Origin of the sequence: Streptomyces sp. NBC_01317, from assembly GCF_035961655.1 — a bacterium.
Lineage (GTDB): Bacteria > Actinomycetota > Actinomycetes > Streptomycetales > Streptomycetaceae > Streptomyces.
In genome coordinates this window covers 569,408-684,750 of the sequence record NZ_CP108393.1, presented here as the reverse complement: position 1 = coordinate 684,750, position 115,343 = coordinate 569,408, and the positions used below count along the sequence as shown (strand labels likewise).

At 71.1% G+C, this 115,343-nt stretch carries 92 protein-coding genes, 7 pseudogenes and 1 CRISPR repeat array (2 of these 100 running past the window's edge); of the genes and pseudogenes, 53 read left to right on the top strand and 46 right to left on the bottom strand.

The window, feature by feature from the left end; all coding sequences use genetic code 11:
* The 3 genes from OG349_RS02895 to OG349_RS02885 form a co-directional block, all read right to left on the bottom strand.
* Nucleotides 1–2,066: the 5' portion of an APC family permease gene (locus OG349_RS02895; RefSeq protein WP_327238419.1), read on the bottom strand. It extends 190 nt beyond the left edge of the window; 2,066 of the gene's 2,256 nt are visible here — the first part of the coding sequence; the start codon lies at nucleotides 2,064–2,066; the stop codon falls past the left edge of the window.
* Between the two features lie 236 nt (nucleotides 2,067–2,302).
* Complete coding sequence (gene metX, locus OG349_RS02890) at nucleotides 2,303–3,460, bottom strand: homoserine O-acetyltransferase MetX (protein WP_327233062.1); 1,158 nt, start codon at nucleotides 3,458–3,460, stop codon at nucleotides 2,303–2,305.
* 2 nt (nucleotides 3,461–3,462) lie between these two features.
* Complete coding sequence (locus OG349_RS02885) at nucleotides 3,463–4,824, bottom strand: bifunctional o-acetylhomoserine/o-acetylserine sulfhydrylase (RefSeq protein ID WP_327233061.1); 1,362 nt, start codon at nucleotides 4,822–4,824, stop codon at nucleotides 3,463–3,465.
* A gap of 339 nt (nucleotides 4,825–5,163) precedes the next feature.
* Between OG349_RS02885 and OG349_RS02880 the strand changes: the two genes are divergently transcribed.
* Entirely contained in the window at nucleotides 5,164–5,274 is a 111-nt protein-coding gene (locus OG349_RS02880; RefSeq protein ID WP_327233060.1) for a putative leader peptide, read from the top strand.
* A gap of 156 nt (nucleotides 5,275–5,430) precedes the next feature.
* A complete protein-coding gene (locus OG349_RS02875; protein WP_327233059.1) occupies nucleotides 5,431–6,261 on the top strand; it encodes a glutathione S-transferase C-terminal domain-containing protein in 831 nt (276 codons plus the stop codon).
* A gap of 74 nt (nucleotides 6,262–6,335) precedes the next feature.
* Here the strand turns inward: OG349_RS02875 and OG349_RS02870 are convergent, their stop codons facing one another.
* The 6 genes from OG349_RS02870 to OG349_RS02845 all read right to left on the bottom strand — a co-directional run bounded on the left by OG349_RS02870 (nucleotide 6,336) and on the right by OG349_RS02845 (nucleotide 11,829).
* On the bottom strand, nucleotides 6,336–7,325 hold the full coding sequence (locus OG349_RS02870) for an ABC transporter substrate-binding protein (RefSeq protein WP_327233058.1): 990 nt from the start codon (nucleotides 7,323–7,325) through the stop codon (nucleotides 6,336–6,338).
* Nucleotides 7,326–7,390: 65 nt separating this feature from the next.
* Nucleotides 7,391–8,143 carry an amino acid ABC transporter ATP-binding protein gene (locus tag OG349_RS02865; RefSeq protein WP_327238418.1) on the bottom strand — a complete coding sequence of 251 codons (753 nt, stop codon included), beginning with the start codon at nucleotides 8,141–8,143 and terminating at the stop codon, nucleotides 7,391–7,393.
* A 74-nt stretch (nucleotides 8,144–8,217) separates the two neighbouring features.
* On the bottom strand, nucleotides 8,218–9,213 hold the full coding sequence (locus OG349_RS02860) for an amino acid ABC transporter permease (RefSeq protein WP_327233057.1): 996 nt from the start codon (nucleotides 9,211–9,213) through the stop codon (nucleotides 8,218–8,220).
* A 17-nt stretch (nucleotides 9,214–9,230) separates the two neighbouring features.
* Nucleotides 9,231–10,172: an ABC transporter substrate-binding protein gene (locus tag OG349_RS02855; protein WP_327233056.1), complete on the bottom strand. Its 942-nt coding sequence runs from the start codon at nucleotides 10,170–10,172 to the stop codon at nucleotides 9,231–9,233.
* Entirely contained in the window at nucleotides 10,169–10,675 is a 507-nt protein-coding gene (locus OG349_RS02850; protein WP_327233055.1) for a GNAT family N-acetyltransferase, read from the bottom strand. The genes OG349_RS02855 and OG349_RS02850 overlap by 4 nt, the downstream gene beginning before the upstream one ends.
* Nucleotides 10,672–11,829, bottom strand: coding sequence for an LLM class flavin-dependent oxidoreductase (locus tag OG349_RS02845; protein ID WP_327233054.1), 1,158 nt, complete (start codon nucleotides 11,827–11,829; stop codon nucleotides 10,672–10,674). The genes OG349_RS02850 and OG349_RS02845 overlap by 4 nt, the downstream gene beginning before the upstream one ends.
* Nucleotides 11,830–12,404: 575 nt before the next feature.
* On the opposite strand from OG349_RS02845, the gene OG349_RS02840 reads away from it, so the two are divergent.
* Nucleotides 12,405–13,436, top strand: coding sequence for an amino acid ABC transporter permease (locus OG349_RS02840; RefSeq protein WP_327233053.1), 1,032 nt, complete (start codon nucleotides 12,405–12,407; stop codon nucleotides 13,434–13,436).
* A gap of 10 nt (nucleotides 13,437–13,446) precedes the next feature.
* Here OG349_RS02840 and OG349_RS02835 read toward each other — a convergent pair whose 3' ends face one another.
* Nucleotides 13,447–14,892, bottom strand: coding sequence for an MFS transporter (locus tag OG349_RS02835; RefSeq protein ID WP_327233052.1), 1,446 nt, complete (start codon nucleotides 14,890–14,892; stop codon nucleotides 13,447–13,449).
* A gap of 216 nt (nucleotides 14,893–15,108) precedes the next feature.
* On the opposite strand from OG349_RS02835, the gene OG349_RS02830 reads away from it, so the two are divergent.
* The 5 genes from OG349_RS02830 to OG349_RS02810 all read left to right on the top strand — a co-directional run bounded on the left by OG349_RS02830 (nucleotide 15,109) and on the right by OG349_RS02810 (nucleotide 18,091).
* A complete protein-coding gene (locus OG349_RS02830) occupies nucleotides 15,109–15,552 on the top strand; it encodes a winged helix-turn-helix transcriptional regulator (protein WP_327233051.1) in 444 nt (147 codons plus the stop codon).
* A 158-nt stretch (nucleotides 15,553–15,710) separates the two neighbouring features.
* A complete protein-coding gene (locus OG349_RS02825; protein ID WP_327233050.1) occupies nucleotides 15,711–16,181 on the top strand; it encodes an SAV_915 family protein in 471 nt (156 codons plus the stop codon).
* 145 nt (nucleotides 16,182–16,326) lie between these two features.
* Complete coding sequence (locus OG349_RS02820) at nucleotides 16,327–16,860, top strand: type 1 glutamine amidotransferase domain-containing protein (RefSeq protein ID WP_327233049.1); 534 nt, start codon at nucleotides 16,327–16,329, stop codon at nucleotides 16,858–16,860.
* Between the two features lie 71 nt (nucleotides 16,861–16,931).
* Nucleotides 16,932–17,300: a hypothetical protein gene (locus tag OG349_RS02815; protein ID WP_327233048.1), complete on the top strand. Its 369-nt coding sequence runs from the start codon at nucleotides 16,932–16,934 to the stop codon at nucleotides 17,298–17,300.
* 257 nt (nucleotides 17,301–17,557) lie between these two features.
* Entirely contained in the window at nucleotides 17,558–18,091 is a 534-nt protein-coding gene (locus OG349_RS02810; RefSeq protein ID WP_327233047.1) for an ATP-binding protein, read from the top strand.
* Nucleotides 18,092–18,182: 91 nt separating this feature from the next.
* On the opposite strand, the gene OG349_RS02805 is transcribed toward OG349_RS02810, so the two are convergent.
* Nucleotides 18,183–18,647: a DUF5709 domain-containing protein gene (locus OG349_RS02805; RefSeq protein ID WP_327238417.1), complete on the bottom strand. Its 465-nt coding sequence runs from the start codon at nucleotides 18,645–18,647 to the stop codon at nucleotides 18,183–18,185.
* 319 nt (nucleotides 18,648–18,966) lie between these two features.
* Between OG349_RS02805 and OG349_RS02800 the strand changes: the two genes are divergently transcribed.
* The 5 genes from OG349_RS02800 to ligD all read left to right on the top strand — a co-directional run bounded on the left by OG349_RS02800 (nucleotide 18,967) and on the right by ligD (nucleotide 25,781).
* Nucleotides 18,967–20,310, top strand: a complete 1,344-nt coding sequence (locus tag OG349_RS02800) for an NAD(P)/FAD-dependent oxidoreductase (RefSeq protein WP_327233046.1) — start codon at nucleotides 18,967–18,969, stop codon at nucleotides 20,308–20,310.
* 229 nt (nucleotides 20,311–20,539) lie between these two features.
* Nucleotides 20,540–20,869, top strand: a complete 330-nt coding sequence (locus OG349_RS02795; RefSeq protein WP_442806359.1) for a WhiB family transcriptional regulator — start codon at nucleotides 20,540–20,542, stop codon at nucleotides 20,867–20,869.
* 144 nt (nucleotides 20,870–21,013) lie between these two features.
* On the top strand, nucleotides 21,014–22,405 hold the full coding sequence (locus OG349_RS02790; protein ID WP_327233045.1) for an NADP-dependent succinic semialdehyde dehydrogenase: 1,392 nt from the start codon (nucleotides 21,014–21,016) through the stop codon (nucleotides 22,403–22,405).
* 59 nt (nucleotides 22,406–22,464) lie between these two features.
* Nucleotides 22,465–24,855, top strand: a complete 2,391-nt coding sequence (locus OG349_RS02785) for a phosphoketolase family protein (protein ID WP_327233044.1) — start codon at nucleotides 22,465–22,467, stop codon at nucleotides 24,853–24,855.
* On the top strand, nucleotides 24,843–25,781 hold the full coding sequence (gene ligD, locus OG349_RS02780; protein WP_327233043.1) for a non-homologous end-joining DNA ligase: 939 nt from the start codon (nucleotides 24,843–24,845) through the stop codon (nucleotides 25,779–25,781). Before OG349_RS02785 ends, ligD begins: the two co-directional genes overlap by 13 nt.
* A 7-nt stretch (nucleotides 25,782–25,788) precedes the next feature.
* Here the strand turns inward: ligD and OG349_RS02775 are convergent, their stop codons facing one another.
* The gene (locus OG349_RS02775; RefSeq protein WP_327233042.1) at nucleotides 25,789–26,139 is read right to left on the bottom strand and encodes a tetratricopeptide repeat protein; all 351 of its coding nucleotides are present in this window, start codon (nucleotides 26,137–26,139) and stop codon (nucleotides 25,789–25,791) included.
* 93 nt (nucleotides 26,140–26,232) lie between these two features.
* On the opposite strand from OG349_RS02775, the gene OG349_RS02770 reads away from it, so the two are divergent.
* The 10 genes and pseudogenes from OG349_RS02770 (at nucleotide 26,233) to OG349_RS02730 (ending at nucleotide 37,511) form a co-directional block, all read left to right on the top strand.
* On the top strand, nucleotides 26,233–27,198 hold the full coding sequence (locus tag OG349_RS02770; RefSeq protein ID WP_327233041.1) for a pirin family protein: 966 nt from the start codon (nucleotides 26,233–26,235) through the stop codon (nucleotides 27,196–27,198).
* Nucleotides 27,199–27,976: 778 nt separating this feature from the next.
* Entirely contained in the window at nucleotides 27,977–28,240 is a 264-nt protein-coding gene (locus OG349_RS02765; RefSeq protein WP_327233040.1) for a hypothetical protein, read from the top strand.
* A gap of 522 nt (nucleotides 28,241–28,762) precedes the next feature.
* Nucleotides 28,763–29,047 (top strand): annotated as a pseudogene (locus OG349_RS34775) (DUF4331 family protein); the annotation flags it as partial.
* Nucleotides 29,048–29,131: 84 nt separating this feature from the next.
* Nucleotides 29,132–29,571, top strand: a pseudogene (locus OG349_RS34770) (DUF4331 family protein); the annotation flags it as partial.
* A 220-nt stretch (nucleotides 29,572–29,791) separates the two neighbouring features.
* On the top strand, nucleotides 29,792–31,189 hold the full coding sequence (locus OG349_RS02755) for a tetratricopeptide repeat protein (protein ID WP_327233038.1): 1,398 nt from the start codon (nucleotides 29,792–29,794) through the stop codon (nucleotides 31,187–31,189).
* Nucleotides 31,186–32,823 carry a nickel transporter gene (locus tag OG349_RS02750; RefSeq protein WP_327233037.1) on the top strand — a complete coding sequence of 546 codons (1,638 nt, stop codon included), beginning with the start codon at nucleotides 31,186–31,188 and terminating at the stop codon, nucleotides 32,821–32,823. The genes OG349_RS02755 and OG349_RS02750 overlap by 4 nt, the downstream gene beginning before the upstream one ends.
* Nucleotides 32,824–32,940: 117 nt before the next feature.
* On the top strand, nucleotides 32,941–34,236 hold the full coding sequence (locus OG349_RS02745; RefSeq protein ID WP_327233036.1) for a hypothetical protein: 1,296 nt from the start codon (nucleotides 32,941–32,943) through the stop codon (nucleotides 34,234–34,236).
* Between the two features lie 112 nt (nucleotides 34,237–34,348).
* Nucleotides 34,349–34,876 carry a hypothetical protein gene (locus OG349_RS02740; RefSeq protein WP_327233035.1) on the top strand — a complete coding sequence of 176 codons (528 nt, stop codon included), beginning with the start codon at nucleotides 34,349–34,351 and terminating at the stop codon, nucleotides 34,874–34,876.
* Between the two features lie 227 nt (nucleotides 34,877–35,103).
* Nucleotides 35,104–36,783: a DUF4331 domain-containing protein gene (locus tag OG349_RS02735; protein WP_327233034.1), complete on the top strand. Its 1,680-nt coding sequence runs from the start codon at nucleotides 35,104–35,106 to the stop codon at nucleotides 36,781–36,783.
* A 152-nt stretch (nucleotides 36,784–36,935) separates the two neighbouring features.
* Nucleotides 36,936–37,511, top strand: a complete 576-nt coding sequence (locus OG349_RS02730; RefSeq protein ID WP_327233033.1) for a class F sortase — start codon at nucleotides 36,936–36,938, stop codon at nucleotides 37,509–37,511.
* Nucleotides 37,512–37,693: 182 nt separating this feature from the next.
* Here the strand turns inward: OG349_RS02730 and OG349_RS02725 are convergent, their stop codons facing one another.
* Entirely contained in the window at nucleotides 37,694–38,266 is a 573-nt protein-coding gene (locus tag OG349_RS02725; RefSeq protein ID WP_327233032.1) for an AMP-binding enzyme, read from the bottom strand.
* A gap of 138 nt (nucleotides 38,267–38,404) precedes the next feature.
* Between OG349_RS02725 and OG349_RS02720 the strand changes: the two genes are divergently transcribed.
* From OG349_RS02720 to OG349_RS02710, 3 genes and pseudogenes are all read left to right on the top strand, one after another.
* Nucleotides 38,405–39,115, top strand: coding sequence for a hypothetical protein (locus OG349_RS02720; RefSeq protein WP_327233031.1), 711 nt, complete (start codon nucleotides 38,405–38,407; stop codon nucleotides 39,113–39,115).
* Nucleotides 39,116–39,949: 834 nt separating this feature from the next.
* Nucleotides 39,950–41,275 carry an amino acid permease gene (locus OG349_RS02715; RefSeq protein WP_327233030.1) on the top strand — a complete coding sequence of 442 codons (1,326 nt, stop codon included), beginning with the start codon at nucleotides 39,950–39,952 and terminating at the stop codon, nucleotides 41,273–41,275.
* A 54-nt stretch (nucleotides 41,276–41,329) separates the two neighbouring features.
* Nucleotides 41,330–42,191, top strand: a pseudogene (locus tag OG349_RS02710) (IS5 family transposase).
* A gap of 278 nt (nucleotides 42,192–42,469) precedes the next feature.
* Here OG349_RS02710 and OG349_RS02705 read toward each other — a convergent pair.
* Complete coding sequence (locus OG349_RS02705) at nucleotides 42,470–42,991, bottom strand: EF-hand domain-containing protein (protein WP_327233029.1); 522 nt, start codon at nucleotides 42,989–42,991, stop codon at nucleotides 42,470–42,472.
* 408 nt (nucleotides 42,992–43,399) lie between these two features.
* A complete protein-coding gene (locus OG349_RS02700; RefSeq protein WP_327233028.1) occupies nucleotides 43,400–43,621 on the bottom strand; it encodes a hypothetical protein in 222 nt (73 codons plus the stop codon).
* A 144-nt stretch (nucleotides 43,622–43,765) separates the two neighbouring features.
* Here OG349_RS02700 and nhaA point away from each other — a divergent pair, with 144 nt between their 5' ends.
* From nhaA to OG349_RS02685, 3 genes are all read left to right on the top strand, one after another.
* The gene (gene nhaA, locus OG349_RS02695) at nucleotides 43,766–45,067 is read left to right on the top strand and encodes a Na+/H+ antiporter NhaA (RefSeq protein ID WP_327233027.1); all 1,302 of its coding nucleotides are present in this window, start codon (nucleotides 43,766–43,768) and stop codon (nucleotides 45,065–45,067) included.
* Nucleotides 45,068–45,205: 138 nt separating this feature from the next.
* Entirely contained in the window at nucleotides 45,206–45,517 is a 312-nt protein-coding gene (locus OG349_RS02690) for a hypothetical protein (protein ID WP_327233026.1), read from the top strand.
* Nucleotides 45,518–45,564: 47 nt separating this feature from the next.
* A complete protein-coding gene (locus OG349_RS02685) occupies nucleotides 45,565–46,029 on the top strand; it encodes a hypothetical protein (protein ID WP_327233025.1) in 465 nt (154 codons plus the stop codon).
* Nucleotides 46,030–46,119: 90 nt separating this feature from the next.
* Here OG349_RS02685 and OG349_RS02680 read toward each other — a convergent pair whose 3' ends face one another.
* Entirely contained in the window at nucleotides 46,120–46,890 is a 771-nt protein-coding gene (locus tag OG349_RS02680) for an ABC transporter permease subunit (protein WP_327233024.1), read from the bottom strand.
* Between the two features lie 59 nt (nucleotides 46,891–46,949).
* On the bottom strand, nucleotides 46,950–47,879 hold the full coding sequence (locus tag OG349_RS02675) for an ABC transporter ATP-binding protein (RefSeq protein ID WP_327233023.1): 930 nt from the start codon (nucleotides 47,877–47,879) through the stop codon (nucleotides 46,950–46,952).
* A gap of 91 nt (nucleotides 47,880–47,970) precedes the next feature.
* Here OG349_RS02675 and OG349_RS02670 point away from each other — a divergent pair, with 91 nt between their 5' ends.
* The gene (locus tag OG349_RS02670) at nucleotides 47,971–48,444 is read left to right on the top strand and encodes a GbsR/MarR family transcriptional regulator (RefSeq protein WP_327233022.1); all 474 of its coding nucleotides are present in this window, start codon (nucleotides 47,971–47,973) and stop codon (nucleotides 48,442–48,444) included.
* Nucleotides 48,445–48,626: 182 nt separating this feature from the next.
* Here the strand turns inward: OG349_RS02670 and OG349_RS02665 are convergent, their stop codons facing one another.
* A complete protein-coding gene (locus tag OG349_RS02665) occupies nucleotides 48,627–49,025 on the bottom strand; it encodes a hypothetical protein (protein ID WP_327238415.1) in 399 nt (132 codons plus the stop codon).
* 311 nt (nucleotides 49,026–49,336) lie between these two features.
* Between OG349_RS02665 and OG349_RS02660 the strand changes: the two are divergent.
* Nucleotides 49,337–49,495, top strand: a pseudogene (locus OG349_RS02660) (pirin family protein); the annotation flags it as partial.
* A gap of 526 nt (nucleotides 49,496–50,021) precedes the next feature.
* On the opposite strand, the gene OG349_RS02655 reads toward OG349_RS02660, so the two are convergent.
* A complete protein-coding gene (locus tag OG349_RS02655) occupies nucleotides 50,022–50,531 on the bottom strand; it encodes a GNAT family N-acetyltransferase (protein WP_327233021.1) in 510 nt (169 codons plus the stop codon).
* Nucleotides 50,532–50,802: 271 nt separating this feature from the next.
* Here OG349_RS02655 and OG349_RS02650 point away from each other — a divergent pair, with 271 nt between their 5' ends.
* Nucleotides 50,803–51,300 (top strand): transposase, encoded by a 498-nt coding sequence (locus tag OG349_RS02650; RefSeq protein WP_327233020.1) that lies wholly within the window; start codon nucleotides 50,803–50,805, stop codon nucleotides 51,298–51,300.
* Between the two features lie 124 nt (nucleotides 51,301–51,424).
* Here OG349_RS02650 and OG349_RS02645 read toward each other — a convergent pair.
* Nucleotides 51,425–52,003, bottom strand: a pseudogene (locus OG349_RS02645) (IS630 family transposase); the annotation flags it as partial.
* Nucleotides 52,004–52,156: 153 nt separating this feature from the next.
* Between OG349_RS02645 and OG349_RS02640 the strand changes: the two are divergent.
* Entirely contained in the window at nucleotides 52,157–53,410 is a 1,254-nt protein-coding gene (locus OG349_RS02640) for an IS256 family transposase (RefSeq protein WP_327232585.1), read from the top strand.
* On the top strand, nucleotides 53,407–53,904 hold the full coding sequence (locus OG349_RS02635) for an HAD domain-containing protein (protein ID WP_327232586.1): 498 nt from the start codon (nucleotides 53,407–53,409) through the stop codon (nucleotides 53,902–53,904). Before OG349_RS02640 ends, OG349_RS02635 begins: the two co-directional genes overlap by 4 nt.
* A gap of 173 nt (nucleotides 53,905–54,077) precedes the next feature.
* Here OG349_RS02635 and OG349_RS02630 read toward each other — a convergent pair whose 3' ends face one another.
* The gene (locus tag OG349_RS02630; RefSeq protein WP_327233019.1) at nucleotides 54,078–54,797 is read right to left on the bottom strand and encodes an SDR family oxidoreductase; all 720 of its coding nucleotides are present in this window, start codon (nucleotides 54,795–54,797) and stop codon (nucleotides 54,078–54,080) included.
* A 92-nt stretch (nucleotides 54,798–54,889) separates the two neighbouring features.
* On the opposite strand from OG349_RS02630, the gene OG349_RS02625 reads away from it, so the two are divergent.
* A complete protein-coding gene (locus OG349_RS02625) occupies nucleotides 54,890–55,372 on the top strand; it encodes a winged helix-turn-helix transcriptional regulator (protein ID WP_327233018.1) in 483 nt (160 codons plus the stop codon).
* A 519-nt stretch (nucleotides 55,373–55,891) separates the two neighbouring features.
* Here OG349_RS02625 and OG349_RS02620 read toward each other — a convergent pair.
* Complete coding sequence (locus tag OG349_RS02620) at nucleotides 55,892–56,644, bottom strand: SDR family NAD(P)-dependent oxidoreductase (RefSeq protein ID WP_327238414.1); 753 nt, start codon at nucleotides 56,642–56,644, stop codon at nucleotides 55,892–55,894.
* A 145-nt stretch (nucleotides 56,645–56,789) separates the two neighbouring features.
* Between OG349_RS02620 and OG349_RS02615 the strand changes: the two genes are divergently transcribed.
* On the top strand, nucleotides 56,790–57,380 hold the full coding sequence (locus OG349_RS02615; RefSeq protein ID WP_327233017.1) for a TetR/AcrR family transcriptional regulator: 591 nt from the start codon (nucleotides 56,790–56,792) through the stop codon (nucleotides 57,378–57,380).
* Between the two features lie 595 nt (nucleotides 57,381–57,975).
* Here OG349_RS02615 and OG349_RS02610 read toward each other — a convergent pair.
* Entirely contained in the window at nucleotides 57,976–58,842 is an 867-nt protein-coding gene (locus tag OG349_RS02610) for an oxidoreductase (protein WP_327233016.1), read from the bottom strand.
* A 183-nt stretch (nucleotides 58,843–59,025) separates the two neighbouring features.
* Here OG349_RS02610 and OG349_RS02605 point away from each other — a divergent pair, with 183 nt between their 5' ends.
* A complete protein-coding gene (locus OG349_RS02605; protein ID WP_327233015.1) occupies nucleotides 59,026–59,883 on the top strand; it encodes a helix-turn-helix domain-containing protein in 858 nt (285 codons plus the stop codon).
* 50 nt (nucleotides 59,884–59,933) lie between these two features.
* On the opposite strand, the gene OG349_RS02600 is transcribed toward OG349_RS02605, so the two are convergent.
* On the bottom strand, nucleotides 59,934–61,139 hold the full coding sequence (locus tag OG349_RS02600; protein ID WP_327233014.1) for an alpha/beta hydrolase family protein: 1,206 nt from the start codon (nucleotides 61,137–61,139) through the stop codon (nucleotides 59,934–59,936).
* A 115-nt stretch (nucleotides 61,140–61,254) separates the two neighbouring features.
* Nucleotides 61,255–61,833 carry a TetR/AcrR family transcriptional regulator gene (locus OG349_RS02595; RefSeq protein WP_327233013.1) on the bottom strand — a complete coding sequence of 193 codons (579 nt, stop codon included), beginning with the start codon at nucleotides 61,831–61,833 and terminating at the stop codon, nucleotides 61,255–61,257.
* A 331-nt stretch (nucleotides 61,834–62,164) separates the two neighbouring features.
* Between OG349_RS02595 and OG349_RS02590 the strand changes: the two genes are divergently transcribed.
* On the top strand, nucleotides 62,165–62,602 hold the full coding sequence (locus OG349_RS02590; RefSeq protein WP_327233012.1) for a nitroreductase family deazaflavin-dependent oxidoreductase: 438 nt from the start codon (nucleotides 62,165–62,167) through the stop codon (nucleotides 62,600–62,602).
* A gap of 174 nt (nucleotides 62,603–62,776) precedes the next feature.
* On the opposite strand, the gene OG349_RS02585 is transcribed toward OG349_RS02590, so the two are convergent.
* Both OG349_RS02585 and OG349_RS02580 read right to left on the bottom strand, forming a co-directional pair.
* A complete protein-coding gene (locus tag OG349_RS02585; protein WP_327233011.1) occupies nucleotides 62,777–64,231 on the bottom strand; it encodes a caspase family protein in 1,455 nt (484 codons plus the stop codon).
* Between the two features lie 478 nt (nucleotides 64,232–64,709).
* The gene (locus OG349_RS02580; protein ID WP_327233010.1) at nucleotides 64,710–65,549 is read right to left on the bottom strand and encodes a MerR family transcriptional regulator; all 840 of its coding nucleotides are present in this window, start codon (nucleotides 65,547–65,549) and stop codon (nucleotides 64,710–64,712) included.
* Between the two features lie 139 nt (nucleotides 65,550–65,688).
* On the opposite strand from OG349_RS02580, the gene OG349_RS02575 reads away from it, so the two are divergent.
* Entirely contained in the window at nucleotides 65,689–66,051 is a 363-nt protein-coding gene (locus OG349_RS02575; RefSeq protein WP_327233009.1) for a nuclear transport factor 2 family protein, read from the top strand.
* 34 nt (nucleotides 66,052–66,085) lie between these two features.
* Here the strand turns inward: OG349_RS02575 and OG349_RS02570 are convergent, their stop codons facing one another.
* The 4 genes and pseudogenes from OG349_RS02570 to OG349_RS02555 all read right to left on the bottom strand — a co-directional run bounded on the left by OG349_RS02570 (nucleotide 66,086) and on the right by OG349_RS02555 (nucleotide 69,403).
* Nucleotides 66,086–66,958 carry an aldo/keto reductase gene (locus OG349_RS02570; RefSeq protein WP_327233008.1) on the bottom strand — a complete coding sequence of 291 codons (873 nt, stop codon included), beginning with the start codon at nucleotides 66,956–66,958 and terminating at the stop codon, nucleotides 66,086–66,088.
* Nucleotides 66,959–67,151: 193 nt separating this feature from the next.
* A pseudogene (locus tag OG349_RS02565) lies at nucleotides 67,152–67,547 on the bottom strand (alkaline phosphatase family protein); the annotation flags it as partial.
* Nucleotides 67,540–68,046, bottom strand: a pseudogene (locus tag OG349_RS02560) (GntR family transcriptional regulator); the annotation flags it as partial. The pseudogenes OG349_RS02565 and OG349_RS02560, both read right to left, overlap by 8 nt.
* Before the next feature lie 85 nt (nucleotides 68,047–68,131).
* The gene (locus tag OG349_RS02555; protein ID WP_327233007.1) at nucleotides 68,132–69,403 is read right to left on the bottom strand and encodes an ROK family transcriptional regulator; all 1,272 of its coding nucleotides are present in this window, start codon (nucleotides 69,401–69,403) and stop codon (nucleotides 68,132–68,134) included.
* A 190-nt stretch (nucleotides 69,404–69,593) separates the two neighbouring features.
* Here OG349_RS02555 and OG349_RS02550 point away from each other — a divergent pair, with 190 nt between their 5' ends.
* The 5 genes from OG349_RS02550 (at nucleotide 69,594) to OG349_RS02530 (ending at nucleotide 77,351) form a co-directional block, all read left to right on the top strand.
* Nucleotides 69,594–70,526: a carbohydrate ABC transporter permease gene (locus tag OG349_RS02550; RefSeq protein WP_327233006.1), complete on the top strand. Its 933-nt coding sequence runs from the start codon at nucleotides 69,594–69,596 to the stop codon at nucleotides 70,524–70,526.
* Between the two features lie 76 nt (nucleotides 70,527–70,602).
* Nucleotides 70,603–71,469: a carbohydrate ABC transporter permease gene (locus OG349_RS02545; RefSeq protein WP_327233005.1), complete on the top strand. Its 867-nt coding sequence runs from the start codon at nucleotides 70,603–70,605 to the stop codon at nucleotides 71,467–71,469.
* Nucleotides 71,470–71,578: 109 nt separating this feature from the next.
* On the top strand, nucleotides 71,579–72,937 hold the full coding sequence (locus OG349_RS02540) for an ABC transporter substrate-binding protein (protein WP_327233004.1): 1,359 nt from the start codon (nucleotides 71,579–71,581) through the stop codon (nucleotides 72,935–72,937).
* 71 nt (nucleotides 72,938–73,008) lie between these two features.
* Entirely contained in the window at nucleotides 73,009–75,447 is a 2,439-nt protein-coding gene (locus OG349_RS02535; RefSeq protein ID WP_327233003.1) for a glycoside hydrolase family 95 protein, read from the top strand.
* Nucleotides 75,447–77,351 carry a right-handed parallel beta-helix repeat-containing protein gene (locus OG349_RS02530; RefSeq protein WP_327233002.1) on the top strand — a complete coding sequence of 635 codons (1,905 nt, stop codon included), beginning with the start codon at nucleotides 75,447–75,449 and terminating at the stop codon, nucleotides 77,349–77,351. Before OG349_RS02535 ends, OG349_RS02530 begins: the two co-directional genes overlap by 1 nt.
* Here the strand turns inward: OG349_RS02530 and OG349_RS02525 are convergent.
* A complete protein-coding gene (locus tag OG349_RS02525) occupies nucleotides 77,336–77,920 on the bottom strand; it encodes an RICIN domain-containing protein (protein WP_327233001.1) in 585 nt (194 codons plus the stop codon). The genes OG349_RS02530 and OG349_RS02525 overlap by 16 nt on opposite strands.
* A 229-nt stretch (nucleotides 77,921–78,149) precedes the next feature.
* On the opposite strand from OG349_RS02525, the gene OG349_RS02520 reads away from it, so the two are divergent.
* The gene (locus tag OG349_RS02520) at nucleotides 78,150–78,563 is read left to right on the top strand and encodes a DUF4190 domain-containing protein (RefSeq protein WP_327233000.1); all 414 of its coding nucleotides are present in this window, start codon (nucleotides 78,150–78,152) and stop codon (nucleotides 78,561–78,563) included.
* A gap of 56 nt (nucleotides 78,564–78,619) precedes the next feature.
* On the opposite strand, the gene OG349_RS02515 is transcribed toward OG349_RS02520, so the two are convergent.
* The 8 genes from OG349_RS02515 to OG349_RS02480 form a co-directional block, all read right to left on the bottom strand.
* Nucleotides 78,620–79,012, bottom strand: coding sequence for an SH3 domain-containing protein (locus tag OG349_RS02515; protein ID WP_327232999.1), 393 nt, complete (start codon nucleotides 79,010–79,012; stop codon nucleotides 78,620–78,622).
* A gap of 225 nt (nucleotides 79,013–79,237) precedes the next feature.
* The gene (locus tag OG349_RS02510; protein WP_327232998.1) at nucleotides 79,238–80,992 is read right to left on the bottom strand and encodes a hypothetical protein; all 1,755 of its coding nucleotides are present in this window, start codon (nucleotides 80,990–80,992) and stop codon (nucleotides 79,238–79,240) included.
* 95 nt (nucleotides 80,993–81,087) lie between these two features.
* A complete protein-coding gene (locus tag OG349_RS02505; RefSeq protein ID WP_327232997.1) occupies nucleotides 81,088–85,551 on the bottom strand; it encodes a hypothetical protein in 4,464 nt (1,487 codons plus the stop codon).
* Complete coding sequence (locus OG349_RS02500; RefSeq protein ID WP_327232996.1) at nucleotides 85,544–91,006, bottom strand: DUF3892 domain-containing protein; 5,463 nt, start codon at nucleotides 91,004–91,006, stop codon at nucleotides 85,544–85,546. Before OG349_RS02500 ends, OG349_RS02505 begins: the two co-directional genes overlap by 8 nt.
* A complete protein-coding gene (locus tag OG349_RS02495; protein WP_327232995.1) occupies nucleotides 91,003–94,770 on the bottom strand; it encodes a DUF6603 domain-containing protein in 3,768 nt (1,255 codons plus the stop codon). Before OG349_RS02495 ends, OG349_RS02500 begins: the two co-directional genes overlap by 4 nt.
* Nucleotides 94,770–99,548, bottom strand: a complete 4,779-nt coding sequence (locus tag OG349_RS02490) for a hypothetical protein (protein WP_327232994.1) — start codon at nucleotides 99,546–99,548, stop codon at nucleotides 94,770–94,772. Before OG349_RS02490 ends, OG349_RS02495 begins: the two co-directional genes overlap by 1 nt.
* Before the next feature lie 217 nt (nucleotides 99,549–99,765).
* Nucleotides 99,766–101,106 carry a peptidoglycan-binding protein gene (locus tag OG349_RS02485; RefSeq protein WP_327232993.1) on the bottom strand — a complete coding sequence of 447 codons (1,341 nt, stop codon included), beginning with the start codon at nucleotides 101,104–101,106 and terminating at the stop codon, nucleotides 99,766–99,768.
* A 425-nt stretch (nucleotides 101,107–101,531) separates the two neighbouring features.
* Nucleotides 101,532–102,410, bottom strand: coding sequence for a ketopantoate reductase family protein (locus OG349_RS02480; protein ID WP_327232992.1), 879 nt, complete (start codon nucleotides 102,408–102,410; stop codon nucleotides 101,532–101,534).
* Nucleotides 102,411–102,480: 70 nt separating this feature from the next.
* Between OG349_RS02480 and OG349_RS02475 the strand changes: the two genes are divergently transcribed.
* Complete coding sequence (locus OG349_RS02475; protein ID WP_327232991.1) at nucleotides 102,481–103,110, top strand: TetR/AcrR family transcriptional regulator; 630 nt, start codon at nucleotides 102,481–102,483, stop codon at nucleotides 103,108–103,110.
* Between the two features lie 26 nt (nucleotides 103,111–103,136).
* Here OG349_RS02475 and OG349_RS02470 read toward each other — a convergent pair whose 3' ends face one another.
* On the bottom strand, nucleotides 103,137–103,451 hold the full coding sequence (locus OG349_RS02470) for a putative quinol monooxygenase (protein ID WP_327232990.1): 315 nt from the start codon (nucleotides 103,449–103,451) through the stop codon (nucleotides 103,137–103,139).
* 116 nt (nucleotides 103,452–103,567) lie between these two features.
* Between OG349_RS02470 and OG349_RS02465 the strand changes: the two genes are divergently transcribed.
* On the top strand, nucleotides 103,568–104,311 hold the full coding sequence (locus OG349_RS02465; protein WP_327232989.1) for a TetR/AcrR family transcriptional regulator: 744 nt from the start codon (nucleotides 103,568–103,570) through the stop codon (nucleotides 104,309–104,311).
* Nucleotides 104,312–104,318: 7 nt separating this feature from the next.
* On the opposite strand, the gene OG349_RS02460 is transcribed toward OG349_RS02465, so the two are convergent.
* The 4 genes from OG349_RS02460 to OG349_RS02445 form a co-directional block, all read right to left on the bottom strand.
* Nucleotides 104,319–105,164, bottom strand: a complete 846-nt coding sequence (locus OG349_RS02460) for a helix-turn-helix transcriptional regulator (RefSeq protein WP_327232988.1) — start codon at nucleotides 105,162–105,164, stop codon at nucleotides 104,319–104,321.
* A gap of 2 nt (nucleotides 105,165–105,166) precedes the next feature.
* Complete coding sequence (locus OG349_RS02455) at nucleotides 105,167–106,120, bottom strand: SDR family oxidoreductase (RefSeq protein WP_327232987.1); 954 nt, start codon at nucleotides 106,118–106,120, stop codon at nucleotides 105,167–105,169.
* Between the two features lie 202 nt (nucleotides 106,121–106,322).
* A complete protein-coding gene (locus OG349_RS02450; protein WP_327232986.1) occupies nucleotides 106,323–106,703 on the bottom strand; it encodes a putative quinol monooxygenase in 381 nt (126 codons plus the stop codon).
* 63 nt (nucleotides 106,704–106,766) lie between these two features.
* Entirely contained in the window at nucleotides 106,767–107,426 is a 660-nt protein-coding gene (locus OG349_RS02445; protein ID WP_327232985.1) for an NADPH-dependent FMN reductase, read from the bottom strand.
* Nucleotides 107,427–107,517: 91 nt separating this feature from the next.
* Between OG349_RS02445 and OG349_RS02440 the strand changes: the two genes are divergently transcribed.
* The 6 genes from OG349_RS02440 to OG349_RS02420 all read left to right on the top strand — a co-directional run bounded on the left by OG349_RS02440 (nucleotide 107,518) and on the right by OG349_RS02420 (nucleotide 114,887).
* Nucleotides 107,518–108,003: a MarR family winged helix-turn-helix transcriptional regulator gene (locus OG349_RS02440; protein ID WP_327232984.1), complete on the top strand. Its 486-nt coding sequence runs from the start codon at nucleotides 107,518–107,520 to the stop codon at nucleotides 108,001–108,003.
* Between the two features lie 917 nt (nucleotides 108,004–108,920).
* Nucleotides 108,921–109,388 carry a CGNR zinc finger domain-containing protein gene (locus tag OG349_RS02435; RefSeq protein ID WP_327232983.1) on the top strand — a complete coding sequence of 156 codons (468 nt, stop codon included), beginning with the start codon at nucleotides 108,921–108,923 and terminating at the stop codon, nucleotides 109,386–109,388.
* A 929-nt stretch (nucleotides 109,389–110,317) separates the two neighbouring features.
* A CRISPR array of direct repeats spans nucleotides 110,318–110,774; the repeat unit is 29 nt; unit sequence CGGACCACCCCCGCCTGCGCGGGGAGAAC.
* Nucleotides 110,775–110,779: 5 nt separating this feature from the next.
* Nucleotides 110,780–111,136 (top strand): HD domain-containing protein, encoded by a 357-nt coding sequence (locus OG349_RS34765; protein ID WP_442806186.1) that lies wholly within the window; start codon nucleotides 110,780–110,782, stop codon nucleotides 111,134–111,136.
* Between the two features lie 727 nt (nucleotides 111,137–111,863).
* Nucleotides 111,864–112,283: a hypothetical protein gene (locus tag OG349_RS02430; RefSeq protein WP_327232982.1), complete on the top strand. Its 420-nt coding sequence runs from the start codon at nucleotides 111,864–111,866 to the stop codon at nucleotides 112,281–112,283.
* A complete protein-coding gene (locus OG349_RS02425; protein ID WP_327232981.1) occupies nucleotides 112,283–114,079 on the top strand; it encodes a CHAT domain-containing protein in 1,797 nt (598 codons plus the stop codon). The genes OG349_RS02430 and OG349_RS02425 overlap by 1 nt, the downstream gene beginning before the upstream one ends.
* A 433-nt stretch (nucleotides 114,080–114,512) precedes the next feature.
* The gene (locus OG349_RS02420) at nucleotides 114,513–114,887 is read left to right on the top strand and encodes an amidohydrolase family protein (RefSeq protein WP_327232980.1); all 375 of its coding nucleotides are present in this window, start codon (nucleotides 114,513–114,515) and stop codon (nucleotides 114,885–114,887) included.
* A gap of 81 nt (nucleotides 114,888–114,968) precedes the next feature.
* Here the strand turns inward: OG349_RS02420 and OG349_RS02415 are convergent, their stop codons facing one another.
* Nucleotides 114,969–115,343, bottom strand: partial view of a TetR/AcrR family transcriptional regulator gene (locus OG349_RS02415; RefSeq protein ID WP_442806358.1) — the 3' portion only. It continues 222 nt past the right edge of the window; the window shows 375 of its 597 coding nt (coding positions 223–597); its start codon lies beyond the right edge, outside the window — the gene reads right to left on this strand; it ends in the stop codon at nucleotides 114,969–114,971.

The window sequence follows — 115,343 nt, the reverse complement described above, 5'->3', positions numbered from 1 at the left end:
GCCACGATCGCGCGGTACGGGGACACGACGACCGCCAGCGGCAGCCGGTTCCCCCACAGCCGCCACGACTCCCGGAACAGCTCGGCCTCCTCCTCGGCCGGACTGACGTGCAGCGCCAGCACGGGCTGCTGGAGCGAGGCGGCGTAGGCGAGGGCGCGCATGCTCGCCTGGTGCAGGGCGTCGATCGGCACGACGGACAGATGGCGGATCTCCTCCGGGGTGTCCTCCGTCTCCGCGTCCCGCTCCCGGCCCGCCGAGGCCGTGGGGTCGGCCCCCGTCGGAGCGGCGGGACCCGGCGGCGCGGGCGCGCGGGCGGCTGACCCGGACCCGGACCCGGTGCCGATGCCGATGCCGGTGTCGGGGCGCGAGTGGGGCGTGATCGAGTGCCCGGGGATCTCGATCATCTGCGGGTGCAGGCGGAGCGCCTGACGCACCCTCGCGTAGTGGCGGTGGATCCGCGTCGTCACCAGAAGGAACGCGCCCACCGCGAGAATGGCGAGCCACGCCCCGGCCGTGAACTTGGTGATGCCCGCCGTGATGAAGACGGCCGCCGACAGGACGGCGCCGGTGGCGTTGAAGCACAGGCTCTTGCGCCAGTGCCGGTTGCGCTTGCGCCACCAGTGCACGACCATGCCCCACTGCGACAGGGTGAAGGCGAGGAACACCCCGACGGCGTACAGCGGGATCAGCGACGCCGTCTTGCCCTCGAAGGCGATGTAGACGAGCGCGGCGGCCACCGACAGCAGGATGATCCCGTTGGAGAACGCCAGCCGGTCGCCCAGGCGCAGGAAGATCCGTGGCGCGTGGTCGTCGCGCGCCAGCAGGAACAGGACCCGGGGGAAGTCGTTGTACGCGGTGTTCGCGGCGAGCAGGAGCACCAGCGCGGTCGCCGCCTGGGTGAAGACGTAGAACCCGTTCGACCCGTAGCTGCGATGGGCCAGTTGGGACAGCGCGGTCTCCCCCGTCTGCGGCACGATCCCCTCGTAGTGGATCAGGGCGATCACCCCGGAGAACAACACCACGAGCAGCACGATCATCCACGACAGTGTCGTGCGCGCGTTGCGCCAGGCGACCGGCTTGAAGGCGGGCACGGCGTTGGAGATCGCCTCGATGCCGGTCATCGCCGTGGCCCCGGAGGCGAAGGCCTTCATCACCAGCAGCACGCCCAGCCCCTCGGTCGCGGTCACGACCGGGTGCGGTGTGGGGGCGAAGTCCCGGCCCGCCGCGCTGTACAGGCCCGTGGCCACCAGCGCGAGGATGGCGACGATGAAGGCGTAGGTGGGCGCGGCGAACAGCGCGCCCGCCTGCCGCACGCCGCGCAGGTTGCCGGCCAGGAGGATGGCGATGACCAGCACGCCGATCGGCACGATCTCCGGGGACAGGCTCGGGATCGCCGAGGTGACCGCCCCCATGCCGGAGGAGACCGAGACGGCGACGGTGAGGATGTAGTCCGTCATCAGCCCGGCGGCCGCGATCAGTCCCGGGATGCGTCCCAGGTTGTCCGTCGCGACGATGTACGAGCCCCCGCCCATCGGATACGCGCGGATCGTCTGACGGTACGACAACCCCACGGCGAGCATGAGAAACACGATCGCGAGCGCCACCGGCACGGTCGCGTGGAGCCCGGCGGTCCCGGCGAGCACCAGGACCAGCAGCATCGCCTCGGGGCCGTACGCCACCGAGGACAGGGCGTCCGCCGAGAGCACCGGCAGCGCCACCAGCTTGCGCATCCGCTCGCGCACGATCGCCGTGTTCGCGAGGGGAGCCCCGAGGAGGGTCCGCCGGAGGCGGAGCGCCAGACCGCCGGGCTGCCATTCGGCGCCCGTCCCCGCCTCGTCCCCGCCGCCCCCGCCGGCCTCGGCCGTGGTCGGTCCGCCGCTGAGCGTGGGGACGCTGACGACCCGTCCGAACCGGGCCGGGACGATCTGCCCCGGCTCGGGGTAGCTGCCGACGTCGGGGTCCACCGGCAGGACGCGGCGCCAGGCCTCGGGGGGCGCGGACACCCGCCCCCACTCCTCACCGACCCGCCGCAGGAGCCCCGACTGCTCGGCGTCGAGCCTGGGCATGATCACCGCGCCGCCGGCCGCGCCGTGCGGCGCGCCGCCGTTCTCCTTGCCCCGTCCGTCCTGACCCTCTGTGTCCGTCACACCCGCGAGTGTCTTCCGCCGGGGTCGCCACCGGTCCCTCCCGGCGCGCGCGACACCCGGACAGCGGGCCCGATCACCCGTTCGGGCGTACGGCCCCGTAGTCCGGGCTGTCCCCGCCGCCGTCCGTCTCCGGGACCGGGGCGGCCCGTGTCACCTCACGCCAGCAACTCCCGCACCAGCGCGCCCACCTGTTCCGCCTCGATGAGGAAGCCGTCGTGTCCGTACGGCGACTCGATGACCCTCGGCCGGTCCGCGCCCGGCAGCGCGGCGGCCAGCTCCGCCTGCTGGGACGGGGGGTACAGCCGGTCGGAGTCGACGCCGGCGATCAGCGCGGGCATGGTGGCCCGGCGCAGCGCGGCGGTTGCGCCGCCCCGGTCCCGGCCCACGTCGTGGCCGTTCATCGCCTCGGTCAGCGTCACGTAGCTGCCCGCGTCGAACCGGTGCGCCAGCTTGGCCGCGTGGTGGTCCAGGTACGACTCGACCTGGTAGCGCCCGCCCCGCCAGGGGTGTTCGCCCGGCTGCGGGGCGCCGCCGAACCGGGCGGCCAGTTCGGGCTCGCTGCGGTACGTCACATGGGCGATCCGCCGGGCCACCCCGAGCCCGCGGTACGGCCCGGCGCCGGCCGGGGCGTCGTGGTAGCGGCCCCCGCGCCAGCCCGGATCGGCCCTGATGGCCTCGATCTGGACGGCGCCCCACGCGATCTGTTCGGCGGAGGCCGCGGCGGGACAGGCGAGGACCAGGAGGGAGCCCGTGCGCTCCGGGTGGCCGACGGCCCATTCGAGCGCGCGCATCCCGCCCATGGAACCGCCGACGACCACGGCCCAGCGGTCGATGCCCAGGGCGTCCGCGAGGGCCGCCTCGGCGGCCACCTGGTCGCGCTGGGTCAGGTACGGGAAGCCGGGCCCCCAGCGCTCACCGGGACGGGCCGCCCCGGGACGGACCGACGAGGGACCCGTACTACCCTGGCAGCCGCCCAGCACGTTCGGCGCGACCACGAACCACCGCTCCGTGTCGAACGGCAGCCCCGGTCCGACCAGGGCATCCCACCAGCCGCCGGTGGGATGCCCCGGTCCTGCCGGTCCCGCGACATGGCTGTCTCCCGTCAGCGCGTGCAGGACCAGCACCGCGTTCGAGGCGTCGGGGGCGAGGCGCCCCCACGTCTCGTACGCGAGTCGTACGGCGGGCAGCGAACCGCCCGCCTCCAGGGGGAGGGGGCGCTCCAGCGCCACCCAGGAGCGGCGGCCCGGCGGGTCCCCCTCCTGCCAGCCGGCGGCGGCCGGCGGGAGGGGACGTGTGGCCGGTTCGACCGACATCGTCAGGACGCCGCCTTGGCGGCGCGGAACCCGGCCTCCAGATCGGCCTTGAGGTCGTCGACGTTCTCCAGGCCCACGGAGAGCCGCACCAGACCGGGCGCGGTGCCGGTGGCCACCAACTGCTCCTCGTCCAGCTGGCTGTGGGTGGTCGACGCCGGGTGGATGATCAGACTGCGTACGTCACCGATGTTGGCGAGGTGGCTGAACAGCTCGACGCCGTCCACGAACCGCTTGCCCGCTTCCACGCCGTCCCGCAGCTCGAAGGCCAGGACCGCGCCCGCGCCCCGCGGCAGGTACCGCTGCCCGGCCTCGTACCACCGGCTGGACTCCAGTCCCGCGTAGTGGACGGCCGACACCTCGTCGCGCTGCTCCAGCCACTGGGCCAGCGCCAGCGCGTTGGACGTGTGGCGCTCGACGCGCAGGCTGAGCGTCTCGACGCCCTGGAGCAGCAGGAACGCGGAGTGCGGGGCGAGCGCCGGACCGAGGTCGCGCAGCAGCTGGACCCGGAGCTTGATCGCGAAGGCGCCTGGGCCGAGGGCCGGCCAGTACTGGAGGCCGTGGTAGCTGGGGTCGGGCTCGTGGAAGTCCGCGAACCGCTCGGCGTGCGCGCCGAAGTCGAACGTACCGCCGTCGACCACCACACCGCCGATGGTGGTGCCGTGCCCGCCGAGGAACTTCGTCGCCGAGTGGACCACGATGTCCGCTCCGTGCTCCAGCGGACGCAGCAGGTAGGGCGTCGGCACGGTGTTGTCCACGATCAGCGGCACCCCGGCGTCGTGCGCCGCGTCGGCCACCCCCCGGATGTCGAGCACGTTGCCGCGCGGGTTGCCCAGCGTCTCGGCGAACAGGGCCTTGGTGTTCGGGCGTACGGCCGCGCGCCAGGCGTCGAGGTCGTCCGGGTCGTCGACGAAGGACACCTCGATACCGAACCGGGGGAGCGTGTGGCGCAGCAGGTTGTACGTACCGCCGTACAGCGACGTGCTGGAGACGATGTGGTCCCCGGCGCTCGCCAGGGTGAGGATCGCGAGGGTCTCCGCGGCCTGCCCCGAGGCGAGGGCGACGGCCGCCACCCCGCCCTCCAGCGCGGCGATCCGCTGCTCCAGGACGTCCTGGGTCGGGTTGTGGATCCGGGTGTAGATGTTGCCCGGCTCGGCGAGGGAGAACAGGTCCGCGGCGTGCTGGGTGTTCTTGAAGACGAACGACGTCGTCTGGTAGATCGGCGTCGCGCGGGCGCCGGTCGTCGGATCGGGTGCGGCGCCCGAGTGGATCTGCTTGGTCTCGAACGACCAGGCCGCGGCGGGCTCCTGGCCGGAGATGTCCTCGGGGGTGTGCCCCGCGGTGACGGAGTCGACGGGCTGACTCATGGATTGCCTCGCACAGTTCGGGTCGGGCGGCGGGTGGTGAGGTGGGGACGGGGGAAGGCGGAGGGAGATGTCCAGGCCTGACACGGACCATAGAGAAGGTGTACGGCACACCACAGCGCGCGGCCGGTTCGGCCACGAACCCGACATGTCGCGGCAACACAACACGGCCGTCGTTCACACGCGGACCACCCGCCGTCACACACGCCACATCCTGCCCGCGGCCCCCGCCCCCGCTCTCACCATGCGAGACGGTCCCGCCGGGGGACGCGGGCACCCTTGACGGGGCCCCCGGGCGGCCGGACACTCGACTGTGGGCATCTAGCGAACGGGTAGGCACAAATGGGTCGTTCGGGGCTGGACATCGATCGCGGGGCCGGTACGGCCCGATCGCTGCCCCTGCTGACCTCCCGTCGCCACATCGACCTGCTCCGTGTCTGCAGCGCCGCGTAATCCTCCGAGCCGACACGGCACAGGCACGCCCTCCTCCGACCGGTAGCACCACGCGTCGCGCTCTCCCGCGCCCGCGTGCCCGGCCCGTGGTCCGCCCTGCCTCCGTGCGTGTCGTGAGCGTCCGTCCGTCCGTACGCATCCACCGCAGGGAGACGCATGTCCCTCATCACACCGGCGATCGCACCCTCCATCCGCGGCAGGATCGGGTGCGACGCGCGCAGCGGCCACTACGCCGTCCCGCGCCGCTACCGCCTCCACCTGTCCCCGGCCTGTCCCACCTGTCTGGAGATCGCCGTCACCCACAGCCTGCTCGACCTCGGCGACACCCTCCCCGTGGCCCTGCTCCCCGCCGTGCCCGACGGCCCCGGCGGCGGGTACGAGGCACTGCTCCCGCTGTACGAGGCCACCTCGCACCACCACCCGGGGCCCGCCGCCGCACCCGTGCTCAGCGACGGCTGGACGGGGCGGATCGTCAGTACGTACGTCCCGGACATTCTGCGTGACCTGTCGGTGCGGTTCGGCGGCTCGGGTCCCGAACTGCGCCCGCGCGGTACGGAGGAGGAGATCGAGGCCGTCGCCCTGCTGTGCGAGCGGGACATCGGTGTCAACGCGGGGATCGCGGGCCGGCCCGCCACGGGTCCAGAGGACAGGGACCGCGCCCTGCACACGCTCTTCGCCGCGCTGGACACGCTCGAACAGCGCATGGAGGCGCGGGAGTTCGTACTGGGCGGTGACACGCCGACCGCTGCCGACGTGCAGCTGTGGGTGGCGCTGGTGTATCTGGACACCGTGCACCGGCCGCATCTGGACACCGTGGCGGCGCGGTGTGTCGCGCACTACCCGCGCCTGTGGGACTACACGCGCCGGCTGGCGGCGCGGCCCGCCTTCGGCGCGCATCTGGACCTGGCGGCCATCGCCCTCAAGTACCACGCGCAGTGCCCGTGTCCGGCGGGTTCGCCGGGCACGGGCACGGGGCAGCTGGGCTGAGACGGTTCGGGTGCGGACACCGGCCGGTACGCCGGCCGGCCGGTGGTCACGCGCCGGTCGTCACTGGTTGGTCGTCACTGGTTGGTCTTCGGCAGCCCGGGCGGGTTGAGCTCCGAGGACGTCACGGCCTCGTTGGACAGGCCCCAGCGCTTGAGGACCTTTCCGTAACTGCCGTTCTCGATGACGGTGTTGAGGGCTTCATGCACCGCCTTGATCAGACCGTTGTCCTTCTTGGTGGTGGCCGCGATCTTGCCCTGGACGTCGGCCCCGCCGCCGGAATAGGTGCCGATGACCTCCGTCTGGCCGGTGGAGGCGGAGTGGTACGCGGCGACCGGGTTCGGGCCCAGGTAGGCGTCCAGGCGGCCCGAACCCAGCGCCAGGTAGTAGTCGGTGGAGTTCTGGTAGTACTTGATGTCGGTGGCCTTGAGGCCCTTCTTCACGTTCTCCTCGCTCCAGGTGACCAGCAGCTTCTCCTGGTTGGTGCCGGAGCTGACCCCGATCGTCTTCCCCGCCACGTCCTCGGGGCCGTCGACCTTCCAGCCCGAGCCCTTCTTGGCCTCGAACGCGAGGTTGTCGAGCCGGTAGGTGGCGAAGTCGTACTTCTCCTTGCGCTCCTCGGTGACGGTGATGTTGCTGATGCCGAGGTCGTACTTACCGCTGTCGAGCCCGACGAAGATGTTCGCCCAGTCGACGGTGTTGGACTCCAGCTTGAGCCCCAGCACGTTGGCTATCAGCGCGGAGATGTCGGTCTCCACGCCGATCACGGTCTTGTCGTCGGTGGCGTAGAAGTCGAGTGGCGGCGCCGAGCCCGCCGAGTTGACGACCTCCAGCGTGCCGCGCTCGCGGATGGCCGCGGGCAGGAGAGCGGCGACGGCGTCGACCTTGGGCGTCGTGATGCGCTTCTGGTTCGGACTCAGGTCGAACTCGGCCTTCTTGGCGCCCTTCGCGGCGGGCGCGGCGTTGCTCACGGTGTCGTCGGCGGGGTCGCCGCAGGCGGTGAGGGTGAGGGCGGTGACGAGGCCGAGCAGGGCGGCGGCGGGACGGAAGGCGCGACGGGGCGACACGGTGGGCTCCTTGACGGGGACAGTGAGGGGGAGGGGAGGACGGAGGGGTGGCACGTACGGGAGGGTCAGAGGACCTTCGACAGGAACGCCTTGGTGCGCTCGTGCCGGGGCCGGTCGAGCACCTCCGCCGGCGTGCCCTGTTCGACGATCACTCCGCCGTCCATGAAGACGACGGTGTCCGCGACCTCACGGGCGAAGCCGATCTCATGAGTGACGACGATCATGGTGGTGCCCGACCGGGCCAGGTCCTTGATGACATCGAGGACCTCGCCCACCAGTTCGGGGTCGAGCGCCGAGGTGGGCTCGTCGAAGAGCAGCACCTTCGGCTCCAGCGCCAGGGCGCGGGCGATGGCCACCCGCTGCTGCTGGCCGCCGGACAGCTGGCGCGGGTACACGCCGGTCTTGTCGGCGAGCCCGACCCGCTCCAGCAGCACCCGTGCCTGTTCGAGTGCCTGCTTGCGCGGGACGCGCAGCGCCGAGACGGGCGCCTCGATGATGTTCTCCACCACGGTCAGGTGGGGGAAGAGGTTGAAGTTCTGGAAGACGAACCCGATGTGGAGGCGCTGCTTGAGCACCTCGCGCTCCTTGAGCTCGTGCAGCTTGTGGCCGGCCCTGCGGTAGCCGATCAGCTCGCCGTCGATGCTGATGTAGCCCTTGTTGAGCTTCTCCAGGTGGTTGATGCTGCGCAGCAGCGTCGACTTCCCCGAGCCGGACGGGCCGAGCACCACGGTCACCTCGCCGGTACGGACCTGGAGGTCGACGCCGCGCAGTACTTCGAGGGTGCCGAAGTTCTTGTGGACCCCGCGCACGTCGACCATCAGACCGCCGTCGGACGTCCCGTCGCCCGGGCCCTTTCCGACGCTCGTGCCCGCACTTGTGCTGTCGGTGTTGCTCATCGCGGGAAACCTCCGGTGGCGGCGGTGGCCCGCAGCTTGAGGACGAACGTGCGGGCACGCTGGAACGGGGTGGGCGGGGGAGTGCGCTCGTGGCCCCGCGCGAAGTGCCGCTCCACGTAGTACTGGACGACGGACAGCAGGGTGGTCAGCAGGATGTACCAGGCGGTGGCGACCATCAGCAGGGGCACCACACGCCCGTTGCGGCCGTAGATCACCTGCACCTGGTAGAACAGCTCGCCGATGGCCATCACGGACACGATCGACGTGCCCTTGAACAGGGAGATGACCTCGTTGGCGGCGTTGGGCAGGATGCCGCGCATCGCCTGCGGGAGCAGGATCCTGCGCAGCTGCCGCAGCCGGGGGATGCCCAGTGCCGCGGCGGCCTCCAACTGCCCGCCGTCCACGGAGATGATTCCGCCGCGGACGATCTCGGCGGCGTACGCGGCCTGGTGGAGTGCCAGACCGATGACGGCGGCCGACAGGGCGCCGACCAGGTTCAGTGTGTCGAAGCTCCACAGCACGGGACCGAAGGGGATCCCGACGCCCAGCTCCTTGTACAGATAGGCCAGGTTGAACCAGAACAGCAGCTGCACGATGAGCGGGATGGACCGGAAGGCCCAGATGTACGTCCAGGCGACCGTCTGGAGGATCGCACTGCGCGACAGCCTCATGAAGGCCAGGACGATCCCGAGCGCGAAGCCCAGCACCGTGCCGTACGCGGTGAGTTGGAGGGTCACCCAGACGGCCTTGAGGACACTGTCGGCCGTCAGGTAGAGCGAGAACGTGTGCCAGTCCCAGCCCGGGTTGGTGGCCAGGCCGTGGATGAACTGCGCGACGACGACGAGGGCGGCGACCCCCGCGGCCCATCGCCAGTAGTGGCGGGCGGGCACCACTTTCAGGGTGGCGAGCTGCTCGCCGTCCTGGGCGGTTCCGGGTGGTACGAGAGATCCTGGCGGCGGCGCGGCCTGCGCGGTGCCGGTTGCGGTTTCCATGGTGGGCGCTCCTGCCGCTACTTCTTCTCGGGGGGACTGATCTCGGACTTCTCGATGGCGGAGTCCTGGGTGCCCCACCGCGCGAGGATCTTCTTGTACGTGCCGTCGGCGATCAGTTCGTTGACCGCGCCCTCGAACGCCGGGAGCAGCGGAGAGCCCTTCTTGAAGGCGAATCCCACGTCGAGCCGGTGGAACTCACCGAGGAACTTGATGCCGGCCGCCGGCTGGGCCGCCTGGTAGCGCAGTCCGTTGATGGTCGACATCTCGATGTCGATCCGGCCCTGCTGGAGGCTGGTGAGGCCGGCGCCGGTGTCCGAGTAGACCTTGACCGTGTACGGCTTCTTGCCCGCTTCCGCGCACACCGACTTGTTCGCGTTGAGGGTCGCCTCGAAGGTGGTGCCCGCCCCGACCCCGACGGTCTTGCCGCAGAGTTCGTCGAGCTTCGTGACCTTCTGGGTGGTCGTGTCGTTCTTGCTGACCGCGAAGCCCTGGCCGTCGTTGATGTACGTGACGAAGTCGATCGTCTTGCGACGCTCGTCGGTGACACCGAAGTTGCCGGTCCCCACGTCGTACTTGCCACTGCCGAGCGCGGGCAGGATCGCCTCGAAGCTGGCCTCCTCGCGCTCCAGCCTCAGCCCCAGGATCTTGGCGACCCCGTCGGCGATGTCGATGTCCAGGCCGACCGGCTTCTTCCCCGTCGCGTCGGGGAAGTAGGCGCTGGGCGCGGCTCCCACCGACGAGGCGATCTTGATCGTGCCCCGCTCGCGGACGTCCGCGGGCAGCAGCTTCGCCAGCGCGTCGTCCTTCTTGAGCGCGGCGACCACGTCGCCCGAGGGCGCGGGGGACGCGGCGCCCGCCGTCTCCTTGCCGGACGTGTCGTCCGCACCACAGGCGGCCAGGGCGGGCAGCAGCAGAACGGCCGCGAGGACGGCGGATACCTGAGCGCGCACGGTTTTCATCTCTTTCCCCTCGACGGAGCGAGGTGTTTCTCGAACGGGAGCGGCCCGATGGTCTCGGGGTCGGCCGCCGTGTCGAACAGCGGTGTGTAACCGGTCCGCAGATAGAGGCCCTTGGCCTCGGGCTGGCGCGGCCCGGTGGTGAGACAGACCCGCCGGTAGCCACGCGCGGCGGCGAGACGTTCCAGCTCGGCGACGACCCGGCGGGCGAGCCCGCGCCGCCGGTGGGCGGAGTGGGTCCAGATGCGCTTCAGCTCCGCCGTGGCGGGGTCGTAGCGGCGGAACGCGCCTCCGGCGACCGCCTCACCCCGCTCCAGCAACAGCAGCAGCACGCCGTGCGGCGGTTCGAACTCCGCCGCCGGGTAGCGGGCCATCTCGGCGTGCGCGTCCTTGCCGTACCGCGCGGAGTACTCGTCCCCCAGCTCCCGCAGCATCGGCCGGGCGAGCGGGTCCGTGACGGCGGCCGTGGCCCAGGTCAGCCCGCCCGGTTCGGCGACGGAGGTCATCTCCCGGCCTCCGCCAGTCTCAGCGGGCCGGTCCCGGCGTTCTCGGTGCGCGCGGCCCGCGCGGTGCGCTCGGTGTCTCGCTTCGCGACCTCTTCGCGGACCAGCGGGATCACATGGCGGCCGAAGTCGATGGCGTCGCCCAGCAGGTCGTAACCACGGGCCGAGAGGATGTCCACGCCCAGGTCGTAGTAGTCGAGCAGCGCCTGGGCGACCGTCTCCGGTGTGCCCACCAGCGCGTTGGAGTTGCCCGCGCCGCCCGTGGCGGCGGCGGTCGGCGTCCACAGCGCGCGGTCGTACCGCTCACCCGCCTCCGCGATCGCGATCAGCCGCTGCGAGCCGGTGTTCTCCGGCGCCCCCCGGCCCCGCCTGACCAGCGCGTCCCCCCGCTCCTTGCGGGCGTTGATGGCGGCCACCGTGCGGTGCGCCTTCTCCCAGGCCAGCTCCTCCGTGGGAGCGATGATCGGCCGGAACGCGACCTGGATCCGGGGCGGGGTCGTACGGCCGGCGGCGCGCGCCGCGGCCTTCACCGTCTCGATCTGCTCGGCGGTCTTCGCCAGTGGCTCGCCCCACAGGCAGTAGATGTCCGCCTCGGCGCCGCCGGCGGCGTGGGCCGCGTCGGAGGATCCGCCGAACGAGACGTTGGGCCGGGGCTGTTGGACCGGGAAGACGTCGCTGACGAAGTCGTGGAACCGGTAGTGCTCGCCCTCGTGGTCGAAGGGCTCGTGCGAGGTCCAGATCCGCTTGACGATCTCGATGTACTCGCGGGTGCGGGAGTACCGCTGGTCCTTGGTGAGGGTGTCCCCCTCGCGTCCCTGCTCCTGGTCGCTGCCCCCGGTGATGAAGTGGACCGTCAGACGGCCGTCACTGATCCGGTCGAGAGTGGCGAACGTCTTCGCGGCGAAGGTCGGGTACGACACGTTCGGCCGGTGCGCCAGCAGGAGTTGGAGCTTGTCCAGGTGCGCGGCGATGTACGCGGCGGCCGGGGCGGGGTCGGGTGAGCCCGACCCGTACGCGAACAGCACCCGGTCCCAGCCGTGGTCCTCGTGGGCCCGTGCGAGCTTGAGTGTGTAGTCCTTGTCGAACGAGGCACCGGAGCGGGGATGTGTCTCCGAACCGTCGTGGGTGGCGGCTATCCCGAGGAACTCCACAGGCATGGCGGACCTTTCGTACAGGAGAGAAGCTGGGAGAGACCGGTCGTGGTCATGCCTCAGGGCCGCGGGAGCGGAACCCGAGCGGGGAGAGACCCGACAGGGTGGCACCGAGCAGGGTGAGAACCGGACAGGCACGACGACGTGATGACGTGACGAGGCGTGACGAGGCGTCAGGGGAACGACGGGGTCGACGGCAGCGCGCGCCCGGTGAGGAGAGGAGTCTCGGCCCGCGAGGGGGTCACCGAGGGAGGGAGGGGCCGGTCAGGCGGCCCGCTGCCGGGTCAGGCGCAACAAGAGGCGGACCACACTCGACCGAAGTCGATGTGTCCGCGGGTGACCAACGGCAGCTGCTTCTGCATGGAGCCAATTGAGCACGGTGGGTACGGGGAAGTCAACCGGCGTTCGTACTGTGGTCGGGCGGAAAAGGACTTCTTGACAGACCTCCCGTTTCCGCACGTACGATCGAAGGGATGACGGTCCGGTGGGAACACCGGGGCGTGACGGCCGTGTTGAGGGACGCGGTGCGCGTGATGACACCCGCTGGCCACCGCCGACCACCTCTCCCGTGGAGCCCCTCCATGTCCGTCTCCCCCGACGTCCTGCCCGCGGCCGGCGCCTCCTCGCCGCGCCGCGCGGACGCACCCCCGTCCGCCGACGACCTCACCCGCATCGTGCCCCGCCGCCACGTCGGCCGGTGGCTCTCCGCCGTCGTCGCCCTGCTGGCCCTCGCCATGGTCGTCAACTCGGTCGTCCGCAACCAGCGGTTCCAGTGGTCCGTGGTGGGCGAGTACTTCACCACCCCGGCCGTCCTGGACGGACTGGTCCTCACCCTCTGGCTGACCGCCGCCGTGATGGTCCTCGGATTCCTCATCGGCACGGTGTTCGCCGTGCTGCGGCTCTCCGCCAACCCCGTTCTGCGCACGATCAGTTGGGGGTACGTGTGGATCTTCCGGTCCACCCCGCTCCTGGTGCAGCTGCTGTTCTGGTTCAACATCGGCGCGCTCTACCCGACCCTCGGCCTCGGCATCCCGTTCGGCCCCGAGTTCCTCACCGTCAAGACCGTGAACCTCTTCGGCGCCAGTCTCACCGCGCTGATCGGACTCACCCTGCACGAGGCCGCGTACGCCGCCGAAGTGGTGCGCGGCGGCATCCTGTCCGTCGACTCGGGCCAGACCGAGGCCGCCGCCGCGCTGGGCCTCAGCCGGTGGCGGGTACTGCGCCGGATCGTCGTACCGCAGGCGATGCGCTCGATCGTGCCCACCGCGGGCAACATGCTCATCGGCACCCTCAAGGGCACCAGCATCGTCAGCGTCCTCGCGGTGCAGGACCTGCTGTTCTCCGTGCAGTTGATCTACAACCGCACCTACCAGGTCATCCCGCTGCTGATGGTGGCGACCATCTGGTACATCGCCGTCACCAGTGTGCTGTCGGCGGGTCAGTTCTACGTCGAGCGGTACTACGCGCGCGGCGCGGCCCGCGAGTTGCCGCCCACCCCCCTGCAACGGCTGCGCCGCCAGGGCGCGTTGCTGACCGTACGCCTCCGCAGGGCCACCGCCTCCGACGCGCCGCCCCTGCCGGGCGGGCGTGGGAAGGGCCCGTCCGGCGGCTGACGGCCGATCCTCAGTGCGCCTCGGCGGGTACGGGCTCCGCCGTGGCGTCCTCGGCCGGAGCGCCGCGTCCGAGCCGGGGGACCAACAGGACCGCGCCGGCCGCGAGGCCGACGGCGGCGAACACCCACCAGGTCCGGTGGAAGGCGTCGACGGCCGACGCCGGGCCCGGGGTGCCGAGGACGGCGACGAACACACTGATCCCGAGGACCGCCCCGAGCTGGCGGAAGCTGGCGTTGAACGCCGAGCCCAGCCCGTACCGCGCCGGGGGAAGTGATGCGACGGCCGCGCCGGACTGCACCGGGAGCGTCAGCCCGATGCCGATCCCGATCAGCACGCTCGCCGGCAGCCAGGCCGCCGCCCAGTGCGGCGACGAGGTGACCGCGAGCGCGAAGGTGGCCGAGCCGGCGGCCCAGCTGACGGCTCCCGCGAGCAGCACGGGGCGGTACCCGATCGAGCCCGCCAGCTTGCTCGCGGAGCGGGCGATCAGGGTGACCACCAGCGGTCCCGGTGTGCTGGCCAGCGCGGCCCGCAGCACGGAGTAGTGCCATTCGGTCTGGAGGAAGATGATGTTGCTGAGCAGCATGCCGTAGAAGGCCGTGGCGAACAGCAGGGTCGCCGCGTTGACCAGGCGGAACTGCCGGACCTTGAACAGCGCCAGGTCCATCACCGGCCGGGCGGCGGTGGCGGAGCGCCGTACGAACACCGGCAGCAGCGCCGCCGAGAGGATGAAGCCCGCGATCACCCAGGGGTCGGACCAGCCCCGGGACGGCCCTTCGATGATGGCGAAGCTGAGCAGCGCCGGGACGGCCGCGACCAGGACCACGCCGACCGGGTCCGGGATGCCGGAGGCCTGCGGGTCGCGGGACTCGCGCAGCAGCCGGGCCCCGAAGAAGATCATGACGGCGCAGATCGGGACGTTCACCAGGAAGATCCACCGCCAGGACGCGTACTCGGTGAGGAGCGCGCCGATGGTGGGGCCGAGCGCGGCGGCCGCCGCGCCCATCGCGCCCCACGTGCCGACCGCCACATGCCGCCGGGCGGCGGGGAACTCGGGCAGGATCAGCGCGATCGAGGTCGGTACGACCAGCGCCGCGAAGACGGCTTGCAGGGCCCGGGCGGCGATCAGGAACCCGGCGTCCGGCGCGAGCCCGCAGAGGGCGCTCATGGCGGCGAACCCGGCGAGCCCTATGAGGAAGATCCGCTTGCGCCCGTACCGGTCGGCCAGGCGTCCCGCCGGGATCAGCATGGCCGCGAAGACCAGGCTGTAGGCGTTGAGGACCCACGCGAGATGCCCGGTCGTGGTGTCGAAGCTGCGGCTGATCGTCTCGAAGGCGACATTCACGATCGTCGTGTCGAGGAAGACCACGAACACGCCGAGGCTGCCCAGGGCCAGCACCCGCAGGGCCTGCCGTTTCGCGGCGGCCTGCTCGTCGGGGACGGACGGGGAAGTGGACATGCGGGACCCCTCACAGAGTCTGTTGTGATTTCCAACTTACCTGGTGGACGCTAACAGCGGTCTGTTGGAAAAGACAACCGACCACCGGTTAGGGTGGAGCGCATGGAGACGAAGAAAGGGTCCGGGACAGGGGCCGGGACAGGATCCGGGGCAGGAGAAGAGTCCGGGACCGAGGCGGGTCGCGCGGGGGAGCCGGACGGCGGCGGGATGTCCCTCATGGCGCGCCAGCCCCTCGCCGTCCGGCCGTGCTCGCTCGCCGCCTCGCTGGACGTCCTGGGCGAGCGCTGGTCCCTGCTGGCCATCCGCGAGATGGGATACGGCGTCCACCGCTTCGGGCGCATCGCCGGCTACACCGGCGCCTCCCGCGACATCCTCGCCGACCGCCTGCGCAAGCTCGAAGCCGCCGGAGTGATCGAGCGGCGGCAGTACAGCGAGCACCCGCCGCGTTACGAGTACCACCTCACCGAAGCCGGCCGGGAGCTGCACCCGGTGCTGCTCTCGCTCTTCCAGTGGGGCGACAAGTGGGCCGTGGAGGAACCGGCGTTGACGCTCCGGCACGCGTGCGGACACCGCCTGGAGATCGACCACGTCTGCCGCCACTGCGGCGGTCCGGTCAGCCGCGGCACGGTCGAGGCACAGGTCTCCCGCGGCCAGGAGTGACCCTCAGAACATCAAGCCCGCGTCAGGAGAAGGGCCCGTTGGATCAAGGGCGCGTCAGCGACCGGGACCGGAGCGCGCCGTACGGGCATACCATCCTTGGTATGCCCCGCTCCCGACCCGCGGACCGGGGCAGTCATTCTGTCCTCAGGAGCGACACCATGTCGGAGCATCAGAACAGCGAGGATCCGGAGCCTTCACATCCGACCCCGGCCGGACCGTTGTTCGTCCCGGTCCGGCCGGGATCCGCAGGCTTCAGCGTCCGTCTCTTCCGTACCGCCCTCGGCGCCCGGACGGCGGTCGCCTTCACCACCGCGACCGGACTGGCCGCGACCCTGGGCCCCCAGCAGTCCTGGATCAAGCTCTCGGAGCACGCCGTACGCGCCCTCACCGAGCCGCTCGGCGTCACCGCCCTCACCGTCGACCCGCAGCTGGCCGCCCCGGCCACGGCCCGGGCCACCGCTCCCGTCACGCTCCCCGTCGCCGTCACGGGCCCGCTGCCCGTCCTCCCAATCCCGGTCCCGACCGCAGGACCGTACGGCGCGCGCAGGCCCTCCGCCGGCGCACTCCCGCCGCTCCAGCCCGGCCACCGCATGGCCCCCTCGGCACGACCGGCCGCTCGACGCGCCTGATCGGCCCGCGTCCACCAGACTCTTCTTGCGGGACTTCTTCCGCTTGCGGAACTCTTCCGCGCCTGCCCGCGCCTCCTGTGTGAGGAGAGCGCCTGCGGGCAGGCGCGAGACGTTGCTCCGGTGAAGACGAAGGGGCGTGTACCTCATGCGTGTGGCATTTCTCGTGGCTCCCGAAGGCGTGGAGCGAGTGGAACTCACCGAACCCTGGCAGGCCGTCGGCGAGGCGGGCGGCGAACGCGTGCTCATCTCGACGGAACCCGGCGAGGTACAGGCGTTCGACCACCTCGACAAGGCGGACACCTTTCCCGTCGACCTGACCGTCTCCGAGGCCTCCGTGGCCGACTACGACGGACTCGTGCTGCCCGGCGGCGTCGCCAACCCGGACGCCCTGCGCACGGACGCCGGCGCCGTCGCGTTCGTGAAGAGCTTCTTCGACGCGGGCAAGCCGGTGGCCGCGATCTGCCACGCCCCGTGGACGCTCGTGGAGGCCGATGTCGAACGGGACAGGACGCTGACGTCCTGGCCCAGCCTTCAGACAGACCTCCGCAACGCCGGGGCCACCTGGGTCGACGAACAGGTCCAGGTCTGCACCTCCGGGCCCAACACCCTCATCACGAGCCGGAACCCCGGCGACCTCAAGGCGTTCAACGCCACCTTCGTGCCCGAGTTCGGCGGCTGAACCAGGGCAGAGGACGGCAGGGGGTGTCGGGGACGGAACGGGGAGCACAGACGGAGAGAGGGCGATTTCAGGTGAGGACTGCGGATCAGCCGACGGCGCACGTCGTCGTGGCACTCAGCGGACAGGACCAGGACGACGCGGACACGGTGTTCTCCGCGCTCAGGACGGCGTTCGGGTCCGACCGGCCGGCCGACGACGTACCACAGGCGGCCACCGGCGGCAGGCCGGTGGTGTGGACCGCCACCTTCGACGCGTCCGACGTACGCGACGAGCCGGCCGCCGCACGGCTGTCCGCACCCGTCAGCGCCACCCTCCAGGGCGCCTACACCGATGTGGACAGCCTGCGCAGGGCACTGACCGCAGCCTTCTCCGTACGGATCGTCGGTACGGCCTCCGGGGACCAGGAGGAAGAGGTCCAGCTCCGCCTGGAGAGCAGGTAGCCGGGCGCCCGCACGGGCACACGGCCGGTCCTCGCGGGTGCGCGGGGACCGGCCATGAGGCATGCCCCGTTCCCGTACGGCCGCGGACTCTTCCCGCACGTTCTTCCCGTACGGCCGTCCCCCGTTCGTGTTGCGCGTCCGGCGCGGCGGCGGCAATCTGGTGTTGACCCAGAAGTGAATGCCGCTCACGCTTCGTACTCGGGGGTCGTTGGTACAACGTGGTGAAGCATGAGGGCCTCTCTGTGAGGAGCCCCGACATGACAGTTCCACTCGACCGGCACGACGGCCGGCGCTACACGGTGGAATTGCACGCCTCCCCGGAACGTCTCTCCCAGCTGCGGCGCATCGTCGCCGCCCACCTCAGGCACTGGAAACTCGACCTGCACGTCGGCCCCGTCTGCGAGGGCCTCGACGCACTCATGGCCAATGTCCAGCGGCACGTCGGAGAGGCCACCACGTGTGTGGTGGAACTGCGTTGGCGCGGACGCCACCTCACGGCCTCGGTGGAGGACAACGGCCCCCGGCTGCCCCGCCTGCTCACCGCCGGTGGCGGAGGGCTCGCGCGTGTCGCCGCGCTGAGCGACAGCTGGGGGACCTGTCCCACGGCCGGTGGCAAAGTCATCTGGTTCACCAGGAGTGTCGAATCCCCGCAGGACATCTTCCGCGTGCCCCGAATCCCGGTCACCGGCATCGGTACGGCCGAGCTGCGCCGTGCGCCCGCCCCGGAACCCGTGCCGTTCGGCGCCCCCGCCGCCCCGGCCCGCGAGTTCTTCGCGGCGGCCCTGGCCTGAACACGGGTCGGCGGACCGCTTCTTCGTACGGCCCTTCTCGTACGGCCCTGGCTGGTACGGCCTCAGCTGGTACGGCCCGGCCGGCACGGCCCTACTCGTACGCCTCGGGCTCGTCGTCCTCCCCCGGCACCAGATGCACCGCCGCCTCCTCCGCAGAGGCGGCCGCGCCGTCGATGCCCACATCGCTGGCGACCATGTCGTTCTCGGCGTCCTCGTGCGCGCCCTCGTCCGGCGCCACCAGCCGCCCGGACCGGCCGTCCCCGACCTCGTCGTCCACCAGCTCGCCCTCGCCGTAGGCCAGATCGCCGATGCCGTCCCCGAACGGGGCCGCGCGGTCGGGGATCTCCTCGGCGAGGCGCTGGTCCAGCGACTCGCCCGCGAGCTGCTCCGAGGCGGTCGTCCCGGTGTGTTCCACACCGAGCGGCCGCTCGGGCGGGGACCAGCCCTCGTCGAAGGGGTCGGACCCGCGGTCCACCAACGTGTCCTCGGGATCGAGGATGCCTTCGTCCTCGAACACCCCGTCGTCGTGGTTGGGCTGGTACACCTCGTCGCCCATCGTCTCGCCTCCGTCGCCGCTCACGTCGGTCTCCTCACTCCGTAGCCGTCCTGTGCGGGCCTCCGGACCCGGTCCGGCGGACAGGACCCACCTGTCCGTACCCCTCGGCAGCCTCGGCAAGCGGCAGTTCGCGCGATGCTCACGCTGTCCTTCTCCACCACCCTCCCACCAATCACTCCCGTGTCAAACGGCAGGTGAAAGGCCCTGTCGGGGGCTGTGGAGAGGGTTCTTCGGACGCCTGCGGTGTTTGTCGGCGCCGGTGGCGGGAACGTCACCAGTCCGACGGTACGACCCGATATGTGACTGTCCGGAGTCGAACGTGAGCCGAGAACGCATTGTCATCGTCGGAGCCGGGTTCGCCGGCTACGAAGCCGCCCGCACCGTCTGCCGCAAGGTTCGGGGCGCGGCCGACATCGTCCTGCTGAACCCCACCGACTACTTCCTCTACCTCCCGCTCCTGCCCCAGGTGGCGGCCGGGATCCTGGAGGCCCGCCGGGTGACGGTCTCCCTCACCGGGACGCTGCCACGGGTGCGGCTCGTCCTCGGCGAGGCCGACGAGGTCGACCTGGAGGGCCACCGGGTCACGTACACCGGCCCGGAGGGCGCGCGGGGCGCGTTGACGTACGACCGGCTCGTCCTCGCCGTGGGCAGTGTCAACAAGCTGCTGCCGATCCCCGGCGTGGCCGAGTACGCGCACGGTTTCCGGGGCCTGCCGGAGGCGCTCTACCTGCGCGACCACATCACCCGCCAGATCGAGCTGGCCGCGACCACGGCCGACCTGAAGGAGGCCGGGGCCCGCTCCACCTTCGTGGTGGTCGGGGCCGGTTACACCGGCACCGAGGTCGCCGCCCAGGGCAAGCTCTTCACGGACGCCCTGATGAGCAAGCAGCGCCGGTGGAGCAGGGCCGGGAAACCCCGCTGGATGCTCCTGGACGTCGCGCCGCGCGTGCTCCCGGAACTCGACCGCAGGCTCTCCGCCACCGCCGACCGCGTGTTGCGCGACCGTGGGGTGGACGTACGGACCAAGACGTCCGTGAAGGAGGCGACGCCGACCGGAGTCACCCTGGACACCGGTGAGTTCGTGGAGACCCGCACGCTGGTGTGGTGTGTGGGCGTCCGGCCCGACCCGCTGGTGTCCGGGGTCGGACTGCCCGTCGAGCGGGGCCGTCTCGTGGTCGACCCGCGGCTCAACGTGCCAGGACATCCCGAGGTGTTCGCGTGCGGCGACGCCGCCGCCGTACCGGACCTCACCAGGCCGGGGGAGTACACCCCGATGACGGCCCAGCACGCGACCCGCCAGGGGAAGGTGGCGGGGCGCAATGTCGCCGCCTCCCTCGGATACGGCGAGCCCGAGGCCTACAGCCACCACGATCTGGGCTTCGTGGTCGACCTCGGCGGGGTCAAGGCGGCGGCCAACCCGCTCGGAGTGCCCCTGTCGGGCCCGGTCGCGGGCGCCGTGACCCGCGGCTACCACCTCGCGGCCATGCCGGGGAACCGGGTGCGTGTCGCCGCCGACTGGCTGCTCGACGCGGTCCTGCCCCGGCAGGCCGTCCAGCTCGGCCTGGTCAGGGCGTGGACCGTACCGCTCGAATCGTCGTCCCCCGAACTGGCGAAGGTGCCGGGCGGTCCGGGCGGTCAGGGCGGACCGGACGGGAAGCCGTAGGACCGGTCCGGAGGACGACCGGCACGCGTCGGACCTACGTGCGGTCCGACAGGCGTGCGTCGGACCTACGTGCGGTCGGACCCACGTGAGGTCCGGAAACCGCCGTGTTCCGGGAAACAGAAGCATCGTCTCCGTTTCGCAGCGCGGTGAGGGGTACGCGAAGACAGAGGAACCCCCACCGCCCACCGAGCGAAAGGAACGATCGACTGTGCGCCTGCCTACGGAACCCCTGAGCCTCGGCCCCGATACGGACACCTGGGCGTGGCTGCGCCACGCGGCCTGCGTCGACGCCGACCCCGAGCTGTTCTTCCCGGTGGGCGAGTCGGGCCCCGCCGCCGAACAGGCCCGGCGGGCCAAGGAGGTCTGTCACCGCTGCCCCGTGGAGCGCGAGTGCCTCGAATGGGCGCTGGAGACCGGCCGTACCTCCGGCGTCTGGGGTGGTACGGACGAGGAGGAGCGGCGCCGGATGCGGCGCAGGAGCGACCGGCGCAGGACGCCCCAGGCGGCCCCGGCGCGCGGCACCCAGCAGTCGGGACCCGGCCGCTCCCGCCGCCCCTGAGCCCCCGGCCCCCGAACCCCATGGCGCCCGCCCAGGACCCGGGCCCGCGCCGCGTCCCGGGCCCCCTGTGCCCCCGCCGCCCGTGTTGCGGGCGCGGGCAGGTCGCGGAAAGGTCGGACTGTCGAACCGAGGAGGAATGGCCCCATGCCCATCGCGACGGTGAATCCCACCAGCGGAGAGACGCTCAAGACCTTCGACGCGCTGGGAGCCGAGGAGATCGAGCAGCGTCTCGCCACCGCCGACGCCGCCTTCCGGCAGTACCGCCTGACCGGATTCGGCGAACGGGCCCGGCTGCTGAACCGCGCCGCCGACCTCCTGGAACAGGACGTGCCCGACATCGCGCGCACCATGACCACCGAGATGGGCAAGCCGGTCGCGGCCGCCCGCGCGGAGGCGCTCAAGTGCGCGAAGTCGATGCGGTGGTACGCGGAGCACGCCGAGGAGCTGCTCGCCGACGAGCACCCGTCCGACGCCGACGTGAAGGACTCCGGCGCGTCCCGGGCCCGCGTCCACTACCGCCCCCTCGGTGTGGTGCTCGCGGTGATGCCGTGGAACTTCCCGCTCTGGCAGGTCGTACGGTTCGCCGCGCCGGCCCTCATGGCGGGCAACGTCGGCCTGCTCAAGCACGCCTCGAACGTGCCGCAGACCGCGCTCTACCTGGAAGACCTGTTCAGCAGGGCCGGATTCCCGAAGGGCTGCTTCCAGACGCTGCTGGTCGGCTCCGGCGCGATCGAGGACATCCTGCGCGACCCCCGCGTGGCCGCCGCGACCCTGACCGGCAGCGAGCCCGCGGGCCGCGCCGTCGCGGCCGTCGCCGGTGACGAGGTCAAGCGGACGGTCCTGGAGCTGGGCGGCAGCGACCCCTACATCGTCATGCCGTCGGCGGACATCGAGCGGGCCGCCAGGACCGCCGTGACCGCCCGGGTGCAGAACAACGGCCAGTCCTGCATCGCCGCGAAGCGCTTCATCGTGCACGAGGACGTCTACGACGCCTTCGCCGCCCGCTTCACCGCCGGGATGCGGGACCTGACCGTCGGAGACCCGCTGGACGAGTCCACCGACGTGGGCCCGCTCGCCTCCGAGCAGGGCCGCGCCGACCTCGAGGAACTGGTCGAGGACGCCTTGAGCCGGGGCGCGACCGCCCTGTGCGGCGGGCAGCGTCCGGCGGAGGTCGAGGGCGGGTGGTTCTACGCCCCGACCGTCCTCGCGGACATCACGGCCGCCATGCGGATCCACCACGAGGAGACGTTCGGCCCGGTCGCCACGCTCTACCGGGTCACGGACCTGGACGAGGCGGTGGCACTCGCCAACGACACCCCGTTCGGGCTCAGTTCGAACGTATGGACCGAGGACGAGGCGGAGGTGGACCGGTTTGTACGGGACCTGGAGGCGGGCGGCGTCTTCTTCAACGGCATGACGGCCTCGCATCCCGCCCTCCCCTTCGGCGGGGTCAAGCGCTCCGGCTACGGGCGCGAGCTGTCGGGCCACGGGATCCGCGAATTCTGCAACATCACCACGGTGTGGCACTCGGCCTGATCCGCCTGATCCGGAAGCGAGACCCTGGTTCCACGGCCGGGGAGACCAGGGAGACGAGCATGCTCCGCAAGGCGACCACCGGGGCGGCCCCCACCGCTCTCACCACCTCGGAACTGGCGGCCCTCGACGCGCACTGGCGGGCGGCCAACTACCTGGCCGTGGGGCAGATCTACCTGATGGGCAACCCGCTGCTCCAGGAGCCGCTCGCACCGGAGCACATCAAGCCGCGGCTGCTGGGCCACTGGGGTACGTCCCCGGGGCTGAACCTGGTCCACACCCACCTCAACCGGGTGATCAGGGACCGGGACCTGTCGGCGCTGTGCGTGTGGGGCCCGGGGCACGGCGGCCCCGCCGTCCTGGCCAACTCGTGGCTGGAGGGCACGTACTCGGAGACGTACCCGGATGTGAGCCGCGACCGGGCGGGCATGGACCGGCTGTTCCGGCAGTTCTCCTTCCCGGGCGGGGTGCCGAGCCATGTGGCCCCGGAGACCCCGGGGTCGATCCACGAGGGCGGCGAGCTGGGCTACTCGCTGGCGCACGCGTACGGGGCGGCGTTCGACAACCCGGAGTTGCTGGTCGCGTGTGTCATCGGGGACGGCGAGGCGGAGACGGGGCCGCTGGCCGGGTCGTGGCACTCCAACAAGTTCCTCGACCCCGTGCACGACGGCGCGGTCCTGCCGATCCTGCACCTCAACGGATACAAGATCGCCAACCCCACCGTCCTCGCCCGCATCCCCGAGGCCGAACTCGACGAGCTGATGCGCGGATACGGCCACGAACCGATCCACGTCACCGGCGACGAGCCCCTCGCCGTCCACCGCGCGATGGCCGCGGCCATGGACCGCGCACTGGACCGCATCGCGGAGATACAGCGGGAGGCGCGCGAGAACGGCACCACCGACCGTCCGCGCTGGCCCATGATCGTGCTCCGCACCCCCAAAGGCTGGACAGGTCCCCGCGAGGTCGACGGGCTGCCGGTGGAGGGGACGTGGCGCGCCCACCAGGTCCCGCTCGGCGGCGTACGGACCAACCCGGCCCACCTCGCCCAGCTGGAGGCGTGGCTGCGCTCGTACCGCCCGGAGGAACTGTTCGACGCGACGGGCGCCCCCCGCCCCGAGGTGCTGGCGTTCGTACCGGAAGGCACCCGGCGGCTCGGCGCCACCCCGCACGCCAACGGGGGTCTGCTGCTGCGGGAGTTGCCGATCCCGGCACTGGAGGAGCACGCGGTACGGGTCGACAAGCCCGGCACCGTCCTGCACGAACCCACCCGCATCCTGGGCGGGTTGCTGGAATCCGTCATGAAGGACACCACCGCCCGGCGGAACTTCCGGGTCGTCGGACCGGACGAGACCGCCTCCAACCGCCTCGAATCACTGTACGAAGCCACCGGCAAGGCCTGGCAGGCACAGACGCTCGACACCGACGAACACCTCGCGCACGACGGCCGTGTGATGGAGGTCCTCTCCGAGCACCTGTGCCAAGGATGGCTGGAGGGCTACCTCCTGACGGGCCGTCACGGCCTCTTCTCCAGCTACGAGGCGTTCGCCCACATCGTCGACTCGATGGTCAACCAGCACATCAAGTGGCTGCGGACCTCGCGGCGGCTGCCCTGGCGCCGTCCCGTCGCGTCCCTCAACTACCTGCTCACGTCGCACGTCTGGCGCCAGGACCACAACGGCTTCTCCCACCAGGACCCCGGCTTCGTGGACCACGTCCTCAGCAAGAGCCCCGAAGTCGTACGGGTCTACCTGCCGCCGGACGCCAACACCCTGCTCTCCGTGGCCGATCACGCCCTGCGCAGCCGCGACTATGTCAACGTCATCGTGGCCGGCAAGCAGCCCAGCTTCGACTGGCTCACCCTGGAAGAGGCCAAGGCCCACTGCGCGCGCGGCGCGGGGGTCTGGTCGTGGGCCGGTACGGAGGACGGCACCCGGGAGCCGGACGTCGTGCTCGCCTGCGCCGGGGACGTACCGACGCAGGAGACACTGGCCGCCGCCGACCTGCTGCGGCAACACCTGCCGGAGCTGACCGTGCGGGTCGTCAACGTGGTCGACATGGCGCGGCTGCTGCCCAACACGGAGCACCCGCACGGGATGACGGACTCCGAGTACGACGCGGTGTTCACCACCGACCGCCCGGTGATCTTCGCGTACCACGGCTATCCCTGGCTGATCCACCGCCTCGCCTACCGCCGTACCGGCCACGCCAACCTCCATGTGCGCGGCTACAAGGAGGAGGGCACGACCACCACCCCCTTCGACATGGTGGTACGCAACGACCTCGACCGGTACCGGCTGGTCATGGACGTGATCGACCGGGTCCCGGGACTGGGGGTGCGGGCCGCTGCCGTACGCCAGGCCATGGCGGACGTACGGACCAGGCACCACGCGTGGATCCGCGAGCACGGCACGGACCTGCCCGAGGTGGAGGAGTGGACGTGGTCGGGGTGAAGCACGCGGCGGAGACGGATTCCGTCCGGGCGGGGAACAGGACCGTACCGATCCACCGCCCGGCGAAGGTGCTGTTCCCCTCCACCGGTCACGGCACCGGCCTGACGAAGGCGGACCTGGTGGAGTACTACAGGTCCGTCGCGCCGTACATGCTGCCGGAGTTGAAGGGCAGGCCGCTCATGCTGGAGCGGCACCCGGACGGGCTCGACGGACCCCGCTTCATGCAGAAGAACACCCCGGACAGCTATCCGGAGTGGGTACGCAGGACTGAGCTGGCGAAGAAGGGCGGGACGGTCACCCACACCGTGTGCGACAACACCGCCACACTGGTGTTCCTGGCGGACCAGGCGTGTCTGACGTTCCACCGCTGGCAGTCCCGCGCGGACCGTCCCGACACCCCCGACCGGCTGGTCTTCGACCTGGACCCGGCGGAGGACAACTTCGGGCCCGTACGGCGCGCGGCCACTCAGCTCGGCGAACTCCTCACCGAACTGCGCCTGCCCAGCGCCCTGTTGACGACCGGCTCCCGGGGACTGCACGTGATCGTCCCGCTGGACGGCCGCAGCGGCTTCGACGAGGTGCGCGCGTTCGCCGGCGAGGTCGCGGAGACGCTGGCGGCCCGCGACCCCGGCCGGCTGACGACGGAGGTACGGACGGGGGCGCGCGGCGGCCGCCTGTACCTGGACATCCAGCGCAACGGCTACGCGCAGACGGCCGTGGCGCCGTTCTCCGTACGGGCGAGGCAAGGCGCCCCGGTCGCGACCCCGATCAGCTGGGACCAGCTGGCGGACCCGGAGGTGACGGCGAGGCGCTGGACGGTACGGGACGCCCTGGACCAGGCGAAGACGCGCCCCTGGTCAGGGGTCCCGGCCAGGGGCAGGTCACTGACGGCAGCCGGCAGACGCCTGAGGTCCCTGAAGGCGTAGGGCTCCTTTACCTCTGGGGGAAGTCCCCGGCCAGGGCGGCGGCCAGACGCAGGTGAGGGGCGGCCTCGGCGGCGCGGCCCTGGCGCTCCAGGGTGCGGCCGAGCATCAGCCGGGCGTAGTGCTCCACGGGATCGCGGTCGAGCACGGCGAGCAGCTCGGTCTCGGCCTTGGCGAGGCGCGCGGAGTGGTAGTAGGCGCGGGCGAGCAGCAGCCGCGGGGCGACCTGCTCCGGGACCTCCTCGACGAGGGCGCCGAGGATGCGCGCGGCGGTGCCGTACTCCTTGGCGTCGAAGAACAGCCGGGCGCGGTCCCAGCGCTCGGCGGCCGTTCCGTACTCGTAGTAGCTGTTCTCGTTCATGACATCCGTAACAGCCCAACATGGTTGAACATTCCACCACTACTTTCACCGGGGCGGGCGTGTCGGCCCGCCGGCGGGATTAGGTTGGGCGGCATGAGCAATCTTGATCGTCAGGCCGCCGTCACTGTTTGCGGCGGTCGCGGGTTTGTCGTGGCCGAGCCGGTACGTGAGCTGCTGAGCCCGCGCCGGGTCCAGCTGGGGGAGTCCACGGAGGTCCGCAGACTGCTGCCCAACCTGGGCCGCCGCATGGTCGGCGCGTGGGCGTTCGTCGACCACTACGGCCCCGACGACATCGCCGACGAGTCCGGGATGCAGGTGCCGCCCCACCCGCACATCGGGCTCCAGACGGTCAGCTGGCTGCACGAGGGCGAGGTGCTGCACCGCGACAGCCTCGGCAGCCTCCAGACCGTCCGCCCGCGCGAGCTGGGCCTGATGACCTCGGGCCGGGCGATCTCCCACTCGGAGGAGAGCCCCCGCCCCCACGCCCGCTTCCTGCACGGCGCCCAGCTCTGGGTGGCCCTCCCCGACGCCCACCGGAACGTGGAGCCGCACTTCCAGCACCACGCGAACCTCCCGACGGTCACGGCCCCCGGCCTGACGGCCACGGTCATCCTGGGCACGCTGGACGGCACGACCTCACCGGGCACGACGTACACCCCCCTGGTGGGCGCCGACCTGGCGCTCACAGCGGGCACGGAGACCCACCTCCCCCTGGACCCGGACTTCGAATACGCGATCCTGTCGATGTCGGGCGCGTCCGAGGTGGACGGCGTACCGGTACTCCCCGGCTCCATGCTCTACCTGGGCAGCGGCCGCACCCACCTCCCCCTCCGCGCGGACTCCGACGCGGGCCTGATGCTCCTGGGCGGAGAGCCGTTCGAAGAAGAGATCGTGATGTGGTGGAACTTCATCGGACGGTCCAACGAGGATATCAAACAGGCCCGTTCGGAGTGGGAGTCAGGCACCCGCTTCGGCACGGTGCACGGCTACGACGGCCCCCCGCTCCCCGCTCCCGAACTGCCCCCGGTCCCGCTGAAATCGCGTGGACGAGTGCGCTGACCTGGTGTTCCGCGTTGCGGACGGGATGCCTCAACGGTCTCTCCACGCGCCCAGCCGGCCAGCCGGAGCGATCGGTGAGGCGTCGGCCGAAAGCGGCTCACCGGGTCGTGCCGGGAGTCGCAGGTTTCGCCGCGTGTAGGCACGTCTAGTCAGACCAATGCTGACCCAATGCTGACTTTTCTGACTGGCCGTCAGCTGGGGAAGGGCCTCGTAGGAGCGGCGTGTAGAGCCTGCGAGGTTTCGGGTGGCCGTGATCGGTGCTGACGGCCGCTGGGGGCAGCAGGCACTGCACGCGGCGCGGTGACGGCAGCATCGAGGTACGAGCGGCCACTCGCTCTCGGGTCCATCCCCTTTGTCGAGTTCCAACAAGGAGGGCGACGGATCGTGGCGTGACGGGACGCGGGTGCGTGGACGGCCAACGGTGGTACGCACGAGGTCGATGCAGCCTTGTGCCTTGGTCGCATGGGGCCGTTTGCTTCGTTGGTGACCTCCCTACGTGGCTACTCGGGTGGCTGACGTGCGCGCGAGTGAACCTCTAGCGAAACTTCAACGAGCTTGCGGTTCCGCCTACTGAAGATCGCATATGGGCGCACATGCGGACCCAGATATGCCCGCGTCAGCTCCGACCGACTCACCTCGGCCCGGCTCCGCCGGAGGTTTCCTGAATACCCCGGTCGCCGCGACTGCCGCTCCTGTGCTTCAAAACCTGGGGCTCGCACTGCCACCTCGGCCAAGAACAGATATGGGGCACCCGCTGCGACATCGGCGAAACCGTCAAATGCCCCGAACGCGGGTGATCGGCGCCCTGCTGAACATCCTCGCCGCCTACACCGACGGCCACAACGTCCGCCCCGTGTTCGCCGACGCGGTGACGGCCCTCTTCATCACGCCCCGGCTTGCCAACGCCCGTGTCGCCGACCGCGTTATCGTCATGCGCGAGGGCCGTATCGCGGAGTCCGGTACTTACCGTGACCTCCTCGAACGCCCTGACTCCCTTTTCGGCGAACTCCACCGTCTTCAAAAGGGCCGGGACGACGCCTGAACTCCAGCCGCGTCGAACGCGGGGCGGCCATGATGAAGGACCGCCGTCGTCTCGTCCCGCCACGCCGCCCACAGGGCCTCGACACATGGAGGCGCGCCGGAGACATCTCCCGGCGCGCCTCGCCCAACGTGAGCCACCGAAACGCCGGCGGATGGGACCGCCGCCGATTCTTCGTGTACGAGCTGCGCCCTCGTCAAGAGGCTCTGCGCCACCGATCGGCCTAACGCTCTGGCGCGTGTCGCGCTTTGTTCTCGACGTGTTCCCGGGCGGACGGCAATGGGGCGCCACCTGCGGTTTCGCGCTGTCCGTCTGCGTCCCTGGACAACAAGGGCGGGCGAAATATGCAATAACTTGCCATTCCTCATGATTATCTGCCTTCTGTGCGCCGGGCTACCGGTGCGTGATGCTCCCCGTCCGTCAAAGCCCCCTGACCCCGTTGCTTCGTGGAGGCCGTCCCGACGCGTAGCGGCGTCCTGCCAGCAGGGTTGGGCGACTACACCAGACAGCTGAATTCCGTTTCCTGTGGTCGGCCCCGCCCCATGCCGGGAGGCGGGTTCACGGACGAGAGGAACATCGTTGAAGACCACCTCCGCACGCCCGTGTTCACGGCGCACGCTCGAACAGTCCCTGGTCGTGCTGGGCACCGGCGCGCTCGCCGCCGGGCCGGCCGTGCTCAGCCTCGCACCCGGCGTCAGCGCCGCGTCCGGTCACCGCGAGGCGCCGATGACCTCAGGGGACCCGTGGGCCGACAAGACGAGCCTGTACGCGTTCACGAGCCCGGCCCGTTCCGACACCGTGACGCTGGTCGCGAACTTCGCCGATCTGCGGCTCTTCGACCTGCTGTACGGCGGTGAACTCAGCGAGCGCGGTCAGGACACGCTCGCCGGCTACAAGGACGCCGACCCGGGCCAGATCTTCCCGGCCGAGGAACCGCGGCTGGGCATGATAGTGGCGCCCGCCAAGAAGCCGCAGCGGCTCGGCGTGCTCGCCGGTGACCTGGCCGGCTTCCCCAACGGACGCCGGCCGGTGGATGACGCGATCGACATCTCTCTTCAGGCCGTCGAGGGCGCCGCGCAGACCGGCAAGCTCGTTCCCGCGCCGGCTGCGGGCGACAAGGCCAACACCACGACGTCGGCTTGGGCGAGACCTTGCCGTACTTGGCGCTCCCGAGCACCACGAAGTCGGGCGGGCAGAACCGGGCGGCCGACGCCGACCAGGCGCCCACCGTACTGGACCCCGTCGACGCCGTGGCCATCGGCGGCGTGGGCGCACTTCTGTTTGGCACCGGCGGTTTCCGTCTGTGGCGCCGCAGGAACACCAGCGCCGGCTGAACGAGTGGTCGGATGAGCGACTGAACAGCCTGCCCAGCGACATCGTGCCCGTACGCCGGACGCCGCGGTGGTGCCGCAACGCACCAGCCGATGGATGACGGCCGACCACCGGTCCGCGTCCACCCGGCCGGAGATCCGGCTCCCCGGCTGCCATACGCAACACCGCGCGCCGAGAGCGCGGTGCCACATCCCTACCTGTACGCGCTCCGCGAGGAGGACCGTGCCCCAGCAGACCGGCCCCGTCGACCCGGCCACCCACCCGGCCGCCGACCCCGCCGCCGACCCGAACGGCCGTCCCCGAGGGCGCGGAATGCTGCGCGCCGCCGGGGTCACTGTGGCCCTGGGCGCGGCGCTGTTCCTCGCGGGAACCATCGGACTCTCGCCTCTGAACCAGGACCCCGGCACCGCAAAGGACGAGCGGCCGGGAGCGAGCTCACCACACGGTTCGATCGACGCGCTCCGCGCGGACCTGCGCCGACTGCCGGAGAACCCCGTCGGCTGGGCACAGTTGGGCATGGCGTACGTCCAGCAGGGCCGTACCAGCGCCGATCCCGCGCTCTACGCCAAGGCCGAGTCCGCGCTCCGCAGGTCGCTGAAGGTCCAGCCGCGTGACAACTACCAGGCCGAGACCGGCATGGGCGCGCTCGCCGCCGCACGGCACGACTTCGCCAGCGCCCTGATCTGGGCCCGCAAGGCCACCGCCGCCAACCCGTCGAACGCCGCCGCCCAGGGAGTACTCGCCGACGCGTACACCCAGCTCGGGCGGTACGAGGAGTCGTACCGCGCCGTACAACGGATGACCGACCTGCGCCCCGACACCTCCTCACTCGCCCGCGCCTCCTACACCTGGGAGTTGCGCGGCGACCTCCCGAGGGCTCGGGCGCTCATGAAGCGCGCTCTGGACGACGCGGCCTCGCCGCCCGACCAGGCGTTCGCGCGGCTCCATCTCGCCACGCTCGCCCAGGAGACCGGCGATGCGAGGACTGCCCTGCGGGAGGCGTCGGCCGGTCTTCGCGGCGCGAAGGACGACGCCCCGCTGCTGGAGGCACGTGCCCGGGCGCACGCCGCGCTGGGCCACGACCGGCAGGCCGTCGCGGACTACACGGCGGCCGTCGCGATCGTCCCGCTGCCGCAGTACGTGCTCGGCCTCGGCGAACTCCAGCAGTCCCTCGGACGTAACGCGCAGGCCCGTACGCAGTACGCCGTCCTGCGTGCGCAGGAGCAGGTCCGCCGGGCCACAGGCGCCCCGGCGGACACGGACGCGATCCTCTTCGAGGCCGATCACGGCGACACCGCAAGCGCCGTCACGATGGGGCGCGACGCCATCAAGGCGCGGCCGTTCATCGCCGTGCAGGACGCCTACGCCTGGGCGTTGCACCGCGCCGGACGGGACGCGGAAGCCCTGCCGTACGCGGACAGGGCCCTGTCCCTCGGGACGCGCAGCGCGCTCTACCACTACCACCGGGCGATGATCCATGACGAACTCGGGGACACGTCGGCGGCACGCGAGGATCTCAAGCAGGCCCTCGCGGTCGACCCGCACTTCCATCCGCTGCACGCCCCGCGTGCCCGCACCACCCTCGACCGAATCCTTGGCCGAAGCGAGGGCGCCTCATGAACCTCACCGCGAGCCGCACCCTCGCGGCCGGGCTTCTGCTGAGCGCCGCGGCCGTCGCCGGGGGTGCGACCGCACCCGCCGCCTCCGCGCACCCGCTCGGCAACTTCACGGTCAATCACCACACCGGCCTCACGCTGTACACCGACCGCGTCGAGGCCCTTCTCGTGGTCGACCGCGCCGAGATCGCCGCGGCGCAGGAGCTGCCGGGCGTCGACCGGAACGGCAACGGCGCCGTGAACGCCGCCGAGGCGCGGGAGTACGCGCGTACGGCCTGCGCAACCGCCGCCGGCGGACTGCGCGTGAAGAACGCCGGGACGGCAATCGACTTCACCGTCCGGGACAGCGGCTTCACCTACCGCCCCGGCGAGGCCGGGCTCCGCACGAGCCGGCTCCGCTGCGCGCTCACCGCGCCGACGGATCTGCGGCGCCCGGCGGACGTGACCGTACGCACCGGCTACGACAGCCGGCGGATCGGCTGGCAGGAGATCACCGCTCGGGGCAGCGGCGTCACACTGAAGAACAGCGACGTGCCCGCCGTCTCGGCGACCGACGAACTGCTCCGGTATCCGACCGACCCCCTTGCATCGCCCCTCGACCAGCGGTCCGCCCACCTCCGCACGGAACCGGGCGGGTCAGGCGACGCGGCGGGCGGGGCCGCCGCGCTGCCCGGCGCACGAGTAGTCCCCGGCCCCGTCACCGCCGCGCTGGACAAGGTGTCCGGCGTCTTCGACTCACTCGTCGGTACGCGTGAACTCACCGTCCCGGTAGGGCTGTTGGCTCTTCTGCTCGCCGTGGTGCTCGGCGCCTCGCACGCCGTCATGCCAGGCCACGGCAAAACGATCATGGCGGCTTACCTGGCGGGGCGGCGAGGCACTCCTCGCGACGCGGTGACGGTCGGCGCGACCGTCACCCTCACCCACACCGCCGGGGTGCTCCTGCTCGGCCTGCTGCTGCCAGTGGCCACGACGCTCGCCGGGGAGACGGTGCTGACGTGGCTCGGGCTGGCCAGCGGGCTGCTGGTGACGGGGATCGGGCTGTGGCTGCTGCGCTCCGCCGTACGGGGCAGGCCCACGCACGGCCACCACCACCATCACCATCACGGGCACAGAGACGGGCACAGCCAGACGCACGGACCGCACGGTCATGACCACGATCACCCGCATCCGGAGCCTCAATCCGGTGAGCGGTCGTCATCCGTCGCCGTGCTGACCCCCCTCCAGGCCGAGCCGCACACCCACACTCACCCCCCTCACGACGTCCACGGGCACGGCCACGGCCACTCCCATCCCGCTGCCGCGACCCGTGGCGGGCTCATCGGCATGGGTGTCGCGGGCGGTCTCGTCCCCAGCCCTTCGGCGCTCGTCGTCCTGCTCGGCGCCGTCGCCCTGGGCCGTACGGCCTTCGGGGTCATGCTCGTCCTCTGCTACGGGCTCGGCATGGCCGGAACGCTCACCCTTGCCGGACTCCTCCTGGTCCGCCTGCGCGAGCGTGTCGAGCGGAGCACGCGTGCTGCCGCGGCCACCCGGTGGAAGGGGCTCCGGAAACTGGCCCGCTGGGGCCCGGTGGCGACCTCCGCCCTCGTCCTGGTGGTCGGTGTCGGGCTCACCGTGCGGGCCGCGAGCGGCCCCTGGTGACAGCAGCCACCTCAGCCCGCCGGCCTGTAGCGGTATGGGCCGGATGTCCCACGGGTACGGATACGAGTCCCGCGGGCGGTCCGGCGCGCGGGACCTGACGGGTGGGGTGGGGTCGGCATGGACGCCGCACGGGGAATTCTGGCACTGATGGGGTCCGGCGAGACGAGCCCCACCATGGTGACGCTGCACCGGGAACTGGCCGCCCATCTGGGCCGCGATCCGGACGCGGTGATCCTGGAGACGCCGTACGGCTTCCAGGTCAACCGGGACGACATCTCCTCCCGGGCACGCGAGTACTTCCGCCGCAGTGTCGGGCTGACGACGGTGGTCGCGCCCGACACGAAAACGGACGTGGACGGTGTACGCGATCAACTGCGCCGCGCCGACTGGGTGTTCTCCGGCCCCGGCAGCCCGTCGTACGCCCTGGGCCGCTGGCAGACCCAGCGCGTCGGGGAGATCCTGCACGAGCGGGTGCGCCGGGGCCACGGAGTGACAGTCATGGCCTCCGCCGCAGCGTGCACGGTCGGGTTCGCCGCGCTGCCGGTGTACGAGGTGTACAAGGCCGGCCACCCGCCGGTGTGGCTGGACGGGCTCGACCTGACGGGGGCGCTCGGTCTGCGGGTCGCCGTGATCCCGCACTACGACAACACCGAGGGCGGCACACACGACACCCGCTTCTGCTACCTCGGCGAACCCAGGCTGGCCGCCCTCGAACGTGAACTGCCCGACGACAGCGCCGTCCTGGGCATCGACGAGCACACCGCGGTCCTCGTCGACCTCGACACGTCGCTTGCACGGGTGTGGGGGCGGGGCCTGCTGACCGTACGCAGACGCGGCGTCAGCATCCCGTTCCAGGCGGGCACCGTCCTGTCCCTGGAGCAACTGCGTGACCTGGTGAGCGGCAAGACCCGGGCGCCGACGGCGATCCCGGCGCCGCGCGGCGCCGCCGCCGCCGACGAATCTGGTCCTTCCCCCACAAGCGACAGTCCGGCCACACTCCAGGAGGCCGTCTCCGCCTCGGAGGCACGCTTCGACAGCGCCCTCGCCGCACGCGACGCCGAGGCTATGGTGGCGGCCATCCTCGACCTGGAGGCGGTGATCGCGGCCTGGGGCGCGGACACGGAAGAGGACCAGGGCGGTGAATGGGCCCGTACCGTACTGCGCGGCATGATCCGCCAGTGCGCACGGCCCTCCCAACGCGGCATGGACGAACCGCTAGCCACGCTGGAGCGCATCGTGGGTCCTCTGCTCGATCTGCGCGGGCACCTGCGCTCGCGGGGCGCGTACGAGGTGGCCGACCGGTTACGCGATGCCCTCGCCGCCGGCGGGGTGCACGTCCACGACGCACCGGGCGACAGCGCATGGCGGCTCGCGCCCACCGGGGAGGAAGCGCCCGCACCGTCCCCCGAGTGAGGCGGCCGGGCCGCCTCCGCTCAGCGCGCACCTGCACATGATGTGCAATAAGGTCGGGGCAGGGAGCCGGGCCGCAGCCGGGCCCGCCCGACGATCCAGGAGCCGTCACACCATGACGACCACCCCCTCGCCCGCCGCCCCGACCTCGTACGGCGACGCACCGCCGACCGTCCTCGTCGAGGCCCTGCTCCTGCGGCACGACCCGACCGAGGGCTTCGCCTATCGCCGGCTGATCACGGCGCTGGGCGGCGGGGCCCGTCCCGACGACACCGCGCGGTGCCTCGCGCTCCTGGCAGGACACGACGAGGGGCACCTCGTGCACTCCACCAGTTGGCGTGCCACCGACGACGGCCGGATCGTCCTGACCTACCTCATCCACCCGGACCCCGCACCGGACCTGCCCGGCATCTGTCTGCCCGACCCGGGCACCATCGCCCGCTCCCCGAAACCGGGCCACCCCGCCCCGCCGGATCTGAGGCCGCACCACGTCGCCGCGCACGCCGTCCGGCATCTGGCCTTCCTGGCACGAACCGATCCCGCGGTCGCCGCACATCTGGCTTCCCGCAGCGGCACGCGCGACGCCCTCGACAGCCTCCCGGGTGTGCCGGCCGGACAACTCCGCCAGGTACCAAGCTTCTAAAGGCGGTTCCAGGAGGCGCGCCCCATTCGGCCGAAGACTCGTTGCGGGCGCCCCTCACGCATGGTGGTCTGTGAGTAGCTCGACGTCACAAATGGGATCTTCATCGCGTAGCCATCGTCGATCAGGGCGCCTCCGCGGGCCCGCGTGACGTTCGGAGCCTCCGCAGCTCTCAGCCGCCCCGCCCTCGGACCCCGGAGGGACGCGGCTCTCACCGGATCGGATGGCCCATGCAGCTCTCCCGCCTGCCCAGACGGAAGCCCGCGCCCGGACGGAAACCCGTGCCCCGCAAGGCCGAGCGCACGCTCGCCACGGTCGGCACGCTCTCGCTCGTGGCCTCGGCGGCCGTCACCGGCCTCGCCCCCGCCACCAGCTCCGCCTCCAGCCACCGCGAAGCGCCGATGACCGCGGGCGACCCGAAGGCCGACAACACCGACGTCTACGCCTTCACCAGCCCGGACAAGCCCGACACCGTCACCCTGGTGGCGAACTGGATCCCGTTCCAGGAGCCCAACGGCGGCCCGAACTTCTACCCGTTCGCCAACGACGCCCGCTACAACATCAAGATCGACGCGGACGGCAACGGCAAACCCGACACGACCTACACGTGGGAGTTCACGGACCACATTCGCGATTCGGCGGACCAGTTCCTCTACAACACCGGCGTCGTCAAGAACCTGGACGACCCGACGCTGAACTTCCGCCAGACGTACGACCTGACGGTCACCGACAGCACCGGCAACCGCAAGACGCTCCTCCACAACGCCCCCGCCGCCCCCTCGAACGTGGGCAAGGCGTCGATGCCCGACTACGCGTCACTGCGCAAGCAGGCCGTGAAGCAGCTGCCGGACGGCGGCCAGACGATGGCGGGCCAGGCATCCGACCCGTTCTTCCTGGATCTGCGGATCTTCGACCTCCTGTACGGGGGCAACCTCAAGGAGAGGGGCCACAACACGCTCGCCGGGTACAACGTGAACACGATCGCCATCCAGGTGCCGAAGAAGTCCGTGGCCCTGAAAGGCGACGCCACACGTAACCCCGTGATCGGCGTGTGGTCCACGACCGACCGCAAGGGCGTCGACGTCACCGGCAGCAAGGGCGGCGAGAACGCCGCCACCGAGGACGGCAAGGGAACGGACGGGCAGGCAGGCAAGGGCGGCGAGGCCGGCTGGCGCCAGGTCTCACGCCTGGGCAACCCCCTGGTCAACGAAGTCGTCGTACCGCTCAAGTACAAGGACGCCTTCAACGCGCTCAGCCCGGACAAGGACGCCTCCATCACCCCGGTCGTGAACGCGGTGAAGGACCCGATTGTCCCCAAGCTCATCCAGAACATCTACGGGGTCCCCGCCCCCGCCACCCCGCGCAACGACCTGGTCGAGATCTTCCTCACCGGCATCTGCAAGGCGTGCGGCCCCATCAAGGCCGACCTCAACGCGCAGCAGCTCAACAAGGACGCGGTCAAGGCGGCGATCGTGCCCGCCGAGGAACTGCGGCTCAACATGTCCGTCCCGCCCGCCGCCAAGCCCAACCGGCTCGGCGTCCTAGGCCAGGACCTGGCCGGCTTCCCCAACGGCCGCCGGCTCAACGACGACGTCGTCGACATCGAACTCCAGGCCCTCGAAGGCGCCGCGCAGACCGGCAAGATCGTGCCCGCGCTGGCCGCCGGCGACGCCGTCGACACCCCCTACCGCGAGCCGGGCGACTCCTTCCCGTACGTGGCGCTGCCCAACACCGCGGCCGTGAACCAGGCCGATGCCCTGCACCCCGACGGCGGCGTCGGCGCGGGCCTCGGCGGCAACGCGTTCGGCAGCGGCTTCCCTACCGGCCCCGTCGCGGCCGTGGGCGGCGGCGCCCTGCTGGCCTGCGCCGGAGTCCTGGCCCTGCGCCGGCGGCGCGCCGAGCGGGCATGACAGGCCCGCTCCTCTCCGGTCGCCCGCCCCGCTCCTGGCGGGGCGGGCGACCGCGCCACGGCCGAGCATTCCGACCGCCCACGCGCCGAACCGCCGCCGCCGGAACGGTCGTTGCCGGTATAGCCCTCGCCTGCGTCGGCGTATCCGCGCTGATGTCGGCCCCCGAGCCGGCACCGGAACGGACGGACATCGGCACCGTGCCCGTCCACCCGGGCCCGGACGAGACGGTCGACCCCTCCGCGAGCCGTACATCCCACGCAGCCCCGACCCGGATACGGATACCCGCCCTCGGACTCGACCAGGGACTCGTCGGCCTGCGGGTGCAGCAAGACGGCCGGCTCGGCGTACCGAAGGACCCCGCCCGGGTCGGCTGGTGGAGCGACGGGCCCCGGCCGGGCGATCCCGGCGCGGTAGTCCTCGTCGGCCACGTCGACTCCGCAACCGGCCCCGGCGCCTTCCACGGACTTTCCTCACTACGCCCCGGCGACAAGATCACCCTGCGTCGCGAGGACGGTGGCAACGCGACGTTCACCGTCCGCGCTCTGCGGCAGTACGAGAAGGACGCGCTCCCCGACAGCCAGGTCTACGCGACCACCGGCCCCCCGGCCCTGCGACTGATCACCTGCGGCGGAACCTACGACCGCGGCCGGGGCGAGTACCGCGACAACCTGGTCGTCTACGCGACACCGAGCCAGCCACGAACCAGCGGAAGCCCCAAGAAGCAGTGAACAACGTCAGCCGCATTGACGTCGTGATGACGCGATACGGGTAAGGGAAACGGCGGCGGCCGAACACGCTGCCGACCACGTGGCCCGCCACCGCTCGTGTGATCACCTCCCGCCGGACCCAGGGCAAGGCATTCACCGGCAGGGGTGCAGCTCTGCCTCGAGTTGCGCCCCGACCGCCCCGATCAGCGCCGGTGAGCATCAACGTGGCACGTCACAAGGCGCCTAGTACTGGAATTGTGGGACGCGACCGTCGCGCTGGCGCCCTCGGCCGGCACGACGAAGGCGATCACCCGCTGCCCGGTACGGCCCCGCTCGCCCGTGACCACGGCCGCCCCGACCTCCGGGTGACCTGCGAGCGCTGCCTCGACCCGGTAGGTGTCGACCGTCCGCCCCGCGATGGTGACGCGCTGATCGAGCCGCCCCCGGAACTCCAACGGCCCGCCTGCATCCTGCCGTCCCCCGTTCCTCGTCGGGACGGCGTCCGCGCTTCCGGGCGTCGTCAGCCAGATCTCGCCCTTTCGCACCTCCGCCGCGCAGCCGGGGAACGGCACTCCGAGATACGCGGCCCGCTCCGCTCGTGTCACCGGGCCCGGTGGCTGCTCGGGCTCGAACCACGTGCCACAGCCGGCCACCTCGGCGGTCCCGTACACCGAGAGCACCCGGGCACCCGGTGCCGGAAGCAGCCCTTGGAGCCGGAGCTGCTCGCCGAGCGACAGCGGTTCGCCACCGACAAGCAGCAGCCGCAGCTCGGGCAACTCCGCCTCCAGCAGGCGGTGGCGACCGACCTGGTGGCGGTCCGTCCGGGAGCGTCCGGTCCGGCGGTGGCCGGCCCGGTGCCGACCTGCCCGGGGACGACTGGTCCGGCGGCGGCTTGCCCGGGGACGACCTGCTCGGTGCCGACCGGCTCGGCACCGACCGGCTCGGCACCGAAGAAGCCTCTCAGGAGCCTTTGGCGTACGTACGAAACCGTCGTCGGCACGGGTCTTACGTATCAGCTGACCGCAGGTATCGAGGGCCATCTCGATCCCGCTGATGATCCGGTCGTGGCCCTGTCGAAGGGCCTGGGAGGAGACAACGACGCGTGCCGGAAACGGGTCGCGGCGCACCTGAAAGTCACAGAGGACGCGCTCACCGACTTTCTTCCTCTGGTGCGTGTAAGGCCTCTGCCACGGCGCGGGGACATCGAGCTGCGTAACACCCGAGTCCTGGCCGATCTCGGCCAAGGGCTCACTATGGCGATGATCGGCGCTCTCTACGCAGAGTTGCTCCGGCGTACTCGCGACGCCACTCAAGGGCTTCCCATCGCCCGATGGACGGAGCTTCTGGTCCTCGACAGTCCGCCCCCGGCAGTGCTGAGCAAACGCGTCACCGCGGCGGCGATGGACGAGGTACGGCGGCGCCTGACCCGTCCCGATCACGTTTTGCTGGAAGATCTCTCCCAGCAGCCAACCGGCCCCGAAACCGCCCTCGTTCGCAAGCTCCGTCAGGGCGCAGCCTCCTTGCAGGTCATCGAAGAGGCACAGATGCTACGCGCTCACGCTGAGCGCCATCGGAGCCCCGAAGCTCGACATCGCGGCCGTTGGCGTCCTGCCGAAACAGCATGAGGTCAGCCACCAGTGTCCCCCTCTCACGACCAGTACAAGGTAAGCAATCGAAAGGGGCACGGAGTTATTCCAGCGGAGGAGGAGCCGTCTGCCTTGGAATGGTCCACCGCACTGGCTCAGTATCAGGTACGGTGGCGGACTGCTTGCAAGATTTGAGTTTTGTACGGCCCATTTCAGCTCTGTCTTTCTCACCGGCTCGAAGGTGGCGTGACCGAATTGGTGGCGTTGAGTTCTGGGGGTCGCTGAGAGAGGTGAGTATGTCTTGGAGGAGAGGCGTCCGTCGTAACGATGCCCAGTTCCACTCCGCAAGTCCTTGAGAGCAACGCCGCATCCGAGTCGGCGGTCTTCGCAAGCCGCTTCTGGTTCGGGTCGGCGAAGCCGTCCGCCGAGTTCATCACCTGGGAACTCAAGGGCGGCCTCGCACAGCGGAACCTTCCCTTGCCCGGCCAAGCTCGGCCGGCACTTCACTCCCTGGTCCCTGCGCAAGCTGGTCGCCCGCCTGCGCAAGGTCCAGACCTCCGCATCAGCCGCAGGTGTGTACTGCCCGGTTCTCCGCCACGGCATCACCTTCCAGCGCACCAGGTCGTGGAGGGACTGTCCGGACTCTGAGCATGACGGCGAACTGCTGCCGAAGCGTGGCGAGGCAAGGGCGCTCTCCGCCTGACAACATAGCGATGTGTGCCCGGGGTGTCGCGGGTGCGGGTGTACGTTTCCCGTCGGAGTGGCGGAAGACTGGACGCTAATTGCTCAGTGCTGCTTCTAGTCAGGACGTCCCCCGTGACGCACCATGCTTCCGCCGCAACCTCGTCGCCGCGGCTCGGGCCGCGGAGGTCCGTGCTGTTCTTCGCGTTCGCCTTCGCCGTGATCGCCGACCCGGTCTCCTCCGTCGCTTACGCCATCCAGGCCGCCCTGCACGCTCTGGACGGTGATCTGTCCCGGTTGCTGCCGACCATGGCCCTGGTGGTGGGCCTGGTCGCGCTGGTGACCGCCAACTACTGGCAGCTGGTGGCGCGTTTTCCCAAAGGGGGTGGCGCCGCCGCTGCCGCCGGGCGGGCGTTCGGTCCGCGGTGGACGTTCCTGCCGATCGGGGCGCTGGTCGTCGATTTTGTCCTGACCATCGGCGTCTCCATCTCCGCGGCCGCCAGCGCGGTCATCGCCCTTGCTCCCCAACTGGCGCCATGGCGCGTCGCCTTCGCGCTGGTTCTGCTGTTCGCCGTGGCGGGGCTGACGTGGTTCGGCCATCGGGGGCGGTTGTTGTTCGCGGTGATGACCGCGCTGTTCGTCGCCGTCGCTGTGGCCGTTCTCATCCTCGGGTTCACCTCCCCGCACACCACGGGCACCGCGCCGTCCACGCCCCACTCCGGCTCCCACGCGGCCGTGCTGGCCGTTGTGCTGGCGTTTCCCGTGGCGATGGCCCTGGCCACCGGTGTGGAGGCGCCATCGACGGCGATCGCCCAGCTCGGCCAGCTCGACGACACCGCACGCCGCCGCTTCGGCCGCGGCACCCTGGCCCTGCTGGTCGTCATCGTCGGCGGACTGACCCTCGCCCTGACCGCCCTGGCAACCCGGCTGCACATCGGCCTGCCCGCGCACGACTCCACTCAGATCGCCGACATCGCCCACGCCGCCGCCGGGCCGGGCTGGCTCTACACGATCTTCCAGCTGACCAGCGCTCTGCTCCTGCTGGCCGCCGCCAGCTCCTCGTTCCAGGCCGGCCCCGGACTCCTCAAAGCCCTCGCCGGAAGCCCGCAACGGCCAGCGGTACTGCCCGCCTGGCTGGGACACACCAACCGCCAGTACACGCCTTATTGGTCGGTGGTCGTGTATCTCGCGGCTGCCGCTCTGGTCATCCTGGCGGCAGCGGGAAAGGAGCAGAGGCTCGTTCTCTTCTATGCTGTCGCGGTATTCGTCAGCTTCCTCGTGGGCCTGCTCGCCATGACCCACTTCGCCCGCACGGAACACAAACCCGCGCTGGCCACGCTCAACGCGGTCGCCGCTCTCGCGGTCGCCTTCACTCTGGTCGTCAACCTCACCCGCGGCTGGCCGCTCCTGTCCCTCCTGGCCACGGTCGTCATCGCCGCGATCCTCTACCTGCGCTGGACCCGCGCCGGACGACCCAGCGGCCTCGACGACATCGAAGCACGTACGGAACACGACTAGGCCGTGTTTTAGGGTCGGGTCCCGGCGTTGTCGCGGAATCGTGATGATCGCGGTGTGGGGCGTGGGGATCTTTCGGACGAGCAGTGGGCGGTGTTGGAGTCGGTGTTGCCTGCGGAGGGTGTGCGTCGCAGGTCGGGGAACCGGCGGCGGTTGGTTGATGGGGTTGGCGGGTGCGGACGGGCGCTCCGTGGCGTGACCTCCCGCCCGGGTAGGGGCCTTGGCAGACCGTGTACGGGTGTTCCGGCGCTGGCAGCGCGAAGGTGTGTGGGCGCGGATGCTGACGTTGTTGCAGGCGCGGGCGGATACGGCGGGGCTGATCGTGTGGGAGGTGAGTGTCGACTCCACGGTCTGCCGGGCTCACCAGCACGCGGCCGGTGCACGCCGGGACGGGGCCGGGCAGAAGGGCCGCCCGGCGGAATGGTGCGCGAGCCGGACGACCATGGGCTGGGCCGGTCGCGGGGCGGATTCGGCACGAAGATTCATCTGGCGTGCGAGCAGGGCCAGAAGCCGCTGTCGTTGCTGGTGACAGCGGGACAGCGCGGCGACAGTCCGCAGTTCGTGCCGGCCCTGGAGGCGATCCGGGTGCCGCGGCTGGGCCCGGGTCGGCCAAGGCGGACTCCGGTGCGGGTGCGGGCCGACAAGGCGTACTCGTCGGCCGCCAACCGCGCCTACCTGCGCAGGCGGGGTATCCTGCACGATCGCGGAGCCAGCCAACCAGGTCCGCAATCGCGTGCGGCGGGGCCGCTCGGGCGGGCGCCCGCCTGCGTTCGACGGTGAGGACTACAAGGCACGCCACGCGGTGGAGTGCGCGATCGGCCGGCTCAAGCGCAACAGGGCCGTGGCGATGCGGTTCGAGAAGCTCGCCGTGCGGTTCGAGGCCGTCGTCGTGGTGGCCGCGATCAACGAATGGCTCTGAGCACGCTCGGAAATCGCGATGACCGGCTGGCGCGTCTACCACTCGGCGAGCCAGGCACTGAGCGGTCGGAGGGGCTGGCGGCCGGGGTCCGGCAGCGATCGGCGCCGCTGCCGGACCGCCTCGTCCGGAAGGACGTCGAAATGCCAGCCGCGCACCTCGTGCCCGTCCTCCCGTTCGCCGCCGGTGCGGTCCTGCGGTTGGCAGGGAGAGGACCCCTGCGAACCGAATGCCGCACGGGTAGGCGAAGGTCCTTCAGGGCCCCGTCACGCGGTCGCGCCCTACGCGGGAACGGCAGCGAGGAGCCAGAACGCCGGGGCCCCGTCCGGGGCGGTGAAGAAGGCGTGAGCCGCCCCCTGGATGTCGTCGCGAGTGAGGAATCCGTCGTGGTCGCGGTCGAGCATCTCGAACTCGCGGCCGGCGACGTCGACGCTGGTCCCCTGGGCCTTCAGGTACGCCTCGAAGCCGGCCTTGTCGACCTTGCCGGACTTGTCGGTGTCCATGACGACGAACAGCGTGGAGGCGAAATCGCGGACGTACGTGGGAAGGGTCTCGGGAGTCGTCCCGGCCATCGACTTGTCCACGCAGGCGGCCAGTTCATCCAGGCTCGCCCTGCTGTCCTTGTTCCGGTCGGCGTCCTGGATGAAGCCCTGGACCAACTGCCCGGTGCTCCGGGCCAGGTCCGACCGCTGGTCACCCGTGCCCCTTGCGAGGATTCCCAGGTCGGCCGGATCGATGTTGCCGTCGTGGTTCTTGTCGAGCCGCATGAACAGGCTCATGGCCCTCTCCTTGTACGCGCCCATGGTCGTGCTCCTTGAGTGTGAAGGGTGCTGCTGCCGGTCTTCCTGACGAACGTAGCCCGGCGGGCATTGGCGCCTCGGGAGCACTCAACCGTATTCCCCCGATAGGGTGGACGGGTGACGCTCCTGCGGGGCCGGGTCCGGAGAGGGATGGATCCTGCCTGGCCTTCAGGGTCAACGAGGATGACCTCTTGTGCCTGACCATGGCCATCGATTGATCGTTCTCATTGCCAATCGCTGTACCAGTCCCAAGGCTGTACTCGCAGGGCGTGGTCAGCGGACCGGCAGAGCCTGGCGTGCCGTAGGCATCTCGGCTGCCATGGACCCGCGCAGAGGCCCGAACCTAAAACACGACCTAGACGAACCGGTTGTCCGCCCGCCCGGCGGCGACCCTCCGTGGAGGGCCGCGCGTCAGCCGGTCCCGCGCGCCCTCGCGCCACGCCCCGACGACCACCGTCGCCTCAGCCGGTCGCCGACCTCACCGATGGCGATCACGAGCGCGGCGGTCGCGGCGCAGCCCGCGAGCCGCACCGGCTGATCGAAAACTATCCCAAGAACCCAAAGAACGACGGTGACAACGACCCACCACGCGATCAACGACCTGATCTCGGACCACCTGCGCGGCTTCTTCACGGGCACACCGTATCCGTTGCCCCGATCTGACTCCACATCACCAACCCTGATACCCGGCCCGTACCGGGATAGGGTGGCCTCGGTATGCCGGGAAGTCTGGTCGGCGAGTCTTCGTCCTGCCCTCTTCTCCTCAGGAGCCGCTTCGTGGCCATCACACCGCCTCCCGTGTCTCCCGAGCGTCTTTTCACACGCCCCAGCTGGCGGCGCGCCCAGGCCGTGGCCTCGGCCCTGCGCAGTGAGACGCTCGGCGGCATATTCCTGCTCGCAGGAGCGGCGATCGCACTGATCTGGGCGAACTCCCCTTGGAAGGCCGGATACTCCACGTTCACCGGCGCCACGTTCGGGCCCGCTGCACTGCATCTGCACCTGAGTGTGGGGCAATGGGCCGCGGACGGACTGCTTGCCATGTTCTTCTTCGTCGTGGGGCTCGAACTCAAAAGGGAGTTCGCCGACGGTGATCTGCGCTCCCCCACCCGGGCCGCGCTGCCGATCATCGCCGCGGTCGGCGGCATGGCGGGGCCCGTCCTGGTCTACCTCGCGGTCAACGCGGTGATGAGCGGCGGAACCACCGATGGCTGGGCTGTGCCGATGGCCACGGACATCGCGTTCGCCGTCGCGGTGCTCGCCATCATCAGCACCCACCTTCCGGCAGGCCTGCGCTCTTTCCTCCTGACCCTGGCCGTCGTGGACGACCTGCTGTCCGTATTGGTGATCGCCGTTTTCTTCACCGATCACATCAGCCTTCTCCCGCTGGTCGGGTCCCTCGCCGCCATCGCCCTGTTCGGCCTACTGGCCCGTCACCGCATCATCCACTGGTGGCTGCTGGTCCCCGTCGGGGTGGTGGCGTGGGCCCTGATGCACGCCTCCGGCATTCACGCCACGATCGCGGGCGTTCTCCTCGGCTTCGCGGTACCCGCCCTCGCCCACGGCGGTGAACAGGCCAGCCTCTCCGAACGCTTCGAACACCGCTGGCGCCCCCTGTCCGCCGGCGTCGCCGTCCCGCTGTTCGCACTTGTCTCCGCCGGTGTCTCCCTCTCGGGGGGCCTCGGCCCCACCCTGAGCGACCCCGCCGGCCTCGGCGTCGGCCTCGGCCTCGTACTCGGCAAACTCCTCGGCGTGTTCGGTGCCACCTACCTCCTTGCCCGCTTCACCCGCGCCACCTTGGACGAGGAGCTCTCCTGGTTCGACATTCTGGGCATCGCCCTGCTCGCCGGCGTCGGCTTCACCGTCTCCCTACTCATCGGTGAGCTGGCCTTCACCCCCGGCACCGCCCGCGAAGACCACATCAAGACCGCGATCCTCCTCGGATCCGTGGTCTCCGCGCTCCTCGCCACTCTGGTGCTGCGCTGGCGCAACCGCGTCTACAAGCGCCTGTGCGCCCTGGAATCCGTCGACAACGACCACGATGGCATCCCGGACATCTACCAAGGCGCCACCCGGTCCTGACCTCGGTCCTCGGCACCGAACGACCGTGACCGCCACGGGCACCTCACCTCAAGTCGGCGCCGATCCGGAACGAGTAGGGCTCAACCGCCTCATCACTCGATCCATCCGTGAGCACCTGCCAGAAAGCAGTCAACAGACGTGAATTACGTGATGCTCCAGGGCGTTCTCATCCTCTGGTTCGTGGTCGTGATCCCCTGGGCCGTCGCTGTCGCCGCCGGATGGAAGCCACCCTGGCTCCGGCGCAGACCCGGGTCGCTGCGACTGGTCGGCGCCGCCTGCCTATGTCTGCATCTGGCGGCGGTGGCCAATCTGCTCCCGCGGCTCGCCCATCCTTCGCAGGACATGATCGCCTACTGCTCCTACCTCGGAACCGCCCTGGCAGTCAGCGCCGTTGTCCTCTTCATCTCTTACCTCGTCCAGCACTCTCGCGCGGCAAGAACCACTTCATGACCCGTCTACCGAGGCCCGTGCATCGCGTCAACGGGGAGCGAACCGACATGCGACGCGGCGAGGACGCGATCCTGGCCGACGAACTGGCCGCACTGGCCGCCACTACCGGTGCGAGCCGCCGAATAGCCCGGCTTACGGCCAAGGCAAGGGGAAAACGCGTCTACGTCACCCTCCTCACCGTTCCGCTTCCAGCCGCTGAGGCGTTCAGCCGCGTGACCGAAGTCCTGGAAGAAGCAGGCCACATCGTGGATTTCACCGGTGCCGGAATCCAGAACCGCCGTCCCGTCGTCCGTGCTGTGACCGGAGGTGGATTCGGACGGCTGAACCCCGTCGTGGTCACCATCACGATGACACGCAGTACCGGGGCGGCCACCTACATTCGGCTGCGTGCCACCTCACTGGAAGGACTGCTGCGACAGCACGCGAGCGAGCGGACCGCCGCCCGGATCGCAGCCGCACTCTCACATGGCGCCACGGAGCCTGAGGGGCCCGCACGCCCATGCATGGGGTGAGCGCCGCCTGCCGCGGCGCTCACCTGCGCGGCTGTCGCGATGAAGAACCGTCGCGTGGGTGGTGTCGGTCTCCCGGTCCTGGTGAGGTGGTCAGCTGTTGAGGTCCCGGCGGTTGAAGCGGAGGGTGCCCGCGAGGATGAGTACGGCGGTGGCTCCTACGAGGACGGTCGCGTCGGCCCACTGGAAGCCGTTCTTGAGGGGTTCTCCGCCGATGTAGTAGTGGAACGGCGAGAGATAGGCGATCCAGTCGGCGCCGAGCTGGCCGGCGAAGGTGCTCGCGGAGTACGCCAGGACGCCGATGACCGCAGTGGAGGCGAGGACGACCGCCCTGCGGCCGACCGCGGCTCCGACCCCGAGCGCGAGTGCTCCGAACGTGATGGCGAGCAGTGCGAGGTTGAGGCACTGGGCGAGGAACTCGACGGGGGTGACGCTGGTGAGTTGGGCGCTGTTGCGGATGGCCAGCAGGGCGATCCAGACGAGGGCGGCGATGGCCAGAGCGCCGGTGACGAGTGCGGCGAAGCGCTGGAGAACCAGCTTGGTACGGGTGACGGGGTGCGCCAGGAACAGGTCGAGCTGCCCGGATTCCTCGTCGCCGGCGACGGCCCGGGAGCCGGTGGTCACTCCGTAGATCATGGCCAGCAAGGGGAGAATGACGCCGAAGACACTGGCGTGCAGATAGCCGGCGGCTGACGCGTCGATGTGGAGGGATTCGCGCAGAGCCTCGGGCAGGTTGGCGGTGTTCTCCTTCTGCGAGGGATAGGTGCTCGCGTACGCCATGCCCACCACGGCGGTGCCCAGGGCCCAGCCGAGCAGGCCGCGGCGGTTGTCGGTGAGCGATTTGGTGAAGACGGCGGTGTTCATGCGGGGGTCCTTCGGTTCTGTGGCGGCCGGGGTCCTGACGGGGGTGGGGGAGGGGGAGCTCAGACCGCTTGGGCCGGCACGGTGCGCGGGGCGTCCTCGGCGCTCTCGTAGTAAGACTGGAAGAGTTCCTCCAGAGCGGGTTCGGTCGCGCGCAGCCCGGTGACCGTGTGCAGGGCGAGGGCCTTGATCAGCGCGTCCGGGCTGCCCGCGACCTGGCCGGTCAGTGTGGTGCCGGCCTCGTCGAGGCTCAGCCGATCGGCGCCGGGCAGGGAGGAGAAGGCGCCGGCGGGGACGGGGGACTCGAAGGTGACTTCGATGTCCCGTACGGTTCCCGCGCGCAGGTTGTCGACGGTGTCCAGCGCGACGAGGAGGCCGTCGCGGATGATGCCCACGCGGTCGGCGACCGCCTCGACCTCGCTCATGATGTGGCTGGACATGAAGACGGTCTGGCCGTTGCCCGCCGCTTCGGCGACGAGGTCGAGGAACGTCTGCTGGACCAGCGGATCGAGGCCGGAGCTGGGTTCGTCCAGGATGAGCAGTTCAGGGGTGTGCATGAACGCCTGCACCAGTCCGAACTTCTGTCGGTTGCCCTTCGACAGCTTCTTGACCTTCGTGGTCTGGTCCAGACCCAGACGATCGGCCAGGTCGTCGATCCGCTCCTGTGGGACGCCGCCGCGCAGCGCGGCCAGGAAACGCAGGTAGCCGCGTACGTTCTGGCGGCCGTCGCAGACGAAGTCGCCGGCCAGGTAGCCGACACGGCGTCGCAGGGCGACCCCGTCGGCGCGCGGGTCGAGGCCGAGGACGGTGACGGTGCCGCCGGTCGGCCGGATGAGGTCGAGCAGCAGCCGGATGGTGGTGGACTTGCCCGCGCCGTTGGGCCCGAGGTAGCCGAACACCTCGCCCGCGCGCACCTCCAGGTTCAGACCGCTCAGGCCCCGCCGTGCGCCGTAGGTCTTGGTGAGCTCACGTAGCTCGATCACATTCTCCATGCTCGGAACATATCGAACGTTCAGAGATCTGTAAACGATTGGAGTTCTGGCAGTTCTGGCTATGATGGGGCATTGCTACCCAGGAGGAGTCATGGACGACAAGATCGAACAGCTGCGCGAAGCTGCCGAGAGACTGGCGCTCACTCTCTCCGAGAGCGGCATGCAGAGGACCACCGCACGAGTGATGACCGCCCTGCTCTTCAGCCGGCAGACGAACATGACCGCGGGGGGTCTCTGTGAGGAACTCAAGATCAGTTCGGGCGCGGTCTCCAACGCGGTCAAGCAGCTGATTCCCACCGGGATCATCGAGCGGGTCCCCGCCCCGGGCAGCCGCCGTGACCACTACCGGTTCCGTGAGCACGCGTGGGCGACCTTGATGGGCAATCAGAACGCGCTCCTTGCGTCGATGGGGGATGCGGCGGCCGAGGGCATCAAGGTCGCGGGCGAGGACAGCGTCGCCGGACGCCGGCTGGCGGAGATGCAGGACTTCTACGCCTTCATGGGGCGGGAGATGGCCGCACTCATCGACAAGTGGCGTGAGCAGTACGACGCGAGCCTGGAGTGACGACCCTGTCGGGTGCGGGGCGCTCATCCTGGGGTCGAGGCTGGGGGACACCCGGGTGCCCGATCGGGGTGCGGCCCGCCACGCTGCGGTGGCCGACCTGTCGATTCAGGTGAGAAAGGTGATGGGATGTCCGCCCTCGACCATGAGATTCCACCGCAGCCGAACGTCAATGACCCCGCCATTTACGAGTGGTATCGCAGAATGCGGGACGAGCATCCGGTACACCGGGACCCGACGACCGGCTGGTGGGTGGTCGCGGCCCGCTCGCGCAGGTCGACCTTGACCCCTGTGGTGCATCCCGGAGGAAAGAGAGGTTCGCCCCCGCGGTTCAGCTCCTCCAGTTCCGGCAGAGAAGTGGCGCGTACGTTGACCAGGCGGGCGAAGCCTCCGCGCCGCGACAGCACCAGCGAGGTCGCCGCGTCGCCGAACAGCCCACCGGGCGTCGCGCGCCAGCGGTCGACGAGCGGGTCCCCCCAGTTGTCGGCCGAGGTGATCAGGGCGGCCACGCGGTCCGCGGGAGCGGCTAGATAGCAGTCCGCCAGTTCCATGGCGGCGAGAAATCCGTTGCAGCCCTGTCGGATCTCCAGCGCGGGGTCGTGCCTCCGAGGGTGTGGCGCAGGATGTAGTGCTGGGGGACCACATGTCCGGGCCTTGGTGGTTGCAGCTGACGTGCATCAGAACCGCGATGTCCTCCGCGGAGAGCCCTGACATGGCCAGCGCGTCGCGCGCGGCACGCACCGCCATGTCCGGCGCCGGGGTCTCACCCGCCACAGCCACGGACAGCCAGCCGAGCCGCTCCGCATCCTCAGGGTCGTACCAGCCCTCAGCGGCGGCCTTCTGCGTCGTGACGCGCTCCGGCAGGAAGGCGCCGATGCCCGCGATGTAAAGATCGTGGAACTTCATCGGGCGGTCCAACGAGGATATCAAACAGGCCCGTTCGGAGTGGGAGTCAGGCACCCGCTTCGGCACGGTACACGGCTACGACGGCCCCCCGCTCCCCGCTCCCGAACTCCCCCCGGTCCCGCTGAAATCGCGCGGACGAGTGCGCTGACCTGGTGTTCCGCGCCCCGGGCAGAATGCCTGCCCGATCCCTCCACGCCCCCAGCCGGCCAGCCGGAGCGATCGGTCAGGCGTCGGCCGGAAGCGGCTCACCGGGTCGTGCCGGGAGTCGCAGGTTTCGCCGTGTGTAGGCACGTCCAGTCAGACCAATGCTGAGCCTGCGAGGTTTCGGGTGGCCGCGATTCGTTGCTGACGGCCGCTGGGGGCAGCAGACACTCCACGCGGCGCGGTGACGGCGGCATCGAGGTACGAGCGGCGTTGCCGCCGCTCGTGGGAAGGAGATCATCGAAACGCTGCGGGTCCGCCTGCAAGGCCGCGCTCCAGCTGCCACTCGGGCGGGCGCATCCGCTCCGTTGCCCCCGGCCTGTTACTCCGGTCGCACTTCGTGATCTGACGGGACGGCAGTGAGACGTTGCGCTTCATCTGGCGGGATTGGAGTCGATCTGGCGCGCTGTGCGTGAGCGGTCTGGAACCGCCGTGCCGAGGTTCGGTGGCGACCCCGGCACGGCGGGCTTTGACTAGATGCCGAACGGTGCGGCGTAGTGGACAGTGCCGCTGGGCAGCGGATGGTCGACGTCGAGGGTGAGGGCCATCATGGCCTCGTCCGGGACATCGATGCTGAGTCCGATGCCGTACTCGGAAGCGCGAGTGAAGCCGAACCGCGGGTAGTACGTCGGGTGTCCGAGGACGATGACGAAGTGCTCGCCCAGCTCCTTGGCAGCCTGCAACGCGGCGCGGATTGCCGCGGAGCCGGCGCCGGTCTTCTGGTACTCGGGCCGGACGGCGACGGGGCCCAGGCACAGGGCCGGGGTGTCGTCGATGTGGCAGCGGGTCAGCAGCGCGTGGCCGATGAGCTTGCCGTCCTGGTCGGTGGTGACGATGGACAGTCCGTCGATCCACGAAGGGTCGGCGCGCAGGGCGTCGACGAGGTCGGCCTCCAAAGGAGTGTCAAACGCGGCGAGGGTGATGTCGTGAATGGTGGGGATGTCGGCGCTGGTCTCGGCACGCGTGATCCAGTTGATGCTCATGATGGATGGAGATCCGTTTCATGGTTGGTTCGTGTGGGGTTGCCCCGCGAGCTCACGCTCCCAGCGAGGGCGAATCCAGATGAGGTCAGGCCACAGCCCAGGACGTGAGGGTGGTCTGGGCGGAGCACATGGCAGTGGCCTTGAGCGCGGTCATCAACCCCACCTCCCAACTTCCTCAAGCTGAATCGAACACGAACGCCAGATACCTTATCATCCCGCCACATTCGACCGCTCGCGCGCAGCGCCGCCAGGTCGACTGCAAACCCGCCAGATGAAGCGCGATCCGTTCCAGGAGAAGTTCGACGAGCTCACGGCCGATCTGGCCCCGCTCTTCGCCAGCCGTGAGCGGAGGGCTCACGCCCTGGACTACCTGCGCGGCCTCATGGCCGACCTGCCGCGCAAGAACTGCTGGACGACGGCCGAGCACGCCGGACAGAGCAGGGCCTTCGGACTGCGACGCCTGCTCTACCAGGCGGCAGGGGATGAGGAGGCCGTTCTGCGTGCGGTGCGCCGCTTTGTCGTACGCCACCTGGCCGTGCCCGGAGCGGTGCTGGTCTTCGACGAGACCGGCCAGGAGAAGAAGGGCGGGGCTACCGCCGGGGTCGGGCGTCAATACACCGGCACCACCGGGCAGGTCAGCAACGCCGTCGTCGCGGTGTGCTGCACCTACGCCAGCTCGCTCGGGCACTGCCTGATCGATGTGGCGACCTCTGGACCAGGGTCCACCCCACCTCGTCAACGGAGGAATGCTGGTTCCTCTTCTTGCTGACCTCTGCGGCCCGGCCGGACACTCCCGTACGATCGGCGCCTCCATACGGGCCGGCCGAGAACGCAGGGGGGCCGAAGCGGGCATCGCAACACTCATCCAGGCGGTCATCGCGCAGGCGGTCATCGCGCTCGGGCACCCTGGGCATCATCGGCAGCACCGGCTGGGACCGGTCCAGTGCCTGGATCTGCGGCTTCTCGTCCACACAGAGAACCAGCGCCCGTTCGGGTGGATCGAGGTACAACCCCACCACGTCCACCACGTCATGGACCTTGTCGACGAAGAACGGGTCCGTGGACAGCTTCAATGTCTCGGACCGGTGTGGCTGCAGGCCGAAAGCCCGCCGCACCCGCGAAACGGTCGACTGCGACAGCCCGGTCTTCTTCGCCATCGACCGGGTCGACCAGTGCGTGGCGTTCTCCGGCTTCGACTCCAGCGTCCGGGCGATCAGATCGGCGACCTACTCGTCCATCACCGTGCGGGGCCGACCCGGACGCGGCTCGTCCGACAACCCGTCGAGACTGTCCGCCAGGAAACGCTGGCGCCATTTCGAGACGGTGTCGCGGGACACCCCGGCCCGCTCGATCACCACACGCGTCGACACGGGGAAACCGTCTTCCCCGACATCGTCGCAGGCCAGGACCACCCGGGCCCGCATCGCCATGTCCTGCACGGCCTTACGCCGCCGCACCCACCCCCCCCACACCGATCACTCAGCATCAGTGGAGCAATGCTCAAGACCTGTGGATCGACCTTGAGAAGGGTGCCTCGCGGAACGCGGAGGGCGTACCTTCCCGAGTGATCGACTTCTGGTCATCGAGTAGGCCCGCGTTGGCGCGCGGGTTGGGAAGGTACGCCCGTGCTCAGCGTAGTCAACAACGACGGAACTACCGAGGGCGGCTCCCTCATGGACGGCATCGTCCGCGAGGGCGCCAGGAGGATGCTCGCCGCGGCCCTGGAGGCCGAAGTCAACCAATACATAGCGGAGTTGACCGACCAGCGCGACGAGAAGGGGCGCCGGCTTGTGGTCCGCAACGGCCACCACGCCGAGCGCACAGTGACCACGGCCGCCGGGCCGGTCCCGGTCAAGGCACCGCGTGTGAACGACAAGCGCGTCGACACCGAGACGGGCGAGCGCAAGCGGTTCTCGTCGCAGATCCTGGCTCCCTGGTGCCGGAAGTCGCCGAAGATCAGCGAGGTGCTGCCCCTGCTCTACCTGCACGGACTGTCCTCCGGTGACTTCGTGCCCGCGATGGAGCAGTTCCTCGGCAGCTCGGCCGGGCTCTCCCCGGCCACCGTGACGCGTCTGACGAAGCAGTGGCAGGACGATCACGCCGCCTTCCAGGCCCGCGACCTGTCGGAGTCCGATTACGTCTACGTGTGGGCGGACGGTGTGCATCCCAAGGTCCGCCTCGGCCAGGCCCGCTCCTGCGTCCTGGTCCTCATGGGCGTGCGCACGGACGGCCGCAAGGAACTCATCGCGCTCGCCGAGGGCCTGCGCGAGTCCACCGAGTCCTGGGCCGACCTGCTGCGTGACTGCCGGCGGCGCGGCATGCGGGACCCCGAGCTCGTCGTCGGTGACGGTGCGATGGGTCTGTGGCGCGCTCTCACTGAGGTGTTCCCGCAGGCCAGACACCAGAGGTGCTGGGTTCACAAGGTCCGCAATGTCATGAACGCGCTGCCGAAGTCCGCACAGCCCGGCGCCAAGAAGGCCCTGCAGGAGGTCTACAACGCCGAGGGCCGCGACCACGCCGAGAAGGCCGTCAAGGAGTTCGAGCGGACCTACGGTGCGAAGTGGCCGAAGGCGGTGAAGAAGGTCATCGACGAGACCGATGAACTCCTGGCGTTCTACGGCTTCCCTGCCGAACATTGGGTGCACCTCAGAACGACAAATCCAATCGAATCCACCTTCAGCACCGTCAAGTTGAGGACCCGGGTCACCCGTGGCGCCGGCAGCCCGGCCGCAGCCCTGGCGATGGTGTTCAAGCTCGCCGAGTCCGCCCAGGCCCGCTGGCGCGCGATCACCGCACCTCACCTCGTCGCCCTTGTCCGCAACGGCGCCACGTTCAAGAACGGCCACCTCGTCGAACGTCCCGAGGTGAGCGCAGCGTGACCGCGCGCGGGAACCGTCCACTGCTCTTCCTGGACGTCGACGGGCCGCTCCTGCCGTTCGGCGACGGCCCACAGCGCGAGCCATCGGGCACCGCATCGGACTCACACCTGGCGCGGCTCGATCCGCAGGTCGGGCCGCGGCTCACGGCGCTGCCGTGCGACCTGGTCTGGGCCACAACCTGGGAAGAGGAGGCGAACACCGAGCTGGCACCACGGCTCGGCCTGCCGCACCTGCCGGTCGTGAACTGGCCGGAACCCTGCGCCTCCCACGAACGCGAAGACCAATGGTTCGGACTCCACTGGAAAACCCGAACCCTCGTGGAGTGGGCGGACAAACGGCCATTCGCCTGGGTCGACGACGAGATCACCGACGCCGATCGCGACTGGGTATCCACCCACCACCCCGCGCCGGCCCTCCTCCATCACGTCGCGTCGTCCCGCGGCCTCACCGACCAGGACTTCGGGATCCTTGATCAATGGCTGCGGCTGGCTTGAGGTTCACCCGCGAAGATCCACAGGATTTGACTATTACTCGCATCAGTGAGATCCAGCTGCGTAAGCAACGCCAGGTTTCCTGGTCCGTTCCTACTGGGACCCCAAGATGCCCGACAGCATCAGCTTCTTACCGTGGAGTGCCGTCGCCGCAACGAGGTGCTCGTGTCGGGCAGTCACTGCTCCTCAACGGGGGTGGCAGCGAACTGCGGGTACAGGGCTTCAAGCGGTTCGGAGAGTTTCCCCTTGATCTTACGGGTGGCGTCATCTGCAAGGACCTCGTGCTCCCCCGCCTCGAGGCCGTCGTAGATCGCGGCCACGATGTCGCGCGGGTCCTCCTTGGGCACGTCGAGTCCAGCGGTGAGACGGGTGTCCGCGAAGCCCAGGTGCGCGCCCAGGACGTGGGTGACCTGACCGGCGAGCTCGATGCGCAACCCGTTGGTCAGCGACCAGAAGGCAGCCTTCGTCGACGGGTAGGCCGAGGGCGTGGACACCCAGCTGAGCGCGGAGTGGATGTCCACCAGTGAGCCGCCGCCGTTCTTCGCGAGGACGGGCGCGAATGTCTGCGCCACCGTGAGCGGCCCGAACACGTTGGTCTCGTAGAGCGATCGCAGGTCGCTGAGAGTGATACTGAGCAAACGGCTCCTGTTGCCGCTGCCCGCGTTGTTCACTACCACGGTGGTGTCGTTCGCCGCTTCGGCCGCAGCCGCGACCGAAGCGGGGTCCGTCACGTCCAGGGCGAGCGGGATGATGCGGGGATCGTCCCAGTCCTGGGGCTTCCTGGCAGTCGCGTACACCTTCTGAGCGCCACGGTCGAGGGCCTGCCGTACGAACTCGCGACCCAGCCCTCCGTTCGCGCCCGTCACCAAAATTATGGAGTTCAGGAGCTCAGTCATGTCACATCTCCTCGTTCTCGGTCCGACTCTGGCTTTCAATAACTAAAGTAGGCCTCTGGCTGGTTTTATGGAAGTCAGCTAAGCTGTGAGATATGAACATCCTTGAGCTCCCGGTGAACAGGTACTGCCCGATCGCGCACAGCCTTGAGGTGCTGGGCCCGAAGTGGAATCTGCTGATCCTCCGGGAGGCGGCCTTGGGACGCACGCGCTATGCGGAGTTCCAGAAGATCGGCGTGCCTACGAATATCCTTTTGGGCCGCCTTGAGTCACTCGTCGAGGCGGGACTCCTGGACCGCCGGCCTTACCGTGAGCCCGGGAAGCGCGCCCGTACTGAGTACCTCCTGACGGACGCGGGCCGCGATACGCTCCCGGTCCTCGCGGCGCTCACTGCCTGGGGCGACCAGTACGCGCGAACGAGCCGCGAACCCGCGATGCTCCTCGTCGATGAGGCCACCGGGCAACCGGTCAACCTTGCCTTCACCGACACGAACGGCACCGTCGTGGACCCCGCGCACGTACGGATGATCTACGGACCCGGCGCCACGCAGCCGACGAGTGAAAGCCCTTCGTCCTGATCCGTTCGCGCTCGGCAGCCTGCCCCGCGGGCGATCGCGAGATCCCGGTCCGCGGCTCTGCGTGCGCACGCGCCTCCTACGCATCGACGCCGTTCGAGGAACTCTCCGAGGCGTTCCCTGGGCATGTCCTCAAGGCGCACGATCGGAGGGACGCGCCGGTAACAACTCGTCAGCGACGCCGTCGTTGCCAACGCTTGCTCCGCTGCGCCCTGAGCAACCGCCGGAAAGCGGAAGGCTGGACGCCCGCGGCGGACGTCCCCGGCAGCGCACGGGCTTCTCCCACCGCATGGTCCCGGTCTGTGTGCTCCTGCCAGGCGGCGCGGCACAGGCGCTTCTCCTGGGACCGTGCGGCCGCAACGACCGAGTTCGCGGATTCATCCGCGCCTTCACAGTCCGCGACCGTGCCCTCGCGGACAGGCGGTGACTTCATGTACAAGCTGGGACCGCAAAGGCGGTTCGTTGCACCCGCGAGTAGCACGGGTTGGCGTCTCTCACCTGGTCGGGAGCGGCTGACGAAGGTCAGACCTGGACTTGTCCTCCGTCGACGAAGTGCTCGGCGCCGGTGATGAAGGAGCTCTCGGAGCCAGCCAGGAAGGCGGCCAGCGCAGCGACCTCCTCGGGGCGGCCCATGCGCCGCAATGGAACGTTCGCGGCCATCGCACCGTGGAGGTCCTGAATGCTCAGGCCGAGCCCGTCGGCCATGCGCTCGATCGCGGGGGTGGCGATAGGGCCGGGCGTGATGACGTTCACGCGTACGCCGCGCGGGGCCAGTTCCGCGGCCCAGGTCCGGCCGAGGCTGCGCACGGCGGCCTTGGACGCGGAGTAGACGCCCATCCGGTCGGCGCCCTGGTGGATGGTGGAGGATGCCAGCAGGATGACCGAAGCGCTCCCGGTCAGCAGGGGCAGGGACTTCTGCACCGTCAGAAGACTGCCCTTGGTGTTCACGCCGAAGACGTGGTCGAACTGCTCCTCGGTCACGTCCGAGAGGAACGATCCGTCACCCAGGCCGGCGTTGGCCACCACCGTGTCCAGGCGTCGTCCATCGCTGCGGATGACGTCCATCACCCGGTCGAGGTCGGCGGCCTGCGAGACATCGCACGGTAGGGCGATCGCGTTGGGGCCCATGTCTTTGGCGGCGGCTTCGAGTTCGTCCGCGCGTCGGCCGGTCAGGTAGACGCGGGCACCGTCATCGGCGAAGCGCCGGGCGATCGCCCGGCCGATACCGCTGGAAGCGCCTGTGACCAGGGCTGTCTTACCGTTCATGGTGCTCATGGCACTGTCCTTCCGCGAGGCTGTGTCGTTGGTGCTGCTCGAGGCCGCACCGGCGACGGGGAGGGGCGGGCCAATTTTCTGGACCATCCAGTCCACAAGGTAGCCCCTTCTGGACTGGGTGGTCAAGAATGGGTATCCTGAGAACATGGGACGATCCCGAAGCTTCGATGAGGGCGAGGTCCTGGCCGCGGCCGAAGAACAGTTCTGGTCGGCCGGTTACGCGGCTGCGCGAGTGGATGACATCGCGACGGCCACCGGTCTGGGCAAGGGCAGCCTGTACGGCGCCTTCGGCGACAAGCATCAGCTGTTCTTGCGGGTCTTCGACGACTATTGCGCCGGGCTGATCGAGGCTGTGCGCCGGGCGCTGGAGGGTACCGATGCCGGCGCCTACGAACGGCTGCGCGCGCATGTCGTGATAGCGGCGGACGTCACCGCCTCGGACGTCTGCCTGCGCGGCTGCCTGCTCGCCAAGGGCACCGCGGAACTGTCGGGTCAAGACGAAGCCGTCGCGGCAACGGCGCGCAAGACGTTCGCGGCGATCGAGGAACTCATTTCCTCCTGTATCGCGGGAGCACAGCGGGCCGGCGATATCGAACAGGACGCCGACCCCACCCGTCTCGCCGGCCTGCTCCTGGCCGTGCTGCGCGGTATCGAAGCCCTCGGCAAGGGCGGAAGCAGCCCTGGCGCACTGCGCGCGATCGCCGAAACGGCCCTGGCTCTCCTGCCGAGGCCCTAGAACGGCCACAACCCACCCGTACAGCGGTCCTGCGCATAGGCCGAGGTGCCGTGGGACCCGGCGACGGGCTGGTATCCGGTTTCACACCACGCGGCGTCACGGCCGAGAGCCGCGTTGCCGTGGAAACCCGCCTCGGCTTCTCGATCCCCGAGCCGACGTGGGCCGACGTGGACCGAGCTTTTGTCGGTGAAGCCACTCGTGCCGGTGTCCCGGTCGCGAGTGGCTTCACCATCGGAAGGCTACATGCGGATTTTTGCTGGTGCTGTACACGAGCCCAGCCCCTGACCGGTGGACCACGGCAGGTGCGGCGAGTGACACGTCAGCGCGAGCGGCATTCCGTCAGCCACCGTTGTGGCACGTGTCGGGGATCTCCTCACCCCGGGGCGAGGGTGGTGACGACGTGCTGGCCTGCGAGGCAGTGACGGTGCTGCCGGTGCCGCCCGGAACTTCGAGCAGGACGGCGGCCGACCGCATGTGATCACCTGTCATTTCCGCTGTCCGGTGTTCTGCCTCGCGGTGCCGCTGGATTGGCGCGCGCATTGGATCGGCCGTGCCAGGTCGGCCGGGGACGCGGTGAGCGTCGGGGCTGGTGGTGCTACTGGGCGATTGTGTCGAGTTCGGCGACGGCGTCTGGGGGCAGGACGAGGTCGGCTGCGGAGACGTTCTCGCGCAGGTGGGAGAGGGAGGAGGTGCCCGGGATCAGGACAGTGGTGGCCGAGCGCTGCAGCAGCCAGGCCAGGGCGACCTGCTGCGGCGAGGCCTCCAGCCGGGTGGCGACGTCTGTGAGGGTTTGCGACTGCAGCGGGCTGAAGCCGCCGAGGGGGAAGAACGAGGCGAAGGCGATGTTCTGGGCCGCGCAGTGTGCGACGAGCGCGTCGTCGGCGCGGTTGGCCAGGTTGTAGAGGTTCTGCACAGTTACGACAGGGGCGATCGCCTGGGCCTCGGTGAGCTGGGTGAGGGAGACGCCGCTGAGTCCCAGGTGGCGGATCAGCCCCTGCTCACGCAGGTCCGCCAGGGCGCCGAACTGCTCGGCGATGGACTCCTCGGAGGTTCCCTCGACGGAGCCCAGGCGCAAATTGACCACGTCCAGCGCTTCCAGGCCCAGGTGCTGGAGGTTGTCATGAACCTGCGTCTTGAGGGCCGCGGGCTCCAGGGAGGGAATCCAGGCCCCGGTCTCGTCGCGGCGGGCGCCGACCTTGGTGACGATGTGCAGTGCGCCCGGGTAGGGGTGCAGGGCCTCCTTGATCAGCTCGTTGACGACGAAGGGGCCGTAGTAGTCGCTGGTGTCGATGTGGGTGATGCCCAGCGCGATCGCCTCGCGGAGTACCGCCAAGGCCTGGTCGCGGTCTTTGGGGGGCCCGAACACGCCAGGACCCGCGAGTTGCATGGCGCCGTATCCCATTCGACTGATGACGAGGTCCTCGGCGAGGGTGAGGGATCCGCCGGGAGTAGTGGTGGTCATGTCGTGCCTTTCGTCGGTGGAGCTTGCGGCAGGTCAGTCCTGGTGGGTGGTCGAAGGATCACCGTGCCGTGTGTTCATGCTGCGGCAACCGGAGCCAGTGGGGCAGTACCCCGGTGTTCCTGGGAGTGGCAGGGACAGTCACCCGAGGTGATATGGGTGTGATGCGGAATTACCGTGGGCGTTATGGAAAACACCAACGCGCTCGGCGAGTTTTTGCGAGCCCGGCGAGAACTGGTCCGACCCGGGGAGGTCGGGATCAATCCGCACGGGCTGCGGCGGGTGCCGGGCCTGCGCCGGGAGGAGGTGGCCACGCTCGCCGGGATCAGCGCGGACTACTACCTGCGCCTGGAGCAGGGTCGTGACCGCAACCCCTCGGTCCAGGTCCTGGAAGCGCTGGCGCGTGTCTTCCAGCTCGATGCCGACGCGACCGCGTACCTGATCGGCCTCACCCGCGACCGGGCGCGCGGGAGGGCCCGGCCGGCGGACGAGAAGGTCCCCGTCAGCATCCGGCATCTGCTCGCGCAGATGCCGATGCCGGCGTTGGTCCAGGGGAAGTACTTTGATGTCCTGGGCGCGAACCCGATAGCGACCGCCCTGTCACCGAGCATCGCGCCGGGTGTCAACCGGCTGCGTTCGGCTTTCCTCGACCCTCGTGAACGGGCCCTGTACCGGGACTGGCCACAAGCCACCGCCGGAGTGGTCGCCCAGCTGCGCGCCGCTGTCGGAGCTGACGACGGCGATCCGCGGTTCGCCGCGCTCGTGGGTGAACTTTCCCTCAAGAGCGAGCGCTTCCGCACTCTGTGGGCCCGTCACGACGTTCGTCGGCGGGTATCTGAGATCAGCCGCCTGCATCACCCGGAGGTCGGCGACCTCGACCTCTACCGCGACAAGCTCGCCGTCACCGGCACCGACGGCCAGCTTCTGGTTGTCTACCACGCCGAACCGGACACGGACTCCGCCCACGCGCTGGCCCTGCTCGGCTCCCTCGCCGCCACCTCCGCCGTCGAGGGCGCGGCCACCCGCGCCCCGGAGGACCACTGAATCCGCAGCGGCCCCGCCCGCCTCGCACTCACCGGTCCGGGGCCGTCTGCTCAGTGGGAAGGGAGCGTGTCGTCGAGCCAGTCGAACATCACCTGGTGGGCCCGCGTCAGCGCGCCGACGTGGACATGTTCGCCCGCTCCCTCAGCGCCGGTCAGGGTCACCAGTGTGGTGACGGCGTTGGTCAACGCGCTCTGCGCGGCCTGTGGCTGGCCCTTGAGGAAGTGGTCATCCTCGGCATCCATGATCAGAGTGGGTGCCCGGACCTGGTCGGCGACTCCCTTGAGGGTGTAGGCCCGGGTCTTGCGGATGAGATCCGGGAAAGACTCGGCACCCATGGCCCAGGCGCCGTTGCGCAGTGCCCAGCGTGCCCCGACGTCGGTTGCCGTCAGCAGCGACAGGAACGGGCGCACGCGGTCGTCGTGACCCTGTTCGATCCATGTCTCGAGGAAGCCGGGGAGTGCGTCGGAGAAGGGGGCGTAGAAGTCGTAGATGCCGTCGTCGAGGATCAGGGCCGCGACACGGTGGTCGAAAGCGGCGGCCCGCGCGACCAGGAATCCTCCGAGGCTGTAGCCGAAGAGCGTGATGGTGTCGGCGTCGATCTCTTTGCGGGTGAGGGCGTAGTCGATGACGGGGGTCACGACGGCCTCCCAGTCCGGTCGGAAGACCAGGTGCTGCTCGCGCAGTGCGGCGCCTTGTCCCGGGCCGTCGTAGGCCAGGACGTTGTAGCCGCGTCGCAGGGCCGCGGCCGCGATCGCGAAGTAGGACTCCTCGAGTGTGGAGTCGTAGCCGCTGTTGTAGACCACCGTTGGACGCGGCCGGCCGGAGTCGTCCACGAGGAAGAGGTAGCCCGGCAGCGTCGTGGCCTCGTACGGGATCGAGATCTCTTCGACGGGTGTGTCAAGCAGGGTGGCCGCGGAGGCGAACGTCTTACGTGCCAGCCCGGACAGCAGGGCGACCTCGGGGTCGGTGGCAGGGTGCTCGCGCAGGAAGAACTCCGCGGTGCGGTAGTAGTTCGAGGCGCGCAGCAGGGCTTCGCGGGCGCTGACCCTGTGGCCGGCGGCCAGGGCGTCCCGGCCGAGGGCGTGGACACGCTCGGCCGTGGCCTTCCAGGCCCGGAGCCAGCTGCGTTCGTCCTTCTCGCGGATGCCCCGGGTGGTGGCGAGCACCTCCCCGAGATCGGCTCCCCCGTAGGTACCGTATCCGGCGGTGCGCAGAGTCTCGAAGGAGAAGGACTCGTTACGGAACAGGAATTTCATGTCTCCCCCTTTCAAGGGGTCTGAGGAGAGGACGTGGTGGTCCGGACAGCCGGCTACCACCGACCGCCGGTGAGACGTCGGCTGCGGCAGCATCGGGGACCGGGAGGGCGCGTGGTCAGCGTTCTGGTACGAGCCGCTTGACCGCGCGCAGCAGGATGGGCCGCAATTCCTCGTCCGTGAATTGGGGCAGGGCCGAGAGCGCGTCACCGAGCGCAGGAACGGCATAAACGGCCAGGCGCTGATCGCCGGTCGGCGTGTCGCCGTACAGGACGTGAATGGCGCGCTCCAACAGGCTGTCCATGGAGCGGTCCGTCTGGAGCGGCCCGCTCATGGCGGGGTCGCTGGCCAAAAAACCCATGACCGCGCGCTGGCTGATCATGACCTCGACGAACCCGCGGGCCATCGCGTCGATCCTCTGCCGGCGGGTCCGCAGCCGGGAAGCATCGTCGACCACTGCGGTCATCGTCTCGTGGACGGGATCGCAGACGCCACGCAGGAGTTCGATCTTGCTAGGGAAGTGGTAGGACACGGCCGCCTTGGTCAGACCGACCTCGTCGGCGATGTCCTGGAAGGAGGTCGCGCTGTATCCGTGCTGGGCGAACAGTCGCAGAGAGGCCGCGAGAATGCCTGCCTTGGTCTGGCGGGCCTGCTCCGCGCGTGATGCCGGTCGCGGTTGTGCCTTTGACATGGTCATCAGGTTCCTCCTGCTCCGAGCATGGCACCACATCGTCCGATCCGGCAAGCGGCTCGCTGTACAGATGTCCAGTGAATCGCTGTACGAATGTCCAGCGATTGGCTTGACGATCGTCCAGCCAAAGCGGACAGTGGAATCAGTGGCCGACCGTGGAGGACGGAGGGACGCGATACGTCTCCGGTTCGCTGCGCCGCGCAGGCCGCCCTGTCCGCGCACCTGCGGACGGGAAACCGAGCCGGTGAACGGGTCCTACGGCTCCTGCCTGAAACCCGGCTGTCAACAGCGACCGGCCGCATTTTTTTCGACTACCACGGAACGTTGAGGGAGCAGTATGCCTTTGCAAGGCGAATATCTGCCTGGCCCCAAGGAGTGGGTGAGCAACCAGGTGGCGGAGTACGAGGGATCCGGCGGGACCAAGGGCCTGTTTCTGCGGGAGGTGCCGGTCGTCGTAGTGACGAGCCTCGGAGCCAAGTCGGGAAAACTGCGCAAGAACCCGGTGATGCGCGTCGAACACGACGGCGCGTACCTGGCCGTCGCGTCGCAGGGCGGCGCCCCGACTCATCCCGCCTGGTACTTCAACCTCAAAGCCCACCCCGTCGCAGAGGTACAGGACCGGACCGTAAAGGGGGACTACCTTGCACGGGAACTCACCGGGGACGAGCGCGCGACATGGTGGGAACGTGCCGTACGGATCTGGCCGGACTACGAGGTGTACCAGACAAGGACCAACCGTCTGATCCCTCTCTTCCTGCTGACGCCGATGACCTGACCACGACGCCCGAGAGGAGGCCGCGATCCACGCGGGTGTCCTCTCCCACTTGCTTCCCGAGCGCCTGCAGCAGCTCGGCCCCCCCCAGCGGAATCATCGGTCACCCGACGCTGCCCTCGCCACCATCGACCGCGCGTCCCGCATCCCCGAAAGCAGGCCCCGGCCCGCGCAGGTCTACCAGTGCCCGTCTGCACGAAAGGCATGACCATGTCGTCTCACAACATCCCCCGTTTTGCCGTCCTCTGGTCTGTTTGCCTCCGAACACGCACACCTGATGGACGCAGCGGGGCCCACAACATCATCGTGTCCGCGACCGACGCCGCGGAAGCCGCACGCCTCGCATGGCGCCACGCCCACACCCCACAGGCCACACGCAACCGCCGAGGGGCCGCCATCATTTCCGAGCCCGACCAACTTCATGCGGCAGCGGTCCCGATAGGCCACGGATTCTCGTAGGAAGAACACTGGACCCACCAGGCTCGGGGTGCTGAGTGCTCCTTCGGGGTTGGGGATCAGCCGGACGTCCTCACCCTCGAAGACGCCGATCGCCGAGTTCGTCGTACCGAAGTCGATACCGACGTACGGCGGGCCGGTCGCGTCCGGTCGGCGTCCCGCCGGGCGTGGCGGGCGTGGCACTCGTGCTGTGGGAATCTCGCCGAGCCCCCGCTTGTGCCACAACTCCCTTGCCTGGCGCGCGACTTCACGATCCCCGTCCGCGATCAGGCCCAGGAGGGCCGCCCGGGCCGCGTCGCGGGTCGGTTCGCGGACGCTGCCCAGGAGTTGGGCGACCAGGTGCAGGGCGCCGATCCGCTTCCAGGCCTGCGCGTCGAGTACGGCGGCCCGCATCTCGGCGAGCCGGTCGACATCGCCGTGGCGGGGGCTGCGGGCCACGTAGATCGTGCCCTGAGCGCTGTCCACGCTGAGTGTCGGTGTCTGGCCCGCGATGCGCCGCCGTACCTGCTCGTGCACGTAGTCGTACAGCTCGTCGACCGACACGAGTCCGTCGCCGTCCAGGTCGGCCGAGCCGTCGCGCAGGCCGTTCACCACGGCCGACGTGAAGACGGACGGCTGGGCGGGGGCGCGGCTGTAGCGGATGTCCCGCTCGTTCTCGTGAGCGTACTGGAGGGCGGTGGACGCGGTGAGGACGACCCGGCCGTTGCCCGCGAAGGGCTCGGCGATGTCGACCGTGGGAGTGCCCGCTTCCCGGCGCAGCGCGCCCAGGGCGAACGCCCCGCTGTAGCAGCAGTCGAGTATGACGATGATGCGCCGTGAGCGGCTCTCGCCCATCCAGCCGGCGACCGGTTCCGCGGAGACGGCGGTGGAGCCGGGGTAGTCGCGCTCGGTGTCGCGCATGACGAAGTGCAGCCGGTTGCGGATGTCCTTCCAGCCGTGCGGGGAGAGGTGCAGGAGCAGCAAGTCGTCCGGTTTGGCCTGGGCGAAGAAGGATTCGAGCGCGCGCATCGCCGTGCGCTGTTCGACGTCGGCCAGTGTCTCGACGGAGAAGCCGCCGATCGCCGCGTCACCGAGCACCCGTGCCAGCTCGGCGGCGTCCGCGGCCGCCCCCGGAAGCGGGGCGAAGTGCTCGTCGTCGTAACGGCTGTTGGCGATGATCAGAGCCCGGCTCGCCACCGCGGTTCACTTCCCGTGGCGGCGGAGGAAATCCTCCAGTGCGCGCTTCCGCATCTCGTCGGAGGTGGCGGCCAGTTCGATCTCGTCGTCGCCGATCTTGATGCGGACGGTGCCTGACCGGCGGCGGTTCAGCCAGTCCTGTACGAGACCGACAAGCGCCGGGAGCAGAGCGCCGCCGCCGCCCAGGCCGATGACCGCGCGCCCAGCTCCAGGGCGCCGGAGCCACGGGTGCCGGGCGGCGCGGGGAGGGGTGAAGGGGCCCGCTCGATGCTCGCGAGGTCCAGCTGCCTCAATTCGGCCAACAGGTACTGGAGTTGCTCCTCGGTGTACTCCCGATCATCGTCCCCGGTGTCGAGTACCAGCTCGACGGGACTTCCCTCGACCGCTACCGTGCCTCCCCGTTCATGTGCGCAGGCGGCAACTTCATCCGCCTCGGGGCCAGTTGGTGTCGGAGTCGGCGCAGCCCCCGGCCGCTGTGTCATCGCCCGGGACGTGGGCCGGGCTGAGGGTCCGCCCGGAAGACGGGCCAGCCGACCTCGGTGGTCCATCGGGACGGGTCGGAGCTGTGGCGGGTGTCGCGCAGGTAGTACTCACGCAGCGGGCCGTCGACGCTGATCTCGTGCCGGGTCACGTACGCACCGAGTTCGCCGTAGGTGAGGTCGATGTCGGCGAGGGGGCCGTGGTGGGTGATGACCGCCAGTTCCGCGGGGGGCACCACCAGGGATTCGACCCGGCCGATGGGACGCACGGGTCCCCGCACCGGAACGAAGAGGGTGGCCCGGCCATGGTCGACCTGGAAGATCTCGCTCGCGTACAGCCCCCCACTGGGACCGGTCGCCTCCAGGCTCTGGGCCTCGACCGCGGCGTGCAGTTCGGCCAGGGCGCCCTGCCACCACGCCAGCAGGTCGCCGCGGTCCACGGCCGCGGTGATGCCCATGGCGGCGCGGGGCGGAACCGTACGGTGCTCGATGGGGACCGTCGCCGGGCGCCGCAGCAGGTTGCGCAGGGATTCGACCGCGGAGCGGGTCTGGGCCAGCTCGGTCTCCAAGCGGTCCAGGTGGGCGGCGATCACGTCTCCGCGTGCCGTCGCGTCCGAGGTGGCGAGCACGGCCTTGACATCGGGGATGGGCATGTCCAGGTCCCGCAGCCGGCGGATGACCTGCGCGGTGGGGATCTGGTGGGGCGCGTAGTAGCGGTAGCCGGTGCCGGGGTCGACCTGATCGGGATCCAGCAGGCCCACCTGGTGGTAGTGGCGCAGCGTCTTGATGCTCAGATGCGTCACCCGGGAGAAGTCCCCGACGGTCAGTGCCTGCTTCACCCTCCCAGTATCGACCCTCCCCCTACGGGAGGGACAACACGTTCAGCCGGTGTTGACCCTCCGGTGGCCGGAGCGCCGAACGTGGTGTGCGGGCCGCCGAAGCGGCGGCCGTACGCCCCCTTCCAGGGAGGTCCACCTCATGTCCGACAACACCGCGCTGCTCCCGGTCCTGGCCGAGCACGTCCGTGCCGTCAACGCCTTCGACACCGACGCGATCGTCGCCACCTTCGCGGGGGACGCTTTTGTCAACGACGTGCACCGCGAGTTCCGGGGTGCCGCGGCCATCCGCCGCTGGGTGGCCAGGGAGCTGGTCGGCGACAAGGTCACCCTGGAGGTGACCGAGGTCGTCGACCACTACGGAGACCAGATCGTGCGGGCCCGCTACGACGGCCAGTACGACAAGACCAACCTGCCCGATGAGCTGATCATGACCAACTACTTCACCGTGTGCGACGGCATGATCACCTCGCTGATCATCGTCCACAACCAACCCGCCTCCTGACCGGTACGGCGCGATCCGTGCCCGCTGCCGCGGTTCAGACGGTGTCGAGTTCCTCGCGCTCGCTGTCGGTGAGCGCGAGGCCGACCGCCGCCGCCGAGTCGCGTGCGGTCTCGGGCCGGGTGGATCCCGGGATGGGGATGACGACGGGGGATGTGGCGAGCATCCAGGCCAGGACGACCTGCTGGGGGCTCACCCCGTGTGCCTGGGCGATACGGGTGAACCGGTCGTGGACGGGGGTGCCGGCGTCGGAGCGGGAGACGCCGTGCAACGGGCCCCAGGGCAGGAAGGGGATGCCCATGGAGTGGCAGAGTTTCAGTTCGGGTTCGCTGGAGCGGAACGCGGGGGAGAACTGGTTCTGCACGGCGGCGAGACGTCCGTCCAGGACGTCGTTGGCGAGTTCGATCTCCGCGGTGGTGGCGTTGGAGATGCCGGCCATCCGGATCTTGCCGGCGTCGAGCAGGTCGCGGAGGACGCCGACGGAGTCTTCGTAGGGCACGTCCTGGTCCGTCTGGTGCAGGAAGTACAGGTCGATCGCCTCGACGCCCAGCCGTTCGAGTGAGCCCTCGCAGGCGGCTTTGATGTGCTCGGGGCGCCCGTTGACCGGCCAGATGTACGGGCCGGGGTTGAGGTCGGGCCGCGTATGACCGCCCTTGGAGGAGACGAGGACGTCCGACCCGCGGCTGTGGGAGGCCAGCGCCTTGGCGATCAGTCTCTCGTTGTGCCCGACCTCGTCGTGCCCCGCGAGGTGGTAGGAGTCCGCGGTGTCGATGAGGGTGACGCCGGCGTCGATCGCCGCGTGGATGGTGGCGATCGCCCGCGTTTCGTCGGGCCGGCCCTCGATCGACAGGTTCATGGCGCCGAGCCCCACGGCACTGACCTCGGTGTCACCGATCTGACGTGTCTGCACTGCCGGCCCGTCCCTTCTGGATGAAATGATCCGTGTGAGGCTTTTGTGCCTGACTTTAGGGCCGGTTTACCGTTTTGGCTCCGTGCGGACGCACCGTGTCGAGGACCTGTCGGCCGGGGCGACCCGGGCAGGCAGGTGGGCGGGCAGGTGGGCGGGGCAGGTGGCGTCGGAGGTGGCTGCCCGGCCCGTTCGCTCAGCTTGTCGTGACCCTCACGCCGTCGATCACCCAGTACCAGTTGTTGCTGCCCGTGTAGCGGAAGCTGACGCTGGTCGCTCCGGGCGCGACGGGCAGGGTCAGGGACTGGGAGATGGCATCTGTGGTGTACGACCTGGCGGCGACGGGGGTGCCGCCGTTCCAGGAGGCGAGGATCCGCGCGCTCTGGCTGCCCTCCTGGCGGTAGAAGGTGGTGAAGTCGAGCCGGACGGTCGCGCTGCCGCCGACCGCGTACGCCGGGGTGACCAGCGTGGAGTCGTACGTACCGGAGAAGGACTTGTCGGCCCACTCGTCGGAGTCGGCGACCGCCAAGACGCCGCGCGAGCGCACGTTCAGTTCGCGGGACCGGTCACGCTGGGACCGGCTCCAGAACTCGCCGGGGTGTGGCCAGGACTGTCTCGATCCGCTCGTCGGCGTCGCCGAAGGGCACGCCGACGACCTCGCGCAAGTAGGAGTAGAACGACGGGTCCGGCTCGAAGCCGGCGCCCAGGCGAGGGACCCGGGCCACGGCCACGTACGTGCTCTCCAGCCCGACGCGCTCGTCGTCCGCGAGCAGCACACGCTCCAGGTGCCAGACCGGCTCGCCGGTCCGTACCCCCACGTCGGAGGCCAGAGCCGCGGGGCAGGGAAAGCGGTCGAGCCCGATGAGATGGCGCAGCGCCTGACGCACGGTCTCGCGCGAGACCTCGTACCGCGGGGCCGGATCCCGTTCCGTCGGCAGCGAGTCGCCCTCGCCCAGCGCGCCGATCCGCGCGCCGATGCGGGCCTTGGCGGCGTAGTACTCGGGCACGCGCCCGTGCTCCGGGATGCCGGAGCGCACGGCTGCGCCGGGGTCGAAGTCGGGCGGGCTCGGATCGCTGTTCGGATGGTCCACGGATGGGATGTTCGCAGATGGCGAGGGTCACCGGACGCCGGACCCGGCTGTCGGGAGAGCGGAGCGGCCCGGCGCGACCGTCACGTCAGTGGGGGGAGAGGCGTGCGGTCGACTCGCCCGCGGCGGCGATGCGCAGGGCCTCCGGGCGTGGGGAGAAGGAGTTGTCCAGGACGAGGGTGGCGGCACCCACCGCCGCCACGTCGTCCGGTATCGCCGATTCGCTGAAGCGGATGGTGTGGGGTACCACGAGCCCGGGGTCGGTGCGCACCGCCTCGGGCAGGGTGGTCAGCGCGAGGGGTGCGATCCGGGACCAGAAGGGGCCGCCGAACACGATTTCCCCGACGTCGAGCAGGTTGATGACGACGACCAGGGCCCGGGCGATCTGCCGTGCGGCGGTGGTGAGGATCTCCACCGCCTCCGGGACGCTGGCGTCGGCCGCGTCCGCCAAGAGGCCGAACGCGGAGCCCACGTGCAGCACATCCGTGGTGTCGCCCGCCTGATCCTCCGTCAGGACACCGTCGCGTACCGCGTGCGCGACGAGCGTCCGGGGGGCCGTCACCACACCGACGCAGCCGCGCCGGCCGCAGGCGCACGTCGGCCCCTCGGGGTCGACCGGTACATGGGCGGTGTCACCGGCGTTCGAGCTCACTCCGCGCACGGCCGAACCGCCGATCGCGATGCCGGTCGCGAAGCCCGTTCCGTAGTACAGGAAGGCGAAGTTGCGGCGTTCGCCCGGCTCGCTGAACCACAGTTCCGACACGACCGCCGCCGTGGCGTCCTTCTCGATGAGAACCGGCAGGCCGGTGGCGAGGTGGAGTGCCGAGCGCAGCTCCACCCGGTGCCAGCCGGGCAGCATCGGGGGGTTGAGCACCACGCCGGTCTCCGGATCGATCGGCCCGGGCGACGCCACGCCGACGCCGAGGACCTTCGCGCGGTCGATGCCCGCGGTCAGCAGGAGCGCGTCGACCATGGCGGCCATTTCCCGCACCACCTTGGCCGCGTCCTGGACCGTGGGGGTCGCCGTACGGATGCGTTCGCGCACCCGCCCGGACAGGTCGATCAGCGCATAGGTGATCACGGCGGGGTCGATGTGCACGCCGACCGCGAACCCGCCGTCCGGGTTCAGGGTGAGGATCTTCGGCGGCTTGCCCCGGCCTCTGGCCGGTGTGGCCCGCTCGATCACGAGCCCGGCCTCGACGAGCCGTCGGCAGACGTTCGAAACGGTCATGCCGCTGAGCGCCGTGAGTGCGGAGATCCCGGTGCGGGTCACGCCCGACGGGTGGCGGCGGATCGCGTCGAGGACGACGGCCACGTTGAACTCGGCGAGAGCGCCAAGATTGACCCCGGTACCGCTCATCTGCGATTTCCCCCTCGCTCCGTACGGGACGGTCACCGTACCCGCCCACCACATCCTGACGGTCCGTAAGGCCGCCGAGCCCGGTGTCCCCTGAAACTTTCCCGCGTGCAGAGATCTTGACGGGGCCGAAAACGTACCCCTACTGTCCGATTAACTAATCACTCTGTTGAAAATACCGAAGGGAGGAGCGGTGTCAACACTGACCCCCTCACGGGTCCCGGCGCGTGAACCGAAGTCCCGTCGACGGCATCCCGCCCACCGCGGACACGCGACCGCCGCCTGGCTCCTCATCGCGCCGGCCCTGATCGGGTTCGTCGTCTTCGCCGTCTACCCGACGGTGCGGGGCACGTACTTCAGCTTCACGACGTACCACATCCTCTCCCCGGCGGAGTGGACCGGACTCGCCAACTTCCGCCAGATGCTCGGCGACCAGACGTTCTGGCACTCGCTCCGGGCGACGCTGTACTTCGTCGTCCTCAGCGTCGCGATCGGCATCCTGGTCTCGCTCGTCACCGCGGTCGTCCTCCACCGGCTGACACGGTCGACGGTCATCAGGGGGCTGGTCATCCTCCCCTTCCTCATCTCGGGAGTGGTCGCCGCCGTCATCTGGTCGTGGATGCTCGACCCGCAACTGGGCATCGTGAACGTCGCGATCAAGGCCGTGACCGGGCAACGTGTCGAGTTCCTCGGATCGAGCGCGCTCGCGATCCCCTCCGTGGCGCTGATCAGCGTCTGGAAGTCGATGGGATACAACGCGGTCCTCATCTTCGCGGGGCTCCAGACGATCCCCGGGGAGATCTACGAGGCCGCCCGCCTGGACGGAGCGTCCGAGATGCGGATGTTCCGCCACATCACGGTGCCGTTGCTGCGGCCGATCCTGGCCATGGTCGTGATCCTTTCGGTCATCAGCTCCATCCAGGTGTTCGACATCGTGCAGGTCGCGACGAAGGGCGGTCCCGCCAACGCCAGCAACGTCTTGCAGATGTACATCTACGACACGGCGTTCAGCCAGTACAACTTCGGCTACGCGTCGGCGATGTCGCTCGCCCTGTTCGCGATGCTCACCGCCATCACCTTCATCCAGCTGCGGGTGACCCGCGCCAACGAGTCCGACACGAATTGAGGACAGCTCCGTGTCCCTCCTCTCCTCAGGCCGGCGCGACCCGGGCGTACTTCACCCCCCGACCCGGCCGTCGCGTGTGCCGATCGGACGTGTCCTCGCGTGGATCTACGTCGTGGTCGTCCTGGCCGTCACGATCTTCCCCTTCTACTGGATCCTGCGGACCGCGCTGTCCTCCAACGACGCCTTGTCGCAGGACCCTCAGTCGCTGGCCCCGGTCGGCCTCACACTCAACGGCTTCGGACGCGTCCTCGGGCTCGTCCACGGCAACGCCACCGGCACACTGAGCGCACTCGACTCGGGCGACCTCCTGCTCTACCTGCGCAACTCCACCCTGTACGCGTCGCTCATGACGGTGCTCGTCATCTTCTGCTCGACCACCGCGGCGTACGCCTTCGCGCGCCTGTACTGGCGGGGACGCGACCTGATGTTCTCGCTGTTCCTCGTGGCGCTCATGGTCCCGGGCATCATGAGCATGCTGCCGAACTTCGTCCTCATCAAGGACCTCGGCCTCCTGAACACGTTCCCCGGCCTGATCCTGCCGGGCGCGCTGTTCTCGGCGTTCAACATCTTCTTCCTCCGGCAGTTCATGCTCGGCCTGCCGGCCGAGATCGACGAAGCGGCACGGATCGACGGCGCGGGACCGATCAGAGCGCTGTTCTCCGTCACCATCCCGATGACGACCGGGCCGATCACCACACTGACGATCCTGACGTTCATCAACACCTGGAACGAGTACTTCTGGCCGCTGCTCGTCACGAACGACAAGAGCACCGAGCCGCTCACGGTGGGGCTCGCCTCGTTCCAGCAGAACGCCCCGACCGTGTCACCCGACTGGGGCGGGCTGATGGCGGCGACGCTCGTCGCCGCGCTGCCGATGCTCCTGGTGTTCGTCGTCTTCGGCCGGCGCATCGTCAACTCCATCGGTTTCACCGGCATCCGCTGACACCGGCGCGCCGCCCCCTTCACTTCGTCCGTCCCGGTGGGCCCACCTCGACGTGCCCGCACGTCCGGCTCACCCACCCGGAACATCCAACTCAACGAGGAGTACTGGAATGCAGCGAAAGTCGCTCACCGCTCTGGTCGCGTTCGCCGTGGCCGGCGCCACGGCCCTCACGGGCTGTTCGTCCAGCAGCGGAGGAACCACCACAGCCGGCGGCAGGACCGTCATCAACTACTGGAACTGGGACCCGAACATGGTGACCGCCATGGGCGCCTGCGTCTCGGGCTTCGAGCAGGCCAACCCCAAGTACACGGTCAAGATCTCCCGTTACAACGTGCCGGACTACTTCACGAAGCTGACCGCCAACTTCGTCGCCGGCAACGCGCCGGACGTCTTCCAGGCCTCCGGCCAGTACTACCCGACCTACATCGCGCAGCACCAGATAGCCGAGATCGGGCCGCTCCTGAAGGAGAACGGCTACAAGAACAACTTCGCCAAGGGCATCGATCCCGTCACCGGCACCGACGGCAAGACCTACGGCCTGACCGTGGACTGGAACGCCACCGGTATCTACTACAACAAGGACCTGCTGGCCAAGGCCGGTGTCACCGAGGCGCAGATCCAGGATCTGACCTGGAACCCCACCGACGGCGGCACCTTCGGCAAGGTCGTCAAGGCACTCACCGTCGACGAGCGCGGCGTGCACGGCGACAAGCCCGGCTTCGACGCCAAGCACGTGGCGACGTACGGCTTCCAGCTCATGGCCCCGCAGGACCCCAACGGTTCGCAGACGTTCAGCTCTTTCGCCGGCGCCCTCGGCTGGAAGGCGGGCGACACGTTCCCGTACCCGACCCAGATCCCGTACGCGGACCCCCGCTTCAGCGGGACGATGAAGTACCTGCGCTCACTCTCCGACGACGGCTACGCCCCGAAGATAGGGGAGTTCGGCGCCAATACGAGCGTGGAGGACCAGCTCACCAGCGGCAAGGTCGCGATGATGATCCAGGGATCGTGGGACGTGGCCACCTTCTCCGGCAACTCGAAGGTCAAGGTCGGCGTCGCGCCCCTGGTCAAGGACAGCGCGACCGGCAACCGCCTCATCCAGGGCGGCGGGGACCTCGAATTCATGTGGCAGGGCTCGAAGAACAAGGACGGCGCCTACAAGTGGCTGACCTACATGACCTCCGACGCCTGCCAGAAGGCGGCCGCGCAGGCCAACCCGGCCTTCTTCTCCGGCATCCCGGCGGTGTTCGACACGACGGCGAAGCAGGTGGCGGCGAAGGGCATGGACATCTCCGCCTTCAGCGACTACCTCAAGAGCGGTCTGAGCGCCGGCGCCAACTACTCCAACGGCGCCGGACTCCAGACGGCGGTCGTCCCGGTCTTCCAGCAGTACTGGGAGCACCAGGTCGGCGACAGCGTGTTCAAGCAGCTCCAGGAGAAGAGCAAGCAGACCATCGGCCAGAAGTAGGCCCGGAACGGGGCCCAGAGGCAGGACCCCGAAGTGAGATCGGCACGGCGAGGACGAAGGTGACACGCAGGATGGATCTGACCCGGGGCGAGGGCGACCTTCACCGGATCGTCTTCGACGCCCCCGCGCGGAGCTGGCTGGAGGCCGCGCCACTGGGCAACGGGCGCCTCGGCGCCCTCGTCCACGGCGGCACCGCGCGGGAGCGGATCTCACTCAACGACGGAACGGCGTGGTCGGGCGGGCCGGGCAGCGCCCCCCGGCCGCCCGCCGACGGGCCGGCCGCCCTGGAGCGCGCACGCCGCCACCTCGCCCGGGGCGCGTACGACGCCGCGACCCGGGAGGTCCAGCGCGTGCAGTCCGGCTGGGCACAGTCCTACCTCCCCTTCGCGGACGTCGTCCTCACCCTGACGCCGTCCCCGGGGGCCACGTCCGGCACCCGGGGGAGTGAGGACAGTCGATACCGGCGTGTCCTGGACCTGAACCACGCCGAGGTCGAGACACGATTCCGCCTCGGCACAGTCGGTGTGTGCCAACGGGTGTTCGTGTCCGCACCCGACTCGGTGCTCGTCGTCTCGATCGAGGCCGACGCGCCCCTGGACGTCACCGTCGAGCTGACCACCCCCCTCGCGCTCCTGCGGCGCGAGACGGGTGACAGCACGGCGGAACTCCGGTTCCGGATGCCGTCCGACGTACCACCACCGCATGAACCCGATCACCCGGTCGTATGGTCCGAGTCACCGGGCGAGGCCCTGCGCGGCGTCGTCCACGCGCGCCTCGCCCACAACGCGACCGCCGCTTCCTCGCCCGGTACGGCCGCGCTGGGCGCGCGGTCGGCGACCCGGCTCGACCTCGTTGTCGCGACAGCCACCACGTTCGGCGGGATCGCACGACCGACGCGTACGGACGACGTACTGGACGCGGCGGCCGGGACGGCCGAAGCGGCGCTCCGTCTGGGTGTCCCGGCCCTTCGCGTACGCCACCGAGCCGATCACGCGGCACGGTACGGCCGCGTCGCGCTGCGGATCGGGGGCGGGCCCGGCGACCCGGAGACGACGGACGACGAAGCGCCCGCCGCCACCTGGCGCCGGGTGACGGCGGCCGGCGAAGGGGACGTGCTCGCCGACGACCCCGGGCTCGCCGTGCTGCTGTTCCACTACGGCCGCTATCTGCTGCTCGCCTCCTCGCGGCCCGGCGGCCTGCCCGCCACCCTCCAAGGGCTGTGGAACACCGCACTGCGCGCGCCGTGGAGTTCGGGCTACACACTGAACATCAACACCGAGATGAACTACTGGGCGGCCGGCGTCACCGACCTCGCCGAATGCGCCCTCCCGTTGCTCGACCTCGTCGAGGCACTCGCCGTGACGGGTGCCGTCACGGCGCGTGAGCTGTACGCGGCACCCGGATGGGCCGCCCACCACAACACCGACGCGTGGGCCTACACACCACCCGTCGGTACGGGTGACGCCGACCCGGCCTGGGCCTTCTGGCCGATGGCCGGAGCCTGGCTGTCGCTGGAACTGGCCGACCTGGTGCGCTTCGGCCACCCCGAACTGCTCGGCCGGGTACGGCCGTTGCTGCGCGGCGCCGCCGAGTTCGCACTGCACCGGCTCGTTCCCGCCGACGACGGCACGCTGGGCACCAGCCCGTCCACGTCGCCGGAGAACCACTTCCGCACCCCCGGCGGCGGCTCCAGTGCGGTCGGACGGTCGTCCGCGATGGACCTCGCCCTCGTCGCCGCCCTGTTCGACGCCGTCGCCGAGTTCGCGTCCGGTGACGGTGACGGCGACGGTACGGACGAGCTGCTCACCCGCGTCCGCCGCGCGCGGACGATGATCCCCGGCCCCTCGGCCGGGCGGGACGGCCTGATCACCGAATGGCGCGACGACCCGGTGGCGGCGGAGCCGTACCACCGCCACCTCAGCCACCTCTGGCCGCTCCACCCCGGGCGCGGCCTCCCTCCGGACCTGCATCCGAACGCCGCCGCCTCGATCGACGCCCGGGGCGACGAGTCGACCGGCTGGTCCCTCGCCTGGCGGATCGCACTGCGCGCCCGCCTCCGGCAGCCGGACCAGGTCGCCGATCTCATCCGGCTGATGCTCCGCCCCGCCCCGCCCGACCCGGTCGGCCAGCGCGCGGGCCTGTACCCCAACCTCTTCGCCGCGCACCCCCCGTTCCAGATCGACGGCAACCTCGGGTACGTCGCGGGCGTCGCCGAGGCACTCCTCCAGAGTCACACCGGCTGCATCGAACTGCTCCCGGCCGTTCCCCCGGCCTGGACCCGTGGATCGGTACGGGGGCTGGTCGCACGCCCCGGTGTGCGCGTCGACATCGCGTGGGACGCCGACGAACACGGCCGTCCGGCGCTCACCGCCGCGACCCTCACCCCGCGCGGCGAGCACGCGCGGGCACCGGTCACCGTCGTCGCGCACGGCCGCCGTACCGCCGTCGACCTGACACACGGAGCCGTCACCCTCGACGGCCGGCATCTCGCAAGGAGAACGACGAGCTGATGACCGTACCGACCACCACCGCGCCCCGCCACGTCGTCGAGGTGACCGCCCATGGCGCGGACCCCACGGGACTGCGCGACTCCTCGCCCGCCGTGCGGGACGCGATCGCGGCGGCACGCCGGGCGGGCGGCCCCGTGACGATCCGCTTCGCGCCCGGCACCTACGCCTTCCGGGCGTCGTCGGCGGTACGTCGTGAGCTGTACGTCTCGAACACCGTCGGCGCCGATCCCCGCTACCGCGAGAAGGCCGTCGGGATCCTGCTGGAGGGATTCGACGACGTCGAGATCGACGGCAGCGGCGCTCTGTTCGAGTACCACGGCCGTCAGACGACGATCGCCGTCATCGACTGCGGCCGGGCCGAACTGCACCACTTCGCCGTCGACATGGTGCAGCCGACCGTCGTGGAGGTGACCGTACGGGAGACCGGTGTTGACGGGGGCAGGCCGTTCCGCCTGCTCTCGGTGCCGCCGGGAACCGATGTCCGTCCCCACGGCCGCACCGTGACCTGGCAGGGGGAGACCGACCCCGCCGGCGGCGATCCGGCGTGGAGCGGGGAGGGGGCGCTCGACTACTGCCAGGTGCTCGACCCCCGGGTGGGCCGTACCTGGCGAACGGAATGCCCGCTCTTCGAGCAGGTGGAACGTGTCACCGCGACCTCCGGAGGCCTGCGCGTCGACTACCGGGCGGACGCTCCCGTACCGGACGACGAGGGGCTGGTCTACCAGCTCCGGCACACCGACCGGGACCATCCGGGGGTCTTCGTCCTGGAGAGCGGGTATGCCCGGTTCCGCGACGTGCGCTTCGGATACCTGCACGGTTTTGGGCTGCTGGCGCAGAGCGGCGGCGACCTCCTCGTACAGAACTGCGTCTTCGCCACGCGGGAGGGCACGGGCCGGACCACGGCCGGTTTCGCCGACTTCGTGCAGGCGTCCGGCCTCAGCGGCCGGGTGGTGGTGGAGGACTGCCGCTTCGACGGCGCGCACGACGACGCGATCAATGTGCACGGTCTCTATCTGCGGGTCGACCGCGTGGCCGGCGATGAACTGGAGCTGAGCTACCCCCACCCGGAGACCGCCGGCTTCCCGCAGTTCGCGGCCGGCGAACGGTGCGAGATCGTACGGGTGGACGACGGCACCGTCGTCGCGACGGACGTGGAGGTGCTGGGTGTCGACGGGCCGAGCGGACGGGACCACGCGCACGACCTGACGCGCATGCGTGTCCGGTGCGCGGGGCCGCTGCCCGACGCCGTCGCCGCCTCGGCGCCCGGCGAGTTGGCCGTGGAGAACATCACCCGCACGCCGGCCGTGACCGTACAGCGCTCGACCTTCCTGAACCTGCCGACCCGGGGGGTCCTCGTGTCGACCCGCAAGCCGGTCCTCATCGAGGACTGTGTGTTCTCGGGCCTCGGTATGGCCGGCGTCCTGATCACCTGCGAGGCAGGAAGCTACTGGGAGTCGGGCCCGGTGGCGGACTGCACGATCCGAGGCAACCGGTTCGAAGACCTCGGCGGCCCGGCGGTACAGATCAGCCCTCCGCGTTTCCCTGCCACCGGCAGGTCCGTGCACCGCGGCATCCGGGTGCTCGGCAACCACGTCTCGAACTGCGCGCCGTGGCCGCACGAGGGCGACGGTGACGGCGATGGGGATGGCGATGGGGATGGCGGCGGCGACCGGTCGGGCGCGGAGGCCGGCCACTGGGTCGTGGACGCGACGAGCGTCGACGGGCTCGTCGTCATCGACAACACGGCGGCCGCGGGCAGCCTTTCGGCGCGGCTCGACCATTGCCCGGGCGCGGAGGTGAGCGCGGGGTCCGGCAGCCCGGTCCGCGTCAGCCCGGCCGGTGTGGCCGGTGCGGCCGACGCGGCCGGGCTGTCAGCCGGCGTCCGGCGTCAGAACCGGTCGTAGTTGTAGTTCCCGGCGAATAGCGGGGCCCACACCTCGGGCCACGGGGCGGTGGCGCTGCCGCAGGCGCCCAGCACGGTCTGGGAACGCCGTCCGGTGTCGCGCACGCACTGCCCGGTGCTCACCTCGACGATCTCCCAGCGGTTCGCGTCCTGCGGGGTGGCGCGGTGGTTCCAGGTGAAGGTGGAGCAGGCGGAGCCGGTCGTCAGGATGAGCGGAGCGCCGGGGGTGGGGCCGCCGCCCTGCGGTCCGAGGCAGTACACACCGAAGGCGCCGATCGTGAACTTGCCGTTGCCCAGGCTCTGGAAGTGGAAGCGCTGGTGGAGCTCGCCCTTGCAGTCGAAGGTCTGGACGGCGGTGCCGCGTTGGGGGCGGCCCCCGCCGCGGAGGTCGAGGCACTTCCCGCTGCCGGCCGCCCGCAGGTCATAGGTGGCGGCGTCACGGAAACTCGTCGTGTAGCGAATGCCGGGGTTCTCGGCGGCCTGCGCCGCAGTGGGCAGGAGCAGGCTGAACAGTCCGACGACGACGGCTGCAACTCCGCGCCCGCCGAGGCGGCATAACTTCCGAACCACGTGATCTCTCCTGTTTCCTGGGGACGTTGTCGCCCAGGAACATACTGTAGTTCACGGTATGTCAGGTGTGCGGCGTTTGGTGAGAGATGCTCGTCGCGGAGGTCGAGGAGCGCTCGGGTCCGGATCCGCCACGGCACTCGCGTCCCTGAACGGACAGGCGTGCAAGCCCAGTTGGGGGCAGAGGGGGGAGACACGAACGGGACGAGCCGAAGAGAAGAGTGTGAGACCGATGGCCTTGCCCAACTACCCGCAGCAGTCGGCCCACGACGGGCAGCTCCACACCGAACCGGCCCCCGCGCGGAGCAACGGCCTCGCGGTCGCGGCCCTGGTTCTGGGGATCGCCGCATGCGTGTTGTTCTGGACGGTCATCGGGGGCATCCTGCTGGGCCTGGCGGCGATCGTGACCGGCATTCTCGGTGCGCGCCGCGCTCGTGGCGGCCGGGCGCCCCGCCGGACGATGGCCATCGTCGGCGCGGTGCTGGGCGCCCTGGGACTGATCGTCTCCGCGGTGATCGTCACCGTCGGTGTGTCGCTGCTGAACTCGGACGAGTTCAAGGACTTCAACGACTGCGTGCAACACGCCAACAGCCAGTCCGAGAAGGACCAGTGTGCGGACGACTACTCGGACGACGTCAACAACTGAACACACGTCGCCCGGCACCCCGCCGCTCAGGACGGGGGCGCCGGGCGATCAGTGGATCACGGGCACTCGGGGGGTGCCGCGGTGACGTTCTCGACCCAGCGGGCCGCGACCCAGCCGGCCCTGCCGAGCAGCTTGTACCAGCGGGGGTTGCCGTCCACGACCTCACCGTTGGACTTCTTGCATGCCAGTTCGATGACCGTGCCGTACGGGATGGAGCCGATCGGCGGCCTGCTGGTGTTCGGGGTCGGCCGTACGTTGACGGCCGGCCTCGCGATGACCCGGCCCTTGTGGACGACGGCCACGGAGGGCTCGGCCTGCGTGGTGAAGGACTCCGGGCCCGGGCCTGACGGGTGGCCCGTGGCGACGGCGGGGGCGGCCAGGGCCGTCCCCGCCAGCAGAACCCCGGCGAGCACGGAGATGGCCCGGTGCCCGATGGTCGGTGCGCTCATGACGGTTACCTCTTGCTGTCGATGAACTCCGGGCTTGTTTCCCCGGCTGGATACCTTCATGGCACGGGCACACCCCGGTGAGGCCCGTTCCCGCCCGGGAAACGCCCGTTCTCACCCGGATGGCCCCACCGGGTGGGCCGTCCGGCCCAATGCCGCGACGGCCCGGGTGGCGATGCCCGGCAGGTCATGTTGGTATGGCCGGTTGGCCCGTACGTACCGCGTCGGTCAGCCCGTCGGGGAGGGACCGGGGTCGGTCCCCTCGACGAGGGAGTCGAACCGCAGGCCGCTGGACGACTCGCCGCGCCCGGTGCGCTTGCGGCGCCCGACCCACAGCCGGGCCCGCCCGTCCGCGCCCCGTGCGTACTGCCAGGTGCGGGTGACGGCCGCGCCCTCGCGCGGAACCTCCTCCTCGCGGATGTCCAGCTGCCGGCCCGGGGTGAGCAGTCGTCCCAGCGGCAGGACGGGCTCCCGCCCGCCGTCCGGCCGGCGCCGCGTCAGATGACCGCGCCGTAGCCGTACGGCTCCCGGCCGGATCTCGACGGGGAGCAGCGGTATCCAGTGTTCGGGGACCTCCGTGGCCAGCCGGTAGCCCAGGGTGCCCTTGGCGAAGGAGACGGGCGAGGGGGCGGGGCCACTGATACGGGTACGGTCCAGTGGGGAGCCCGCCGTGTCGGTGACGGTACGTTCGATCGCCCACGCCTGGTTGGCGTCCTCGTCGCGGGCGAACAGGACCTCTTCCAGAGGCTCGCCCTCCAGTCCGGCCGCGGTGGCGGGCGGGAGCAGGAAGGCCGGGTGGCGGCCTCCGGCGGACGTGGACAGGGTGAACATCGACCAGTGGGCGTCGCCCGCTCCCCCGCCGGGCGGTGGCATCAGGGTGGGGCCGCCCAGGACGGAGCTGAAGGTGTCGCCGACGACGACGGAGCTGAGCGTGGTGAGTGTCCCGGCGGGAATCTCCAGCGGGACGACGTACCAGTCGTTGCTGTAGACGGTGGCGAACTCGGCCAGCAGCATCCTGGCCAGGTCGTCGGGGGCGCTGTCCACGCCGCCGAGGGTGACCCGGGCGTCCTCGAACTCCCAGTAGCGGCGGGCGGGCATCCCGGGGAAGGCCGCGGGCGCGGGGAAGACCGTCGTGGTCAGCTCGGTGCGCCGGGGCTTCGGGGACAGACCTGTGGGCCCGGTGGCGGTGAAGTCGGCCCAGTCGAGACGGCCGCCCGGATACCCGGGGGCGTCCAGGGTGACCTCCGTACCGGCCCTGTCCGGGTCCGTGAGCGGGCCGCCCACGTCCGCGCCGACCGAGAAGCGGTACTCCAGCCGGTCCGCCTGCCATGCCTCCCGCTCGGCGGCGGCCGCCGTGAACCGTGCGTCGTGCCAGATCAGCCACGTGCGCAGGACCGGTACGGCGGCCTGGACCTGAGCGGGCGTCAGGCCGAGGGCCGCGGGTACGGTGCCCGAAGCCAGCGCCGTACGGAGCGCGTCGGCCGCGGTGTGTCCGTGCGGGGCGCGCCCGCCCATCACGGTGAGGAAGCGGCGTACGGCGGTGGTGACCGGCCAGGCGCCGGGTGCGTCGGGACCGGGCAGTGGCCAGGTGCGCAGGACGGCGGCGGAGGCCGCGCCCTGTCCTGCCGCGTCGAGCAGGCGCAGCAGGTGCTGGCCGGACTCGGCGGCGGCGCGGAGGTCGGTGGCGGGGGCGGCCTCGCGCTCGGCGAGGGCCTCCAGGGGTGTTCCGGCGTCGTACCCCTGGGGGGCGCCGGGCGAGCCGGTGGCGGGCAGCGGTCCGGGGCGGTAGGCGCTCAGGGCGTCGGACTGGCCGCGTACCCGGACCCAGATGGGGGAGCCGGCGTCGTCCCCGAGGTATTCGCCGAACTGCCACTGGCGGGCCAGCAGCCACAACGGGTCGTGGATCTGGGCCTCCAGGGCGGGCCGCAGATCGCCGGAGCGGGCGCGGGGTTCGAGTCGGGTCCAGCTGGTGATGGAAGGCATCTGCTACCTCGCGTACGCGGTGACGGGCAGGGCGGTGGGAGCGGGCGGGGGAGGAGCGGCGTGTGCCGGTGGACCGGGTGCCGGCCGGGCGGGTGTCATCCGGTGAGCCCCCGGGTGAAGTCGGTCGAGGCGACCTCGGTGGACGAGACGTTGGTGGCGAGTACGGCCGCGGGCAGCAACTGCCCGATGTCCGTCATGGCGTCGGGATCGACGGGGTGCAGGGCCTCCAGGTCGACGGCGCGCAGCTGGGCCAGGTCCAGGGCTTCCACGACCGTCTCCTCGATCAGCGCGGAGTCCCACAGCGCGCGCCCGTCCGGTGGCACGGCCAGCAGCAGGGCCTGGGGAGCGGCGGCGTCCGGGCTGTCCGCGTGCACGGCCAGGCCGGTGGTCTGCGTGGTGCGCGGGACGGTTTCGCTCCACTCCTCCACCAGCAGGCCCCGGACGGCGCCGTCGAGCGAGTCGGTGCCGGACAGATGGAGGGCCAGCGCGAGGCGGTTGCCGGGGCTGCCTCCGGTGGCGCCGGGCAGTGCGGCCCAGCGGTCGTTCCGGACGTGGGGCAGCTGGGCGACGCTCACGGTGAGGCTGTCGCCGGTGTGCAGCGCCTCCGCGTAACCGAGTGTCGTGGTGAGCCGGTCGAGGCCGCGGCGGACCCGGGCCAGGCCGCTGAGGTGTGCGGCGGCGGCGAGCGGATCGCCGTCCTGGAGCGCCGTACTGGCCTGGAAGGAGGCGTGGAGCTGGGGGAAGGTGTCCGGGTTGGTGGCGGACGGGGTGAACGCGGGCAGCACCAGCAGATCGGGGCCCAGGGCGGCGGCCAGCACGCGGGGTGCGGCCGTCGTGGCGTCGAGGTGTCCGGTGTCGACCTGCTGCTGGAGGTCGTCTGCCTCCTTGGCGCGCCGCGCCAGCCCGGGGAGGGCCGCGGCGGACAGGGCGGCGAGCAACTGGACGTCGGCGCCGGTCTGTTCGGCGGGAGCGCCCGGGGGCGGGGGCGGCGGTGGTACGACGCCGGGGACGCCCAGCAGGTTGGCCGCGACCAGGCCGGTCCGCAGCCGGGCGGGGTCGGCACTCTGCGAGACGTCCGCGAGCGCGGTGCGCAGGATGGCACGCACGGCCGCCGCGCGGGCCACGAGTGAGGGGTCGGCGGGCACGGGGGTGGCGGGCGGCTGTTCGGGCAGGGTGAGGTCGGCGGCGGTCAGCGGGCGCGCCGAGCGGAGCAGGTCGCGGGCGGCGCGCGCGGCCTCCAGCAGCGCGGCCAGGCCGGCGGCCCGAGGGCCGTGCGCCACCAGGCCGGTGACGGTACGTCCGCTGCCCGCGACGGCGGCGGTGGCGTGGAGCAGCAGATGCGCGGCGAGGTCACTGCCCGCGAGCCCGGTCCCCCCGAGGTCGCCGTCCCGCGGCGAGGCGTCCGGCGCTGGTTCGGGTGCCAGGGCCGCCCAGTCCTGTGGGGCCAGCGGCAGGCCGGTGAGCGGGACGGCGACCGTGGTCCCGTCCGAGAGGCGGGCGCCGACGCTGACCTCGGCGGGCGGCGGCAGCAGCCGGGAGAGCCAGCCGTCGAGCGCCGGATCCGCGGCGCTGCGCGCCTGGAGGGCGCGGGCGGCGGGCGTGGCGGGCCAGCGGTCCCGCGCGGCGCCGTCGGGGCCGAGCAGGACCAGAACGCGGTGGGTGACGGCGTCCCCGCCGATGGGGGTACGCAGCACCTCGGGCTCGGGCGGTGGCGCCTCGCCGTTGGCCATGGCGTCCAGGGTGGCGCCGGCCCTGAGCGGGTTGCCGAGGACGGCTTGGTGGACGCCTTCGGCGAGGAGGGTGTCGGCGACGGAGTCGACGGCGTCGTCCAGGTCGTCCAGGACCTCGGTGAGCGCGGCGAGTTCGGCGGTGGCGGTGGCCGGGACGCCGACGTCCCGTACCAGATCCAGCTGCCGAGCGGCGCGGCGGCGGTGCAGCGTGAGACCGTCCACCAGGTCGTGGGCGGCGACGGTCTCGCGGGCGGTGCCCGCGGTGTCCACGCTGGTGGCGTGGATCGGGGCGAGGGCCCGGAAGCGGTCGGTCCAGGCCGCGAGCGCGGGCAGCGGATGGTCGCGCAGGGCGCGTTCGAGGCGGGCGCCGAGCAGGGCCCCGAGGGGCCGGCCCTGGCGGACGCCGTCGAGGATCCAGGCGGCGGTGCGTACCCGGGCGGAGCTGAGATCCACGGCGAGCGGCCCGCCGGGGCTGTCGCCGTGGGCCCGCTGGGCGGAGCGTAGCACCGCGGCGGTGGTGGCGTGGGAGAGCGACGGCGCGTGTACGGGGGCGGCGGTGTCGGAGGGGGCCCGCAGCAGCGGGCCGCTCTCGGCGCGGGGGTACCGCGCCGGCGGCACCGGCGCCGAGGGCTGACGGGGTGTCAGGTCGGTGACCCAGCCGTACCCGCCCAGATGCGTGCCGGTGGGCCGCCCGCCCTGTTCGGCCGGCCGGCGCAGCCAGTCGAGGCGCTTGGCGGCCAGCGAGGTGATCCAGGCGTCCAGCCGGTGCGAGGTGGAGTCCAGCTGCTGGGCCAACAGCCTTTCCAGGTCGGCCGGTTCGGTACCGGCCAGCGTCCGCAGGGCGGCGGCCGTCTCCATCAGATCGCTGGTACGGGCGTCGCCGGTGCCCGACCCGTACAACAGGAACCGTACGGGCACGCCCCGGTCCGCCGACTGGTTGAGCCTGCGCACCAGGGTGGGGGTGGGCTCCAGGGCGTCCAGGTCGACGAGTTCCGCCTCCGGCCCGGTGCCGGGGCCGTATCCCTGGATGCGGGTCGCGGCGATGCCGTACTCGGTGAGCAGGGAGTGCCGGGTGAGGCGGTAGAGCAGAGGGGTGCCGGCGGCGCCGCCCAGCTGGGGCTCGGCGAAGAGGTCCAGCGGGTTACGGGTGGTGGACCCCAGCCGCGCGAGGTACTGGGCGGGCTCCCCGTCCTGGGTGCCTTCGGGGGCGAGCACCCAGGGGGCGTCCAGCGGGAACGACTCGCGCGCGTGGACGAGCCGCCCCAGCCGGACGTCGAAGGGCGCGAGGCCGAACCGGCCGGCGAGCGCGGCCGAGGCGGCGCTGAGATCCTCCCGCCACTGGTCGTTGAGGTTCAGCTCGCCGAAGCGCCACAGCGCGGTGACGTAGTCGGTCCCGAGGGCGCTGCGGGCGTGGACACGGCGGGCCGTGGGCGCCATCGCCAGGATGCGGGCGACGGTCTCCATGGGCTGTGCGCCCCGGGTGACGCGGGGCACGGCGGCCGGGTCGGCGACGGCGCGTTCCCACAGGCTGGTACGGAGGCGGCGGAGGAAGGGGACGACGGCCGGGTTCAGCCGGTGGCGGCCGAAGGCGGCCCCCTCGACCTCGCTCCAGCGGGCGAGCGGCAGGACGGGCAGCACTCCGTAGGGCTGGGCGCCGATCCGGAGGGCGGGCAGCGGCCCGCCGGGGCGCAGATGGCTGATGACATGCTCGCGGGCGCCTCGGATCTGCTCGTCGGTGAACCGGCCCGCGGTGAGCTGGCTGAGCAGATATCCCCAGGTGGCGCCCCACAGGGCGGTGTTCATGGCGCGGGCGGCGCGCTCTTCGGTCCGGCCGGCGAAGCGGGCACGGGCCAGGGCTCCGGCGCTCCCCGCGGCGGGCAGCCCCGGGTCGCCGGTGGCGGTGGGGGACAGGCCGAGGGCGAGCCGCAGGCGCGGGAAGCCCGCGTCGGGGTCCGTGGGCGCGGCGTCACCGTGGCGGACCTGGAGCGCGGCGCGCTGTCCCGGATCGGTCCGGCTGTGTACGGAGGTGGCGGTCGCGGTGTTGTTGCTGGCGGCGCCCGGCGGGACGAAGCCGAGACCCCGGGTGTGGAACTGGGCCTCGAGCAGGTCGTTCAGCTCGGCCGCCGCGCTGGCGGGTCCCGTGGTGGCGTCGGTGTGCCGTACCCCGTGGGCCACCAGCCGCCGGTAGCCGTCGAGGGCGCCGACGCGCCGGGGCAGCCGTACGGCCATGCCGACGGCCTCGGCGGCGGCGAAGTCCACCAGCCACCGCGTGGCGTCGTCGACGGGCGGGGACGCCGGGTCGAGCGCCGTGAGGTCCGCGGTGGGTTCGGGGCCCACCGTCAGCGGCAGGGGGACGTCGGCCGCCGCGGTGACCCGTACCGGCACCTGCGCCGCGTCGAGCGGAAAGCCGGTGACGGTCCACCGGGTCGGCAGGGCGCGGGCCACGGCGCGCATGGTCCAGGAGCCGCTGCGCGGGGCACCGAGCACGGGGAACCGGGGGCGGGGGTCCGGCAGGCCGCGTTCCCCCGGGTTGAGCGGCTCCAGGACGCGGGCGATCCAGGCGGCGCGCTCGTGGCCGTACCGCTCGGCGAGCGCGTCCCACGCCGCGTGCTCGTCGGGCTCGTCGCCGCGCGCGGCCCAGACGGACGTCCAGTAGTGCCTGCCCCACAGGTCCTCGTCGGCGGTCAGCGGCGGCTCGTGGGAGTCGATGTGGAGTTCGTCGGGATAGATACGGACGAGCAGTTGGCTCTCGGTGAAGCGGGTCTCCAGCCGGACCGGGAGGAGCAGCACCGGGTACTGGGCGGAGAGGTTCCAGGTCGTCTCAGGCATCGTCGTCCGTCGGGGTGGAGGCGGAAAGGGTCGGGGTGGCGGCGGCCTCGGCGGCGTTGTCGGCGGCGTTGTCGGCGTCGGCGTCGGCGTCGGCGTCGGCCGAGTCCGCCACGCGCGCGGCGGCGGCCGTCGCTGTGTTGTGCGGGCCGTGCGCGGAGTACTGCGGCGGCAGGCCCGCGCCGGGCGGGATCGAGGGCAGCTCCAGCAGGTTGTCCGCCGTGTCACCGTCGCTGTCGGTACGCAGCCGCTTGACGCCGTTGGCGTCGTGCGCGACGCGCACGGCGACGCGGTGGCCCGGCGCGCCCTCCACGTAGAAGCTCTCGCGGTTCTCGACGGCCGCGATCACCTGGGCGGCGGTCAGCCGCCACCAGCCGCCGGCCGGGTCGGGTCCGGCCAGCTCCCGTACCAGCACCCGGTCGCTGCCGGGCGCGCGCTTGCGTACGTGGGTGATCCGGCGGCCGGCGCCGAAGGACGGCAGCAGGTCGGTGGCGTGGAAGGCGACCCTGGCCGGCTGCTGGAGGGTGATGTGGGCCATGTGGGCGGAGTTGTGGGCCCAGGTGGCCAGGGCGGGCTCCGCCCCCGGGCTCCCTGGCGGTACGGGGCTCTGGCCCGGCGGGACCGGGGCCGGCCGCAGGGGACGGGTCGCCTCGCCGAACGGCGGGGCCAGCGGGGCGTACCGCAGCGCGTCCAGTTCGGCCTTCCCGGCCGCGACGCTCGCCCAGCTGACGGCCCGCCAGTGTCCCGGCGCGCCCCCGTACGCGGCGTTGTGCTCCGGTACGGCGTCGAGGCCGAACCGGGCGACGCCGGGATGTTCCTCGAAGACGAAGAACCACCCGGGGTCGCCGCCCGCGCCACCGCCCCGTACCTCGGCGGCGGTGAGAGGGAAGCCGAAGTAGAGGACATCGGGTTCCAGGGCGCCGGAGAAGACCGGGTCCATCCGTTGGGCGCCGAGCCGGGGCGGGCCCCCCGGGGCCGCCGGCGCGAGCGCCCGGCGCGCGTGCAGACCGAGGGCGGGGTAGCGGCGTACGACCTCGCCGCGGAGCAGCAGCACCACGGCCTCGCCCCCGGCGGGACCGTGCGCGACGGTGCCCAGACGGGCGCGGCGCGGCCACGCGGCGAGCGGCGGGACGTCGGGCGGCTCGGTGCCGGGGTCCGTGGTGCCCCGGGCGTCCCAGAAGTGCTGGAAGGCGGTGGCGGAACGGTCGGTGGGGAAGCCCCGCCAGAGCAGTTCGCGGCCCAGCTCGTGGTTGGCGCCGGTCAGGAACGACTCGACGAAGGCGGGGTTGGTGCGCAGTAGCGTGACCGTGTCGGGCGGGACGCGCTCGACGCCGGGCAGCAGATGGTCCTGGCCCAGCTCGGTCAGCAGTTCGGCCATGGGCTGCGGGAAGTACGGCGGGGCGAGCAACGGGCCCAGCGGGTCGCGGAGTCCGGCGCCGTCGAGGTCGAGGCCCTCCAGCCGGGCGGTGACCCGCGCGGTGACCGTCTTCTCGGGATCGACCGCCGAGTGGACGGCGTCGGCGAGGCCGCTGAGGGCGAGCCGCGGCTCGTCGTGCCGGACAGCGTGGGTCTGGGCCGCGAGCAGCGCCGTCTGGTGGGCGGTGGCGGCGGTACGGAAGTTCGCGGCGATGGCGCGCTTGTGGGCCAGGGTGTTGCCCGGCAGATCGGTGACGCAGACCGCCGCGCCGCGCCCCGAGGACCCGAAGGAACCCCCGGGATGGGCGGCGATCGGAGTGCTCCAGGACGTGGCGGTGCCGTCCTTGACGTCGGCGCCGATCCGGTAGGAGGCGCGGTTCGCGCCGTCGGGGTCGTCCACGGTGAACACCAGCAGATCGGGGCGCTGGTTGCCCGAGAAGTCCGCGACGGCCAGGCCGGCCCCGGCGATCCTCGGTCCGAACGAGCCCGGGATCGTACGGACGTTGCTCCACGGCGAACCGCCGCCGGCGGGGCCGACGATCCGGCCTCGGGCGTTGATGTTCCAGCCGATCCGGTAGGAGCCGGTGACGGTGGCCGAGCCGCCGCCGCCGGTCTGTTCCATCAGCATGACCACGAGTTCGGGGCGCAGGTCGCCGTCGAGGTCCGCGACCGCCAGGCCCATGCCGAGGACCGCGGGCGCGGTGTCGGAGGGGCGGCCGGGCCAGGGGATCTCCTCGGAGTCGGTCCAGCCGCCGGTGGCCGTGCCGGTGACGGGGTCCAGGGCCCAGCCGATCCGCAGGAACAGCCGTTGGTTGCCGGGTGTCCCGGCGAGATGGACGACCAGCAGTTCCTGCTTGCCGTCGTTGTCGAGATCGGCGAGCGTGGCCGTGCCGCCCAGGACGACGTGTTTCGCGCTGAGGGCGCCGGTGGCGCCGTACGACGTGCTCATCGGGACGGGGAGTTGCTGCGCCGGCGACCAGGAGGCCGGTACACCCTCGGAGTTGAGGCTCCGGCCCACGCTGTACATGCCGAAGTTGCCCAGTGGGTGGTCCTGGATCCAGAAGGCCACCAGGTCGGGGGAGGGCTCCCGGCCGGCGGCCGGCGGGTCCAGGTCCGCGGCGGCGAGGGCGAACCCCATGGCGGTGGTGGCGTCCACCGGCGCGGGCAGGGGCGACGGCTGGGTCCAGCTCTCGGCCTTCCCGTCGAAGTCGGTGTTCCGGCCGGCCCGGTACCGCGCGCCGCTCTCGGAGACGTTGCCGAGCAGCAGGTTGGAGCGGAAGCCGAGGCGCGGACGCCAGCGGATGTCACGCGGCGGATACGCGGTGAGGGCGCCGCGCCCGCAGAAGGCCGTGCGGTCCAGCTGCTGCCAGGCGGGCGTCGCCGCGTCGAGATCGAGCCGCAGCAGGAGACCGTCCCGTACGGCCCACACGACCGAGCCCTGGAGCACGGCGTAGAGGGGAGCCCCGGCGGCGCCGGGCGCCCGTCCGCCGGGTTCACTCCAGTCGGTGCCACCGGTGCACACCCCGACGCCGGGGCTGCTGGTGGTCGTCACGGCCCGGCTGTCGCCGATGGAGCCGAGGGTGTGGCCGACCTCTTCACGGACGGCGTACCACTCGTAGATCATGAGGCCGCCGAACCGGCAGCCGTACATCTTGCCGTCCCTGCCCTTGGCCATGTGGCCCACCAGGAAGGAGGCGGTGTTGCGTACGGGGATCTCGTACGGGTCGAAGCCGGCGGCGGGACGGCCGACGCCCAGCCAGCTCCACACCCCGTCCGCGTTGGCGCTGTACATGTTCAGGGAGCCGTCGGTGGCGACGGCCGAGACACCCCAGGGGTGGAGCACGGCCGGGACCCCGGTCAGCGTCTTGCCCTGCGGTGTGCCCAGTCCGACCCAGATCCACAGGGAGCCGAGGAACTTCAGCTCCCACAACTGGCCGGCGGCGAGGCCGTAGACGCTGTCGTAGATGCCGTTCTGGCCCGTCCCGCCGGGAACCCGGCGCTCGTTCCGGGCGACCGATCCGAGGCGCGAGCCGGTGTCGAGCGGCCCGCCGGGCGGCCGGCCGTGGTCGTGCCAGACGTAGCGGTCGCCGTCCCACCCCAGGCGGTACAGGCTCCCGTTGGCGCCCACCACGAAGGCGTGCAGATCGCGGACGGCGGTGGGCGGGCCGACGGCGGTGGTGCCGGGCGGGGTGCCGTGATCGGTCCAGCCGACGGTCCCCTGGGAGGAGGTGAAGCGGGAGAGCACCCGGCCGTCATGGGTGGTGGCGAACAGACGGGTCGTCATCACCGCGCCCAGGAACCGGATGTCGGGGACCAGGGAGGCGGGCAGTTCGGCCGGTCCTGGGAGGTCGTCCTCCCAGCCCCGGCGGGTCAGCCGGTCGGCGGAGATCCGGCCGAAGGTCTCGGAGCCGGACACGTCCTCCACGGACGCCCCGCCGGCCGGCGGGGGGAGCGGCGGCGTGGCGGTGGCCTGGCGGCCGGTCAGCTGGGCCGCGAGGCCGGCGCTGCCGGTGTCGGCCGCCGCGCCGGTGCGCGCGGCCAGCGGGCCGCCGGGGCGCAGCAGCCGGCGGAAGGCCGGGGTGAGCGCCGCGGCGGCCTCGCGGTTGCGGTCGACCTCGCCGGCGGCGGTGCCGGAGCCGTACCCCGCGAGGTCACGGGCGGGGGCGGTGATCTGGAGCAGCCGGGCGTCCGCGAGGTCGTCGCCCGGTGGCGGGGCGAGCCTGCGGTGCAGACTGTCGGAGACGGTACGGGCCAACTGGCCCTGGCGCAGGGCGTCGTTGGCGCGGCGCAGATCGGCGGCCTGGTCCCAGGCGGCGGCCACCAGATCCTCCTGGTGGTGCCGTACGACCTCGGCGCCCAGGGCGGCGGCGGCACGGTGGCGGGGGTCCAGATTGAGCTGGCGCAGCCAGTACGGCCCGGCCTGCGGTCCCGGCAGCCGGGTCCCGCCGCCGGGGGTCCGCGCGTGGGGGCCGCCGGCCTGCGCGGCGCCGTAGACGGGCGGGGCGAGTTCGGGTTCGCCGGCCGCGCCCGGCGGTCCGCCGTCCAGGACGCGGCTGTACGCGGCGCGGAACGCGGCGGCGGTGGCGTCGTGCCAGGGAAGCGGTTCGGTGCCCGCCGTACGCAGCGCGCCCTGGAGGTCCACCAGCCGTCCCGGGCCGCCGGGCGGCAGCGCGGGCAGCCCGTCACCGGCCCGGCCGACGTCGAGCGGGCGGGTGCCGACGTCGCCGGGCAGGGCGCGCGGGGTGAGGGCCTGGACCAGGGATTCGAAGTCGCCGTCCAGGCCGGTGCCGAAGAACCAGTGGTGGTACACGGGCAGTTGCCAGGGCTCCTCGGCGCCGGGCACCGGCGGCCAGGCCGGCCGCAGTTCCGCCCGGTCGGCGGCGGGCAGCGCCTTGCCGAGGCCGGTGAGCCGGCCCGCCTCGAAGGCGGGGACGACGGCGGCCAGATAACTGGTCTCCGGCTCCAGCCGGCGCGGGCACAGCAGCCGTGACAGGGTGCGCTCGGGCGCGTGGGCCAGCAGGTCGTTCACCTCCTCCGGGTAGGCGGTGCCCCCGGTGGGGGCGTTGGTGGTGACCTGGGCGTGCGCCCATGCCCAGGAGTGCGCGAGGTCGGGGAGTTCGGCGGGGGAGCAGACCAGCCGGGGCAGCCCGCCGCCGGGGGCGGTGTCGAGGACGGCTCCGGCGGCCTCCACGACGACCAGGACCAGCCAGGGGCGCAACCGTCCCCGCGTGGTGGCACCGGCCGGGGAAAACATCCACGGCAGGTCGGGACGGTCGAACTCGACGGCGGCGAAGAGCTGCGGCTCCGCGTCGCGGCTGTCGGGGGCCGGGAAGGTCCGCAGGATCTGCGCGGGGTCCAGGGCGGTGATGTCCCCCGGACCGTACAGGCGGGTCCGCACGGTCCGTTCGGGGCGCTCGTTGACCCGTGGGTGGAGGGTGAGGGCGGTACGGGCCGGTAGCGGGCCGGTCAGCGGGTCGTCGGCGACACCGCCGGCGGCCAGGCCCTCACGGACCCAGGACAGAAAGGTCAGGCCGCCGGTCATCCGGCACCTCCGGAGGTCGCGCCGGCGCGGGCACCGGCGAAGGGGCGGTGGGTGGTGGCGCGGATGCGCGGGGGTGCGGCGGGCGCGGACAGCGCTTCCACGGCATCGGGTGCTGCGGCCGGGCCGGTCGCCCGGCCGTCGGTGCGCCGTGCGGGGGAGGCGGGTGCCTGCTGGACGGTGTACGGCGAGGCCGGGGCCCGGCGGGCCAGTTCCCGGCGCAGCTGGGCCGCTTCGGTGTAGGTCAGCGGGGCGCCGCTCGCGGACCGTGCCGTATCGGTGGCATCACCCGTAACGGCCGCACCGCCCGCGTCGGCCGGCGCTCCGACGACCGCGAAGGAGGTGTCCCGTACCCCCAAGGCACGGCCCGGGGCCGTGAAACGCCGTTTGCCGGTACGGCGCGTGGCGGCGCGGGCGGCCGGGGAGACGGCGGTACGGGCCAGCAGCGCGGCGCCGTCCTGGACCCGCGTCGCCGCGCCGGCCGGCATTCCGAGGCCCGCGCGAGCGGTGACCGTACGCGGGGAGGAAACCCCCGCCGTGGCTGCCGGGCCCACCACGGTCAGGTCGTAGTCGGGTTCCGCCTGCGGCAGGACGTCGAGGTCGCGGCCGAAGCGGGCGGCGGGCTCGGCCGCGCACCCGGCGGGAAGCCGTTCGAAGGACGGCCGGCCGAGCTTCTCGTCGTCGCCGAGGTCGAGGAACTGGGCGGGCGCGAAGTACTCACGGGTCTCGGCGGTCCGCAGACCGACCGGTTCCGCGGTGGGCGAGCTGCGCACCCGGAGCGCGGTCAGATTCAGTGTGCGGTCGCCGGAGACCCGGGCCTGACCGAAGCGGTCGAGGGTGACACCGAGCGGTGCGACCCGCTGGGTGACGGCCAGGGAGCCGAGCGGATGGACCAGCACATGGTCCTCGGCATCGGTGATCTGACGGAGCGTCACCACCGAGTTCCCGGCGCCGGGGAGCTGGGCGGTCCAGCTGCGCGGGTCGTCCAGCGCCTCTTCGAGACGCGCGGCGACGTCCACCCCCTCGGGCCGGGCGGCCGGGACGGCCGATCCGAAGGTCTTGTCGAAGGAGATCTCGGCGCTGAAGAAGAGGATCTCGAATCGGGCCCGGCCCCGCGCGTGCCAGCGGCCGGGGCCCGACAGCATGACCTCCACCCGTACGCCCATCAGCGTCCTGGACCCGCACTTGAGCGCGAGCGCCCCCACCATCTCGGCGAGGAACCCGAACGGCTCGAACTGCACCAGCGCGTCGAAGGACAGCATGCCTTCGACACTGAAGCCCAGGGCGGCGGCGTACAGCTCCAGCCGGGCCCCGAACTGAGCCGTGTTGGAGGTCAGCGCCAGGTACGACTCCAGGCGCAGCCGCGGGTTGTCGCCGCTGAGCAGCGACAGGGTGAGCCGCTTGAGCCGGGGGAAGTCCGGCGGCGGCTGGAAGCGCGGATGGAATCCTCCCGCGGCCAGCACGAAGGAGGGCCGTTCTCCCCAGGAGGCGCGCATGGCCAGATCGCCGGTGAGGGCGAACGCCGCGATGCGGGAGTCGCGGAGCGAGGCGTCCACGGACGCCTCGGCGCGCTCGAAGTCGACGGTCCCGACGATGTCGACGTTGACGACGACGAGGGCCGCCTCCGGTGTCGGCAGCGCCATCCGCAGCCGCCCGAGCAGGGCGAGACGCAGGGGGGTGGGCAGCTCCAGCAACAGCCCGACGTCGATGGTGAGCAGCGTGGGCGTACCCCAGCCGATCCGGGCCATCGGGCCGACGACATGCCGTCCGGGGGTCGCGGGGAAGACGGCGCCGAGCGTCGCGACCAGCTCGGGGGCGCGGCCGAGCGGGTCCTCCGGGAAGAGCAGCGAGTCCAGTGCCCCCGTGCGTACCCCGGTCCGCAGGGCTTCCAGGTCGACCGACCGGTTGACGCCGATCAGACCGCCGACTCCGTTGAGGGTGAAGCCGAATCCGAGCTGTACGGGAGTGAACTCGGCGCTGATCACGACCAGCAGGGAGAAGCCCTCGGAGCCGTCCGGCATCCGGGTGGTCAGCAGGCCGACCGCCTTCAGCGAGATGCCCTTGAGGTCCAGGGCCAGTACCCCGGCGTACTGCTCCTTGTCGGTGTCGAAGGAGAGATACCCGCCGCCGGTCACGGGCCCGGCCGCGATCTTCAGAGCGGCGCCCGTGGGCGGCACGAACGCGGCGTCCAGGGAGAACGGGCCGAGGTCGCCGTCACCGTCGGGCGCGGGGCTGAACTCCAGCGCCAGCCCCATCCGTTCGACGACGGCGGTGACCGGTCCGAGGGCGACCCTCACGGTGCCGGTGACGCCGGCCCGGAGCCCCTCGTCGTCCACGCCGAGGGCGAGCCGTACTCCCTGGACCTCCAGCGGTCCCAGCGTGAGGTGCACGGGCAGCGCGGCCTCCAGCGCCGCCGCGCCCTCGAAGCGCAGGCCCTTGCGGCGCGACCAGACCAGGCCGAGGGCGAACTCGGCGCGCAGCCCGTCGGCGGGGAGCACCTGGGCCAGGAAACCGTCGCCGTCACCGGGGGCGACGACCACCGCGGCCCGCTGCGCCGCCAGGCCGATCTCGACCTCGGTGCCGGCCTCGGCGCCGGTGGCGCCGTCGGCGGGAAGGGCCTCGGCGGTCAGCCAGAAGCGGGCCTCGCCGATCTCCAGCCGGGTTCCGGTGGCGGAGCCCAGGCACAGCGCGGGACCGCCGTCGGCGAGGCGGCGCAGTTCGGCGCTCAGCCGGGCGTGGGGCGGCGAGGCGTCGCCCAGTGTCACGCCGTGCGGCCCGACGGCCAGCCCTTCCCCGGCGGCCGAGAGGTCCACCCGCAGGCCCCAGTGCCCGAGCAGCTGCTCGATGACCACGGCGCCGCTGGGGACGACCACCACACCGAGCCCGCCGGTCTCCTCGGAGGCCAGGCCGAGGGTCAGGTTCAGCTCGGCGCCGAGCGCCGGGTCCCCGGCCTGGTGGGTGAGGCTGAGCATGCGGCGGCCCAACCGGACGCTGTCCGCGTCGAAGCCCAGCCCCGCGAGGTCGTCGTCCGGTCCGAGTCCGATCAGGGCGTCCACGCCCAGCGCGCGCAGCAGCGCGCCCAGGCGCGGCAGCAAGGTGCCGGCGAGCGCGTCGGCGGCGGCCTCGGTGGCCAGGCCGCCGGGGAACGAGGCTTCGGGGAGGTACACCTCGCGCAGCGTGCCGAGCGGGTCGGCGACCAGGTCGACCAGACGCCCGGGGTGCACCCGGGCCCGCCCGAGCGGACGGCGCACGGCCGCGCCACCGACGACGATGCCCGGCTCCACGGCGGCGTCGGCGGCCGGGACGATCACGCCGAGCAGCACCAGGCAGTGGTGCAGGACCGGGTGGTGGCGCAGCAGATGACCGATCACCAGATGGTCGAGTACGTCCCTGGCCAGGGCGGCGGCGTCGAGCGCGGCCAGGGACGCGGGCAGGGCTCGTACGGCCGAGAAGGCCGCGGAGGTCGCCGAGAAGACCCGCACGAGATCGTCCAGCGAGTCCGGCGGGTCCTCGGCCAGTTCCACGAGTCGCGTCACCGCGCCGGCGATGTCCGTGAGCCACGCGGCGAGATCCTTGTCCCCGCCGGGCAGCGCCGCGAGGTCCCAGCCGAGCGCGTCGAGCAGCGCGTCCCGGTGCCATCCGTTGCCGGCCGCGTCGAGCAGCGGCGCCAGCAGCAGCCGGACCTCGTCGACGAGCAGCGCCTGGGCGTTGCCGTCGCCGGGTTCGGGTATGCCCGGCAGGGCGGGCGGTTCGGTCGGGGCAGTCATCACGGTGTCCCTTCTGCGACAGCCGCGGGCAGGCCGGAGGTGTCGAGGATGAAGTCGGTCGAGGTCCGCAGCGTGGCCTCGCCCGCCGGGAAGTCGCCCAGGCGGAGCTGGAAGTTGCGGGGATTGCGCCGGGTCTGCTCCGCCGGGGTCGCGCCCGGGGCGTACCAGGACGGCCAGGCCTCGACCAGCCGGAGGGTGTGCCCGCGATTGCTCTGGCCCTTGTGGTCGCCGTGGTTGGCCGGGTGCGGATCGCCGGTCGCGCCGGAGGGGCAGGGGTACTTCCGGAGGATGGCGTCCGCCAGAGCCTGCTGATGTGCGGCGTCGCCCCAGCGGGCGGGGTCGGTGCCCCACACCAGGCCGTCGCCCGTGGCGGCGGAGTGGGCGACGGCCGAGGCAACGATCCGCTGGAGGCGCGGTGAGCTGCAACCCGTGCCGCCGGCCCGCATCACAAAGGCCGGCCCGAGGACGTGCCAGCGGTACACGAGCGCGAGGGCCTTCTCGGAGCGGAAGACCTGGCCGACGGTGACGCCCGCGTCCATCGGATACGGATTGTCGGCCTCCGGGCCGGTCGCGTTCCAGGCGGCGCTCATGATGCCGCGCAGCCGCATCCGGGCCAGGTCCCACATCGCCCTCTGGAAGGAGGCCTCCGTGCGGCACGCCATGGTCCAGCGGTAGAACCAGTGCCAGGTTCTGAAGAACTCGTGTTCCGCGTACTGGCCGTAGGTCGGCACACGGCTGCCCGGGGGCGCGGTGAAGCCGCTGAGCGGCCGGGCGGTTCCGCCGCGATCCGTAGCGGTACCGCGGGCCTCGTACTTGCGCAGGTCGCTGACCCAGGGGAGCAAGGTCTCACCGGGAGCGGGCCGGTGGCCGTCGGCGGTCCAGGTACGGTCCACGCCGATGCCCGCATGGCCGATCACCCGCCGGAAGGAATCCGCGTCGCGGGTGCGCAGGTAGGCCAGCAGCGCCCACAACTCCCCGCTCTCGACCTTCCACTCCTCCAGGGGCTTGCGGACAGGGTCCTCGGGCTCCTTCTTGATCTTCATCCATGTGCGGTTGCCGACCGTCCAGTGGATCAGGCCCATCGAGGTGAAGGCGTTGTCGTAGCCGTTCACGGAGTCGACGTAGCCGGTGCTCTCCACCTCCGCCACCGCGCGTATCACCCGGAAGGTCGCCCGGCCCGCCGCGTCGAGCGCACCCGGGGCGTTTCCGGTCAGCAGCTCGGTGGTGATCTCCACCTCGGGCCAGCTGGCGTTCTTGTCGGGCCCGCCCAGCGGCCCGCCGCGCTTGGCCATGGGGTCGGAGTCGGACTCCTTCTCCGGGTCCAGATAGCGCTCGTGGCCGCCGATGATGGTGGCGCGGTCGCGGTCGGTGCTGCCCTCGGGCCGCGTGGCGGGGCGGGCCCAGTGGTCGGAGAAGTCCCTGACGAAGGTACGGATCACACCGCTGCCTTCCGCTGCCTCGGGGTCGTCCCAGTGCCAGATGTTGTCGCCCAGCCGGACGGGGACACCGGTCACGGCTTTGAGACGCTGGAGGCCGGCCTTCGCCGTTGAGGCATTCGTCAACCACGACTCGGCGACGACCGGGCAGCGCCAGCGGTTCGCCTTCCAGCGCGCGATGATCTCGCGGGTGCCCGCGTCCACCACCCCGCTGACATGACCGGTGTAGCGCCGCTCCTCCGGCACCGCGACGCTCTCCAGCGCGGAGGCGTAGCCGTACCACTGCTCGCTCTCGCCCACGGACGTGTCGTACGGCAGCCAGGTGACACCCTCGCCCACCGGGTGCTCGGCGGCGGCGGTGTCATGCCCGGCCCGCTGCACCGTCCATTCGCTGCCCGCGACCTGGTTCACCAGGACGTTCTCGTAGCCGATCCGCACCACGAAGGGCGCGGCGGGAAACCCCTCGGAGCTGTCCACCCGCAGCGTGGTCTGCGCGCCGGTCACGGCCGTACGCAGCCGGGTGAAGGCGGAGGCGACCCTCGCCACCCGCCCGCCCTTCGCGTACGTCTGGAGTTCGCGCACCGCCCACCGCACGAACCGGCCGTACCCGCCGTCGCGCGTGCGGACGATGAGGAACCCCAACTCCTGGAGGTCCTTCTGGAGTTCGGCGACGTCCCGTACCTGGCCTCTGTCCGCGTCGCCCTCCTCCAGGGTGCGGTCGTGGTAGAGGACGGGCAGGTCCTCCACCGGCAGCGAAGGAGGCTGGCCGATGTCGAGCGGTACGGACAGCCGGGTCAGCGGGGCGCCGGTCGGCTCCTGGGCGAGGTGCCACCACAGCGACTGGATCACGGACTTGGCATCGCCGTCGCGCCAGGTGAACTGCACCTCGGCGAGGTTGTTCCGGCCGACCAGCTGCTTTCCCTCGCCCCAGAGGTCCTTGTAGCCGCTGTGGTTCTTGGCCGCCCTGACATAGCCGGCCAGCAACTGCCTACGGGTGGCCTCTTCTCGCGGCAGGCCGACCGGCGCCGGGGCGCCTTTGCGAGGGTTCAGCCGGTCGCGGTCCTCGTGCCGGTAGAAGTCCACCCGGTACGCCCACTCGGGAGTCCTCGTGAGCTGGTGGGCGCCGGTGACGGCGGCCACGGCCGGGGAGCCCTTCGGACGCCAGGCGAGGAACGTACCCGGGTGCGCGGCGTCGGGCTCCTTGCCCGCGTCGACCGGCGCTCCGCCCGGGTTCGCCCAGGCCACCCGCCGTACGGAAGGCACGGCGCGGGCCTTCACGTCGAAGCCGTTGCGGTGCAGGAACAGGCTGTCGGCGTTCTCCGCCAGCGCGGCGCCGCCCGTCAGCTGGGCCACCACGCCGCGTACGGCGCCGGTGCCGGGCCGCTCGTAGGCGGCGGTGGCCTCGTACGAGAGGCGGGCGGCGTAGCCGAAGCCGACGTCGCCGGAGAGCGCCACGATCCGGCGGCGCCGCACAGCCGGCGGCGCGGGGTCGGTTCCCGTACCACTCGGCACCGCATCGGCCCCGGTCAGCAGCCTGGCGATCAGGGCCTCGAAGCTCTGCGCCTGGTGCCCCCAGCCCTCGGGTACTTTCACCAGGCGGGGGGCGTCCGCGCGGGCGCCGCGTACGGCCGGGGTGGCGAACCCGGACAGGAAGGGATGGCCGACCACCGGAGCGGCCGAGATCAGCAGGGTGACGTGGGAGAGGTCGTTGTCGGGGTCGCCGTCCACCATCGCTTCGAGTGTTCGATCGCCCATCAGCAGGGCGGCGGGGTCCTCCGGACCGCCCGGGTAGCGGCGGTCGGTACGGGTGTCCAGCACCAGCGCCTGGTGCGCGGTCCAGGCGACCCGGTAGTGCCAGGACAGCGCGCCGGCGGCGCGGTCCACCTCGCCCTTTGTGGTGAGTCCCTGAGGCACACCCGTGCGGCGCGCGATCACCGCCGCCGGGGCGGTGGCGGTGTGGTCGGGGGTGGCCAGCGCCTCCAGCAGCGCGCGCCCCGCCTCCCCGGCGGGGCCGGCGTCGAACTGCTCGGGGGTGTTGCCCCACGCCTGGCAGACCGCGTAGGCGGCCAGTCCGTTGCCCAGCAGGCGGCGGCCGTGTTCGCTCCCGGTGACGGCGGTCAGGGACTCGGCGGTCGCGAACCAGTCGTCACTGATCTCATGGTCGTCGAGCACGGTGTACGTGGGGACGTTAGCGAGCGCCCGCCGCACCGCGGGCAGCCCCGCGCGGAACACCTCCAACTGGGCGCACTCACCGGCGAAACGCTTCTGGACGGCGTTCAGATCGGTCCAGGCCGCCTCCGCGCCGGTCCAGCGCTCGGAGCCGGCCAGTTCGGGCGGCGGCTTCTCCCCGACAGGGACGCCGAGTGCCGTGGCGACAGCCGGGTGGACGTCCCAGAACAGCCGCTCGGTGGAGAAGGGCTTCGTGGCGGGCGGCGCGCCGGGCTTCGGGGCCTCCGGCGCGGTGACCGGCCACAGCACGTCCGACCAGGCCAGGAGGTACATGGCGGCGAACTCGCCGAACCGCAGCAGATGGCTGCCGCCCCGGGTGGTGGAGAGCTTGAAGGTGTCACGGACGACGGGCTGCCGGAACCCCGGACGCAGCTGGTCGGGGCCGAGTTCCGGGAAGGTCTCGTCGCGGCCCAGTAGTTGCCGCCCGCGCGCGGTGCACAGATGCAGCAGCGCGTCGGCCACGTCGTCCGCGTAGATCTGATCACCTGTCAGGAAAAGCTGCTGGGGCCGCCGTTCGGCATCGGACGCGTCGGCCTTGAGGATCTGGTCCAGAAGGGTGAGGGCGTCCTTGCCCGCGCCGTGCGGTTTGCGGTCGGAGGTGTGGAACAGCCGCAGGCCGCCCACCTTCGCCGGCGGTGTGACAAAGCCGGGCAGGTCGGCGACGCCCGCGTAGAGCAGAGCCTCGCGCGCCGCGTCGGCCGTGGCGGCGATCACGCCGGGGGTGAGCAGGCCCGGGGCGTCGACGGGTACGTCGGCCCCCGGCGCGCCCTCCGCGGCGAAGCGCAGCGCGTAGCGGTGCAGGGTGCCGGGCTTGAGCTGCGCCGGGGCCGCCACGGGGCCCTCGCCGTCGGGCGGGGCGGCCGGCCGCGCTCTGGCGGTGACGGCGACCAGGTGCAGATGGGGGCCGAGCGGGGTGGTCACCCGGGTACCGCTCATGACGGTGTTGGCCGGGGTACGGACCCCGTTGGCGCCCTGGAACACTTCGAGGGTGACCTTGCGCGGCTCCTTGAGCGCGAGCCAGACGGTGACACTGTCGGGGTCCACCCGGCGCAGCACGGGGCCCGCGAGGACGAGCGGCAGCGCGGCGAAGTTGAGTGGCTGGAGCGCGCTCATCTCGCTCCTCGGTACGCCGGTGGGCGGGCAGGCGTGGACAGCGGCTTCACAGGAACGACCCCCATAGTGGTGTGTGTTGACGGAAACCCGTTGCGCGGGCTTCCGGAACTGCGTGTGCGGATGTGCGGAACCGTGTGGGGGGAACGTTTCCGGCGCTGGGCTCTCGGCTCCCGGCTCTCCGCGGACGCATGGCGGAAGCGGCCGGACCTGGGACCGGTCAGACCTTCGGCACCTTGAGCGCCGCCCAGGTCTTCGGGCCGGGAACGCCGTCCGCGTCGTCCCGCAACTCCGCGCGGGAGAGCTGGAATTCGGCGACGTTCCGCTGGTCGGCGATGCCCCACTCCGGGCTCGGACCGCTGGTGTAGTGCTTGCCGAAGCCCAGCGCGACCAGCCGCCGGCCCAGGGCTGTGATGACGGGGCTGCGGCGTCCGGCGCGGAAGAAGTCCGTGCCGGGGAAGGGCTCGTAGACCGGTTGCGGCGCGGCGGCCCCGGGCAGCTTCAGCTTCTGGCCGACCCGGACCTCGTCCGGCTTCTTGAGCCCGTTGAGCTGGGCCAGGACCTGCCACGTCGTCCCGTACCGGCCGGCGATGGCGGACAGTGTGTCGCCCTTCTTCACCGTGTACGTCGTGACGGCGCCCTGCGAACCGCCGCCCTGGGGCCCGCCCCCGGTCGACGGCCGCGAAGGCGTCGTGGCGGGCAACGGGCCCGGAACGACCGCGGTGTTGATGCCGCCCGGGTCCCAGTGGTCGTTGCCGGGCACCTGGGAGTGGCTGTAGTGACCGCCGCGGCTCTGCCAGATCTCGCGGGGGCGCCGCGCGGCACTCGCGCTGGCGGCGGGCTTCCCGGCGGGCCACACGTCCGGGACGCCGTGCTTACGGGCCGCGGCGATGAGCCTGCGGTAGTTCGGGCGGTCGGCCGGGACGAAGCCCTTGGTCCACGGTGAGGCGGCCCGGCCCAGCACCTCGACCTGGATGTTCACGATGCCCTCGCGGTTGGTGCGGCGGGAGCCGTCGTTCCGTAAGGCGCGGCCGGAGGAGGTGAGCGGCCCGAACTGGCCCAGGAGGTCGGACACCGGGTCGTAGATGACCTGCGGCTCCGCTCCGACGCGGATGAGGTAGGCGGCGATCGAGTACAAGTACGCCCGCCCGGCCGGTGATTCGGTGCTGTGCCAGGTGACGCGGGCGCCGGAGTCCGGACGGTCCGGCGCACCGCCGACGGACTGTCCGCCGAAGCGGAGGGCGCCCTCGATGTAGGCGGGACCGGTCGGAGTACGGCGGACCAGGTCCGCGCCGCCCGGCCCGGGGTCCGGGTCCGGCTCGCGAATGACATACGGCTCGGCGTCCACCGGGAAGTAGACGTCGAGACCACCGTCCTCACGGAGCACCATGAACGCGCCCGGCTGTCTTGGATCCTCTTTGACGGCGCGTCCGGCGCTCTCGCCGTCGGCGAGGGCCCTGACCCGGTCCGTGTGGTCCTGGTCGACCGTACCCAGATAGGAGGTCGTGACCTGGAGCGTCACCGGATTGAGACGGTCCGTCGCGACGTGGTACGTGTTCATCCTCGGTCCCCCTGAAAGCCGTGCCGTACGCCGTGCCCGTGGCGGGGTCGGGCCGTGTACGGAGCGTGGTGGGCCACGGGGTCGGCACGGGCCCGGCGGCGACAGGACGTTCGTCGCCGCCGGGCGGTCCGGCAGCCGTGGCCGGCGGCGGACGCCCACGCGTCCGCACCGGTATGTCACAGCTTCCTCCCCCGAGGTGTGCCTTGCAGACGCATAGCTATCAAGGACGGTTAAACAACCGATAAATACGACGGAGTACGACAGTGCGCGTCCGGCGTCCGGACGAACTCGCCTGTAACTCGCCCCACTTGGCCCCATCCGCGCCATGGAAGGGGTAGGGGCCCGCGCCCCCGGGGGCGCCGGGGTTCAAGCACGGGCGCTCACACCGGCGTACCGAGCGGCACCGGCACCACGCCGTGGCCCGCCTATCGCCCGCCGGCCCTCACCCAGGCCCGCATCTGCTCGGCCAGCCGGTCGAGTTCGGCCGCCGCCGCGGGGGAGCTGTCGCTGAGCCCGCTGTGTACGGCCGTCGCGCTCCGCAGGAAGCGCCGCAACAGGGCGACGAGCGTCCCTTCCGGCAGGGTCCGCAAGACAACGAACCCGCGCGGGACCGGCGGCGCCGGCAGCGCGGCCAGGTTCTCCCGCATGAGGTGGAGCATCCCGCGGACCGCGTCCGGATCGCCGGCGAGCGCCACCGGGCCGCCCGCCGCGTGCACCGCCTGCCCGAGCGGCACCTCGAACGCGGCGTGCGTCTTGAGCCAGGCATCCATCCGAGGCTCGGCCTTGGCGTTGATCCCGGCGGTGCGGAACGCCCGCACGATCCGCTCCAGTCGCGGGGTGGTACTGCCGTCGGGCTCGCCGACCGGCATCGCGACCCGGCGGGTCATGACATGGGCCGCGCGGTGGCGGACCACGTCGCCGTCCATCGTCCCGCCGGCGGCGGGGAAGCCGAGCAGCACCCGCTCGTGGCCGATCACCGTGCCCAACGGCTCGGCGCCGCCCGCCCAGTTGAGCAGGAACAGGACATCGCCCCCAAGACCGGCGAGCGACTCCAGCACCGCGTCCACCTGATGGGTGCGGACGAGGACGGCGATCAGGTCGTACCCGCCGGCCGGGTTCTCGACCACCGGCACCGGCACCCGCCTGACGGCCGGGCTGTCCTCCTCGGCCAGTTGCACGCCGTACTGCCGCAGGGCGGCCAGGCGCTCACCCCGGGCGAGCAGCGAGACGTCGTGCCCGGCCTCGTACAGCCGGGCGGACAACAGGCTGCCGAGCACCCCGGCGCCGTACACGAGCACTTTCATGGCACCCACTTCTGCGCGTACGCACCAATCATACGTCCGTTTGAATCAAACGTATGTATAGTACGCACCCATGGCGTCACGTGACACCCGCACCCAGATCCTCGACGCGGCCGAGCACCTGTTCGCCGAGCGCGGTTTCCGGGGCACCTCGGTCCGCGCGATCACGGACCTCGCCGGAGCGAACCTGGCCGCCGTCGCGTACCACTTCGGCTCGAAGGCCGAGCTGCTGGCCGAGGTCGTGCGCCGCGTGATCGGGCCCATCAACGCCGCGCAGACCGCCGGGCTCGACCGGCTGCTCGCCGGGCCCCGGGCTCCGACGGTCGCCGCGCTGGTGGAGGCGTTCGCGGGGCCGCTGTTCGACGGGATGCCGGCCGGTGACGAGGGCGGCGCCCGGACGTCCCGGCTGATCGTGACGATCATCGGCGACCCGGCCGAGGAGATGCGCGGCTGGACCGGCCCGGCCGAGAACGAGGTCCGCGACCGGTACCTGGCGGCCTTCGGGCGCGCACTGCCCGGCCTTTCCCAGGAGGAGCTGTGGTTCCGGATGCGGGGGATCCTCGCCGTGACGGCGGTGGACCGCGTCGACGCCTACAACCGCCACCCCCCGGCGGGCCTGGTCCCGGCGGGGGGTGAGACGGCCCGGCACTGGGCCATCACCTTCCTGGCGGCGGCGATGAGCGCGCCCCCGACCATGACCTGACGACCGTGCCGCGTGTCCTCACACCCTCAGGCCGGGTCGGCGGGCAGAGCGGAGTACGGGTGGACCTCGATCCGCGCCGGCGGTTCGGCGAGGAGGCCGATGATCTCGCCGCGCAGCTCGTCGGCGAGGGGGCTGTTCTCGTACGCGGCCTTGGCCTCCTCGCTCCGGAACACCTCCATGTTCCACAGCACGTCGGGGTCGGCGTCCTCGCGGACGAGGATGAACCGGTCGGAGGATCCCGACTTCTCCATCCCTTCCGTGGCCAGAGCGAACAGCTTGTCGCCGAGTCCGGGCCTGGCGCGCATCTTGATGAGGTACGCGGGCTGATCCTGCAGAGCCATGATTCCTCTTCTCGTCTCACGGCGGGGCGTCCCGTGCGGGCCTGTTGTCCACCGTCACTGGAATGTCGTTCCATTGCGAGTATGGAACGGCGCTCCAGTCATGTCAAAATGGCGGTGTGACACCACCGACGCGCAAGAAGCCCGAGCGGCGTACCAGTCCCCTCTCCCGCGAGCAGATCGTCGACGCCGCCGTCGACCTGCTGGACACGTCAGGCGAAGGCGGACTGACCTTCCGGGCGCTGAGCGAACGCCTGGCCACCGGCCCCGGGGCGATCTACTGGCACGTGGCCGGCAAGACCGAACTGCTGGCGGCGGCCACGGACCATGCCGTCACCGTCGCGCTGGCCCCAGGAAGGGCGGGGACGACCGGGACGGCAGGGACGGCGGGGACGGCGGGGACGACCGGGACGCCCGGGCGGCTCCACGACGTCGGCCTCGGCCTCTTCGACGCCGTCGAGAGGCACCCGTGGCTCGCCCCCCAGCTCACCGCCCAGCTCTCCCACCACCCCGCCAGCCCGGTGACCACCCGCCTCTTCGAGGCCATCGGCCGCGAGGTGTACGCGCTGGACGTACCGGCGAGCAGGTGGTTCACCGCGACGTCCGCCCTGATGCACTACATCCTCGGCGCCGCGGGACAGAACGCCGCGAACCTCGTACGGGCCCGGGATCTCGGACCGGAAGCCGACCGCGGCGTCTACCTGGACACCGTCGCGGAGGCATGGAAGCAGCTCAGTCCCGAGGACTACCCCTTCACCCGGGCGCTCGCGGACCAGGGCCTCGCCCATGACGACCGCGCGCAGTTCGTCGCCGGCGTCGACCTCATCGTCGCGGGCATCACGACCCGCCCCCCCGCCGCCTGACAACTCCTCATGGCCGGGTGGGGAGTTGCTGGGCGCCGATCACGGAGAGCAGTTGGAGCTTTTCGTGACTCTCGCTGCCGGGTGTGGCCGTGAAGATGAGGAGGGCCTGGTCCTGGTCGAGGTCGAAAAGCATCTGGCAGTACACCTCGATCACGCCGAGTTCGGCGGTCCTGACGCGCTTGAGGTGGCCGCGCTCGGCGGTGATCTCGTGCTCGCTCCAGAGCCGGGCGAACTCGGGGCTGGTGTCGAGGAGCCCGCGCGCGAGGTCGGCGGCCCGGCTGGCGGGACCGTGGCGGGCGGCGAGGGAGCGCAGGTCGGCGGTGAAGGCCCGGCTGTGCGCGTCGTGGTCCTCGCGCGGATAGATCCGGCGGGTTTCGGGGCGGGTGAACCACCGGTGGAACATGCTGCGGTCGAGCCCGGTGTAGCCGGTCTCGTCGCCGAGCAGCGCGACCGCCGGCGGGGTCTGGAGCAGGGTTTCGCCGAGGCTGGTGACCACCTGCGCCGGAGTGTCCTGGAGCCGGTCCAGCACGCGCATGAGGCCGGTGTCGACGTGTTCCATGCGCAGCTCGCGGGCGGGTGTGGGGTATCCGGCCAGGCGGAACAGGTGGTCGCGCTCGTCCAGCGACAGGTGCAGGCCCCGGGCGATGGCGGCGAGCATGGGTTCGGAGGGGCGGCTGCCGCGGTGCTGCTCGATCCGGCTGTAGTAGTCGGCCGACATGCCGCACAGGGCCGCGACCTCCTCGCGGCGCAGTCCGCCGGTGCGCCGGCGTCTGCCCCGGGGCAGACCCACGTCCTCGGGTTGCAGTGCTTCCCGGCGGGTGCGCAGGAAGTCGGCGAGTTGGTCGCGGTCCATGGTCAGTGGGCCGCCGGGACCGCCGGGAAGCCGACCTGGGTCAGTCGTTCGGCCTCGGCCCAGATCCGGCGTGCCGCGTCGGGGTCCTCGGCGGTCTTGTAGAGGGGTTGCTCGGCGGGTCCGCCGGTGAGGTGGCCGAAGCCGTCGGGGCCGTAGAAGGCGCCGCCCCGCGCGTCGGGGCCGGTCGCCGCGTAGAGCGTGGGCAGGGCCCCGGTCTCGGGCCACTGGACCAGGAACGGGAGGACCCTCGGGGCCGCCCGGAAGCTCTTCGTACGCATACTGATCTTGTTCGTGCCCATGTTCCATCCCGAGGTCTGCAGGTTGGTCACCGTCAGGCCCGGGTGCGCGGTGTTGGACACGATGCCCCAGCCGGCGGCGCGGCTGCGCCGGTCCAGTTCGAGTGCGAAGAGCATCTGGGCCAGCTTGGACTGTCCGTACGCCTTCATCGCCTTGTACGTGCCCCGGTATTGCAGGTCGTCCCACTGGAAGGACCCCAGACGCGCCGCGAGCGCGGACAGGGACGTCACCCGTGCGGATGCCTCGCGCAGCAGCGGGAAGATGCGGGCGGTCAGCGCGAAGTGGCCCAGGAAGTTGGTTCCGAACTGCAACTCGAACCCGTCCTGGGTCTCGTGCCGGGCCGGCGGGGTCATGACCGCGGCGTTGTTGATCAGGATGTCGACCGGCCGGCCCTCCGCGAGCAGTGAGTCGCCCAGGGCGCGCACCGACTCCAGGGAGCCGAGGTCGAGGTCCCTCATGGTGACCCTGGCACGCGGCGCCGCGCCCCGGATACGCTCGACCGCCGCCGCGCCCTTGGCCCGGTTACGGACCGGCAGCACCAGCTCCGCCCCCGCCGAGGCGAGCCGTACGGCGATCTGCAACCCCAGCCCGTCACTCGCACCGGTCACCACGGCCAGCTTCCCGGCCTGGTCGGGGATCTCGTACGTGGTCCTGGCCATATCGATCGGCTCCTTCACACAGCCTGCTGAGACACATCTTGGGCTTCCCCCTCAGCCTGCCGGATTCCCGCCACCGCATTCAGGGACAGCTTGTCCGTGGATAACGACGACCACCCCCCGCCACACCGCGGCCCCCCACCGAAACAACACGGCGCGGCGGCGCCGCCCGGCTCAGGACACGGGTGTCGGGGGGTGGAGTGGCTCAGGCCGCGGGCGTCGGCGGGTCGAGCTCCTGGATGAACTCGCCGGAGATGTCTTCGAAGATCTCGTCCTTGGCGGCCATGTATTCCGCCATGTAGTCACGTGCAGCGTGGGCCTGGTTGGCTTCGAGGCTGGTCCAATGCTCCAGGAGGGTGAATGACCGCGGGTCGTCCCGGTCCTGGAAGACGCGCAGCTCCAGGCAGTCCGGGTTGGCCCGGGTCGGTTCGGTGATCTTCTCCAGGGCCTGCCGCGCCGCGGTGATCTTGTCGGGCCGGGTACGCAGTTTCACCAGGACCACCAGCGGCCCGGGGTACGGCCCGAGTAGGGCACCGGGGGCTGCGGTGTCGGCCGTCTCAGGGGCCTGGGAGAGGGCATCTGACATGGGAGTTCTCACTTTCGCCGGCCGCGCCGGTGTGGGCCGCCGGTCCTTCGGCGGGGGAGGAGGTCAGGCCACCGGGCTCGCGGCGGCCCGGGCCTTGTCGATCGCGTCGCGCAGCCGGGCTCGGCCCGGCGGCAGTTCGCCCGCCGTGCGCGCCTGCTCCAGGGCGGCCGACCACCACGCCAGATCGTCGAGAAGGACGTCGAGAGCCGCGTGAGTGACGGGGCTCGTGGGACGGCCGGTGTCGTCGAAGGCGTCGTGGGCGAAGGGAATCACGACGCTGTTGCGCAGGGGCACGGCCTCCGTCTCCACGACGATCTGGGCGAGGTGCTCGATGGCCCGTATCCCGCCGCCGATGCCCGCGCTGTAGCCGACGGCGGCGACGGGCTTGTTGCGGAAGGCGTTGGACGCCCAGACGGTGTCGATGGCGTTCTTCAGGACGCCCGGAACGCTGTGGTTGTACTCGCTGGTCACCACGATGTACGCGTCCGCGCCCTTGATGGCCGCGTTCCACGCCTTGACGAGCGGCTCGGAGTACGTGGGGTCGTTCATGTCGCCCAAGGTGCCGAAGTGCTCGGAGAAGAAGGGGAGCGGCCAGTCCCTCAGGTCCAGCACCTCCACGTCGAAGCTCCCGTGGGCGGCGGCCACGGACGCCACCCAGGGCGCCACCTGGTCCGCGACCCTGGTCGGGCGGGTGGTTCCGACGATGATCTTCAGTTTGGGCATACGTACCTCCACATGGTGTTCAAGGGATCATTACCGTAAGGCGAATCGTTTCAGATTACCAATGATTGATGTACGGGGTAGGATGCGCCCCATGGAGAGCGAGCGGACGACCTTCGAGGGCCAGTCGATGCCGCTGATCGTTCATCTCGCGCGGATGGGCCGACGCGCCGCCGACGCGTCGACCGAGGCGGGCGGCCTGCGCCACCGGCAGCTGATCGCCCTCACCCTGCTGAGCGACCGGGGGGCGATGAGCCAGCAGGCGCTCGGGGAGGTGCTCGGGCTGGATCCGAGCAACGTCGTCGGACTCCTCAACGACCTCGAAGGACGCGGGCTGACGATCCGCCGCCGCGACCCGGCCGACCGCCGGCGCCACATCGTCGAGCTCTCCAGGGACGGCGCAGCGGCACTGGAGGCGGCTCAGGTACGACTCGGGGGAGTCGAGGACGAGCTTCTCCGCGCCCTCACCCCGGAGGAGCGCACCACGCTCCACGAGCTGCTGGCGCGCGCGGTCGGGTCCCATCGCGCCGAGTGCGAGGCGGGTCGGCCGAATCCCGTTTCGCCCCCTCAGTGCGACTGAAGTCCGCGTGCCGGCTCCCGCTTTCCGGCAGCCGTCGCACCAGGGACAGGGCGAGGCCCATCAGCGGGTGCGGCGTTCCGCGTTGGCCGTGACTGCCAGGGCGACGCCGGTCCTGCCCGGTGGGGCCGCTTCGGTGACGTAGGCGACCCAGGGGCCGTACCACCCGAATCCGAAGAAGCCGAGCCGGACGAAGACGCCGGAAGCGACGACCGGCGCGCGTCGGTGTCATCAGGACGGCCGGCCCGGCGACGACGGCGACCATGCAGACCAGCACGATGACATAGCGCCCGGTACGGCTCCGGTCACTCCAGGCCGCCAGGGATATGCGGCCCAGGGCCCCGGCGGCCTGGGAGTCCACGAGAACGAGAGCCGCTGTTCCGGCGTCGACCAAGGACATCTGGTGGAGGTGGAGCACGGTCAAGACGCCCACGCCGCACTGCACGGAGATCAGGCTGGTTCCCGACAGCATGACCTTTCACGGTGGACGGTTCGCGGAGCATGCGCAGGCGTGCGCGAAGCTGAGCGGCGAGCGGCGCGGACGGTCCCTTGTCCTGCGATACGAGAGCGCTGGTGCTGGACGGTAGCAGCCCACGAAGAGCCCGGATCCGAGCAGCGCGACGAAGCCACCGCCCGGCAGAGTAGCCCGCCAGCCGAACTCCCGGGCGACGAAGGGGAGTACGGCCGAGGCGAGCCCCGCCCCCAGCGGCAGCCCGGCCTGCCGGCTCGCTGTAGCGATCCAGCAGCGCGCCGGCCACCAACAGCCCCAGCTGCGCCGTTCCGAGGTACAAGGCACTCCGAAGGCAGATACCGAGCGCTCCGATGCCAGCCACGAAGAACCCGGACGGGGCCTGGGTAACGGCGGCGATGCCCAGCACGATCCAGCGACGGCGCCAGGGGTCGAGGACGGCGAAGACGCGATGAACCTGGCCGCGGACCTGGCCAACCACCGTCCCGAAACCGTGGACGAACTGGCGGACCGCTGCCGCGCCGCCGGGCTGGTTCCGGAGAGCCCGGCAACAGGGGACGATCTGGACCGCACCCGGACTGCCCTGGACGCCTGGGAGAGGCTCGTCGATGCCGACGGGGACGACGAGCGCGCCGACCTGCTCACCCAAATGCTGGCCGAGGCTGCCGCGTACCCAAGGCCGACCTTCCACGACGGCACCGGCTGGCATCTCCTCTACCGGTACGCGGAACAGCCTCTGGGCTCCGTACTGTTCACCCTGTTCACGGTCGGCACCACACCACACCTGGCCGGCCGGGGCATGCACCGCCTACGGCGCTGCGAGGTGCCCGAGTGCAACACGGCTTTCGCCGACACCTCACCGACCGGCCGCCGGCGCTACTGCTCCCAACGCTGCGACAACCGCGACGCAGTGCGCTAACACCGGGTGCGAGTGGCGAACACCTGACTGGTCGTCCAGGCTGACCTTCTCCGGCGGGGGCGAGGGCCCACACTGAACACCTCCCGCAGCCGACGGTCGAGACACGGTCGCCACGCTGCGCAGACCCAGGACCAGCAGGTCCGTGGCGGACTTACCGGGGGCAGAGCCGACAGACGAGTCCCCGTCAACTCACCACCAGCAAGGAGGCGCGCAGCGTTGCGTAGGCAGCGGCAGCCCACGAGCCAGGCCCTCGACCATCCACAACACAACACACCTCAGCGACGCCCACCCAACCACCCGGACAATTCGACACAGCAGTCGGCCGTAACCTTCCGGGCTTCCGCCGCCGGGATCTACAGGATTCACCCCTACGAGGAGCCCCTTCTCCGACCCACATGCTGAACGAGCCGACCGCACACCGCGCCCGGTCCAGCTCTCCTCCCTGGTGCTCCCAGTCGATCCAGGCCCAAGCGGTACAGCTCGGCCCACCGGTAGCCCGCGGACCATTCGCCGAAACCCCAGGGAGCCGCGGGCCCCGACGAACCACTCACCCAGGAAGCCCCTCAACCTCACCAAGGCCAGCAACCTCCCACCTGGACGACCCCCACCTGCGCGAGGAGAACACGAGGATGGCCGGGATCGCCAGACAAGTCGTCGGACCACCCCAACCTGCGCTGGGAGAAATAATCTGGGTTGTCGTCACCGGGGTACAGCGGCGGACCACCCCTGCCTGCGCGGGGAGAACACGCCGAGGAGGAACATGATGGTCATCAGCAGCGGACCACCCCCGCCTGCTCTGGGAGAACGACGCCGTACCAGCCCGGTAGACCGCGTCGGCCGGACCACCCCTCCTGCGCGGGGAGAACCAGTGGCGTACGGACGCCTGCGAGGGGAGAACAACTGGAGGACAGGCGCGAGCAGTTGGCCCAGCGGACCACCCCCGCCTGCGCGGGGAGAACCACCTGCAAACCTGCAAGATTGCCCGTCCCGGCGGACCACCCCCGCCTGCGCGGGGAGAACCGCGGACCGGGCGGCGTACCTGCCCTGCCGGGCGGACCATCCCCGCCTGCGCGGGGAGAACGCGAGCAGGAAGCGCCCGCTGCTCCGACCTGTCGGACCACCCCCGCCTGCGCGGGGAGAACCGGGTACGGCGTCTCGTACCCGACCAACCGGCCGGACCACCCCCGCCTGCGCGGGGAGAACGCGGCCGGAAACCGCGCCTACTGGGGCCCATCCGGACCACCCCCGCCTGCGCGGGGAGAACGACCGCGTCGAAGAGGCTCAGGAAGGGCCCCACGGACCACCCCCGCCTGCGCGGGGAGAACCCTCCCGCATACGGACCGCGTCGAACGCTCTGCGGACCACCCCCGCCTGCGCGGGGAGAACTCTCTATGAGCTGCGGTTTTCGAGGGGCTTTGCAATTCGTTGACTCAGCCGTCGCTGGCTCATGCGGACAGTTTGTCAGAGGTCGATGGTGGGAGTTGATTGGGCAGCTGATGGGTACGGGTGTGGTGGCTGGGGCGTTGTGGGCGGGTTCCTGGCAGCAACGGGCGGTCGCCGGGGGGCTAGGGGTGGCGCCCGGTGAGGCGCGGTCGGTGGTTGCGTTCTGGGCCGGGTTGCATGATGCAGGGAAGATTCAGGGGTTCCAGTTTCAGTGGAACGTGCTCAGGCGCGCGTCGCCTGTAGCCCTGCTGGCTGATGAAGTGCTCGCGGGCGTGCGGCGGGGGATGACAGCGCCGCGACCTTGAGGCATCAGGTTGTTAGTGAGGCGCTGGTGTTGCTCTCGGGGCTGGGGTATCCGTAGGGGAGTGGGCCGCTGGCGGGGTTGTTGGTCGTGCGGGTGGCGCAGATGGTGGGCGAGCATCGTGGGCGGTATCCGGAACTGTGGTAGGCAGGGTACGTGTTCGGCCTGCTGCGGGATCCCGGAGTTTGGTGCCGGGGCTGGTAGGTGCAGCGGCGCGAGAATGTGGCCCCGTTGCCAAGGGTGTTTGGGCATCCGGCAGTGGTGCCGACGGGGGTGGGGCCTGGGCCCCGGCACCACCGTCGTGTGCGCCGGCTCAGGCGGGGTGTGCTGCTACCCCGGCGCCGTGTCTGCCGCCCTCGCCACCCGACGGCTCGAACACCGGGTCCGCCAGTGGGGCGTTGCCGACCGCAGGCTCGCCTGTGCCCAGCGCAACGTACACGTCCCGTTTCCAGATCACCGTCCCCCCGGCAGCCACCCTGGAACAGCCACGCGGCACGGAGGGCCGGCCCATGAAGGCCCTGTACAAGCTCCTGGCCCAGCAACACCGTATCGGCCGCTTCCGACGCTCCTACGGCCCGGACCCGGCCCGGACCCCTGGGACGCCCGCGACCCCGTCAACCTCGTGCTGTCCTCGGCCAGCACCTGCCCGTACGGGGTCATCCACTCCGCCCCCAGGAGGAGGAGCTGTCATTCCCACAGACGGGGCGCGAAATGGGGCTACGCTCGGCGGCATGGGAAACCACATGTTTGTGCATGTACCCGGTGATTTCTGGGAGTTGCTCGACAGAGCGGACTTCGACGAGGTGGAAGTCGGATCCCGCTCGGGCGACCAGTGGGCATCGGTAGCGCAAGCCGCAGTGTCCGTCGGGAACCAGGGGCTGGCCGTCACGGCCAACGTGGTGGGCGTCTATCTCGCCCGTGACCGGATCAAGGAATTCGTTCAGGGAGCCGCCGTCTGGTTCGGGTTCCGCGCTCCCGTCCAAGGGCCTCCGCCGCCACTCGTGTTCACGATCACCGGTGAGGGCGGAGCCGAGACCCGTATCGAGATCCGTTCCGCGCCGGGACCCGACGGAAGGCCCGTTCTTGATACGGCCGCCCTCACCGGCGCCGTCGTATCCGCGATGAACGCCCCGTCCCCTAGGGCCGAGTGATGGGACTGTCCACGTCGTCCCAGGAGGCCGAGTTCAACCGGATCCAACAGGCCATCAACGCCTTGCAGGAACGGGGACGGCGCGACGGCTCCGCCGCAGTGGCGGTCGACATCTGGCAGCTCATGCGGCACTGCATGGACAAGATGGTCCAAGGTGATCCCGCGTTCGCCCGGCTCGTCTTCCGGACGACTCGCATCTCTTTCGGCGTGCACGCCGAACTGGGCCAGTGGTTCTTCGCGTCCGTCTCCAGCCTGTTGTTCGTCAGCGCGGTGGCCGTCATCGAGGCCCAGAGCACGAAGAACGGCGTGGCGTTCCCCGAGGAGGCACTGCCTGACATCCAGATGATGGCGGACATGTCCGTGGATGTGGCCCACCGATCCGGCGTTCCGCTCGTCGGCTACATGGTCGCGGAGGGCCTGACCGGACTCCAGATGAGTGACCGCACCATGGCACGCGAGCTGTCCACCTTTCTCGGTGGAGAGGACGCCGTACGACGTGTGCGCAGGCTTCGTCGCACGGTGCAGGCCGCTGTGGACCGGAAGCTGGAATCGCCCACCGGGGCGCACACCGTCGAGGCCTTGCGTGTCCACGCCGACCTGATGATGGTCCAGGAACTGGACCTGACCCTGGCGGAGTTGTCGAGCGGAGACGCGCTCTACTCGACTGCTCGTACCGTGTCCGCCGTGCTCGCCGCGGACAAGACAGCGCGTTCGGTCCTCTACCTCGCCCCCGGCGTCCAGGGTGGTACGGCGATACGGCTGGAAGCGCCGGACAGCGGGCGGGAGTTGTGCGAGAGCATCGCCCTGCCCGGCCTGGGACTCAAAGAGGTCCAGGCCCAACTCGACACGTTACGCCAGGCTTTGGCATCGGAGCCGCCGCTGGTCAAGGCCCGTGACCGGGCGGTCCGCGCAGCGCAGGCCGCCGTCACGGACGCGGTGTGGAAACCCGTACTCGACGCCTGGCCGGACCTCATGGGGGGCCGCGTCGCCCTCATACCACTGGGGCAGAGCGCCCTCCTGCCGCTGTACACCGCGCCGGTGGACGGCATGCCCGTATGCGGGCTCCTCGACCTCACCGTCGTCCCCTCCGGCAACGCCCTCATGTTCGCGGCGGCATGGCCCCGGCCCTCACGCATCGAGCCCCTGATCGTGGCCGACCCCTGGTATCACGACGGGGCAGGCGGCAAACCGATCCCCTTCACCGTGCCCGAGGCCCGCAGGATCGCCGCCGTGCACGGCGTGACACCCACGATCCTCCGGGGCCAGAACTCGCCCGCCGCCGAGTCCCAAGGATCCGAGCGTCTGCGCGGTCTCGGCCGGTCTTCCAGCGGCGTCGCCCGCCCCACAGGTCCGGCGCCGCAGGGCCTGGCTCAACAGATGACGTCCGCGAACCTCATCCATCTCGCGGGCCATGGTTCCCTCGACGCCCACCGTCCGCTGGAGTCCACCATTCTCCTGGGCCAACCCCTGCCTCTGTCCTCGCTCCTCGGACACGACTTGCAACGCGGAACCACCGTCGTCCTGTCCGCCTGCCACTTGGCCGGCATCGGCATCCGGCTCCCCGGCGAGCAACTCGGCTTTCCCGCCGCGCTGCTGGCGATGGGGGCAAGCTCCGTGATCGCCGCGCTCTGGGCCGTACCGGACTCCGAACAGACCATCGAGCTGATGTCCACCTTGCATGAGGAACTCCGCCGGGGAGTCCTCCCCTCCGCCGCACTCGGCAAAGCGGTGACCAACGCGGCGGCTGCCGGCGCCCGTCCCACGGCCTGGGGTTCCTTCACCCACTTCGGCGCGTGATGGTCCGGCTCCCGCGCCCGCCGAGACCGGGCAGGACGGAAATGGCCGTCACCTCCTGCCCCGCTCCCGGCCGACCGTCGGGCCGGACACCGGCAAACTCAGGACTGGCGCGCAACACACCACGCCCGAAGTCCTGACGCCGCGAGCGGCCTGACCCCCGCCCGCGCGCGGGAAGACCTGGCCCGACTTCGGGCACACCATCTACCCCGCCGGAACACCCCCCCCGCTCGCGCGGGAAGACCAAAGACGTCCCCGTCCCCACGCGCTCGGGCCTCGGAACACCCCCGCTCGCGCGGGAAGACCCATCCAGAAAGCCATCCCGGAGGGCACCGCCTGGCTCGACGCCCCGGACCAGGCCGAAACGGTACCCGCCGACGCCCTGGCCGCGATCCGCGCCCAGATCGAGTCGATACCCGCCGGCACACTGCGGGAGATGAAGGAGGCCTACGCCATCCTGGAGGCCGGCCTGCGCACCTACGTCGAAAGCGGCGTACGGATCGTCCTCTCCGCCGACTCCGGGCTGTTCGTCCAGTTCTTCGGCATCGCCGAACACCGCGAACTCCAAGCCATGGTCCAGGCCGGAATGCCCGCCCAACAGGCCATCCAGGCCGCCACCCGCACACCCGCCCAGATCCTCGGACTGCCCGACCGGGGCACCCTGGAACCAGGGAAACGCGCCGACCTCCTCGTACTCGACGCCGACCCCCTCGACAACATCGCCAACACCCGCAAGATCGCGGCCGTCTACCTCGCCGGGAAGCCCGTGGACAGGACGGCGCTGCGCACGGCCTGGACGGCCGGCACCTAGTCCGTGACAGCCAAACGCGCCAACCAGCTCCCGCCCGACGCTGGAACGGGGAGCCGTCTCGGTAGAGGTACGACCCTGCGGTCAGGCGCCGTCGCGGAGTTGGGCGAGGCCCTCGATGAGCAGGCCGAGTCCGAAGGAGAACTCCTCCTCCAGCGGCACCGGGAGGAAAGCGGCCACCCTCGTCGTGGCCGGGTACAGGGACGGGTCCGCCGGGTGGACGGGCGTGGGTGCTCGCTTGTCGGGGGGCTCGTCGCCGGGCCGTCCCTGTTCTCCGAGCTGCATCGCGAAGCCCAGGACGTAGCGGGCCAGTGTCGCGTACGCCTGTGCGGCGATTCTCGGCGAGAAACCGTTGTCCAGCAGGAGGGCGACGCAGCGCTCGCGGACCGCCCTCGCGTGCGGGCCGGCAGGGGATTCCTCCATCAGCAGGGGCGCCACCCCGCGATGGCGGCGCAGGAC

Coding starts and splice junctions, on each gene's coding strand:
- metX (WP_327233062.1), bottom strand. CDS start 3,460: ATGTCGGTCGAACCGGCCACACGTCCCCTCCCGCCGGCCGCCGCCGGC.
- OG349_RS02850 (WP_327233055.1), bottom strand. CDS start 10,675: ATGACCTCCGTCGCCGAACCGGGCGGGCTGACCTGGGCCACGGCCGCC.
- OG349_RS02790 (WP_327233045.1), top strand. CDS start 21,014: ATGCCCATCGCGACGGTGAATCCCACCAGCGGAGAGACGCTCAAGACC.
- OG349_RS02595 (WP_327233013.1), bottom strand. CDS start 61,833: ATGACCATGTCAAAGGCACAACCGCGACCGGCATCACGCGCGGAGCAG.
- OG349_RS02455 (WP_327232987.1), bottom strand. CDS start 106,120: ATGGCCAGGACCACGTACGAGATCCCCGACCAGGCCGGGAAGCTGGCC.
- OG349_RS02500 (WP_327232996.1), bottom strand. CDS start 91,006: ATGACCGGCGGCCTGACCTTTCTGTCCTGGGTCCGTGAGGGCCTGGCC.
- OG349_RS02775 (WP_327233042.1), bottom strand. CDS start 26,139: ATGAACGAGAACAGCTACTACGAGTACGGAACGGCCGCCGAGCGCTGG.
- OG349_RS02785 (WP_327233044.1), top strand. CDS start 22,465: ATGCTCCGCAAGGCGACCACCGGGGCGGCCCCCACCGCTCTCACCACC.
- OG349_RS02880 (WP_327233060.1), top strand. CDS start 5,164: ATGGGTCGTTCGGGGCTGGACATCGATCGCGGGGCCGGTACGGCCCGA.
- OG349_RS02885 (WP_327233061.1), bottom strand. CDS start 4,824: ATGAGTCAGCCCGTCGACTCCGTCACCGCGGGGCACACCCCCGAGGAC.
- OG349_RS02610 (WP_327233016.1), bottom strand. CDS start 58,842: ATGACCACCACTACTCCCGGCGGATCCCTCACCCTCGCCGAGGACCTC.
- OG349_RS02475 (WP_327232991.1), top strand. CDS start 102,481: ATGGCGTCACGTGACACCCGCACCCAGATCCTCGACGCGGCCGAGCAC.
- OG349_RS02435 (WP_327232983.1), top strand. CDS start 108,921: ATGAACCTGGCCGCGGACCTGGCCAACCACCGTCCCGAAACCGTGGAC.
- OG349_RS02615 (WP_327233017.1), top strand. CDS start 56,790: ATGGGACGATCCCGAAGCTTCGATGAGGGCGAGGTCCTGGCCGCGGCC.
- OG349_RS02450 (WP_327232986.1), bottom strand. CDS start 106,703: ATGTCAGATGCCCTCTCCCAGGCCCCTGAGACGGCCGACACCGCAGCC.
- OG349_RS02495 (WP_327232995.1), bottom strand. CDS start 94,770: ATGACTGCCCCGACCGAACCGCCCGCCCTGCCGGGCATACCCGAACCC.
- OG349_RS02625 (WP_327233018.1), top strand. CDS start 54,890: ATGAACATCCTTGAGCTCCCGGTGAACAGGTACTGCCCGATCGCGCAC.
- OG349_RS02740 (WP_327233035.1), top strand. CDS start 34,349: ATGACGACCACCCCCTCGCCCGCCGCCCCGACCTCGTACGGCGACGCA.
- OG349_RS02875 (WP_327233059.1), top strand. CDS start 5,431: ATGTCCCTCATCACACCGGCGATCGCACCCTCCATCCGCGGCAGGATC.
- OG349_RS02445 (WP_327232985.1), bottom strand. CDS start 107,426: ATGCCCAAACTGAAGATCATCGTCGGAACCACCCGCCCGACCAGGGTC.
- OG349_RS02730 (WP_327233033.1), top strand. CDS start 36,936: ATGTCGGCCCCCGAGCCGGCACCGGAACGGACGGACATCGGCACCGTG.
- OG349_RS02520 (WP_327233000.1), top strand. CDS start 78,150: ATGGCCTTGCCCAACTACCCGCAGCAGTCGGCCCACGACGGGCAGCTC.
- OG349_RS02705 (WP_327233029.1), bottom strand. CDS start 42,991: ATGGGCGCGTACAAGGAGAGGGCCATGAGCCTGTTCATGCGGCTCGAC.
- OG349_RS02865 (WP_327238418.1), bottom strand. CDS start 8,143: ATGGTCGACGTGCGCGGGGTCCACAAGAACTTCGGCACCCTCGAAGTA.
- OG349_RS02460 (WP_327232988.1), bottom strand. CDS start 105,164: ATGGACCGCGACCAACTCGCCGACTTCCTGCGCACCCGCCGGGAAGCA.
- OG349_RS02630 (WP_327233019.1), bottom strand. CDS start 54,797: ATGACTGAGCTCCTGAACTCCATAATTTTGGTGACGGGCGCGAACGGA.
- OG349_RS02440 (WP_327232984.1), top strand. CDS start 107,518: ATGGAGAGCGAGCGGACGACCTTCGAGGGCCAGTCGATGCCGCTGATC.
- OG349_RS02860 (WP_327233057.1), bottom strand. CDS start 9,213: ATGGAAACCGCAACCGGCACCGCGCAGGCCGCGCCGCCGCCAGGATCT.
- OG349_RS02605 (WP_327233015.1), top strand. CDS start 59,026: ATGGAAAACACCAACGCGCTCGGCGAGTTTTTGCGAGCCCGGCGAGAA.
- OG349_RS02425 (WP_327232981.1), top strand. CDS start 112,283: ATGGGACTGTCCACGTCGTCCCAGGAGGCCGAGTTCAACCGGATCCAA.
- OG349_RS02820 (WP_327233049.1), top strand. CDS start 16,327: ATGCGTGTGGCATTTCTCGTGGCTCCCGAAGGCGTGGAGCGAGTGGAA.
- OG349_RS02515 (WP_327232999.1), bottom strand. CDS start 79,012: ATGAGCGCACCGACCATCGGGCACCGGGCCATCTCCGTGCTCGCCGGG.
- OG349_RS02420 (WP_327232980.1), top strand. CDS start 114,513: ATGAAGGAGGCCTACGCCATCCTGGAGGCCGGCCTGCGCACCTACGTC.
- OG349_RS02675 (WP_327233023.1), bottom strand. CDS start 47,879: ATGGAGAATGTGATCGAGCTACGTGAGCTCACCAAGACCTACGGCGCA.
- OG349_RS02750 (WP_327233037.1), top strand. CDS start 31,186: ATGAACCTCACCGCGAGCCGCACCCTCGCGGCCGGGCTTCTGCTGAGC.
- OG349_RS02575 (WP_327233009.1), top strand. CDS start 65,689: ATGTCCGACAACACCGCGCTGCTCCCGGTCCTGGCCGAGCACGTCCGT.
- OG349_RS02830 (WP_327233051.1), top strand. CDS start 15,109: ATGGCGCGCCAGCCCCTCGCCGTCCGGCCGTGCTCGCTCGCCGCCTCG.
- OG349_RS02480 (WP_327232992.1), bottom strand. CDS start 102,410: ATGAAAGTGCTCGTGTACGGCGCCGGGGTGCTCGGCAGCCTGTTGTCC.
- OG349_RS02685 (WP_327233025.1), top strand. CDS start 45,565: ATGCGACGCGGCGAGGACGCGATCCTGGCCGACGAACTGGCCGCACTG.
- OG349_RS02845 (WP_327233054.1), bottom strand. CDS start 11,829: ATGCCTGTGGAGTTCCTCGGGATAGCCGCCACCCACGACGGTTCGGAG.
- OG349_RS02655 (WP_327233021.1), bottom strand. CDS start 50,531: ATGAGCATCAACTGGATCACGCGTGCCGAGACCAGCGCCGACATCCCC.
- OG349_RS02600 (WP_327233014.1), bottom strand. CDS start 61,139: ATGAAATTCCTGTTCCGTAACGAGTCCTTCTCCTTCGAGACTCTGCGC.
- OG349_RS02590 (WP_327233012.1), top strand. CDS start 62,165: ATGCCTTTGCAAGGCGAATATCTGCCTGGCCCCAAGGAGTGGGTGAGC.
- OG349_RS02805 (WP_327238417.1), bottom strand. CDS start 18,647: ATGGGCGACGAGGTGTACCAGCCCAACCACGACGACGGGGTGTTCGAG.
- OG349_RS02620 (WP_327238414.1), bottom strand. CDS start 56,644: ATGAGCACCATGAACGGTAAGACAGCCCTGGTCACAGGCGCTTCCAGC.
- OG349_RS02810 (WP_327233047.1), top strand. CDS start 17,558: ATGACAGTTCCACTCGACCGGCACGACGGCCGGCGCTACACGGTGGAA.
- OG349_RS02835 (WP_327233052.1), bottom strand. CDS start 14,892: ATGTCCACTTCCCCGTCCGTCCCCGACGAGCAGGCCGCCGCGAAACGG.
- OG349_RS02670 (WP_327233022.1), top strand. CDS start 47,971: ATGGACGACAAGATCGAACAGCTGCGCGAAGCTGCCGAGAGACTGGCG.
- OG349_RS02770 (WP_327233041.1), top strand. CDS start 26,233: ATGAGCAATCTTGATCGTCAGGCCGCCGTCACTGTTTGCGGCGGTCGC.
- OG349_RS02735 (WP_327233034.1), top strand. CDS start 35,104: ATGCAGCTCTCCCGCCTGCCCAGACGGAAGCCCGCGCCCGGACGGAAA.
- OG349_RS02505 (WP_327232997.1), bottom strand. CDS start 85,551: ATGCCTGAGACGACCTGGAACCTCTCCGCCCAGTACCCGGTGCTGCTC.
- OG349_RS02855 (WP_327233056.1), bottom strand. CDS start 10,172: ATGAAAACCGTGCGCGCTCAGGTATCCGCCGTCCTCGCGGCCGTTCTG.
- OG349_RS02680 (WP_327233024.1), bottom strand. CDS start 46,890: ATGAACACCGCCGTCTTCACCAAATCGCTCACCGACAACCGCCGCGGC.
- OG349_RS02470 (WP_327232990.1), bottom strand. CDS start 103,451: ATGGCTCTGCAGGATCAGCCCGCGTACCTCATCAAGATGCGCGCCAGG.
- OG349_RS02540 (WP_327233004.1), top strand. CDS start 71,579: ATGCAGCGAAAGTCGCTCACCGCTCTGGTCGCGTTCGCCGTGGCCGGC.
- OG349_RS02745 (WP_327233036.1), top strand. CDS start 32,941: ATGGACGCCGCACGGGGAATTCTGGCACTGATGGGGTCCGGCGAGACG.
- OG349_RS02650 (WP_327233020.1), top strand. CDS start 50,803: ATGAAGCGCGATCCGTTCCAGGAGAAGTTCGACGAGCTCACGGCCGAT.
- OG349_RS02485 (WP_327232993.1), bottom strand. CDS start 101,106: ATGAACACGTACCACGTCGCGACGGACCGTCTCAATCCGGTGACGCTC.
- OG349_RS02840 (WP_327233053.1), top strand. CDS start 12,405: ATGTCCGTCTCCCCCGACGTCCTGCCCGCGGCCGGCGCCTCCTCGCCG.
- OG349_RS02530 (WP_327233002.1), top strand. CDS start 75,447: ATGACCGTACCGACCACCACCGCGCCCCGCCACGTCGTCGAGGTGACC.
- OG349_RS02510 (WP_327232998.1), bottom strand. CDS start 80,992: ATGCCTTCCATCACCAGCTGGACCCGACTCGAACCCCGCGCCCGCTCC.
- OG349_RS02430 (WP_327232982.1), top strand. CDS start 111,864: ATGGGAAACCACATGTTTGTGCATGTACCCGGTGATTTCTGGGAGTTG.
- OG349_RS34765 (WP_442806186.1), top strand. CDS start 110,780: ATGAGCTGCGGTTTTCGAGGGGCTTTGCAATTCGTTGACTCAGCCGTC.
- OG349_RS02535 (WP_327233003.1), top strand. CDS start 73,009: ATGGATCTGACCCGGGGCGAGGGCGACCTTCACCGGATCGTCTTCGAC.
- OG349_RS02555 (WP_327233007.1), bottom strand. CDS start 69,403: ATGAGCGGTACCGGGGTCAATCTTGGCGCTCTCGCCGAGTTCAACGTG.
- OG349_RS02765 (WP_327233040.1), top strand. CDS start 27,977: ATGCCCCGAACGCGGGTGATCGGCGCCCTGCTGAACATCCTCGCCGCC.
- OG349_RS02825 (WP_327233050.1), top strand. CDS start 15,711: ATGTCGGAGCATCAGAACAGCGAGGATCCGGAGCCTTCACATCCGACC.
- OG349_RS02490 (WP_327232994.1), bottom strand. CDS start 99,548: ATGAGCGCGCTCCAGCCACTCAACTTCGCCGCGCTGCCGCTCGTCCTC.